The sequence below is a fragment of the Microbacterium sp. KSW4-4 genome, assembly GCF_023091185.1.
In the GTDB taxonomy this organism is placed as follows: domain Bacteria; phylum Actinomycetota; class Actinomycetes; order Actinomycetales; family Microbacteriaceae; genus Microbacterium; species Microbacterium paraoxydans.
The window spans coordinates 280,604-392,067 of record NZ_JAHWXJ010000001.1 but is presented as its reverse complement, the minus strand read 5'-3'; the positions used below and the strand labels follow the sequence as shown (position 1 = coordinate 392,067).

Below are 111,464 nucleotides of genomic sequence, written 5' to 3'. Positions count from 1 at the left end.
ATCGGGACGGCCACCTCGCCGCTGGCCGTCACGCGGCTGCAGCCCGCGGGCAAGGGCCCCATGAACGCCGCCGACTGGTGGCGGGGACTGCAGGGCACGACCCCGGTGGCCGGCTCGTGAACGCGAACGACGGACGGCGCCCCGGCTCGGGTCGGCAGCACGCAGGCCGGGAGCGGAACGGCCGCGGCCCGAACCGGTCGGTCCAGCCGGCGCGCCGCGTGGCCTACGACGTGATCCGGGCGGTGTCGGATTCCGATGCCTACGCCAACCTGCTCCTCCCGACGGCGATCGCCGAGGCAGGGCTGGATCCGCAGGACGCGGCTCTCGCAACCGAGCTGACCTATGGCACGCTCCGTCGCCGGGGCACCTACGACGCGATCATCGCCGCCGCCGCCGACCGCCCCGCCGACGCGATCGACCCCGCGGTGCTCGACGCCCTCCGGCTCGCGGTGCACCAGCTCCTCGCGACGCGGGTGGCCTCGTACGCGGCCGTGAACGAGTCCGTGAACCTCGTGGCCCTCACAGCGGGGCGTGGCGCATCGAGCTTCGCCAACGCGGTGCTCCGGCGGATCGCCCGTGAGTCGCCGGGCGAGTGGCTGGCGCGCATCGAGGCGGCGGCGCGATCGGACGACGAACGCCTGGCCCTCCGAGCCGCGCATCCCGTGTGGATCATCCGGGCGCTGCGGCGCGCCCTCGCCGCCGAGGGGCGCGTCGAGGAGCTGGAGGCCCTGCTGGAGGCCGACAACGTCTCGCCCGAGGTCACCCTGGTCGCCCTCCCCGGGCTCGCGGAGCCGCAGGAGCCCCGCCGGCCCTACGCCGCCACGGCGTTCGCGTCTCCGGGAGGCGATCCGCGTCTCGCGCTGGCCGCCTCCGACGGTGCGGTCCGGGTGCAGGACGAGGGATCTCAGCTCGTCGCGCTCGCACTGACCGCGGCGACGCCGTTGCGCACGGGGGAGCGGTGGCTCGACCTGTGCGCGGGACCCGGCGGGAAGACGGCCCTGCTCGCTGCCGTCGCTCGGCAGAACGACGCGGTCCTGGAAGCCAACGAGGTGGTGCCGACCCGCGCCCGGCTCGTGCGCAACGCCCTGCGTGCCGTCCCGGGCGAGGTCACCGTGCACGAGCGCGACGGCCGGGAGCTGGCGGCTGAGCGGCCGGAGGCGTTCGACCGGATCCTCGTGGACGCGCCCTGCACCGGCCTCGGCGCCCTCCGGCGGCGTCCGGAGGCCCGATGGCGGAAGTCCCCGGCGGACGTCGCCGAGCTCGTGCCGCTGCAGGTGGGCCTGCTCACGGCTGCTGTGGACGCTCTCGCACCCGGAGGCGTCGTCGCATACGTCACCTGTTCGCCCCATCTCGCGGAGACCACGGCGGTGGTCGAGGAGGTGCGGCGCCTCCGGCCGGAGCTCGTCGAGCTCGATGCCCGCGCGGTGCTGCACGGCGTGGCGCAGTCGCCGATCGATCTCGCCGATGACGGGCGGGCGCAGACGGGCAGCGCTCAGCTCTGGCCGCATCGGCACGGCACCGACGCGATGTTCCTCGCACTCCTGCAGCGCCCGCTGGAGGCGACAGACGCCCCGAAGGAAGGTTGAGACCATGGATCTGCCCCGCGCCCCGCGCATCAACCCCAGCATCCTCGCCGCCGACTTCGTCAACATGCAGGCGGAGCTCGCCCGCATCGCGACGGCCGACTTCGCCCACGTCGACGTCATGGACAACCACTTCGTGCCGAACCTCACGTTCGGCCCGCAGATGGTTCAGCGCATCCAGGAGACGAGCCCGGTCCCGCTGGATGTGCATCTCATGATCACGGATCCGGATCGCTGGGCCCCGGGCTACGCCGAGCTCGGCGCCGCGAGCGTGACCTTCCACCTGGAGGCGGCGGGGGAGCCGGTGGCTCTCGCGCGACGGCTGCGCGACATCGGCGCCCGTGCGGGGGTCGCGGTCAAGCCCGCGACCCCTGTCGAGGGCCTCTTCGACCTGCTGGACGAGTTCGATCAGATCCTCGTGATGACCGTGGAGCCCGGGTTCGGGGGGCAGGGCTTCCTGCCCGAGACCATGCCGAAGCTGCAGGCGCTGTCCGCCGAGGCGCGGCGCCGCGGCTCGTCCGTCTGGCTCCAGGTCGACGGCGGCATCTCCGACGCGACGATCGCCCAGGCGGCCGAAGCGGGAGCCGACACCTTCGTCGCCGGATCCGCGGTCTACGGTGCGGACGACGTGGAGGCGGCCGTCACCCGGCTCAGGGACCTCGCGCGAGCCGGTAGCCTGGAGGGGTGAAGACTTTCGACGAGCTGTTCGCCGAGCTCAGCGTCAAGGCCGAGACCCGACCCGAGGGATCGGGCACCGTGGCGGAGCTCGACGGCGGCGTGCATGCGATCGGCAAGAAGATCGTCGAAGAGGCCGCCGAGGTCTGGATGGCGGCGGAGTACGAGTCGGATGCCGCTGCCGCCGAGGAGATCTCCCAGCTCCTCTACCACCTGCAGGTGATGATGCTCGCGAAGGGCCTCACCCTGCAGGACGTCTACCGACATCTGTGATGCGCTCCGGTCCCACTCCTTCGAACTGAAAGCCGTTCATGCTGCGCATCGCCGTTCCCAACAAGGGCTCGCTGTCCGACACCGCCGCCGAGATGCTCGCAGAGGCGGGCTACGCCGGCCGCCGCGACCCCAAGACCCTCCATGTCATCGACGCCGAGAACGACGTCGAGTTCTTCTTCCTCCGCCCGCGCGACATCGCCACCTACGTGGCCTCCGGCGCCCTCGACGTCGGGATCACCGGTCGTGATCTCCTCCTCGACGTGCAGCAGCCGGCGCGCGAGATCGAGCAGCTCGGCTTCGGGGCGTCCACGTTCCGCTTCGCCGGTCCTCCGGGACGCTTCACCTCCGTCCAGGATCTCGACGGCGTCCGCGTGGCCTCGGCCTACCCTGGTCTGGTCGGCTCCTTCCTCCGCGACCAGGGTGTGAATGCGGAGCTCGTGCAGCTCGACGGGGCCGTCGAGTCCGCGGTGCGCCTCGGTGTCGCCGACGCGGTCGCCGACGTCGTGTCCACCGGGACCACCCTCCGGCAGGCCGGGCTGGAGATCTTCGGCCCCGTGATCCTGGAGTCCGAGGCGGTGCTGATCAGCCGTCCCGGCGAGGCCGACGGCGTGGATACGCTGCTGCGCCGGCTCCGCGGAGTGATGGTGGCGCGTCGCTACGTGCTCCTCGACTACGACCTCCCCACCGAGCTCGTCGATCAGGCGGTGGCCATCGCCCCGGGTCGCGAGTCCGCGACCATCTCGCCGCTCCGCGACCCGGCCTGGGTGGCCGTGCGCGTCATGATCCCGCGTCGCCGGGTCAACCAGGTGATGGACGACCTGTACGCCCTCGGCGCCCGGGCCATCCTCGTCACGGCGATCCACGCAGCGAGGCTCTGATGACCCTCGCGAGTCGCGTCATCCCGTGCCTGGACGTCGCGGACGGCCGCGTCGTCAAGGGCGTCAACTTCGAGAACCTCCGGGACATGGGCGATCCGGTCGAGCTCGCCCGCCACTACGCCGCCCAGGGCGCCGACGAGATCACGTTCCTGGACGTCACCGCGACGGTGGATGCGCGGGCCACGACCTACGACGTCGTGCAGCGCACCGCGGAGCAGGTCTTCGTGCCGCTGACGGTGGGCGGCGGGGTGCGCAGCGTCGACGACGTCGCGCGGCTCCTCGCGGTCGGTGCGGACAAGGTCGGCGTGAACTCGGCGGCGATCGCCCGTCCCGAGCTCATCGGCGAGATCGCGGATCGCTTCGGTGCCCAGGTGCTCGTGCTCTCGCTCGACGTCAAGCGTGCCGACACCACGCGATCCGGCTTCGTCGTCACCACGCACGGCGGCCGCACGCAGACCACGCTGGATGCGCTCGACTGGGCGCGCGAGGCCTCCGAGCGCGGCGCGGGGGAGCTGCTCGTGAACTCGATCGACGCCGACGGCACCCGCGACGGCTTCGAGCTCGAGCTCGTCCGCCTCATGCGCGAGGTGGCGCCGATCCCCGTGATCGCCTCCGGCGGTGCCGGACGCGCGACGGACTTCGCTCCGGCCATCAAGGCGGGGGCCGACGCCGTGCTCGCGGCGAGCGTGTTCCATACCGGGGCCCTGACCGTCGGCGATGTGAAGGAAGCGCTGCGCGCGGAAGGAGTGCTCGTACGATGACCGACACGCCGAAGCAGGACCAGGTCTCCATCGACGACCGCATCGCGCAGGTCGCCTTCAACGACGACGGGCTCGCCCCGATCATCGTGCAGCAGTGGGATTCGCGTGAGGTACTCATGCTCGCGTGGGTGGACGCCGAGGCGCTGCGCCGCACGCTCACCTCGGGACGCGCGACGTACTGGTCCCGCTCCCGCCAGGAGTACTGGCGCAAGGGAGACACGTCCGGGCACATCCAGGTCGTGCGGGAGGCCCGCCTCGACTGCGACGGGGATGCGCTCCTGCTCCTCGTCGACCAGACCGGACCCGCGTGCCACACCGGGACGCGGACGTGCTTCGATACCACCGACCTGGATGCCGTCGACGGGGTGAGCGCCTCGTGAGCATCGCGCAGCGCGGACGCTCCCTCTCCGTGACGGGGTTCCTGCTGGCCGGCGCCATCGGGATCATCTCCTCCACGCAGACCTGGTTCACGGTGCAGCGGGCGGACGCGGGGGAGGACATCCTCGTCCCCGGTGCGTCCGCCCTCGTGCTCCTCGCCCCGCTGAGCCTTGCGGTCCTGGCGCTCGGTGCCGCCCTCGCGATCGCCGGCCGGGTCGTGCGCGTCGTCTTCGGGGTCCTGGCAGCCGCGGCAGCGCTGTTCCTGGGCTGGTCCACGCTGCAGCTCCTCCTCGGCGACGCTTACGGCGCTGTCGCTGCGACGGTCACCGAGACGACGGGACTCGCCGGAAGCGGAGCAGTCCACGAGGTCGCGGCGAGCATCGTGCCGTCGGCCTGGCCGTTCCTCTCCCTCATCGGCTGGGTGATCCTGCTCGCCGCCGCCGTCCTCGTGCTGACCACCTGGCGGCGCTGGAAGGTCGGCGGCCGCCGCTACCGCACCGACGCGCCGACCGGTGCGCCGCACGACGGCCCCGTCGACGCGGTCGATTCCTGGGACGAGCTGTCCCGCGGGTCCGACCCGACACGCTGACCCCGATAGACTGAATCCAGATCCCACGTCGTCCCCCGGAGGAGAACATGACCAACCCGATCGCTGACCCCGGCCACGGACACTCGCCTGCGGCCTGGACCGCCGTCGTGATCATGCTCGTCGGCTTCGCCGCCGCGACCGTCGCGTTCTGCTTCGAGCAGCCGACCCTGGTGTGGATCGCCGCCGCATTGATCCCGATCGGGGCGATCGTCGGCTGGGTGCTCGCGAAGGCGGGCTACGGCGTGAAGGGTCCCAAGTACGCTCCGAAGGCGCACTAGTGGTCCTCGCCGACCTGACGGCCGGCGCTGTCGCAGACGCCGAGCGTCGCTCCCAGTCCCGTCCGCTCGCGGTCGTCGAGCGTGACGCCCTCGCGCGCCCCGCGGCGAAGGACGTGCTGTCCTTTCTCGCTCCCGCCGACCGGGTGAAGATCATCGCCGAGGTGAAGCGGGCGAGTCCGTCCCGCGGTGCCCTCGCGGAGATCCCGGATCCCGCGCACCAGGCCGCGCTCTACGAGACTGGCGGCGCCTCCGCGATCAGCGTCCTCACCGAGGAGCGCCGCTTCGGCGGCAGTCTCGCCGATCTGGAGGCGGTCACCGCCCGGGTCTCGCTGCCCGTGCTGCGCAAGGACTTCATCGCCACCCGGTACCAGGTGCTGGAGGCGCGTGCCGCCGGTGCCGATCTCGTCCTCCTGATCGTGGCGGGCCTGGAGCCGGACGTCCTGCGTGACCTCTACGGGTTCATCCTCGAGCTCGGCATGACGCCGCTCGTGGAGACCCACTCGGCGGAGGAGCTGGAGGCCGCGATCGACCTCGGCGCCGCCCTGATCGGCGTGAACGCCCGCAACCTCAAGACCCTCGAGCTCGACCGCGATCTGTTCGGCCGGCTCGTGGACCGCATCCCCGACTCGGCGATCAAGATCGCGGAGTCCGCGGTGCTCACCCCCGCCGATGTCGCGCACTACCGTTCGGCCGGTGCCGACGTCGTGCTGATCGGCGAGGCCCTGGTGACCGGAGACCCGGTCGCCACTCTCGAGAGCTTCCTGGAGGCGAAGTGAGTCTGCGCGACCAGCACGGTCCGTTCTTCGGCGACTTCGGCGGACGGTACATGCCGGAGTCTCTCGTGGCCGCGATCGACGAGCTGACGGTCGCCTACGAGGAGGCCATCGCCGACCCGGAGTTCCGCGCCGAGCTGGCCCATCTGCTGTCCTCCTACGCCGGGCGCCCCTCCGCGCTCACCGAGGTGCCCCGGTTCGCCGAGCACGCAGGGGGCGCGCGGGTCTTCCTCAAGCGCGAGGACCTCAACCACACTGGTTCGCACAAGATCAACAACGTGCTGGGCCAGGCGCTGCTCACCAAGCGCCTCGGCAAGACCCGGGTCATCGCCGAGACCGGAGCGGGTCAGCACGGCGTCGCCACGGCGACCGCCGCCGCGCTGTTCGGCCTGGACTGCACCATCTACATGGGCGAGGTCGACACCGAGCGGCAGGCGCTGAACGTCGCCCGCATGCGTCTGCTGGGCGCCGAGGTCGTCGCGGTCACCTCGGGCTCGCGCACGTTGAAGGACGCGATCAACGACGCCTACCGCGACTGGGTGGCCTCGGTCGAGACCACCAACTACATCTTCGGCACCGCCGCGGGCCCGCACCCGTTCCCGGCGATGGTCCGCGACTTCCAGAAGATCATCGGGGAGGAGGCGCGCGCCCAGATCCTGGACGAGGTCGGCCGGCTCCCGGACGCGGTCGTCGCCTGTGTCGGCGGCGGGTCCAACGCGATCGGCATGTTCGACGCGTTCCTGGACGACGAGGGCGTGCGTCTGTACGGCGTGGAGGCGGCGGGCGACGGCGTCGACACCGACAAGCACGCTGCGTCCATCGAACGCGGCCGCCCCGGCGTGCTGCACGGCGCGAAGACGTACGTGCTGCAGGACGAAGACGGCCAGACCGTCGAATCGCACTCGATCTCCGCGGGTCTCGACTACCCGGGCGTGGGCCCCGAGCACTCCTGGCTGGCCGACATCGGTCGCGCCGAGTACATCCCGGCCACCGACGACGAGGCGATGCAGGCCCTGCGGCTGCTCAGCCGGACCGAGGGGATCATCCCCGCCATCGAGTCTGCCCATGCCCTCGCCGGCGCGCTGCGGATCGGCCGCGAGCTCGGCCCGGACGGCCTGATCGCCATCTGCCTCTCCGGCCGCGGGGACAAGGACATGGACACTGCCGCGCGGTACTTCGAGCTCTACGACGAGGACGCCCTCGCGCACGATGTGTCCGACGAGAGCGCCGCCGAGGACGCGGCCTCGAAGGGAGAGCCGCAGCTGTGAGCCGCGTCGAACAGGCCATCCAGCGCGCACACGACGCCGGCCGCAGCGCCTTCGTCGGCTACCTGCCCGTCGGCTTCCCCGACCTGGAGACCAGCATCCAGGCGGCGATCGCCCTCGCCGAGAACGGCGTGGACATCATCGAGCTCGGCCCGCCCTACAGCGATCCCGTCATGGACGGCGCCATCATCCAGGAGGCGACGACCAAGGCCCTCGCTGCAGGCTTCCGGATGAAGGACCTCTTCACGGCGATCCGTGCGATCACCGCTGCCACCGACGTCCCCGTCCTCGTGATGACCTACTGGAACCCGGTGCTGCAGTACGGGGTGGACCGCTATGCCGAGGACCTGCTCGCCGCGGGCGGCGCGGGTCTGATCACCCCGGACATCACGCCGGAGGCCGCCGGCGAGTGGATCGCGGCCAGCGAGCGGCTCGGTCTCGATCGGGTCTTCCTCGCGGCTCCGACCTCGTCCGACGAGCGCCTCGACCTCGTCGTGCGGTCCTCGACGGGCTTCGTCTACACCGTCTCGACCATGGGGATCACGGGGGAGCGGGCCGAGCTCGACCGCGCGGCGCGCACCCTCGTGTCGCGGCTCCGCGACCACGGCGCCCGCCGCGCCTGCGTGGGCATCGGCATCTCGACGCCGGAGCAGATCGCGGGCGTGTCCGAGTACGCCGACGGCGCCATCGTGGGCACCGCTCTCGTCCGCGCCCTCCGCGACGGCGGCGTGCCGGCCCTCGCCGAAGTCACCCGAACCCTGGCCGCCGGCACCGCGTCGGCGCGCTTCGTCTCAGAGAAGTAGGATCGCACTCATGTCCTCCGCGCTCCACAGCACCGCCGCCGGCGTGCTCGCCAGCATCCCGAGTCCGTCCGTGTCGTACATCGATCTCGGCCCGCTCCGGATCCACTTCTACGCGTTGTGCATCATCGCCGGCATCATCGTCGCCGTGCTGATGACGAACCACCGTCTCACCAAGCGCGGCGCAGAGCCGTGGGTGGTCATCGACATCTCCATCCTCGCGGTGCCGCTCGCGATCATCGGCGCGCGTATCTTCCACGTGCTCACCCACCCGAACTTCTACTTCGGCGAGGGCAAGAACACCTGGAACCCCTTCGAGCCCGGCTCCGTCTGGGCGATCTGGGAGGGTGGCATCGCCATCTTCGGGGCGCTCATCGGCGGTGCCGTCGGCGCCTACCTGGGCTGCCGGTGGACGGGTATCCGCTTCTGGACGTTCGCGGACGCGCTGGCTCCCGGCCTGCTCCTCGCGCAGGCGATGGGCCGGTTCGGCAACTGGTTCAACAAGGAGCTCTACGGCCTGCCGACCGACCTGCCGTGGGGACTGGAGATCCCGGCCGACAACTCGGCCTTCCCTCCCGGTCTCCCCGAGGGCACCCTGTTCCACCCCACCTTCCTGTATGAGGTCATCTGGAACGGCCTCGGCGTCCTCGTGCTGCTGTGGCTCGGACGCAAGCTGTTCTTCCAGTGGGGTCGCCTCTTCGCGATCTACCTCATCTGGTACAGCGCCGGACGCATCCTGTGGGAGTCGATCCGCATCGACCCGAGCGAGATCATCCTCGGTCTGCGCAGCAACGTCTGGGCCGCGATCATCGGCGTGGTGGTGGGACTGGTCATCCTCGTGGTGCAGACCCGTCGTCACCCCGGCCTCGAGCCGTCGCCGTACCGGCCGGGCCGCGGACGGAAGGACCTGGACGCTGATGTACAATCGCAGGACAATCCCTCTGATTTCGTGGACGTGAGCGAGCCTCCGGCCGAAGAAGTCGCCGCCGGAGCCACTGCCACAAGCGCTGCTCCCTCGAGCGGGGACGGCTCCCGATAACGCCGACTCGCGGCGGGAGAACCATTGCACTGAACGAGCGGGCCGACGACGTCCCCGGGTTTCACTGAAGATCTGAGGACGGTAACTGGTGTACTTCCAGCCCCCTTACGGCGCCTCCGGCGCATACCCCCCGAAGCAGGGCATGTACAACCCGGCGTTCGAGAAGGACGCCTGCGGCCTGGCCATGGTCGCAACGCTGCGCGGCGAAGCCGGGCACGACATCATCGCGCTGGCCCTCGAGGCCCTGCGCAACCTGGAGCACCGCGGGGCCATCGGGTCCGACGCGGGCACCGGGGACGGAGCCGGCATCCTCACCCAGATGCCGGACGCCTTCCTCCGCGCGGTCACCGGCTTCGAACTGCCGCCCGTGGGGGAGTACGCGGCCGGGCTGGCCTTCCTGCCTCGCGATTCGAGCGAGCGCCGCCAGCAGAAGGCCGGGATCGAGAAGATCGCCCGCGCGGAGGGGCTCCGCGTCCTCGGCTGGCGCGAGGTCCCCACAGCCAACGAGAACCTCGGCAAGCTCGCCGACGAGGCCCGTCCCGCCTTCGAGCAGCTCTTCGTGAGCGCAGGCGGCGCCACCCTCGCCGATGCGCCGCTGACCGGCATCGCGCTCGACCGCGTCGCCTACCGTCTGCGCAAGCGCGCGGGCCACGAGCTCGGCGCCTACTTCGTCTCCCTGTCCAGCCGCACGCTCGGCTACAAGGGCATGGTCACCACGCTCCAGCTCGAGCCGTTCTACCCGGATCTGCAGGACGAGCGCTTCGCCTCCGAGCTCGCCGTCGTGCATTCGCGGTACTCGACGAACACGTTCCCGTCGTGGCCGCTCGCGCAGCCGCTGCGGATGCTGGCCCACAACGGCGAGATCAACACCGTCGGCGGCAACCGTAACTGGATGCGCGCCCGCCAGTCGCAGCTCGAGTCCGAGCTCCTCGGCGACATCTCGCCCCTGCTGCCCATCTGCACGGACGGCGCCAGCGACTCCGCCTCATTCGACGAGGTGCTGGAGCTGCTCACCCTCACCGGCCGCAGCCTGCCGCACGCGATCATGATGATGGTGCCGGAGGCGTACGAGAAGCAGGCCGACATCTCGCCGGAGCTGCGCGCGTTCTACGAGTACCACTCCAACCAGATGGAGCCGTGGGACGGCCCGGCCGCCCTCATCTTCACCGACGGCACGCTCGTCGGTGCGACCCTGGACCGCAACGGCCTGCGCCCCGGACGCTGGACGGAGACCACCGACGGGCTCGTCGTCATCGGCTCCGAGACCGGTGTCCTGCACTTCGAGCCGGAGCGCATCAAGCGCCGCGGCCGGCTGCAGCCCGGCAAGATGTTCCTCGTCGACACGGCTCAGCGCCGGATCGTCGAGGATGAGGAGATCAAGCACGATCTCGCGACGATGCACCCGTGGCAGGAGTGGCTCGACGCCGGTTCCGTCCGCCTGGCCGACCTCCCCGAGCGGGAGCACATCGTGCACCCGCCGGCCTCCATCACCCGGCGACAGCGCACCTTCGGCTACACCGAGGAGGAGGTCCGCATCCTCCTCACCCCGATGGGCCAGACGGGCGTGGAGCCTCTGGGCGCCATGGGATCGGACACCCCGATCGCCGTGCTCAGCAAGCGCCCGCGGCTGCTCTTCGACTACTTCACGCAGCAGTTCGCGCAGGTGACCAACCCGCCGCTCGACTCGATCCGCGAAGAGGTCGTCACGAGCCTCAAGCTCGGTCTGGGCCCTGAGGTCAACCTCCTCACCTGGGGTCCGGAGCACACGCGCACGGTGTCGCTCGACTTCCCGGTCATCGACAACGACGAGCTGGCGAAGATCCGGCACATCGACAAGGCCCTGCCCGGGCGTTCGAGCGCCACGATCCGCGGCCTCTACCACTTCGACGCAGGACCCCACACCCTCGCCGAGCGCCTCACCGAGATGTGCGCCGAGGTCGATCAGGCCATCGAGGACGGTGCGGAGTTCATCATCCTGTCCGACCGCGACTCGAACAAGGACCTCGTCCCGATCCCGTCGCTGCTCATGGTGTCTGCCATCCACCACCACCTCATCCGGCGCGAGAACCGGATGAAGGTCGGTCTGATCGTCGAGGCCGGCGACGTGCGCGAGGTGCACCATGTCGCGACGCTCATCGGCTACGGTGCCTCCGCGATCAACCCCTACCTGGCCATGGAGACGGTCGAGCACCTCGTGCGCACCGGCTACATCACGGGCATCTCCCCGGAGAAGGCCGTGAAGAACCTCATCTACGCGCTCGGCAAGGGCGTGCTGAAGATCATGTCGAAGATGGGCATCTCCACGGTGTCGTCCTATGCGGGCGCGCAGGTGTTCGAGGCGGTCGGCCTGAGCCAGGAGTTCATCGACGCCTATTTCACGCGTACCGAGTCGAAGCTGGGCGGCATCGGGATCGAGGAGATCTTCGCCGAGAACCAGGCCCGCCACGACTACGCGTACCCGGAGGACGCCGCAGCCCGTGCTCATGAGCGCCTGTGGACCGGAGGCGAGTACCAGTGGCGTCGCGACGGCTCTCCGCACCTCTTCAACCCGGAGACGGTGTTCAAGCTCCAGCACTCCACGCGGACCCGCCGCTACGACATCTTCCGCGAGTACACGAAGCTCGTCGACGACCAGGCGGCGGAGCTGAAGACGCTGCGCGGCCTGTTCTCGCTGCGGACCGGCACGCGCAAGCCCGTGCCGCTGGACGAGGTCGAGCCCGTCTCGGCGATCGTCAAGCGCTTCTCCACGGGGGCGATGAGCTACGGCTCCATCTCCAAGGAGGCGCACGAGACGCTCGCGGTCGCGATGAACCGGATCGGCGGCAAGTCGAACACGGGGGAGGGCGGGGAAGACCCCGACCGTCTCGTCGACCCCGAGCGGCGCAGCGCGATCAAGCAGGTCGCCTCCGGCCGGTTCGGCGTCACGAGCCTCTACCTCACCGAGGCCGACGACATCCAGATCAAGCTCGCCCAGGGCGCCAAGCCCGGTGAGGGCGGCCAGCTCCCGCCGACCAAGGTGTACCCGTGGGTCGCGCGCACCCGCCACGCCACCGCGGGGGTCGGCCTCATCTCGCCGCCGCCGCATCACGACATCTACTCGATCGAAGACCTCAAGCAGCTCATCTTCGACCTGAAGCGGGCCAACCCCGAGGCCCGTATCCACACGAAGCTCGTCAGCCAGTCCGGCATCGGAGCGGTCTCGGCCGGTGTCGCCAAGGCGCTCAGCGACGTCATCCTCGTGTCCGGTCACGACGGCGGTACGGGCGCGAGCCCGCTGAACTCGCTGAAGCACGCGGGAACGCCGTGGGAGCTCGGCCTCGCGGAGACGCAGCAGACGCTCATGCTCAACGGCATGCGCGACCGCGTCGTCGTGCAGGTCGACGGGCAGCTCAAGACCGGACGGGACGTCATCATCGGCGCCCTGCTCGGTGCCGAGGAGTTCGGCTTCGCCACCGCACCCCTCGTGGTCAGCGGCTGCATCATGATGCGCGTCTGCCACCTCGACACCTGCCCGGTAGGCGTCGCGACGCAGAACCCCGTCCTGCGCGACCGGTTCACGGGCAAGCCCGAGTTCGTCGTGAACTTCATGGAGTTCATCGCGGAGGAGGTGCGCGAGCTGCTCGCCGAGCTCGGTTACCGCTCGATCGACGAGATCGTCGGCCGCACCGAGCTGCTGGAGACCAACGCGGCGATCGCGCACTGGAAGGCCGAGGGGCTCGACCTCAGCCCGGTGCTGGAGGGACCGGCGTTCCCGGCTGGCGAGCCGCGTCGCAGCGGCCGCGCCCAGGACCACGAGCTCGACAAGCACTTCGACGTGCAGCTCATCGACATCGCGAAGGCGGCGTTGCTGAACGGAGAGCCCGTCATGGCGGAGCTCCCGATCGCCAACACCGAGCGCGCGGTCGGTACGATGCTCGGCCATCAGGTGACCTCGCGCCACGGCGCCACCGGACTGCCGAAGGAGACGATCGACGTCACCCTCACCGGCACCGCGGGCCAATCGCTCGGCGCGTTCCTGCCGCCGGGCATCATCCTCCGGCTGGAGGGCGACGCGAACGACTACGTCGGCAAGGGCCTCTCCGGTGGCGACATCACGATCCGGCCGCCGCGCGGCTCCGCGATCGCCCCGCACGAGAACGTCATCGCGGGCAACGTGATCGGATACGGCGCCACATCCGGCACCATGTTCATCTCCGGCGTGGTGGGCGAGCGCTTCCTCGTCCGGAACTCCGGTGCGACCGCGGTGGTCGAGGGCGTGGGCGACCACGCGCTCGAGTACATGACCGGCGGCCTCGCGGTGATCCTGGGTTCGACCGGGCGCAACTTCGGTGCCGGAATGTCCGGGGGAGTGGCGTACGTGCACGCCCTGGACACCGGCAAGGTGAACGCGCAGTCGCTCGGCAGCGGCGAGCTCCGGCTGGAGCCGCTGGACCGCGCCGATCTCGAAGTGCTGCGCGGGCTGCTCGTGGAGCACGTGGAGCGCACGGCATCGCCGCGCGCCGCCGCCCTGCTGGAGGACTTCGACGCCAGCGCGGCGGAGTTCGTGAAGGTGCTCCCGCGTGACTTCGCCGCCGTGCGCAGCATGCGCGAGGAGGCACTGGCCGAGGGGATCGACCCCGACGGCGACATCGTCTGGAACCGCATCCTGGAGGTGACCGGTGGCTGACCCCAAAGGCTTTCTGAAGGTGACCGAGCGGGAACTTCCCGCTCGCCGTCCGGTGCCCGTGCGCATCATGGACTGGAAAGAGGTGTACGAGCCCGGCGACAAGGCCGTGCTCCGCCGCCAGGCCGGCCGGTGCATGGACTGCGGCGTGCCCTTCTGCCACTCCGGGTGCCCGCTGGGCAACCTCATCCCCGAGTGGAACGATCTCACCTGGCGCGGCGAGGGGCGCGCGGCGATCGAGCGTCTGCACGCGACCAACAACTTCCCGGAGTTCACGGGGCGCCTCTGCCCGGCGCCGTGCGAGAGCTCGTGCGTCCTCGGCATCAACCAGCCGGCCGTGACGATCAAGCAGATCGAGGTCTCGATCATCGACGAGGCCTTCGCCAAGGGCTGGGTCGAGCCGGAGCCGCCGGAGCGCCTCACGGGCAAGACCGTGGCCGTCGTGGGCTCGGGCCCCGCCGGTCTCGCGGCCGCCCAGCAGCTCACCCGCGCGGGGCACACCGTCGCCGTCTTCGAGCGCGACGACCGCATCGGCGGCCTGCTCCGGTACGGCATCCCGGACTTCAAGATGGAGAAAAGCCAGCTCGAAGCCCGCCTGCGCCAGATGCAGGAGGAGGGCACGCGGTTCCGCGCCGGCGTCGAGATCGGCAAGGACATCTCCTGGGCCGACCTGCGCGCCCGGTACGACGCGGTCGTGATCGCCACTGGCGCCACGGTCCCGCGCGACCTGCCGATCCCTGGTCGCGACCTCGACGGCGTGCACTTCGCGATGGAGTACCTCGTCGAGTCGAACCACGCGGTCGCCGGCGACACCGTCCCGGACCAGATCACCGCCGAGGGCAAGCACGTCATCGTCATCGGCGGCGGCGACACGGGCGCCGACTGCATCGGCACCGCGCACCGCCAGGGCGCGCTCAGCGTCACCAACCTCGCCATCGGCAAGCAGCCGAGCGAGACGCGCCCGGATCACCAGCCGTGGCCGATGATGCCGACGATCTTCGAGGTGGCCTCGGCGCACGAGGAGGGCGGGGAGCGGGTCTTCCTCGCCTCGACCGTGGAGTTCCTGTCGAACGAGGTCGGCGAGGTCCGCGCACTGCGCGTGGCCGAGACAGAGTACATCGACGGTCGCCGCGTGCCCAAGAGCGGCACGGAGCGGGAGATCCCGGCCGACCTGGTGCTCATCGCGATGGGCTTCACCGGACCGGAGCAGGACGGCTACACCGAGGACACCCGTCCGGAGGTGACCGAGCGCGGCGCCTTCCGTCGTGCCGCGAGCTACGAGTCGTCGATCCCCGGCGTGTTCGTGGCCGGCGACGCGGGACGCGGGCAGTCGCTCATCGTCTGGGCGATCGCGGAGGGCCGGGCGGCGGCGGCGAACGTCGACCGCTTCCTCATGGGCACCACCGTGCTGCCGGAGCCCGTGCGCCCGAGCGATGTCGCGATCGGCCTCCAGCCCGCGTAGGCTGAGGCCGGCAGTGTCGCCTGTTTGTAATCCCCCACTTCTACCCTGGAGACATGTTGAGACGCGCGAAAATCGTCGCCACCCTGGGCCCCGCCACTTCCACGTATGAGACGGTGCGCGCACTGATCGATGCGGGTGTGGACGTCGCCCGACTGAACCTCAGCCACGGTGATTACTCCGTGCACGAGAACAACTACGCGAACGTGCGCCGCGCGGCGGAGGACTCCGGTCGTGCCGTCGCCATCCTCGTCGACCTCCAGGGGCCGAAGATCCGTCTCGGCCGGTTCGAGGACGGACCGTACGAGCTCGCCAAGGGCGACATCTTCAAGATCACCACCGAGGACATCATCGGCAACAAGGAGATCTGCGGCACCACGTTCAAGGGCCTTCCCCAGGACGTCAAGCCCGGGGACTTCCTGCTGATCGACGACGGCAAGGTGCGCGTCGAGGTCGTCGAGACCGACGGCGTGACCGTCACCACGCGTGTCGTCGTCGCCGGCGCCGTCTCGAACAACAAGGGCATCAACCTGCCCGGCGTCGCCGTCAACGTCCCCGCGCTCAGCGAGAAGGACGAGGAGGACCTCCGCTGGGGCCTCCGGACCGGTGCCGACCTCATCGCGCTGTCGTTCGTGCGCAACGCCTCGGACGTGACCCGCGTGCACGAGATCATGGCGGAGGAGGGCGTCCGCGTCCCGGTGATCGCCAAGATCGAGAAGCCGCAGGCCGTCGACGCCCTCGAAGAGATCGTCGACGCGTTCGACGGCATCATGGTCGCCCGCGGCGACCTCGGCGTGGAGCTGCCCCTCGAGGCCGTCCCGATCGTGCAGAAGCGCGCGGTCGAGCTGGCCCGTCGCAACGCGAAGCCTGTCATCGTGGCGACGCAGATGCTCGAGTCGATGATCAACAGCCCGGTGCCGACCCGCGCCGAGACCTCCGATGTCGCCAACGCCGTCCTCGACGGCGCCGACGCGGTCATGCTCTCCGGCGAGACCAGCGTGGGCGACTACCCGGTCGTCGTCGTCGAGACGATGGCCCGCATCATCGAGTCGACGGAGGAGCACGGCCTGGAGCGCATCCTGCCGCTCACGACGAAGCCCCGCACGCAGGGTGGTGCCATCACGCTCGCGGCCCTCGAGGTCGCGGAGTTCGTGGACGCCAAGTTCCTGTGCGTGTTCACGCAGTCGGGCGACTCGGCGCGCCGCCTGTCCCGTCTGCGCTCCCGCATCCCGATGCTGGCCTTCACGCCGGAGCCCGGCATCCGTCGTCGTATGGCGCTGACCTGGGGTCTCCGCTCCACCCTCGTCGACATGGTGCAGCACACCGACCTCATGTACCACCAGGTCGACGAGTACCTCCTCGGGAACGGCCTCGCCGTCGAGGGGGACAAGGTCGTCGTCATCTCCGGGTCCCCTCCCGGGATCATCGGCTCCACGAACGACCTGCGCGTGCACAAGGTCGGCGATGCGCTCCGTGGCGCCGCGCCGATCTACAAGGCCGGCGTCTGACGCAGGGCGTTCCGGGAGGGGCGGGGCTTCGGCCTCGCCCCTCCCTGTCATCTCCGGGCCGGTGCGTCAAGCCTCTCGGCCGTGACGGCGGCCTCGGTTAGCGTGCTGCCATGGTCCTCCGTCGTCTCCTCGTCACCTCCGGGCTGACGTTCCGCATCCTGGAGAGTCCTCGGCCCGCCGGCAGCACCGCCTCGACCGTGGTCCTCGTGCACGGGATCGGGATGTCGCATCGGTATCTGTCGCGGCTGCACGCCGTGCTCGCGGACACGACCAGAGTGGTCTCCGTCGACCTCCCGGGCTTCGGCGGCCTGCCCAAGCCCCGGTTCGACGTCTCGATCCCGCAAATGGCGGCGGGCCTGGCCCAGGTGGTGGCGAGCCTCGACGACGACCGGGTCGTGCTCGTCGGACACTCGATGGGCGTGCAGTGGGCCGTGGAGACGGCGCTGCGGCATCCCGAGTACGTCCGGACCGTCGTGACGATCGGTCCCGTCACCGACGACGCCCACCGGACTCTCGGCGCGCAGGCCCGGGCCCTGGCCGTCGACACCGTCGGCGAGACCCCCGCGATCAACACGGTCGTCTTCACCGACTACCTGCGCTGCGGCGTGCGGTGGTATCTCCGCCAGGTCCGGCACATGCTCGCGTATCCCCTGGAGGAGAGGGTCGCGGCTCTCACCATGCCGGTGCTCGTCGTCCGGGGGAGTGACGATCCGATCGCAGGACGCGCGTGGTGCCGGCGCCTGCGCGACGCGGCGGCCGTCTCGCGATTGGTGGAGATCCCCGGTCATCATCATGTCGCGCAGCAGTCCGCGCCCCGGGCGGTGGCTTCCGCGATCCTGGCCCACACGACGGGAGCATGGCCGACGGCGGTGCCGGCCGCACCCATCCGGCGGGGGAGGGCACGATCAGCGTCCTGAGGATTCTGGGCTGGTGGGCCGCGGACTACGCCTACGCGGGGTTCTGGCAGGTCCGATCGTTCTTCGGCCGTGACCAGGCGGATGACTTCACCACCGGAGACCGTGCCCCGATCGTGGTGCTCGCCGGTGTTTACGAGACCTGGCGCTTCCTGGAGCCGCTCATCGTCGCGCTGCACGAGCGGGGGCACCCGGTCCATGTCGTGGATGCGCTGCACCGTAACCAGTTCCCCGTGCAGGATGAGGCCGATCAGGTGGCCGACTACCTGCGCGCGCACGACCTCTCGGGCGTGTTCCTCGTCGCCCACAGCAAAGGCGGCCTCGCCGGGAAGCTGGTGATGACCGGCCCGGAGGGTGCCCGGATCCGCGGCATGCTCGCCATCGCGACGCCGTTCGGGGGCTCCCGATATGCGCGGCTGCTGCCCGGTCGGGTGCTGCGGGCGTTCTCACCAGACGACCCCTCGATCGTCGCGCTGGGGCGGGAGCTCGATGTGAACGCGCGCATCGTCTCGATCTACGCCGCGTTCGATCCGCACATCCCCGAGGGGAGCGAGCTCGCCGGGGCCAAGAACGTCGTCCTGGAGACGGGCGGGCACTTCCGCATCCTCGCCCACCCCCGTGTGATGGCCGAACTCGCCGCCCTCGCCGAGTGACGGGGTGAGCGGTCCGCGATGCTGGTGCCGGCGGTGGGACTCGAACCCACGACCGAACCCCCGCCGAGGGTATCGAGACCCATACAGCGGTGCCCGCGCAGACGGGCCGTCAACGGCCGCTAGCATGAGCGCATGAACGTTCCGGTGGGCGTGTGGTGGGGACACTCTGATTTCAGCTCGTCGACCTGCTCAACGAGTGCTTTGCGCGTCGATAGTGGCGCTGACGGCTTGCGTGATGGGGGCGACCACGATGCCAGGTCCGTTCTCCGCAACCGCATGAGTGGGGCAGGAATGCCGCTGGGGAAGCGTCTCTGCTACCACGTCACGACAAGCTGGCGTGGCCGAGCTGCTGACTTGGGCAGACTCAAGATGGTCCAGTCGTGAGCGGGCTGCATGGGGCACGCGGAGCCGATGCGCCAGCACCCGACAGCACCGGCCCGTGGCCTCCCGATCTTTCCACTTTGATACCTGACCTCACTGTGGCCTTGGCGACCGGTGTTTTTATTGGCATCGTGCTCTACCTGTACCAGCGGGGGATTGAGAGGCGGCAAAAGCGCATCCTTGTCGAGCGGGTGAGTCGCCGCCTGGTAGAGCCGATGCTCTACGTCTTGCAGCGACCGCATTACGTACCCGATTACTCCGCGCTCGGAGTGCTCTCGAATAAACACAGGACGACGCTGGACATCCTCGAGAATTCAGAGCTTGACGACTGGCACGAAACCAGCCCGACCCAGTTGACGCGTGCACTCGTCGACACTCGCACCAAGCTGCGTGACCTCGAAGTCGACTCGCAGAACGTAAGAGATGCAGTGGAGCGATGGTTCCGGATCCATCCCGCTCCTCCTGGGACCAGGGAGTGGGTAGTCGGATACATACGCGGAGCGAAGGAGCATGAATTGAAACTGATCACGAAGCCGCTCATAAAACAGCCGATCAGTGCAGCAGTCGAGGATTCGCTCACCAGTCGACTGGTCAAGCGTCACTTTGCGTCTGTGCGTGCAGCCGAGAACAGGGCGTTTCGAAGCATCAGCGAGCTTCTCGAGATCCTCATCGTAGAGGTCCGCGCTCAGAGGGGGACCCGGGAACGGTCCACCGCGGGAGGCTCGAGAACGGGCCACGCGCACGGTCGTCTCGTGGCCTGGTTGAACGAACCGCTGGAATGAGCGGCGAGTCATCCCTCGGTGGCAGGAGCACACCATCGCCGAGTGACGGGGCGAGCGGTCCGCGATGCTGGTGCCGGCGGTGGGACTCGAACCCACACGCCCTTTCGGACAAAGCATTTTGAGTGCTCCGCGTCTGCCATTCCGCCACGCCGGCCCGTGTCTCGCGACTTCGACTGTAGCGCAGACGACGGACGGTTCCCCGCGCGTCCTCTGTCTTCAGCCGGTGGTGGGGACCTCTCCGTTAGGATGGAGGGGTGACCGAGCAAGAACAGGCTGAGCAGCCCACGGCATCCGCACCCCGACGCGTCGTCGTCGCCGAAGACGAGTCGCTGATCCGTCTCGACATCGTCGAGATCCTCCGCGACAACGGCTTCGATGTCGTCGGCGAGGCCGGCGACGGCGAGACGGCGGTGGCCCTCGCCACCGAGCTGCGTCCCGACCTCGTCATCATGGACGTGAAGATGCCCCAGCTCGACGGCATCAGCGCCGCCGAGAAGCTCCACAAGGGCAACATCGCCCCGGTCGTGCTGCTGACCGCGTTCAGTCAGAAGGAGCTCGTGGAGCGCGCGAGCGAGGCCGGAGCCCTCGCCTACGTCGTGAAGCCCTTCACCCCGAACGATCTCCTCCCCGCGATCGAGATCGCCCTGGCCCGCCACGAGCAGATCATCACCCTCGAGGCCGAGGTCGCCGACATGGTCGAGCGCTTCGAGACCCGCAAGCTCGTCGACCGCGCGAAGGGCCTCCTCAACGAGAAGATGGGCCTGAGCGAGCCCGAGGCGTTCCGCTGGATCCAGAAGGCGTCGATGGATCGCCGCCTGACGATGCAGGACGTCGCCAAGGCGATCATCGAGCAGCTCGCTCCCAAGAAGTAAGGCACTCCGGTGCTCCGGCTGGACGCAGAGCACGTTCTGCGGCCGGTCCGCGCCGGCGACGGTGCGGCGCTCGCGCGCGCGTATCTCGCGAACAGAGAGCACCTCGCCCCGTGGGAGCCGGCGCGTTCCGAGGCGTTCTTCACCGAGGAATGGCAGGAGCAGAACGCGCAGCAGTGCGTCGCCGAGGCCGCCCTCGGCCGGAGTTCCCGGTTCGTTATCCTCTCGGACGACGGCGAGATCCGCGGCCGGGTCAACCTGAACACCATCGTGCGCGGTGCGTTCTGGAGCGCCGATCTCGGGTACTGGATCGATTCCACCCGACTGCGCCGAGGGCTCGCGGGGCGCGCGGTCGCCCTCGTGGCGGAGCACGCGCGGGACGAGCTGCGGCTGCATCGCCTCCAGGCGTCGACGCTGCTGCACAACGTCGCCTCGCAGCGGGTCCTCGCCGCCACCGGCTTCGAGCGCATCGGCATCGCGCCGAAGTACCTGCGGATCGCGGGGGAGTGGCAGGACCACATCCTGTTCCAGCTGCTGCTGGAGGAACCGCTCAGTCCGCGGCGGGAGCGTCCTTGATCATGTTGGTGATGCGGATCGTCGAGCAGCGCCGACCCTGATCGTCGGTGACGACGATCTCGTGCACCGTGATGCTGCGCCCCAGGTGCACGGGTGTGCAGACCCCGGTGACGACGCCCGAGGTGGCCGACCGGGTGTGCGTGGCGTTGATGTCGACGCCGACGGCGAGGCGGCCCGCTCCTGCGTGCAGATTCGCCGCCATCGAGCCGAGCGATTCGCCGAGGACCACGTAGGCGCCGCCGTGCATGAGACCGACGGGCTGGGTGTTGCCCTCCACCGGCATCGTCGCCACGCACCGATCGACGCCGAACTCGACGAACTCCATGCCCATCTTCTCGGCCAGCGCCCCCATGCCGCGGGCGGCCGCCCACTCGAGTCCTTCGCTGGTGGCGACCTCGCTCATGCATCCTCCTCTGCGGGTGTCCGTGCTCCTCGTTAGGCTGACAGGGTGACGGACTCCGCAAAGCCTACCCTCATGGTCGTCGACGGCCACTCGCTCGCCTACCGGGCCTTCTTCGCCCTCCCGGTCGACAACTTCACCACCAAGGACAACCAGCACACGAACGCCATCTACGGCTTCCTGTCCATGCTGGTCAACCTCATCAAGGCCGAGCAGCCCACGCATCTCGCGATCGCGTTCGATACCTCCCGCCACTCGTTCCGCACCGATGAGTACCCGGAGTACAAGGCCACCCGGTCCGAGACGCCGCAGGAGTTCAAGGGCCAGATCCCGCTGCTGCAGGACTGCCTCGCGGCGATGTCGATCCCGGTGCTGACGCAGGAGGGCATCGAGGCCGACGACATCCTGGCCACCCTCTCCACGCAGGGGGCGGCCCAGGGCTACGACGTGCTCGTGGTCTCGGGAGACCGCGACACCATCCAGCTCGTCACCGACGACGTCACGCTGCTGTACCCGTCCGTCCAGGGTGTCTCACAGCTCAAGCGCTACGACCCGGCGACCGTGCAGGAGCGCTACGGCGTCCGTCCCGAACAGTACCCCGACATCGCCGCCCTTGTGGGTGAGACCAGCGACAACCTCCCCGGCGTGCCGAAGGTGGGGGAGAAGACGGCCGTCAAGTGGCTCACGCAGTTCGGCTCCCTCGACGAGCTGCTCGAGCGTGCCGGTGAGATCAAGGGCGTGGTCGGCGGCAACCTCCGCGACCACATCGAAGACGTCCGCCGCAACCGCAAGCTCAACCGCCTGCTGACCGACGTGGAGCTGCCGGTCGCACCGGCCGACCTCGCCGTCGCCCCGATCGATGCCGAGGCCGTCCGCGACATCTTCGCCCGGCTGGAGTTCCGCACGCTGCTGCCGCGGGTCTTCGAGGCCGTCGGTGCGGGCGAGGTCGCCGACGATCCGGCCTCCGTCGTCGAGATGCCCACGCCGGCACAGGTGTCCGCCGCTGATCTGGCCACGTGGGCCGCGGCTCAGGAAGGGGACATCGCTCTCCGGGTCGTGGTGCAGTCGGGCGCACCGGTGCGCGTCGGTGTCGCCACCGGGAGCGAGCTGCGCGAGCTCGACTGGTCGGAGGAGGGGGCCCAGGCGCTGCGTGCGTGGCTGGAGTCCGACGCGCCGAAGGTGCTGCACGACGCCAAGCCGCAGGTGAAGGCGCTGCTCCGTCAGGGCATCCGTCTGGGCGGGCTCGCGTACGACACGAGCCTCGCGGGCTGGCTGCTGCGCCCCAGCTTCCCGGACAAGACGCTGTCCGACCTCGTGCAGCGCTACCTGGGGGAGAAGCTCCCCCAGGCCGATCCGTCGCAGCTCGTGCCGGAGACCGAGGGCGCCACCCCCTCGCAGGAGGCATGGTTCATCCTCCGGGTGGCCGAGGCGCTGCGGAACGATCTGCCGGAGCCGGTGGATGCGGTGCTCCGCGACATCGAGCTGCCGACGCTCCGCACGCTCGCCGACATGGAGCTCGCGGGCGTCGCCGTGTCGCACGAGGTGCTGTCGACGTTCTCGGCGGAGCTCGCGACGCGGGCGGACGCCCTGGCCCAGGAGGCGTTCTCGGTCGTCGGTCGCGAGTTCAACCTCGGGTCGCCGAAGCAGCTGCAGGAGGTGCTGTTCGAAGACCTGCAGCTTCCGAAGACGCGCAAGACGAAGACCGGGTACTCGACCGATGCCGCGGTGCTCGCCGACCTGCAGGAATCCCACCCGCACCCGTTCCTGAGCCTGCTGCTGCAGCACCGCGAGGCGACGAAGCTGCGGCAGATCATCGAGTCCCTCGACACCGCGATCCGGGAGGACCACCGGGTCCACACGACGTACGTGCAGACCGGCAGCCAGACCGGACGCCTGTCCAGCACCGATCCGAACCTGCAGAACATCCCGGTCCGCACCGAGGAGTCGCGGCGCATCCGCAGCGCCTTCGAGGTCGGCGAGGGGTACGAGACCCTGCTCACCGCCGACTACTCGCAGATCGAGATGCGGATCATGGCGCACCTCTCGGGCGACGAGGGGCTGATCGAGGCGTTCAACAGCGGTGAAGACCTGCACCGCTTCGTCGGCGCCCGCGTGTTCGGCGTCGATCCGTCCGAGGTCACCCCGGCGATGCGCACCAAGGTCAAGGCGATGTCGTACGGCCTCGTCTACGGCCTCTCCGCGTTCGGGCTGTCCAAGCAGCTGCGCATCGAGCAGTCCGAGGCCAAGCAGCTCATGGTCGAGTACTTCGCACGGTTCGGCGCGGTCCGCGACTACCTGCGCGCCTCGGTGATGAAGGCCAAGGAGGTCGGCTACACCGAGACGATCTTCGGCCGTCGGCGACCGTTCCCCGATCTCGCGAGTCCCAACCGCGTGCTGCGGGAGAACGCCGAGCGGGCGGCGCTCAACGCCCCGATCCAAGGCAGCGCGGCCGACATCATGAAGATCGCGCTGTTCCACATCCACGACGACCTCCACGCCGCCAAGCTGGAGTCGCGCGTGCTGCTGCAGATCCACGACGAACTCGTCGTCGAGGTCGCGGCCGGGGAGTGGGATGAGGTGGAGCAGATCGTCCGCACGCGGATGGGGGACGCCGCTCAGCTCTCCGTGCCGCTCGACGTGCAGGTGGGCCGCGGTCGGGACTGGAACGAAGCCGCGCACTGATCCCGGTGGCCGACGGGGGCGGGGATTAGGCTGGAAGGTATGACTTCAGCACCCCGCACCCCCTCCGCCATCGACAGGGTCGCCGATGAATGGGTCGACACGATCGCCGTCCTGGCGCCGACTCTCGGCACCTACATCGGCCGGTCCGAGGTCAACGACCGGTTCGGCGATCTGAGCCCGGAAGGTCATGAGGAGATCGCCGCGGCGACGCGGGCCACGCTCGACACGCTCTCCGCGCTGGAGCCCGTCGATGCGATCGACGAGGTGACCAAGACCGACCTCACTGCGGAGCTGCGCCTCGACCTCGAGCTGCACGAGGCGAAGTGGCACCTGCGCGACCTGAACGTCATCGCGTCCGCCGCGCAGGACGTCCGCTCCGCCTTCGACCTGATGCCCACCGCGACGGTCGAGGACTGGGAGGTCGTCTCCACCCGGCTCTCCGCCGTGCCCGCGGCGTTGCGCGGGTACATCGAGACGCTCCGTCTGGGCATCGCCGAGGGGGTCACTCCCGCCCGCCGCCAGGTCGCGGAGGTCGCGACCCAGATCGACCGCTACATCGCCGACGACGGGTTCTTCGCTGCCTTCGTCGCGCACGCCGACCCGCAGGAGGGCCAGCTTCCCGCCTCGCTCGCCCGCACCCTGGCGGACAACTCCGCGGCTGCCCGGGTCGCCTACGGCGAGCTGCGGCGTTTCCTGGCCGAGGAGCTCGCGCCCGAGGCCGGTGAGACGGACGCCGTGGGGCGCGAACTGTACGCCCTCAACTCCCGCCGATTCCTCGGCGCCACCATCGACCTCGACGAGACCTACGAGTGGGGTCGCGAAGAGCTCGCCCGCATGGTGGCCGAGCAGACGGCGATCGCGAACGAGATCCTCCCCGGCGCCTCCGTCGAAGAGGCCGTCGCGCACCTGGAATCCGACCCCGCGCGCAAGCTCGTCGGCACGGACGCGCTCCAGCGGTGGATGCAGGAGACCAGCGATCGTGCGGTCGCCGAGCTCGGCGCCTCGCACTTCGACATCCCGGAAGCCATCCGCACCCTGGAGTGCATGATCGCGCCGACGCAGGAGGGCGGGATCTACTACACCGGTCCCACCGACGACTTCTCCCGTCCCGGTCGCATGTGGTGGTCGGTCCCCGAGGGTGTCACCGAGTTCGACACGTGGCGCGAGCTCACCACCGTGTACCACGAGGGCGTGCCGGGACATCACCTGCAGATCGCCCAGGCTGTCTACAACCGCGCCGAGCTCAACTCGTGGCGACGGCTGCTCGCCGGCACCTCCGGTCACGCGGAGGGTTGGGCGCTGTATGCGGAGCGACTGATGGAGCAGCTCGGATACCTTGACGACCCGGCGGATCGCCTCGGCATGCTGGACGGGCAGCGGATGCGGGCGGCGCGCGTGGTCCTCGACATCGGCGTGCACCTCGGCAAGCCCCGTCTCGACGGTGACGGCGTCTGGGATGCCGACTACGCGCTCGACTTCCTCCGTCGTAACGTCAACATGTCGGACCAGTTCGTGCAGTTCGAGGTCAACCGGTACCTCGGCTGGCCGGGTCAGGCGCCGTCGTACAAGGTCGGTCAGCGGATCTGGGAGCAGGTCCGCGACGCCGTCCAGCAGGCGGAGGGCGACGCGTTCAGCTTCAAGGGCTTCCACAAGCGCGCCCTCGATCTGGGCGGTGTCGGGTTGGACACGCTGCGGAGCGCGCTGCTGCCTCGGTGACGGGAATGCCCGTCTCCCGCCGCGCGTTCCATTCAGCTGAATAGGAAGGTGCGACATGGACATCGAATTCGGGCTGGACACGTTCGGCGACATCACCCGGGATCAGGACGGCGAGCTGCTCAGCGGCGCGCAGACCATCCGGAACGTCGTCGCCCAGGCGGAACTGGCCGACACCGTCGGCGTGGACTTCTTCGGCGTGGGGGAGCACCATCGGCGCGAGTTCGCGGTCTCGTCTCCGGAGATGGTGCTCGCGGCGATCGCCGCCCGGACCGAGCGGATCCGGCTGGGCACCGCCGTGACCGTGCTGTCCTCGGACGACCCGGTGCGCGTGTTCGAGCGCTTCTCGACTCTCGACGCCCTGTCCGGAGGGCGGGCGGAGGTCGTGCTCGGGCGCGGTTCATTCATCGAGTCCTTCCCGCTGTTCGGCTACGACCTGCGCGATTACGACCGGCTCTTCGAGGAGAAGCTCGAGCTGTTCGTCGAGCTCCTCAAGGAGGAGCCGGTGACCTGGTCCGGCACGCTGCGGCCGTCGCTCGACAACGCGGACGTGTTCCCGAAGACCGCGAAGGGCCTGCGCACGTGGGTCGGCGTCGGCGGCAGCCCCGAGTCCGTCGTGCGTGTCGCGCGTCACGGTCTCGGCCTCATGCTGGCCATCATCGGCGGCCCGGCCGGGCGATTCAAGCCGTTCGTCGACCTGTACCACCGCTCGGTCGCGTCCTTCGGCACCACCGCGCACCCGGTGGCCGTGCACTCGCCGGGACACATCGCGCCCACCGACGCGGAGGCATGGGACGAGGCCTACCCGGGCTTCGAGGCGATGAACAACACCATCGGTCGGGAGCGCGGCTGGCCGCCCTACAGCCGCGCGCGCTTCCAGAACGACATCGGTCCCGAGGGATCCCTCTATGCCGGCTCGCCGGAGCGGGTGGCGGCGAAGATCGCCGATACGATCACGACACTCGGCCTCGGCCGCTTCGACCTGAAGTATGCGACCGGCACCCTCTCGCACGAGTCGATGATGCGCAGCATCGAGCTGTACGGCACCGAGGTCATCCCTCGCGTGCGAAAGCTCCTCGCCGACCGCGACTGAGCAGACGTCATCTCGCGGCTCGGCGGGACGGGCGGCCCTACGATGAGAATCATGGCCGATACCGCCCTGCCGAGCCGCACCTCGCTCGCCGAGCGCCTCGATGTCCTCCCGTTCACTCGGCGGCACCTGCGCCTGCTCACAGGCTCGGGCGTCGGCTGGGCGCTCGACGCGATGGACGTCGGACTCATCTCCTTCATCATCGCCGCGTTGACCCAGCAATGGGATCTCACCAAGGGGGAGGCCGGCTGGATCGCGTCGCTCGGCTTCGTCGGCATGGCGGTCGGTGCGACCCTCGGCGGGCTTCTCGCCGACCGCTTCGGCCGCCGGCAGGTGTTCGCGCTCACGCTGCTGGTCTACGGCGTAGCGACGGGGGCCAGCGCGCTGGTCGGGGGAGTGGCCGCGCTCCTCGTGCTGCGGTTCTTCGTCGGCCTGGGGCTCGGCGCGGAGCTGCCGGTCGCCTCGACCTACGTGAGCGAGTTCGCTCCGGCGCGCATCCGCGGCCGCCTCATCGTCATCCTGGAAGCCTTCTGGGCTGTGGGTTGGACGGCCTCCGCGCTCATCGGTTTCTTCGTCATCCCCGCCTCCGAATCGGGCTGGCGATGGGCCTTCGCGCTGGGCGCCATCCCCGCGGTCTACGCGCTCGTCGTGCGATGGGGTCTGCCCGAGTCGCCGCGCTGGCTGGCGTCCCGCGGACGCATCGCGGAAGCGGATCGCATCGTGGCGGCCTTCGAGGCCGATGCGGGAGTCGAGTACACCCCGCCCCTCCGGAAGGAACCGGCGTCGCGGGCCATCGCGAAGACAGCACGGGCACGGCTCGCGACCCTCTGGAACGCAGAGTTCCGCGTGCGGACGGCGTGCCTCTGGCTCGTGTGGCTGGCCGTGAACTTCGCGTACTACGGGGCCTTCATCTGGATCCCCAGCATTCTCGTGGACGCCGGATTCGACCTCGTGCGTTCGTTCGGCTTCACCCTCATCATCACGCTCGCGCAGCTCCCGGGCTACGCCGTGGCGGCCTGGCTCATCGAGGTGTGGGGACGCCGCATCACGCTGTCGGTCTTCCTTCTGGGGGCGACCGCGTCGGCCGTCGTCTTCGGCACCGCCACGACCGTGCCGATGATCATCGGCGCCGGCATGTCCCTGTCGTTCTTCACCCTCGGCGCGTGGGGCGCGCTGTACGCGGTGACGCCCGAGATCTACCCGACCTCGCTGCGCGGCACCGGGGCGGGCTGGGCCGCCGGGGTCGGACGCATCGCCTCCATCGTGGCGCCCCTCGCCGTTCCCGTCCTCCTCGGCGCCGGCGGCGCCCCTCTGCTGTTCGTCGTGTTCGCGGCCTGCTTCCTCCTCGCGGCGGCCGCGGCGTGGGGTCTGGTCGACCGGAGCGGAGCGGCGCTGGACGACCGGTGACGTCCGGGACCGGGAATAGGCTGGGCGCGTGGCTGATGTACGTTTCGTCGCGATAGGCGACTCCTTCACCGAAGGCGTGGGCGATGTGCTCCCCGATGGGCGCGAGCGCGGCTGGGCCGACATCGCCGCGCAGGGATGGGCGGATGCCGCGGGGCACCCCATCCAGTACGCGAACCTGGCGATCCGAGGGAAGCTGGCCTGGCCGATCGTCGAGGAGCAGCTCGAACCCGCCCTGGCCCTGCGTCCCACGCACCTGTCGTTCAACGGCGGCGGCAACGACATGCTGCGGCCGCGGACCGACGTGGAGCACATCGCCGATGCGTTCAGCCGGGTGCTGCGACGGTGCGACGAGGAGGGCGTGACGATGATCCTGCTCTCCGGTGCCAACCCCAGCGGGCAGCTTCCGATGGGCTCCCTCGTGCAGCGCCGGGGCGACCTGCTCTCCGAGGCCGTCCTGCGGCGGATCGAGGACCGCCCCGACGTGATCCGCGCCCTCAACTGGCCGGACACGGAGCTCTCGAAGCCCGCGTACTGGTCGGAGGACCGGCTTCATATGAACGCGGCCGGACACCATCGTGTCGCGGCCCGCGTGCTGCATGGACTCGGCTTCGAGCCGCCGGCAGCCTGGTGGGCACCGCTCGATCGCTGGACCGCCGGCCCCGCGGGTCTGGCCTACTACCGGCAGTTCGTCGGACCCTGGGTGCGTCGACGCGTGACGCGGACCTCGTCCGGAGACGGCCGCGCAGCGAAGTACCCCACCTGGGTCGAGCGGACTCCGGCGTGAGCGTCGCCGTACCTCGCGCATGAGCGATATCGAGCTCGTCCGTCTCGCCGCCGGCACGGTGACGCTGCACGACGCCCGGCGACGCACGCGCCGCACCGTGGAACTCGAACCCTTCGCCCTCGGTGTCTTCCCGGTGACCGAAGAACAGGTCACCGAGGTCCTGGGCACCCCGTCACGGCATCCTCGTCGCCCGGTCGCCGACGTGAGCTGGCTGCGGGCCGTCCACTTCTGCAACGCCGCCTCGGAGTGGGAGGGGCTCGATCCCGTCTACCACTTCGAGGGTGAGGATGTGGCCTGGGACACCACGGCGGACGGCTACCGCCTGCCGACCGAGGCCGAGTGGGAGTACGCCTGCCGCGCCGGTTCCACCGGGCCGCACTACGCCCCGCTGACCGAGGCCGCGTGGACTGCTGCCGACGGAGTCGGTACGCCGCAGGACGTGGGTGGGAAGCTCCCGAACCTGCACGGGCTGTTCGACACGCTCGGGAACGTGTGGGAATGGTGCTGGGACCTCCTCGACCCCGCGCGGTACGACGACTACCGGGTCTTCCGCGGCGGCGGGTTCGCCGACGACGCCTGGAGCGTGCGCGCCTCGGTCCGCCGTGGGGGAGCGCCGCGCATGCACCACGAGGACGTCGGCTTCCGCGTGGCCCGGGGCGCCTTCGACACCGAGGAGGAGGCGCAGGGCTGGTCGGCGGCGGCGGACCGGGACCGCGCCTTCGTCGACGGAGGGCTGCCGTCGGGATGGACTCCGCGCCGGCGTTAGTGCAGGCCGCGTCCGGCGGTTTGGCCGCGGTCTGCGCCGGGTGGGAGACTGAGCGGATGACCAGGCCCTTCGCGCTCATCCTCAACCAGGGTCGCGTCGCCGACCGCACGGACGGAGCCCTCGTCGGGGCGCGCCGCGTCGCCGACGCCCTGTCCTCGCTTCTCCGGCAGGAGCCCGTCGTGGTCGGCACTCCGGAGCCCGCTCGGCTCGATGATTGGTCGGTCGCGCTGCCCGAGGCGGCAGATACGCTCGCGGGCCTCCGGGCCGCGGTGCAGGAGGCGATCGCGGGGCAGGCGACGCCGCTCCTCGTGACGAACACGTGTGCGGCGAGCCTCGGAACGCTGCCGAGCGCTGCCGAGCACCACCCCGACGCGGTGGTGCTGTGGATCGATGCGCACGGGGACTTCAACACGCCGGACACCACCGACTCCGGCTACCTCGGCGGCATGGTCCTCGCCGCCGCCTGCGGCCTGTGGGACAGCGGCCACGGGGCGGGCATCGACCCGCGGCAGGTCATCGTCGTCGGCGGCCGCGACATCGACCCCGCCGAGGGGGAGCTCCTCGCCGGCGCGGGAGTGACCGTCCTCAGCCCCGCGGAGAGCACGCCCGAACGGCTGAGCGCCCTCATCGCCGGGCGGCCGGTGTGGATCCATGTCGACTGGGACGTCCTGGAGCCCGGCTACATCCCCGCGGCCTATCGGGTCGGCGACGGTCTGCTGCCGCACCAGGTGGCCGCGCTGTTCGCCGCTATCCCGGCCGCCGACGTCCGCGGCGTGGAGCTCGCGGAATTCGAGGCGGGCGACGCGGAGGTGCCGGAGCGCGTCAGCGTCGAGTTGATCGTGGAGACGTTCCAGCACCTGCTGCGCTGACGACGCTGCGTACCCTCACGGCGCGGCCGGTGCGGCGCCGAGGTGCCAGGCGGTGATCTCGACCTCGGAGCCCGAGACGATGTCGAGCTCGACCGGCCACGAGCCGCGGTCGAGTCCGGGGAGCACGGCGGCATGCAGGGCGCGGGCGACGAGAGCGCCGTCCGTCGCGTTGGCATCCCAGCCGATCACCGCAGTCGCCTCGCCGCCGGGCGGCACCGTGACGGGCGCGATACCGGGGTCGGTCGCGAGGAATGAGGAACCGGGGCGCACCTCGACGTCGAGCGCATGGCCGTTCTGGTCCGCGAACGCGATGTCGGGATACCCCTCGACCACGCAGGGCTCCTCACCGACGTTCATCAGCCGGATGCTCTGGGCGCGGTGCCCCGTGGCCCCGTCGGCGGTTCCGAGCAGCAGTGTGGCTCGGTCGAGGGTGCAGGCGCCCGCGGGAAGCTGGGGTGTCGAGGCCCCCGGGGCGCGCTCCGGCACAGGGTCGCCCACTGCCGCCGGATCGACGAAGGCTCCCGTCTCGTCGGTGGCGCCCTGCAGCGCGGCGTTCTCCTCGACGATCTGGCGCTGCCACGCGGCATCGGCCAGGCTCCCGACCACGACGAGAGCGACCACGCTCGCGAGGGTGACACCGAGAAGGCCCGGGGACCACCGCCGCGCAGATTCCTCACCGGCTCTGCGCGAGAACGCCCAGGCGGGGATCCAGCCCCAGGCGAGTCCCCAGTAGGCGGTGTCCGGCGCGGACTCGACGACCGCCGCGGTGACACCGTGCAGGCCCGAGAGAGGCAGGAAGGACAGCACCCGGGTGACGTCGTCGCACAGCCCGACGGTCGTTCCGGCGAGGACGGCACCGAACCAGAGCACGAGGAACGCGGGAGCCCGGCCGACACCCTGCGCACCGCGTCCCACGACCCAGACGACGCTGCACAGCACGGCGGCCGTCACCGTCAGCACCAGGACGCCCCACGCACCGGGGAGCAGCCAGGCATGACTCTGAAGCGGTCCGATACCGGCGAAGCTCAGCAACCGCGTCAGAACGATGTCGGAACCGGTCAGTCGTGCGATGGCGCCGGAGACGATCCAGAGTGCGCCGAGGAGCAGGCCGGCGAGCAGCCCCGCCGTCACCGGTGGCCTCGTGCGGCCGTCTCGGGCGCTCGAGACGGGGGCGGTCGACGGGGGAGCGGAGGCCATGCCTCATCCTATGGGTGCTCAGCGACGCCGCTCGGGATCCAGCCCCATGCGGATGCGCGTCCGTTTGCGTTCGATGAGGATGAAGACGACCCCGAGGATCCAGAGGGGGATCGGGGTGAGGAACGCGACACGGAAGGCGTCGAGCGTGTAGGTGTCCGGGGTGCCGGCGCCCTGGGCGTCGAGGAGGAGGCCGATCACGAAGACCGCGATCAGGGCTGCGATGAAGCCCCCCGCGTTCGTGACTCCGGTCGCCGTGCTGAGGCGGTGCGCGGGGTTGTGCGTGCGGGCGTGGTCGAAGGCGATCATCGACGCGGGCCCCCCGGTCGCGAGAGCGATCGCCAGGACCCAGAGGAGCCAGTCCGGGGCGGGGCCGGGGAGGGCGATGACCGCGATCCACGCGGCCATCTGCACGCCGACGGCGGGGAGGACGAGGGCGAGCGAGCGGTGATTCGGGAGGCGGCGGGAGAGATCGCCGATGATCGGCCCGAGGATCATGCCCGCGACCACGTAGATCGAGATGATCCCCGCTGCGTGGGCGGTGGTCAGGCCCTCGCCTGCCGTGAGGAACGGCATGCCCCACAGCAGCACGAACACCGTGCCGGCGAACGGGGTGGTGAAGTGCGACCAGAACGCGAGCCGCGTCCCGGGATGCGCCCAGGCCGCCCGGATGCCGACGCCCGTGTCGATCGCCGACGTCACGACACGCACGACTCCGGTGTCCGTGTTCACCGACACGTCGGGGCCGCTCTCCGCGGGGTTGTTGCGCACGATGAGCCACACGAGGATCGTGAAGAGCAGGCCGAGACCGGCGATGCTGCCGAACGTGATCGACCAGGTGGTGGCGTGCAGCAGGGCGGCGACCGGCACCAGCGCGATCAGCTGCCCGGCCTGCCCGATGATCCCGGTGAACTGAACCATGACGGGCCCGCGCTGCGCGGGGAACCACGTGGCCACCAGTCGCAGCACGGCAGGGAAGACGGCGGCGTCGCCGGCTCCGAGGAGGACACGCGCGACGATCGCGATGCCGATGCTGGGGGAGAGTGCCATGGTGAGCTGTCCGGCCGCCATGAGCAGCATCCCCGCCGTGATGATCGGACGGGATCCGTAGCGGTCGAGGAGGACGCCCACCGGGATCTGCATCCCGCCGTAGACGGCGAGCTGCACGACCGCGAACAGCGCGAGCGTCGAGGCGTCCGCCTGGAAGCGGTCGGCGGCCTCGACACCGACGGCGCCGAGAGAGGTGCGGTTGGTGATGGCGAGCACGTAGGCCGCGACGCCGACGGACCAGATCGCCCAGGCTCGCCACCCCGGTGTGGAGACGGGGGAGTGGGAGACCTGAGGCACCCTTCCACGCTACTCCTGACCGACGATGTCCGACGCCGTGTCTAGAGTGCCCGCATGACAGCCTCCTCGCAGCACCACGCCCTCGACTATGTCGAGCTCGTCGTCACGGATCTCGACGTGGCGAAACGCTTCTTCACCACCGCCTTCGGGTGGCGCTTTCAGGACTACGGCCCTGGCTATGCAGGTATCCTCTCGCCCCGCGGAGACGGGAGCGAGGTCGGCGGGCTCCTGCTCGCGGACGCACCACGACCCGTCGGCGGTCCGCTCGTGCTGCTCTACTCCGATGACCTCGATGCGACGAAGGCGGCGATCCAGGACGCAGGCGGCCGGATCCTGCAGGAGCCGTATGCGTTACCCGGTGGCCGGCGCCTTCACTTCGCCGACCCGAGCGGCAACGAGCTCGGCGTCTGGTCCTCCCATTAGGCGCTGCAGATCACAGCGCGGGGGCGGATGAGTGCCAGACTGCGAGGATGAGTCACCTGCCCCGCATCCCGGAAATGGAGACGTCGCGCCTCCGCCTGCGCCGGCAGACGATCGAGGACGCACCCGTCTTCCGGCACCTGTGGAGCGAACGTGACGACCGAGTGCCCGCTCACCGTCGGCTCGACGCGGCTGGCCGCCCCGGCCTGGCCGACATCCGAGCGCATATCCAGGGCGCTGAGGCCTCGTCGCTTCTCACCGTGGAACGGATCGACACCGGGGTATCGATCGGGTACTGCGGTCTCGTCTACGGCGGCGAGGGGGTGGGCGAGGAGCCGGAGCTCGCGTTCGAGCTGCTCCGTGCCGAGCACAATCGGGGATACGCCACCGAAGCTGCTCAGAGCGTCCTGGCATGGGCAGCCGGGGTGGGAATCGACCGCGTCTGGGCCGGCGTCTGGGAATGGAACCTCCCGTCCCGGCGGGTGCTCGAGAAGCTCGGTTTCGTCGAATCCGGACGGGAACGCCCGTCCTCCGTCCACGGTCGAAACATCCTGACCGTCAGGTCTCTCTTCGAGAAGTGAGAGCGGGCTCCGAGCCGGCGCTCTGGATCACGTGACTGAGGACCCCACCGGCAGCGGCTCGCCGTCACCCGGGGGCTCCTGCACGAGGTGAAGGGCATCCGATTTCGTCAGATGGTTGGGGTATAGCATCCGTGAGAACCTTCCGCGCGGATCGACTTTGTCGCGGGGGAGATCGATGTGGGCTCGCTCGATCGCCGCGACGAGGAGTTCCGTCTGTTCATCGGTCAACACGAGGAGCCCTCGTTCTCGCAAGCCCACCACTGCTCGCGAGCGATCCGATGCCGTGAAGACGACCGCGATACTCCGGGCTGTGGCGTCCGGCTCCCAGGGGTGCGCGATGACCATGGCCGTCGTGAGGGTCGCGGTCGGGATCTCCTTCGTGCCGACGAGCAGACGGGTTGCGTCGCGTGAGATACGCGGCGGTCGCGAACGTCGCTGCACGACGGCGCTGATGGTGATCGCCACGGCCGCCAGCAGCGCAGCCGCGAGCGGCCACGTCCATGCGCCGAGCGGTCCCGCAGCCACCGGGATGAGGAACGCGCCGATCATCATCGCAAGGAGAAGCGGCTGTCCGGAGAAGACGTGAAGAGCCCACCAGGGAAAGAGAGTCCACGAACGAGAGGGCCCCAACGGCATCCACTCCTGCACGTCGACGTTCGGCTCGCTCTCCGGGCGATCGGACGAGTGCACCGGTTGAGGCTGCCGACGCACTCCTTTGATGATCGACGTCAGGCCCACCACACCGAGCACGGCGGACAGCACCCATCCGCGCAGCGGGTCGTCGGCCTCGTTCTGATCCGTCCCTGCCAGTGTGACGACCCCGCCCACGGAGATGAGGAGAAGGAAGACCCCGTAGAGCAAGAAGACCCGACGGGTGCGGCGGGCCGTCCAGGGCTTCGGCTCCGTGCCTGGAGGCCACGAGGGGTCGCCCCAGGTCCTTCGCCTCGTGAGTAGGAGGCCTGCCGCCACTCCGACGCATCCGAAAGACAGCGTCACTGCCGCCAGAACGCCGATTCGAGGATCGGCGATCAGGAATGTCGAGGCCACCGCCACCGCTGCGCTGAACATCGCCAGCGCCACGGCCACCACGATGGGCGTCAGCAGCCCTTCGCCCTTCTCATCGCTAGCGCCCATCCGCTCGCCCCACCTCTCCCCAGACTGCAGGCGGAGGATCAGGCCCCATCGATCGAGCCGCGGCCCAAATGTGCCTGTCCCTGAGGATGAGAGTAGCGCGAGTGCGCTCCCAGCGAAGGCGTGCACCTCGTAGGATCACGATATGACCTCCCCTCGCCGTGTCCCTGCAGACCTGCGGAAACGCGGGGGCTTTCGAGGAGCGGATGAATCGACCGCCTCGCTCATCCTCGGCCAGTTCTTCATCGGTGGCTTTTTCCTGTTCATCGTGGCTTTCTTCCTCGCACTCGGTGCTGCGGACGAGTACGACGGGGTGACGTCCTTCATCGGGGCGAGCATCATGGCCGTCGTGCTGTCCGTCGTGTCGATGATCACCGCCCTGGTGGTCGGCCTGCCCCTTCGCCTCGTCTCGGCGCTGCGCGCGCGGTGGCTCGCCCATGGCGAGATCACCGTCCTCGGGGTCGTCGTCGGACTCGGCGCCTGCATCGTGTCGGTCGTGCTGGCGGGCGGAAGCGGGGGAGCGGCGCTCCCGTGGTGGGCGTTCATCGTCTCGTGGACGGTCCTCGCCTTCTCGGTCGCGCATTTCGTCTGGCCAGGGCGACGCCGGCCGCGAGAGTCCCGAGCACCCCGAGACGACGACCAGGCCGCGTGAGCACACGCGGGGAGGGTCAGCATCCGGAGGACCCGGGAGCATGGGACGCCGATGAGCACGTCCCGACGCACACGCGGCGGGGATTCCTCATCGCTGCCGGAACCGGCGTCGTGGTGACCGGCGTCGGCATCTGGCTCTCCGCGAACTCCGGGGGAGAGGCAGACGACACCGGACGCAGCCCGGACAACCCCCGAGGGCTACCAGAGTACGAGCCGGTCTACGACCGCGCGGTCACGGGTCTCGAGGTACCGCTCGGTTTCGAGGACTGTGCCCATCCGACGGTGCGCGCTGACCGCAGCATCGCGGGGAGCGATCACCGAACCGTGAGCCCGGTCATCGACCGCTTCATCATCCACCACACCGGCACGACGACGGACCAGTTGGACTTCTTCTCCCGCTGCAACAGGCGATCATCGGCTCCCACCTTCTACCTCCGGCACGACGGCTCGGTCATCGAGACCATCCGCCCGGGAGCGAAGCCGTCGTCCACCGGCGCGGACTGGAACTGGCGGTCCGTGGCGGTGGAGACGCTGGATTTCACCGGAGCCCCGGAGTACACGGTTACCACCGCGCAGGTCGAGGAGATCGCGCAGATGATCGCGTGGCTCGCAGGCTTCGACGGCCGGACCCTGGACGGCGTCCCGGTGCGCTTCCGGATCGACCGAGAGCACGTCATCGCCCACCAGGAGACGTGGTCGGGAACGGAGTGTCCCGGCCCGTTCCTCCAATCGCGAGTGGACGACATCGTGGCGCGGGCTCAGGAGATCCGGAAGGAGTCGCGGTGACGGCAGGGGAGCGGGCTAGTTGTAGTTGAAGCACCGACTCGAATCCGGCGTTGACTCCGGTTCACCCTTGTAGAGGATGAACCAGTTCTCCGCCGTCGCCTCATCGATGTGTCCGTCCAGGAGCACGCAGGTGTAGAGGACGCTGTCTTTGCTTCGGAAACCGGCGTAGATCCAGGTCGCCCCGCACGGTGATCTCGGGTCCGTCGCCAGCGTGATCTCATTCAGAGCCCCACCTGAACCCTCTTCCCAGGTCCCGGAGAAATCAACGGCATCTGCCCCGCGCAGCTCCGCCGCGGTGCGTGGCGGACTCCCGCCGCACCCCACATCTCGTGGCCACGCAGTCGCCTGAAAGGTACCATCCTCGGCGAGTTCGAGCGTCGTCGGCAGGTCGCTTCCCGCCTGCCAGGTCCCGTACGCATCGGCCTCCGTCAGGCTGTAGTCCGAATTCCCGCACGCCGCCAGCGAGAGCATGACGGCGGCCAAGACCGCGAGCGCACCGACTCGGCCGTGATTCCGAGGGGATGGGCGGGTGGGCACAGGCCCATCATGCACCATCCACCCGTGTCGCCGCAGCCAGCGGACTCAGGAGGGGCACTTTCGTCCTGACATAATGTGCATTATCGGATAATCCGTATGCGGGATCTGGCGGGACGAGAAAAGGTGGGAAAGCCGTCACCGCGGCCCTGTATCAAGCGTTGACGTACGCCGCGAGATGCTCACCCGTCAACGTCGAGCCGTCTGCGACGAGCTCGGCAGGCGTTCCCTCGAACACGATGCGACCACCGTCATGGCCGGCTCCCGGTCCGACGTCGATGATCCAGTCGGCGTGTGCCATGACGCCCTGATGATGCTCGATCACGACCACCGTCTTGCCGGCGTCGACAAGTCGATCCAACAGGCCGAGGATCGTGTCGACGTCAGCGAGATGCAGACCCGTCGTCGGCTCGTCCAGCACGTACACGTCGCCTTTCTCGCCCATCTGGATCGCGAGCTTGATGCGCTGTCGTTCACCGCCCGACAGAGTCGACAACGGCTGGCCGAGCGACAGGTAGCCGAGCCCCACGTCTTCCAGGCGTCCGAGGATGGCGGCCGCAGCCGGGAGCTTCGCCTCACCCTCACTGAAGAACACACGGGCTTCAGACACCGGAAGGTCGAGCACCTCGGTGATGTCCTTCCCGCCGAGCTTGTACTCCAGTACCGCCGCCTGGAAGCGCTTACCGCCGCAGTCCTCACAGGGGGTCTCGATGGTGTCCATGAACCCGAGCTCGGTGATGATGACACCGGCGCCCTTGCACGTAGGACATGCGCCCTCGGAGTTCGCGCTGAACAGCGCGGGCTTCACGCCGTTCGCCTTCGCGAAGGCTTTGCGGATGGGTTCGAGCAGCCCCGTGTACGTCGCTGGGTTGCTGCGGCGCGAGCCCTTGATGGCGGACTGGTCGATCGCCACCACGCCCTCGCGTCCGGTCACCGAACCGTGGATGAGCGAGCTCTTACCGGAGCCGGCGACGCCGGTGACGACGGTCAGGACGCCGGTCGGGATGTCGACGTCCACGTTCTGGAGGTTGTTGGTGGATGCGCCGCGCACCTCGATCGCGCCGGTGCGGTCACGCACGGCGTCCTTGAGCTGTGCACGGTCGTCGAGGTGCTGCCCCGTCAGTGTTCCACTGGCTGTGAGGCCCTCGACGCTCCCCTGATAGCAGATCTCTCCCCCGGCGCTTCCCGCACCCGGCCCCAGGTCCACGACGTGATCGCCGATCGCGATGGTCTCCGGCTTGTGCTCGACGACGAGCACCGTGTTCCCCTTGTCGCGAAGGCGGAGCAGCAGGCCGTTCATCCGCTGGATGTCGTGCGGGTGCAGCCCGATCGTCGGCTCGTCGAAGACATACGTGACGTCGGTCAGCGAGGACCCCAGGTGCCGCAGCATCTTGATCCGCTGCGCCTCTCCCCCGGACAGCGTGCCCGAGGGCCGGTCCAGGCTCAGGTACCCCAGGCCGAGGGTCACGAAGGCGTCGAGGTTGGCACTCAGCGCCTGGAGCAGCGGCCCGGCTCCGGGGAGATCCAGGCCGCGGACCCACGTGGCGAGATCCGTGACCTGCATGCGGCAGGCGTCGGCGATGCTCACGCCGTCGATCTTCGAGGATCGCGCGCCCTCGGTGAGACGCGTACCGTCGCACTCCGGGCATACCGCGAAGGTGGCCACGCGCTCGACGAAGGCACGGATGTGCGGCTGGAGCGCTTCGAGGTCCTTCGAGAGCATGGACTTCGTGATCTTCGGGATCAGGCCCTCGTAGGTCATGTTGATGCCGGAGATCTTGACCTTCGTGACCTCTCCGTAGAGGAAGAGGTGACGCTGCTTGTCGGTGAACGACGAGATGGGCTTGTCCCCCGGATAGAACCCGGACTGCGAGAAGCCCTTCACCATCCAGCCGTCGGCGGTGTACCCGGGCACCATGATCGCGCCCTCGTCGAGGGACTTCGACTCATCGACGATCTGGGACAGGTCGAGGTCCGACACCACTCCCCTGCCCTCACATCGCGGGCACATGCCGCCGAGGTAGATCGCGTCCTTCACGATCTTCTTCTCGCCACCCGGCCCGGTCATGACACCGCTGGCCTTCTGCGTCGGGATGTTGAACGAGAACGCCGTCGGGCCGCCGATGTAGGGCTGGCCCAGCTTGCTGAACAGGATGCGGAGCATGGCATTGGCATCCGTCACGGTGCCGACGGTCGACCGCGGGTTCGCGCCGAGACGCTCCTGGTCCACGATGATCGCCGTGGTGAGCCCTTCCAGCACGTCGACGTCGGGACGCGGCACCGACGGCATGAAGCCCTGCACGAACGCGCTGTACGTCTCGTCGATCATCCGGCGCGATTCGGCAGCGATCGTGTCGAAGACGAGGGAGCTCTTCCCCGACCCCGAGACACCGGTGAACACCGTGAGGCGTCGCTTCGGGATGTCGACGCTCACGTCCTTGAGGTTGTTCTCGCGCGCGCCCTGCACACGGATGAGGTCGTGGGTGTCCGCGGGGTGCTCAGCAGCGGTCATGCGGCGTCCTTCGTGGTGGTGGGGCCGTCAAGCGGCCTGGTTGATACGGAGCAGGTTGCCGGCGGGATCGCGGAAGGCGCAGTCGCGGACGCCGTAGGGCTGGTCCATCGGCTCCTGGACGACATCGGCGCCGACGGCGACCAGCCGCTCGAACAGGGCGTCCAGGTCGTCGCTCGCGAGGGTGAGAGCGCCGTAGCTGCCCTTCGCGATGAGCTCCAGGATGGTCTGCCGCTCCGCGTCGGTGATGCCGGGATCGGTGGCCGGCGGGTGGAGGACGATCGAGGTCTCGGGCTGGCCGACCGGGCCGACCGTGAGCCAGCGCAGGCCGTCGTATCCGACATCGTTGCGCACCTCGAAGCCGAGGGCGTCGCGATAGAAGCCGAGGGCTGCGTCGGCGTCGGTGTGCGGGAGGAAGGCGTAGTGGATGCTGATCTTCATGATGCTCACGTTAGGTGCGCCTCGGGGCGCGGCGCTTCTCGATTCCTGATCGGTCGGGTGACCTGCTTGGCGTGGAACGACGGGATGCCCTCGACGTTCGCGGCGCGTTCACGGTACACGCTGGGTGGGACACCGACCAGCTCCGAGAACCGGGTGCTGAACGTTCCCAGCGAGGAGCAGCCCACCGCGAAGCACACCTCGGTGACGCTGAGGTCGCCGCGACGCAGCAGCGCCATGGCACGCTCGATGCGGCGGGTCATCAGATAGGAGTACGGGGATTCGCCGTACGTCTCGCGAAACCGCCGGCTGAGATGGCCGGCCGACAGGTGCACGCCCCGCGCCAGAGCCTCGACGTCCAAGGGCTTCGCGTACTCGCGATCGATCCGGTCGCGGACCTTCCGCATCACGACCAGCTCCCGCAGGCGAACCTCATCCACCGGTGTCACGTCATGATCCTGCCATGACGCCGGAAGACGGGGAATGACCATCCGCGACGCGCGGAGGCCCTCCTCCCCCACTGTCGGAGATCCGGCGCTACCCTGGGGGCATCCTCACAGGATTCTCTCAGAAGGGGTTCCCCGCCATGTCTGAAGCACTCGCTGAAACGAAGTCGTTCTTCAAATCCATCCGGGTCGCTCTCGCGGTCTCCGGCGTTCTCGCGCTGCTCGCGGGCATCGCACTGCTGGTCTGGCCGGTGAAGTCGGCCGTCATCGTGACGGCGATCTTCGCGTCCTACCTGATCGTCGCGGGAGTCGTGTACATCGGCCTCGGGATCTTCTCCCGCGCCAAGGGCGGCTGGTCCCGCGTCGGGCACATCGTCCTCGGCCTGCTTTACATCGTCGCGGGCGTCATCGCGTTCTTCAACCTGAACGTCGCCGCCGCCACCCTCGCCCTGGTCGTCGTGATCTTCATCGGCGTGAGCTGGATCGTCGACGGCGTCGTCGCGCTCTCGTTGCTCGGCAGCGACGGCTCGCGGGTGTGGACGGTGATCTACGCGATCCTCAGCATCATCGCCGGAATCATCGTGCTCTTCTCGCCGGCCATCGCCGGATTCGCGCTGTGGCTGCTCCTGGGCATCGCGCTCGTCGTGCTCGGCATCGTGCAGATCATCCGCGCGATCACCCTCGGCAAGGACGAGAAGGCGTTCACCTCGGGCGCTGCCGGCATCTGACCACGGACGCGTGACGCCCCGGACCTGCAGCAGCGGGTCCGGGGCGTCTCGCGTCTGACGACTATTCCGCGGCGAAGGCGCTCACGTCGCCGACGAGGCGGGTGTTGTCCGCGGGGACGGGGTCGATCACGGCCTTGGCGACCTCGGCGGCGAACTCGGACACGTTGTAGAGGCGGCCGGCAGACTCGCGGCGCTCGGCGATGGCACCCGGGTTCGCGCGCTCGAGCAGCGTCGCCGTGATCGTCCCCTCGATCATGTCGCCGGAGACGACCGTGAAGCCGATCCCCTTCTCCGCGAGACCGGGGATGAGCTCGCGCAGCGCGTCCTCACCGGCCCGCTTCGACAGCGCGACGGGCTCATATTCCGGCATCGTCGGCGTCGTGCGGATGAAGTGCGCCTGGTGGCTGGTGACGAACACGACGCGTGCGCCGTCGGACAGCAGCGGCGTCGCGGCGTTGAGGACGTTGAGCTGCGCGTCGCGATTTAGCTTCAGGGCGTAGTCCTCGGCCATCCCCGACTCCATGCCGCCCGAGGCGTTCAGGACGAGGACGTCGAGGCGTCCGTACTCGGCGCGGACGGCGTCGAACATCTCGGCTACGGACGCAGGGTCGGTGAGGTCCGCGCCGACGACGAGCGCCCGGCGACCGAACTCCCGCAGCTGCGCCGCGAGCTTCTCCGCGCGCGGGGCCTTGTTCCGGTAGTTGATGACGACGTCGGCGCCGGCCTCGGCGAGGTATCGCACGGTGTCGGCGCCGATCCCCCGCGATGAGCCGGTGACGAGGGCCACCTTGCCGTCGAGGGATCCTGCGGGAAGAACGTCGGTCACGGGTGACTCCTCATGGTGCGTGGAACGCCGTGGGCGCACGGCTCTCACAGATTACCAAGGGGCGCGGTGGCGGCCCGTCGAGCGTCCTCGCGCGTGGTACGTTGACGGCAAAGGAGGCCGCATGGACAACTTCTCGACGTTCGTCACGTTCATCGACCACTGGGCATGGATCGGATGGCTGGTCCTCATCGCCGTCTTCCTCGTCATCGAGATGCTCTCCCTCGACTTCACCTTCCTCATGCTGAGCTTCGGGAGCGTGATCGGTCTCGTCACCGACTTCGTCGGCCTCCCGGTCTGGATCCAGATCCTCATCGCCGCCTTGGCATCCGCCCTCTTCATCCTCTTCCTGCGGCCGCCGCTCCTGCGGCGCCTGCACCGCGGTGCCGACCCCACGCGCTCGAACGTGGAGGCGCTCGTCGACCTCCGGGGCATCGCGCTCAGCGAGATCACGCAGATCTCCGGTCAGGCGAAGCTCGCGAACGGCGATACCTGGACCGCCAGGACGACCACCCCGATGGCCATCCCCGCGGGGGCGCCTGTCGCCGTCAGTGCGATCAACGGCGCGACCGCCATCGTCCGACCCCTCAACGACTAGGAGTACGCGTGGACGACGCATCGATCATCCCGACCGTGATCATCTGGATCCTGGTGATCGCGGTCATCATCTTCGTGATCGTCACGATCGCGCGGGCGATCCGCATCATCCCGCAGGCGACCGCCGGCGTGGTGGAAAGGCTCGGCCGCTATCACAAGACCCTCTCTCCCGGCCTCAACATCCTCGTGCCGTTCATCGACCGCCTGCGGCCGCTGATCGACATGCGCGAGCAGGTGGTGTCGTTCCCGCCGCAGCCCGTGATCACCGAGGACAACCTCGTCGTCTCCATCGACACGGTCGTCTACTTCCAGGTCACCGATGCGCGCGCGGCCACCTACGAGATCGCGAACTACCTCGGCGCCGTGGAACAGCTCACCACCACGACTCTCCGAAACGTCGTCGGTGGTCTGAACCTCGAAGAGGCACTGACGAGCCGCGACAACATCAACGGGCAGCTCCGCGTGGTCCTCGACGAGGCGACCGGCAAGTGGGGCATCCGCGTGGGCCGCGTCGAGCTCAAGGCGATCGACCCGCCCGTCTCCATCCAGGACTCGATGGAGAAGCAGATGCGCGCCGAGCGGGATCGCCGTGCCGCGATCCTGACCGCCGAGGGCACGAAGCAGTCTGCGATCCTCGAGGCGGAAGGCCTCCGTCAGGCGGAGATCCTCCGCGCCGAGGGCGACAAGCAGGCCGCCGTCCTCCGCGCCCAGGGCGAGGCGGAGGCGATCCAGAGCGTGTTCTCCGCGATCCACCAGGGAGCGCCGGACGACAAGCTCCTCGCGTACCAGTACCTGCAGATGCTCCCGAAGATCAGTGAGAGCCCGTCCAGCAAGCTCTGGATCATCCCGAGCGAGCTGACCGAGGCACTCAAGGGCATCGGCACCGCCTTCACCCCGAAGGTCGGACCCGGGTCGACCACTCCCCCTTCCGGCGCGTGACGCACCCGTACTTCGTCAAGGCCGAGCAGCCCCGCATCCTGGCCCATCGGGGTCTGGTGACCGCCGAGGGGCGGGAATCCGGCGTCTGGGAGAACACCGCGGCCGCCTTCGCCGCGGCGCATGCCGCTGGGGCGGAGTACATCGAGACGGACTGCCAGGTCACCGCTGACGGTGACGTCGTGCTCTTCCACGATCACGACCTGCGCCGTCTCGTGGACGATCCGCGCGCCGTGCACGAGGTCAGGACGCGGGAGCTGGGCGCGCTGTTCGCTGACCACGGCGGTCTGCTCACGGTGGCCGAGGCGCTCTCCGCATTCCCGGAGACCCGGTTCAACATCGATGTGAAGACACCGGCCGCCGCAGCGCCGCTGGGCCCCATCCTCGCCGCGCACACGCATCGTGTCCTCGTCACCAGCTTCTCGGATGCCAACCGGCGGGCGACGCTGGAGGCCGTACGGCAGACCGGCACCGCGCTCCGGCCCGCCACCTCCGGCGGGAGTCGGACGATCGCGGCCCTGCGTTCGCTCTCCGCCGTGCGTCTCTCCCCCGGCAGAGTGCTCCGGGAGATCGACGCCCTGCAGATCCCCGAGCGCCACGGGGCGATCCGAGTGCTGACGCCTGCGCTCCTCCGCGCCGCCCACCGGGCCGGCACCGAGGTCCATGTCTGGACCGTGAACGACGCGGACGACATGCGGCGCCTCATCGACGCGGGCGTGGACGGCGTCGTGACCGACCGTGCCGACCTCGCCGTCGCCACGTTCCGGAAGCCCTGAGCGCCCAATATCCTCCGGCGCTGGGATTCCCCTGTGAATACCGCGCAGAACGTCCCGACGTGGATGAAGCGCACAGGCTCGAACGTTATACCTGACAGCGACGAGAGGACCACACAATGGCAGATCGCAGCCTGCGCGGCATCCGACTCGGCGCCCAGAGCCTACAGAGCGAAGAGGGCGTCGTTTTCATGGAGCGCCGTGAGACCACCTATACCTGTGACACCTGCGGACACGACACCACGCTCATGTTCGCTGCCGATGCCGAACCGCCTCAGACCTGGGAGTGCCGTTCCTGCGGCGCGGAAGCCCGCCTGAAGGTCGACGGCGAGGCCGTCACCCTCGAGGCCACCGACGAGAAGGCCGCCCGCACCCACTGGGACATGCTCATGGAGCGCCGCACCCGTGCGGAGCTGGAGGAGCTTCTCGAGGAGCGTCTCGCCTACATCCGAGCCCGGCGCGGTGCCGGTGAGGACCCCACCCGCGAGAAGATCGGCGCCTAACGCCGACGGGCGCGCCACCACCCGAGACCGAGCGCGCCCAGACCGCCCCAGAGCAGCACCTGCTGCAACCAGGGGCCCAGGACGATTCCCGCCGTGAGGCCGGAGCGGAGTTCGACATCCTCGAGCATCGCTCCGGCCTCATCCGCGTCCAGGCTCGTGACCGTCCGCCCATTCGGGAGGATGACCTGGCTCGTGCCGACCGTGGAGATGTTCACGACGCTGCGGCCCGTCTCGATCGCGCGCATCCGTGCGAACGCCAGTTGCTGGAGGTTCTCATCCGTGCCGCGGAAGTCGGCGTTGTTCGTCTGGAAGACCAGCACCTCGGCGCCGCCGTAGAGGCCCTCGGTGATGACGTCGTCGTAGATGACGTCGAAGCAGATGGCCAGGCCGACACGGACATCATCCACCTCGACGATCGGCGGGTTCGTCCCCGGGGTGTACTCGCGCTGGATCAGTCCGATGAGATCCGGCGCGAGAGCGTTGAAGAACGCGCGATCCGGCACGTACTCGCCGAAGGGCACGGGATGACGCTTGTCGTGCTTCTGCGGCGCTGTGCCGTCCGGCAGCCAGAGCATCGAGGTGTTGTAGTAGAGGTTCCCGCGGCCGGTGGCGGCGTTGGCGAGCAGTGGCGCATCGATGCGGTTCGACACCAGGGTCATCCGCCGCGCGATGGCGGAGTTCGCGAAGGGATCCGTGTCGAGCCCGCCCTCCGGCCACACGAGCAGGTCGACGTCCTCGCCGTACAGCGGCTCGGTCGCCTCGGTCTGCGCCTGGATCACGGCGAAGGGCTCGCGCTCGTCGAAGTAGCCGGTCGGCCCGTTCCCCTGCACCGCGGCGATGCGCATCGACCCCGACGGCGTGGTCGGGAAGAGCGGCATGAAGAAGAGGATCAGGACGAGAGCGGCCGGCGCGAGCAGGGTGATCGGTCGTCGCCAGAACCCCATCCGGATGATCTCGATCACCATCGCGACGAGGAACACCATGAGGAAGCTCAGCCCGCTCACGCCGATCCAGGAGGAGAGCGCGGCGAGGGGACTCTCGGCCTGACTCATCCCGAGACGAGCCCAGGGGAAGCCGCCGTACGGCCACCAGCCGAGGAACAGCTCCCGCCCCACCCAGAGCGCCGCGACGACGGCCGGGAGGGTCAGCAGGCGTCCCGCCATGCCCGGCCAGGCCCGGGGCAGCCACCGGTACGCGAGGGTCACGGGGATGAGCCCGACGGCCGTGAGGACGCCCTCGACGACGCTCAGGGCGGCCCACGGCAGCGGCCCGAGGTATCGAGAGGTCCAGGACACGAGCAGAGCGAAGAACACGATGCCGTAGACGAGCCCCACGAGCAGTGCTCCTCCGGCCCGCCGCCCGATCAGCGCGAGCAGCAGCAGGGCCGTGGCAGGGAAGGCCAGGATCCAGATCGCCGCCTCGGGGAACGCGAGGTCCATGAGCAGCGCTGCCAGGGCGGCTAGGGGAACGGCGGCCCACAGGGGCAGGAGGGCGCGTCGACGGACGGAGGCTTCGGTCATGCGGGCGGATCTCACATCGAGGAGTAGGCGACGATGCCACGGCGCACACCGTCGAGGGCAGCCCGGGCGGTGCGTGCGAGCACGGCGTCTTCCGCGACGATGGACAGCTGATCCAGGAGGTCGATGGTCTGCTTCGCCCACCGCACGAAATCGCCGGCCGCCATGTCGGCGTCGATGAGGACGCGGTCGAGCATCCCGCCGCGCGCCCAGGCGTGCATCGCACCCGCGAGCCCGGCGGCCAGCGGCTCGCTTCCCGGGAGCTGATGGTCCTGCTCCAGGTCGTCGAGCTCCGCCCAGAGCGCGGTCGTCTTCTCGTATGCCGCTCGGAAGGCGCCCCTGGGGAGGCCCCGCTCCCCCGCGTTCGCTTCGTCGCGGCGCGGCTCGTACACCAGGCAGCACGCCATCGCGGCCAGCGACGGCGCATCCAGCCCCTTCCAGAGGCCCTGACGCAGCGACTCTGCCACGAGCAGATCACGCTCACCGTAGATGCGGCGCATCGTGCGCCCCGCATCGGTCAGGTGCATCCCGTCCTCGTCACGACGGACGTAGTCCAGTGTCTCCAGCACCTCGACGACACGGTCGAAGACGCGGGCCACCGTGCCGGTCCTGGTCTCGATCTGACGGCGCGTGCGATCGGTCTGGCGCTTGAGCTTCCAGTAGCGCTCGGCCCACCGGGCGTGCTTCTCGCGGTCAGGACAGCGGTGGCAGGGGTGGCGCTGCATCCGCGTGCGGAGCGTCTGGATCCGCTTCATCCGCTTGTCCCGTGCAGCGCGCGGGGCCTGGGTGTCCTGCCGGTTCTTCTTCTCGAGGTCGCTCAGCTCGCGGCGGATGGCGGCGTACTCCGGGAAGTCGCCGTGCTCGCACGCCATCGCCGACTGATAGCCGGCCAGCGACTCCTCGGCCTCCCGCACCTGTCTGGCCAGCCCGACCACGGCGCGGTCCGCCTGGAACTGGGCGAACGACGACTCCAGGATCTCTCGGGCTCTCGCCTGGCCGAACAGGTCGATCAGGTTGACGGCCATGTTGTACGTCGGCCGGAAGCTGGAGTTGAGCGGATAGGTCCGCCGCGACGCGAGGGCGGCGACGGCTTGCGGGTCCATGCCCTCGCTCCACTGCACGACCGCGTGCCCCTCGACGTCGATGCCGCGGCGTCCGGCGCGACCGGTGAGCTGCGTGTACTCACCGGAAGTGATCGCGACGCGCGCCTCTCCGTTGAACTTCTCCATCTTCTCGAGCACTACGGTCCGCGCCGGCATGTTGATGCCGAGGGCCAGCGTCTCGGTCGCGAAGACGACCTTGAGCAGCTTGCGCTGGAAGAGGTCCTCGACGACCTCTTTGAAGGCGGGAAGGAGGCCGGCATGATGGGCGGCCACGCCCCGTTCGAGGTTGTCCAGCCACTCCCAGTAGCCCAGCACCCCGAGGTCTTCGTCCTGCAGAGTGCGGGTGCGCTCCTCGACGATGGCGCGGATCTCGGCCCGCTCCTCCGCCGAGGTCAGGCGGAGACCTGAGCGCCGTACCTGCTGCACCGCGGCGTCGCAGCCCACGCGGCTGAAGATGAAGAAGATGGCGGGGAGCAGGTTCGAGCGTTCCAGCAGCTCGACCACGTCCGGGCGGTCCATGCGCTCGATCCGACGCGCGTTCGCGGCGCGCACGGGGCGGCGCCCGCCCCGCGGCGGTCGGGGGGCCTGCCGCCCGGCGTGTCGGTTGCTGCGGTAGGACTGCGCCTGGCGGTTGCTCTCGTAGGTGGAGCCGGTGAACGACCGGATGCGCATGAGCTCCTGGTTCACCTGGGCCGTGGCGATGCCGGCACGGTCGTCGAAGAGCGGCAGCAGGTCGTCTCGCACGAGCACGTGCTGCTCCAACGGCACCGGACGGATCTCGGAGACGATGACCTCGGTGTCACCGCGAACCGTGTCCAGCCAGTCACCGAACTCCTCGGCGTTCGACACCGTCGCGCTCAGCGAGACCAGGCGCACGCGGGGCGGGAGGTGGATGATGACCTCTTCCCACACGGCACCCCGGAAGCGGTCGGCCAGATAGTGCACCTCGTCCATCACGACGTAGCGCAGGTCGCGCAGCGCCGCGGAGTCGGCGTAGATCATGTTCCGCAGGACCTCGGTGGTCATGACCACGATGCGGGCGTTGCCGTTGATGTTGGTGTCGCCCGTCAGCAGACCGACCTCGTCCGCACCGTAGACATCGACGAGTTCGCGGAACTTCTGGTTGGAGAGCGCCTTCATCGGCGTGGTGTAGAAGGCTTTGTCCGTCGCGGTCTGCATCGCCAGGTGGATGGCGAATTCCCCCACGATGGTCTTCCCGGCGCCCGTGGGCGCCGCTACGAGAACGCTGCGTCCGTTCTCCAGCGCGTGGCATCCGGCGAGCTGGAACGGGTCGAGCTGGAAGCGCTGGCGCGCCGCGAACGCTGCCGTCTCCGGATGCGCCGCACTCTCCTGCGCCTGCGCATATCGCTCGGACGGCGAACTCATGGCGCGTCCGGGACGAGTCCGGCGGCGGTGTCCCGCTTGCGCTTGCGTCGGTCGAAGAGGAGGGAGAGTCCTGCCGCTGCGAAGAAGAGGACGATGAGGATGCCGGCCAGCATGAGCATGCTGACCACGTCTGCGGCCGGGGTCGCCAGCGCAGCGAAGATCGTCGCGATGAGGATCGCCACGCGCCACCCTTTGAGGATCGCCCGTCCCGACATCACACCGGCGAGGTTGAGAGCCACAAGGAAGACGGGAAGGACGAACGAGATGCCGATGACGATCATCAGCTTGAACACGAAGTCGTAGTACTCCTGCGCGGAGTAGAAGTTGGTGCCGCCCTCCGGGGTGAAGCTCCACATGAGCTCGATGACGTGCGGCATGATCTGCACCCCGAGATAGCACCCCGCGAAGAACAGCGGCACTGCGGCGACGACGAAGCCGACGGTGTAACGGATCTCCTTGCGGGTGAGGCCGGGCATGATGAAGGCCCAGATCTGCCACAGCCAGACGGGTGCGGAGAGGAACAGGCCGATCGTGAAGGCGATGCGCATACGCATGTCGAACGCGGACGTCACTGTCGCGAAGTTCAACGCGCTGAAGTCATCACCTCGCTGTTCCGAGATGATGCGGATCGGACCGGTGATGAAATGGATGACCGGGTCCGCGATGATGAACGCCACGACCATGCCGACGACCAGAGCGATCGCCGCGTACATGAGGCGCTTGCGCAGTTCGACGAGATGTGCGCCGAGCGACATCCGCCGATCCCGATCCGCCGTCGGCATCACGGTCGGTTCGATGGCTGCCACGGCCGGTCAGGCGCGAGGCGGAGTCTCAGGGTCGGTGCCCGAGTCCTTCACCGTCGTCGGCTCCGCGGGAGCCGACTCGGCACGAACCGCGTCTTCTTCCTTCATGGCCTTCATCTCACCCTTGAAGACGCGGGCCGACTGGCCCATGCTCTTCGCGAGGGCCGGCAGCTTGGCAGCACCGAAGAGGAGGAGGATAACGGCCAGCACGATGAGCAGGTGCCAGCCTTGCATTCCAGCGAACATATCGACAATCCCGTCGTAGGGGGGCTTTCCGCCCCAGTCTACAGATCAATCCTCGGCCGCAGGCCGGTGGTAGAGCGCGAGTCCGGCGGCAGCCCACTCCCGGGTGGCGGTCCGCGCGATCCCCGGATCCGTGACCTCCATCGCACCGCCGAAACGGGCCGCGAGCCGTTTGATGCCGCGGGGGTCCGCGAGGTGCAGCTGCGTCGTCACCATCCCGTCGCCCGCGCGGAGCGTCTCCGTGGGCACGAAACCGCTGAGCAGCGGAGCGAGGCGCTCCGGGACGCGGACGGTGACCTCGCGCTCCTCCTCCAGCCCGGCGAACGCCTCCGGCACCCGGTCGCCGCCGTGCGTGCTGGGGATGTCGGTCAGGGTCGGTGCGCTGACACGATCGAGATGGAACGTGCGCATCGCCTCGCGCATGTGGCACCAGCCCTGCAGGTACCACTGTCCGTTGGTGATGAGGATCTGCACGGGATCCACGGTCCGGGTCGTCGGGGCGGCGTCGGGAGCCTGGTAGGTGAACGAGACCGCCACGCCCTTCTGCAGGCCGCGGGAGACGACCTCGCGCACCTCGTCCACCGCGGTCGGGGCGACGACGACGTCGGCCGGGGCGTCAGCGGCTCCCCGCGAGAGCTTGGAGATGAGCCCGGCCACGAGGCCGGAGTCGGACACGGCGGGCACGGCGGCGACCATCTGCAGGCCCGCGAGCAGGGCCGCAGCCTCACGCGCCGTGAAACGCGGCACTCGACGCAGGGCCACGTCGTTCGTGATCTCGATGACGTCCTCGAGGTCGAGGAGATCCCAGTTGATGTCGAACATCTCCTGCGGCTGCTGCCAGTAGCCCGCCTCGCCGGGAAGGCCGATGACGGTCAGCTTCTCGACCATCGCCCGCATCTCCCGCGGGGTCACCCCGAACTCCTCGGCGGCCTCGGCGAGTGAGACCTGCCCGTGCTCGAGCAGATACGGGACGAGCGTCAGGTAGAGACGCACGCGCTCCGCGGCGAGGAGAGGCTTGGGCGCGGCACTCATGCCGACACCTCCGTATCGATGTGGGCCTGGACCACCGCGCGCAGACGGCTGATCACTGCGTCCCTGAGCGGTGCGGGCTCCACGACGCGGACCTCGGGTCCATAGGACGCCAGCTCGTCCGCCAGGATGTGCAGATCGACGAAGGGCACACGGATGCCTTGGGCGGCGGGTGTCGCACGCCGGCCCAGGCGCAGTGCGGCTTCGGTACCGGGGGTCACCTCCAGCAGCGCTGAGTTCTCGGCGGCGACACGTTCGAGGCCGCTCAGCGCCCGATCCCCCGCGCCCTCCCGCAACGCCGCGTCGAACGTGGTCGCACTCACGACGACGTCACCGACGATGCGGCTGAGCAGGAACGTCCGGTCCTCTTCGATGTCGACGTCTACGCCGTAGACATGCCAGCGCGCTTCATAGTCCACCAACGCGAGCGGACGGATGCGTCGGCGCCGGGGAGCGTCCTCCCCCGGCTTCAGATAGTCGAAGGAGACCACCCTGCGGCGTTCGATCGCGTCCTGCAAAGGCGCGAAAGCAGCGTCGCGTGCGGTGATCCGCGGCGCGAAGCCGATGATCGGCTCATCGCCGTCGATGCCCAGGGCGCGGATCTTCCGGACGCCGGACTGCGCGTCTCCCGAGACGGATTCCGCGCTCCAGACGCTACCGGCGAGGCGGAGCACGGCAAGCTCCGCCGGAGAGAACTCGATGTCTCCTGGCAGGTCGTATTCCGCTTGCGGAATGCGGTATCGGGCCTCCCGCAGGTCGTTCGGGTCGGCGGCGTCGCCGATCGTCTCGATCGGGACGCCGAGCGCGCGCAGCTCGTCCTTGTCCCGCTCGAACATCTTCTCCAGAGCATCCGAACGCGTCCCTGCATCGGCGCGTTGGCGATAGCCGGAGACGTTGTCGAGGATCTGCTGCTTGGTGAGCCCGATCTCCGTCGCCATCAGCGCCACGACGAGGTTCGTCAGGCGCTCTTCGGCAGGGATCCGGGCAGCCATCAGGGTGCGGAGACCGGGGACACGCCGAGGATGTCGACCACGACGGCCATCGCGGCGGAACTCTCGGTCTTCGGCAGGACGACGAGGACCTGGGAGCCGACCGGCTTCCCGACCAACGCGTCGGCCACCGGGGCGGCGATCTGTCGGATGCTGTCGGTGGCGGACTGTCCCCACGTGCTCTGCAGGACGGACTTGTCGTCCCAGCTCACCGCGGTGAAGTGGACGAGTGGCGTCTGCTCGTCGGTCAGCTTCTCGCCGTCTCCGCGGATCAGTGTCTGGACGACCTGCTCCTCCGGGGCAGCGCTGTCGGGGATGATGATGCCCGGGGTGCCGTCGTCGGCGCGCACCACGGTCGGCATGCCCTGCGCGTCATTGAACTGCAGCGTGCCCTCGGCCTTCGGGAGGAAGGCGTCGACGACATCGATCACGAACACCGCGATGTCGTCCTCCCCCATGCCGAAGCCACCGAGGTTCGCCTCGCCGAAGTCCTCCGGAGTCAGACCCGCGACGATGCGCGTGCCACCCGTCGCGCACTCCAGGACATCGGCGAGCCCAGGAGACTGCGTTGCCCAGGAGCCGATCGTCGACGGGCGAGTGTTCCCCTCGTCGTACGTCGTCTGGAAGATCTGCTCGCCCGTCGCGCCGTTGTAGATCGAGATCTGCGCGATGAGCGGCTGGGCGTCATCCACGAGGGCACGCCCGTCCCCCGTGACCGCGTCGGCGAAGGACGTCTCCGTGAGACGCACCGGTGCGAAGATCTCCACCTCGGGCTCGGAGCCGACCTCGCCGCTGACCGTGACGGCGCTGTCGATGCCGTTGGCGTGTCCGTCGCGATCGCATGTGGCATCGGCGGACGAAGAGGTCACGCTGCACCCCGTCAGGGCGAGGGCGGCGAGGCTGAGGGAGGCCAGAACGGCGGACGTTTTACGCACGCGCTCCAGTCTATTCCGTCGGGTGCTCGGATTCGCGCGATGCAGCCGCCAACCGCGCGCCCTCGGCGGCTTTCCCTGCTTCGCGGGCGCGTTTGCGGAGGTTCTTGTCCGTGATCTCGCGATCGCCCACCGCGCCCGGGGTCCACAGCTCCACATCCTCGTCGCTGTAGCTGCTCTTCGAGGCCCGACGCTTCACAGACGGGGCCACGGCGCCCGGGGCGAGCCTGCGGGCCGTGAGGAGGAATCCGGTGTGGGCGACCATGCGGTGGTCCGGTCGGACAGCCAGCCCCTCCACGTGCCACCCGCGGACCATGGTCTCCGACGCCTCGGGGTCGGTGAAGAGCCCGGTGCCGCGGATGAACTCGGCGACGCGGGAGAGCTGCGTGGCGGTGGCGATGTAGCAGAGCACGACACCGCCGGGGGTCAGCGCCTCCGCCACCGCCTCGATGCACTCCCAGGGCGCGAGCATGTCGAGCACCACCCGGTCGACGGTGCCGGGCTCGACTTCCGCGGGCAGCGCGGCGACGAGGTCACCGACGACGACGCGCCAGGATTCGGGGCGCTCCCCGAAGAACGTCTCGACGTTCGCCTGCGCCACCTCCGCGAAGTCCTCGCGGCGCTCGAAGGAGAGCAGGCGCCCCGTGGAGCCCACAGCCCTGAGGAGCGAGAGCGACAGAGCACCGGACCCGACGCCGGCCTCGACGACGGTGGCACCGGGGAAGATGTCGGCCTGCATGACGATCTGCGCCGCGTCCTTCGGGTAGACGATCGCGGCACCGCGCGGCATCGACATCGCGAAGTCCCGCAGCAGCGGCCGCAGCGCCAGGTACTCGTGCCCGGAGCTGTTCGCCACGACCGAGCCATCGGGGAGCCCGATGAGGTCTCGGTGCCGGAGGACGCCGTGGTGGGTGTGCAGCTCGCCGTCTTCGCGGAGCGTCACAGTGTGCAGGCGACCCTTCGGGCCGGTGAGCTGCACGCGGTCGCCCTCACGGAAGGGGCCGCTGGGGCGCGGGGCGGACGTGGTCGTCATCGGGTGGCCTCCGTGATCGCGGCGCGGGAGCCGAAGAGCTCCACGAGGTCGGCGGCACCGCGGCCGTCGAGGGTCGGCCACAGCTCGTGGGCGCCGAGGCCGTCGAGCGGGACGATGTGGGGCACGCCGAGCGTCAGCGCTCCGGAGGCGAGGCCCGCGCGGAGACCGGTCGGGGAATCCTCGATGACCACGACCTCGGCGATGTCCACATCGAGGAGCGCCGCGGCCTGGAGGTAGGGCTCCGGGTGCGGCTTGGGGTTGTCGACGTCGTCTCCGGCGACGACGATGTCGAACGCCTCGAACTCGATCAGCCCGACCACGTCGAGAGCCATCCGGCGCAGCGACATCGTCACCAGTCCGGTCGGGATCCCGGCGGCGCGGAGGTCGCGGAGAAGCTCCTGAGCGCCCGGTCGGAAGGGCACACCCCGGGTCCGCAGCGACTCCTGCACCGCACTCGTGAGGTGCGAGACGATCGCCTCGGGAGCCATGTCGACCCCCGCGCGCTGGAGGATGATCGCGCTGTCGATGAGGCCGCTGCCCACGAGCTGCAAGGCGTCCTCATGGGACCAGGTGCCACCGAACGACTCCACCAGAGCAGTCTCGGCCGCCATCCAGTACGGCTCGGTGTCGACGAGTGTTCCATCCATGTCCCAGAGGACCGCGCGGGGCTTGTTGCTCACTGAACCCATGCTAGCCGGGCCCGCCCACATCCCCTCGTCGCGGGCTAGCCTGGGGGGATCGAATCCTCGACCGCGAAGGGAGCACGGCATGGACGTTCTCGGTTCACGTATCATCATCGCCGCCTTCGACGGCTGGAATGACGCCGGCGAGGCCGCGACGGGAGCCGTCGGCGCCCTGCAGGCGGCCGGCGGCTACGACCTCGTGCATTCGGTCGATCCGGAGCTCTACTTCGACTACCAGTACACGAGACCGGCGACGCGGCTCGACGCAGAGGGACGTCGTCAGATGACCTGGCCGGAGGCCGGACTGTGGCGCCCGCGAGACCCGGGCCCCGGCCCGGAGTTCTGGCTCCTCACCGGCGCCGAGCCCGCGCGCACCTGGCAGGCGTTCGCGTCCGAGTTCATCGATGTCGCGCTGCGCGACGACATCACCGGGTTCGTGACCCTCGGCGCGATGCTCTCCGACGTCCCGCACACCCGCCCGATCTCGATCTTCGCGTCGAGCCAGAACGAACAGGTCCGGGAGGCCCACGCCCTGGAGCGTTCGGTGTACGAGGGCCCCGTCGGCATCCTCACCGTGCTGGAGCACTTCGCTGAGAACGCGGGTATCCCCTCCGTGAGCCTCTGGGCCAGCGTCCCGCACTACGTGGCCTCGGCAGCGCCGTCGCCGAAGGTCACCCTGGCCCTCCTCGACCGTCTCGAGGAGCTGACCGGGGTGGACGTGGACCGCCGGCACCTGCGCACCGAGGCCGCGGCATGGGAGGCGTCGATCGATGCCGCCGCGTCCGAGGACGAGGACATGGCGGAGTACATCCGGCAGCTGGAGCGCACCCGGGACACGTGGGACTCCCCCGACGCGTCCGGGGACGCGATCGCCCAGGCCTTCGAGCGCTATCTGCGTCGCCGCGACGACGGCCGCGGTGACCGCAAGCGCTGATCAAGCGGACGCAGGGATGACACCCATCGCGAGCAGCACGAGCAGCACGCCACCGAGCAGGATCCGGTAGATCACGAACGGCAGGAAGCTGCGCTTCGAGATCCAGTTCATGAAGAACGCGATCACGCCGAGTGCGACGACGAAGGCGACGCCCGTCGCGGCCACCGTGTCGCCGAGCGAGAAGAAGGACGGCTCGCCCCAGCTCTTGAACAGCTGGTAGAAGCCGCTGCCGAACACCGCCGGGATCGCCAGCAGGAAGGCGTAGCGGGCGGCGGCGGCGCGCTCATAGCCGAGGAAGAGACCCATGGTGATCGTGCCACCGGATCGCGAGACACCGGGGATGAGGGCGAGCGCCTGCGCGAGACCGAAGGCGATGCCGTGCGGGTAGGTCAGGTCGTCGAGCGTGCGCCGCTTGGCACCGACGTGGTCGGCGATGCCCAGGAGGATGCCGAACACGATGAGCATGATCGCCACGATCCAGAGCGACCGGAAGACGGTCTCGATCTGGTCCTGGAACAGGAGCCCGAGCAGCACGATCGGGATGCTGCCGATGATGATGAGCCAGCCCATGCGCGCGTCCGGATCGTTCCGCGGCACCTTGCCGGCGAGGGATCGGAACCACTGGGAGATGATGCGGACGATGTCCCGCCAGAAGAACACGACGACCGCGGCCTCGGTGCCGATCTGCGTGATGGCGGTGAACGCCGCGCCCGGATCCTCTCCGGACGGTAGGAACGTCCCGACGACACGCAGATGGGCGCTGGAGGAGATCGGCAGGAACTCGGTGAGACCCTGGACGATTCCCAGGATCAGTGCTTCGAGCAGGTGCATGGAGAGGCCTTCGTCTTTCGGGACGGCACGGAGCGCGTGGAGACCGCTCAGTACGTGCGCAGCAGATCGGCCAGCACCCGCTGACCGAAGACAAGTGAGTCTACGGGCACGCGCTCGTCGACTCCGTGGAACATCCCGGTGAAGTCGAGATCGGCGGGGAGACGCAGCGGGGCGAAGCCGTAGCCGGTGATGCCGAGAGTGGCCAGCGCCTTGTTGTCCGTTCCGGCTCCCAGAAGGTACGGGATGACCGGTACTCCGGGGTCGTGCCGACCCAGGGCTGCCACCATCGCGTCGACGAGCTCTCCCTCGAACGGCGTCTCCATGCCGATGTCGCGCACCACGGTCTCGATCCGGATGTCGTCGCCCACGATGCGCTGGAGCTCGGCGAGCACGTCGTCCTCGGTGCCGGGGATCACCCGGACGTCGATCAGCGCCTCGGCGCGCTCCGGGATGACGTTGTGCTTGTAGCCGGCGGTGAGGGCCGTCGGGTTGGTCGTCGTGCGGAACGTCGACCGCAGGAAGGCCTCAGCCGGGCCGGCCGCGGCGGCGAGGGCGTCGGGGTCGTCGGCGCTCCGGCCGCTCAGCGCGCTCAGGCCCTCGAGCAGCGCCTCCGTCGTCGGCGTGAGCCGGACCGGCCACCGCGTGCGGCCGATGGCGGCGACGGCCTCGGCGAGCTTCGTGACGGCGTTGTCCTCGTGCAGGCGGCTGCCGTGCCCCGCCCGGCCGGTGGCGACGAGGCGGATCCAGATCAGCGCCTTCTCCCCCACCTGCAGCAGGTACGCCCGACGGTCGTCGACCGAGATGGAGTAGCCGCCGACCTCGCTGATCGCGGCCGTCGCCCCGGCGAACCACTCCGGCCGGTCCTTCACGACGAGCGCGGAGCCCTCGACCCCGCCGTTCTCCTCGTCGGCGAAGAACGCCAGGACGAGGTCGCGCTCCGGCTGCTCCCCCGCGCGCAGGATGTCGGCCACGGCGGTGAGGATCATCGCGTCCATGTTCTTCATGTCCACGGAGCCCCGGCCCCACAGCATGCCGTCCTGCACGGTGCCGGCGAACGGGTCCACCGTCCAGTCCTCGGCGACCGCGGGCACGACATCCAGATGGCCGTGCACGACGAGGGCCGGCTTGGAGCGATCACGGCCGGGGACCCGCGCCATGACGTTCGTCCGCCGCGGGATGGGCTCGTAGTACTCGACCTCGAGCCCCAGCTCCTCCAGATACGCGCCGACGTACTCGGCCGCCTCCCGCTCCCCTTTCGCGTTGCCGCCGCCGTAGTTGGAGGTGTCGAAGCGGATGAGGTCGCTCGCGACGCGGGCGACCTCCGGCAGGGAGGATTCGGTCATGGACTCAGGCTATCGAAACCGCGTGCCACGCCCGGGCGTCACGCTCGGTTCGAGACGCCTCCGAGAACGTGCTAATCTCATTCTTCGGTCGGCAACGATCAAATCCAACACCTGCGCGGGTGGCGGAATGGTAGACGCGCTAGCTTGAGGTGCTAGTGCCCGATAGGGCGTGGGGGTTCAAGTCCCCCTCCGCGCACAGAGAGCGAAGGCCCCGGATCCACGGATCCGGGGCCTTCGTCGTTCCCGCTGCGGTCACGGTGATCCGGTGCGGTCCCGCGCGAGGCGGGACCGCACCGCCGTCACACCGCGCCGACGCCGAAGAGCAGACCCAGCGCGTAGGTCACCGCCGCCGCGCCGAAGCCGATCGCGAGCTGCCGAAGGGCCCGCCGGAGCGGCGGTCCTCCGGAGAGCACGCCGACCATCGCACCGGTGCTGAGCAGCGCGATGCCGACGAGCACGAGCGCGAGCACGATCGCCGCGGTGCCCTCCATGCCGAAGATCCAGGGCAGGACGGGGATGATCGCGCCGGAGGCGAAGAGGAGGAAGCTGGAGATGGCCGCCGTCCAGTCGCTGCCGACGACCTCGTGCGCGTCCCCGCCCTGGACGGCCACCGGCCCCGTGGCTGCCCGGCGGACGCCCTCCTGGGCGGCCTGCACGATGCGGCGGGCCCTGGCGAGGGATTCACCGTGGTCCATGCCGCGGGCGCGGTACACGAGCGCGAGCTCGTTCTCGTCGATGTCGAGGTCGGCCGCGGCCGCCGCGGCGTCCTCGTTCGCCTCGGTGGCGGTGAGGAGTTCCCGCTGTGATCGCACCGACACGAACTCCCCGGCTCCCATGGACAGCGCGCCCGCGAGGAGACCCGCGATACCGCTGAACAGCACGAAGCCGGAGCTCACGCCGGTGGCGCCGATCCCGAGTACCAGGGCGAGGTTGCTGACGAGACCGTCGTTCGCCCCGAAGACGGCCGCGCGGAAGGAGCCCGAGAGGCGCCGACGGCCCCGCGCGGCGAGGCCGCGGACGACCTCGTGGTGGACCTTCTCGTCGGCGCGCATGGCCGGGGTGGCCCAGCGCTCGGCGTCGTACGGGGAGCGGGCCTCGGCACTCTGGGCGAGGGCGAGGACGAAGATCGAGCCGAAGCGCCCGGCCATCCACCCCAGGAAGCGGGAACGGATTCCCGCCCGCGGCAGGCGCGTCGGTTCGCCGCCCAGAAGGTCGAGCCAGTGCTTCTCGTGCCGGCGCTCGGCCTCGGCGAGCCCGAGCAGGATCGCCCGCTCCTCCCCCGACCGGCGGGCCGCGAGGCGCTGATAGACGGCGCCCTCGGCGCGCTCCTCGACGAGATAGCGAGCCCAGCGCCGTCGATCGGCGGCCGTGGAATCGGCTGCGGCAGGGGCTGTCATGGAACCTCCAGGTGTCACGGTGCCCGGCGTCCGGGCAACCGTTCCACGCTATCCGCGGGGTGTCGCGAAGGCCGCGTCCTGGCCCGGATTGCCAGCATTTCGGGGATCCGAAGCGGCGCCGAGGCCGCCATCAGGAGCGGACGCGTTTGCGCAGTACCTCGATGCGGGACTGCAGCTGCGTCACGGTCGCCTGCGCCACCGCCGGGCCGCCGCAGATACGACGGAGTTCGGCGTGGACGGCACCGTGCGGCTGGCCCGACTGCCGCGCGTAGAGGCCCACCAAGCTGTTCAGGAGCTGGCGCTGCTCGCGCAGGGTGCGGTGCAGCGGTGCGGGCAGCGTCGTGGTCTGCGTCGGCTCGGCCTGGGCCTCCCGGACCTCGCGATGCCGGGACTGGCGGGCCTGCCGCTGCATGAGGAGCTCGTGCACATGCTCGGGTTCGAGCAGGCCGGGGAAGCCGATGAACTCCTCCTCCTCAGGCGTGTTCGGCTCGGCGAGCTGACCGAACTCCTTGCCGTCGAACACCATGCGGTCGAAGTGCGCGACGGAGGAGATCGCCTGGTAGCTGAACTCCTGGGTCAGGGCGTCGGAGGCCTCGTCCTCGCGGTTCGCGCTCTCCAGCAGCGAGTCGTCGAGGCCATCGTCGTCCTTGGACTGCCGGTCGAGCGCGTGGTCGCGCTGCTTCTCCATCTCGTTCGCGAGCTTCATCAGCACGGGGACGTGCGGGAGGAAGACGCTCGCCGCCTCTCCGCGACGGCGGGCGCGCACGAAGCGGCCGATCGCCTGGGCGAAGAACAGCGGGGTGGACGACGACGTCGCGTAGACGCCGACGGCGAGCCGCGGCACGTCGACGCCCTCCGACACCATGCGCACCGCGACCATCCACCGGGCGGTGCCCTCGGAGAACTTCTCGATCCGCTCGGACGCGGTGGCGTCATCGGAGAGCACGATCGTCGGCTGCTCGCGCGTGATGCTGTGCAGGATGTTGGCGTAGGCCCGGGCGACGGTCTGATCCGTGGCCAGCACGAGTCCGCCGGCGTCGGGGATGTGATGCCGGATCTCGGTGAGGCGGCGGTCGGCGGCGGAGAGCACGGCCGGCATCCAGTCGCCCTCGGGGTCGAGGGCCGTGCGCCATGCCTGCGATGTGACGTCCTTCGTGTTGTCCTGCCCGAGGTGGGTCTCGAGCTCGTCGCCGGCGCTCGTGCGCCAGCGCATCTTCCCCGCGTACATGTGGAAGAGCACGGGACGGACGACGCCGTCGGCGAGAGCGCGGCCGTAGCCGTAGGCGTAGTCGGTGCTGGAGACCCGCGCCCCCGTCTCGTCCGGGAGGTACTCCACGAACGGGATCGGCGCCGTATCGCTCCGGAACGGGGTCCCGGAGAGCAGCAGTCGGCGCTTCGCCGGCCCGTAGGCATCCCGGATCGCGTCGCCCCAGCTCAGGGCGTCGCCGCCGTGGTGCACCTCATCGAGGATGACCAGGGTCTTCGCGTCCTCGGTGAGGTGGCGATGCACCGACGACTTCGCGGCGACCTGGGCATACGTCACCACGACCCCGTGATAGTGCCGTGCCGGAGCCCAGTCGCTGTTGCGGAAGCGCGGGTCGAGACGGATGTGCACGCGCGCGGCGGCATCGGCCCACTGCGTCTTCAGGTGCTCCGTGGGGGCCACGACGATGACGCGGTTCACCTCCCCCATGCGCATGAGCTCGACCGCGAGGGTGAGCGCGAACGTGGTCTTGCCGGCGCCCGGTGTGGCGGCCACGAGGAAGTCACGCTGGTCGGCCTGGAAGTACGCGTCCAGAGCCTCCTGCTGCCATGCCCGCAGCTTGTTCGCCGTTCCCCACGGGGCGCGCTGAGGGAAGGACGGAGAGAGCATCGACTCCACGATAATCGCTCCCACCGACACCGGGGCATCCGCCGCGACGCCGCGCGCGTCCCCCTTCCTGAGCGCCGGCACGGGTAGGCTCGGTCACTGCGCGGCGGTCACCATCGTGCGCGCACGCCTTCGCGAAGGAGAGCCGGATGAGCGATCAGGAATCGACCAGGACCCCGTACGTCGCGAACGAGACCCCGCACCCCTGGCGCCGGTTCGTCGCGATCGGCGACTCGTTCACCGAGGGCATCGGAGACCCGGACCCGGCGGCCCCCGGGGGTCACCGCGGCTGGGCCGATCGCGTCGCCGAGGTGCTCGCCCAGCAGGTCGACGATTTCGCCTATGCCAACCTCGCCGTCCGAGGGAAGCTCATCGCGCAGATCGTCGCCGATCAGGTGGAGCCCGCCGTCGCGCTGCACCCCGACCTCATCTCGATCTGCGCCGGCGGCAACGACGTCATCCGCCCCGGCACCGACCCGGACGCCATCGCCGCACAGCTGGAGGACGCGGTGGCGCGCCTGTCGTCCACCGGCGCGGCCGTGGTCGTGTTCACCGGCATCGACACGGGGTTCACGCCGGTGTTCCGTCCCTTCCGCGGCAAAGTCGCGATCTACAACGAGAACGTCCGCGCGATCGCGGAGCGCCACGACTGCATCGTCGCGGACCAGTGGGCACTGAAGGTCGTGCAGGATGCGCGATTCTTCGACGACGATCGCCTGCACTACAACGCGCTCGGCCACCACGAGGTCGCGCGGATGGTGCTCCGCGCCCTCAACGTTCCGAACGACCTCGAGGCCATGCAGCCCGAGCCGCTGCCGCTGCGGACCTGGCGTGCCGCCCGCAGCGAAGACCTCGGCTGGGCGAGGGAGCACCTCGTGCCCTGGGTGCTCCGCCGGCTGCGCCACCAGTCGTCCGGCGACCACATCGCTGCCAAGCGCCCCGAGCCCTCCCCGGTCATCCTCCCCGGCAAGGAGTGACGCGCACTCTCACTCCACGGGAGCGAGTGCCCACAGCGCGACGGCGGCGGCCGAGGCGACATTGAGCGAATCCACGCCGCCGGCCATCGGGATCGTCACCACCGTGTCCGCACTGTCGAGGGCGGTCCGCGTGAGACCGTCTCCCTCCGCGCCGAAGAGCAGCGCCACCTTCTCCGGCCGCTGTGCCGCATACAGCCGGAGATCCACGGCTGTGTCGCTGAGTGCGAGGGCGGCGATGTCGAAGCCCTGCTCACGAAGATCCGAGACCGCCGAGGACCACTCGTCGATCCGGGTCCAGGGCACCTGGAACACCGTGCCCATGCTCACCCGGACGCTGCGACGGTAGAGCGGGTCGGCGCAGCGCGCCGACACGAGCACCGCATCCGCCCCCAACCCGGCGGCGGCACGGAAGGCCGCACCGACGTTGGTGTGATCGCCGAGGTCCTCCAGGACCAGCACCAGCCGTGCGTCGCGCACCACGTCCGCGACCGGCGCCAGAGCCGGGCGGTGCATCGCGGCGAGGGCCCCTCGGTGCACCTGATAGCCGGTGACCTGTTCCGCGACCTCGTCCGGGACCACGAGCACCGGGACGGCGCGGTCCCCCAGGATGCGCCGTACCTCGTCGACGCGCCGGGCCGAGACCAGCACCGATCGGGGTTCGTGCCCGGCGGCCAGCGCACGCTCGATCACCTTGGCGGTCTCGGCGATGTAGAGTCCCTCCGCGGGCTCGCGGACGGCGCGGAGGGCGGTGTCGGTGAGGCCGCGGTAGTCGTCCAGCCGCGGGTCGTCGATGTCGGTCACATGCTCGAGGTCCACCGCTCCACTCTGCCATCCCGGTTCTCGCCCACCCCACGCCCCGTAGACTCGAGCGAGGAGGTCCTGTGAGCGTGACGAACACCGCCGAGCCGTCGGCCGAGCTCTCCCACGCCGCCGACCTGCTGCGCGGCAAGCGGATCGCCCTCCTCACCGGCGCCGGCATCTCGACCGACTCGGGCATCCCCGCCTACCGCGGCGAGGGGGCGCGCACCCGTAGCGATCCCATGACGATCCAGACCTACCTCGGCGACGAGGCGGCGCGGCGTCGCTACTGGGTCGGCGGGCACCTCGGGTGGCGCGCCTTCGCCCAGGCCGCCCCGAATCCCGGCCACCGAGCCCTCGCGGAGATGGAGTCCAGAGGTGTCGTCTCGGGCGTCATCACGCAGAACGTCGACGGCCTGCACCTCCGCGCGGGCAGCTCGCACGTCATCGAGGTGCACGGGACCATGCGCCGCGTGCTCTGCCTGCACTGCGGCCAGGTGTTCGACCGTCGCGACATCGCCGTGCAGATCGAGGCGCGCAATCCCTGGATCACGGTTCCGGAGAACGTGGCGCTGGCCCCGGACGGCGACGTGCTCCCGGAGAGCACCGAGGGCTTCGTGATCCCGAGCTGCACCGTGTGCGAGGGCATGCTCAAGCCCGACGTGGTGTTCTTCGGAGAGTACGTGCCGCAGGACCGCTTCCGTGCCGCGGAGTCGTTGCTGCGCTCCAGCGATGCGCTCATCGTGGCCGGCTCCTCTCTCGTCGTGAACTCCGGCGTGCGGCTCGTGAACCGTGCGCGTCGGCGTGGCATCCCCCTGATCATCGTCAATCGCGAGCCGACCCGCGCGGACGCCTGGGCGGATGTCACCATCGCCGCCGGCACCAGCGACGTGCTCCCCGCCCTGCAGGAGATGCTCTCGTGACCTATCTCACCCTCATCCGCCACGGTCAGACCGACTGGAACCTCGCCCGCCGCATCCAGGGGTCGACCGACATCCCTCTGAACGAGACGGGCCGCGAAGACGCACGGTGGGCGGCCGAGAAACTCGCCGGCACGACGCACCATGCCGTCTACACGAGCCCGCTCGTGCGGGCGAGCGAGACCGCCGGCATCATCGCCGAGCGTCTGGGCTTGGAGATCGCGGGCGTGGTCCCCGACATCCGGGAGCGGGAGTTCGGCGACGGGGAGGGCATGCTCGTCCCCGACTACATCTCGACCTACGGCGACTGGCACGCCGAGGTCCCGGGGGCGGAGTCGCTGCACGAGGTCGGCGTCCGCGCCATCGCCGCGCTGCACCGCATTGCGCGCGACGCCCGGCGGAGGTCGGCGCCGCAGGCGGAGTCGGTGCTCGTGGTGACCCACGGCGGCGTCATCCGCGCCGTCATCGACCACGTCTCCGGCGGCACGCTCCCCCGCGACGGCGAGGTGCTGCGCAACGGCTCCGCGCACCGGTTCGTCGCGGCACCCGGCTATCTCCGGCTGCTCGAGGAAACGCCCGTCCTCTGACGGGACGGTCAGCCGGCGCGGGAGACCACGGCGCGCGCGTGGCGCAGGACGGGCTCGTCCACCATGCGCCCCTGGAAGCGGAACACACCGCGTTCCTGCGCCGCAGCGGCGAGGACCTCGCGCGCCCATGCCACGGTCTCGGCGTCCGGGGCATACGCCGCCCGGATCACCGCGACCTGACTCGGATGGATGCATGCCGTCGCCCGGAACCCGGACGCCGCCGCATCCTCCGCCTCCCGCTCGAGCCCCGCGGTGTCGCCGATGTCGACGTGCACCGCGTCGATCGCCGCCTTGCCGTGCGCACCGGCCTCCAGGAGCACCCGGGAACGGGCGTAGCGCGCGATGTCACGGTAGCGACCCTCCGCGTTGCGGGACGAGGTGCCGCCGAGGGAGGCCACCAGATCCTCCGCGCCCCACATCAGTCCGGCGACCGCCGGGTGCGCGGCGATCTCGGGCGCCGCATGGATCCCGCGCGCCGTCTCGCACAGCGCGAGGAGCGAGTAGTCCGCGTCGAAGGCGTCCAGGCTCTCCGCGCTCTCCGTCTTCGCCACCATCACGGTCCGGAACGGCGAGCGAGCCAACGCCTCGAGGTCGTCCGCGAAGGCCGCGGAGTCCGGGGCGTTCACCCGCACGATGACGCGCGCGGGGTCGAGGTCCGCGGCGACGATGTTCTCGCGGGCCTCGCTCTTCGCCTCCGGCAGCACGGCGTCCTCCAGGTCGAGGATCACGGCATCCGCCCGTTCCTGGGCCTTCGCGAAGCGCTCCGGGCGGTCCGCCGGGCAGAACAGCAGGGCAGGGCCGAGGTCGAAGGTCATGCGGCGTCCTCCTCCGGCCGGCAGCGCACCAGCACCGTGCGGACGGCGATCGCGACCACGGTGCCGTCCTGATTGCGTCCGGTGTGCGCGATCTGCACGATGCCCTGGCCGGGGCGGGACGACGAGAGCCGCTTGTCGACGACGACGCTCTCGGTCGTGAGCGTGTCCCCGGCGAACAGCGGATGCGGGAAGGCGATGTCGCCGAGGCCGAGCTGCGCCACCAGCGTCCCCTGTGTCAGCTGGGCGACGGAGGAGCCCACCATCGTCGACAGCGTCCACATGGAGTTCATGAGGCGCGCGTGGAAGGGCTCCTGGGCATCGGCGAACGCGGCGTCCAGATGCAGCGCCTGGGTGTTCATCGTCAGCGTCGTGAAGAGGACGTTGTCCGCTTCCGTGGCCGTGCGACCGGGGCGGTGCACGTACCGGACGTCGGTCTCGAACTCCTCGTAGTACAGGCCGCGCTGCACGACCTCGCGCATGGTCATGCCTCCACGCTACCGGGCGAGCCCGAGCGCCCTGGCGATCACGAGGAGCTGGACCTCCGTGGTCCCCTCGCCGATCTCGAGGATCTTGGAGTCGCGGTAGTGGCGCGCCACCGGGAACTCGTTCATGAACCCGTTGCCGCCGAAGATCTGCGTCGCGTCACGGGCGTTGTCCATCGCGGCCTCGCCCGCGACGAGCTTCGCGATCGCCGCCTGCTCGGCGAACGCGCCTCCGGCGTCACGGAGGCGTGCGGCGTGGTGCCAGGCGAGCCGCGCGGTGTGCACGCGCGCCCGCATCCGTGCCAGCGTGAACTGGGCGTTCTGCCGCGTGCTGAGGGCGCTGCCGAAGATGGTGCGGCTCTTGGCGTACTCGACCGCCGCCTCCAGGCACCCCTCCGCGGCGCCGGTCGACAGAGCGGCGATCGCGATGCGGCCCTCGTCCAGGATGCTGAGGAAGTTGCGGAACCCGCTCCCCCGCTCGCCGAGGAGATTGTCCGCCGGCACCCGCGCTCCGTCGAACGTCAGCGGATGGGTGTCCGACGCGTTCCACCCCACCTTGTCGTAGGGCGGTTCGACGGTGAATCCCGGAGTTCCGTTCGGGACGATGATCGTCGAGATCTCCTTGCGCCCCTCGCTCTGGCCGGTGACCGCGGTGACCGTCACGAACCGGGTGATCGGAGTGCCCGAGTTGGTGATGAACTGCTTGGAGCCGTCGATCACCCACTCGTCGCCGTCGAGCCGCGCCGTCGTCCGCGTCGCCCCCGCATCGCTTCCCGCCTCGGGCTCGGTGAGCCCGAACCCGGCCAGGGCGCGTCCGGCGAGGAGATCCGGCAGCAGCTCGCGCTTCTGCTCCTCGGTGCCGAAGCGGAAGACGGGCATGGCTCCGAGGCTCACCCCCGCCTCCAGGGTGATCGCGATCGACTGATCGACGCGCCCCAGGGCTTCGATCGCGAGGCCCAGCGCCATGTAGTCGCCGCCCTGCCCGCCGTACTCCTCGGGGAAAGGCAGTCCGAAGAGGCCGAGCTCGCCCATCTGCCGCACGACCTCCATGGAGAGCGTGTGCGTGCGATCCGCCTCGTACGACTGCGGCGCGACGACCGTGTCCGCGAACTCGCGTACCATCGCGGCGAGCTCGCGCTCCTCCTCGGTGAGATCGTGCATCATCGGTCCTCCTCCGTCATCGTCACGCGGGCGACCGGTTGGTCGCGCCGCACCTGGTCGCCGACCGCGACCAGCAGCCGCACCACGCCGTCGTGCGGCGCGAGCACGGGGTGCTCCATCTTCATCGCCTCGATCGCGACGAGAGGCGCTCCCGCCCGGACCGCCGCCCCGTCCTCGACGTGAACGGCCACGACGCCGCCGGGCATGGGCGCGCGCGCCTCTGGTTCCGAGGCCCTGGCCTCGCGTTCCGCGGCGGCGAGGCGCCTGCGCATCCGGCCGCGGCGGTCCAGGGGACGCAGCCGGAGCGTCCGTCCTTCCTCGCTGACCCATATCGCGCCCTCGGCGTCGCGGGCCGCGTGCACCCGGTCGGAGCGCATCAGGGGCGGCGTCGCGCGCACGATCTCGTCGTCGTCGGTGAGCAGGGTGACGGGTTCGGGGGCGTGCGGCGCGGCCCCGAGACGCCATCCCGGAAGGCTCTGCCACAGCGGGCCGGCTCCCTCCCGCGCGGTGACCGCCTCGGGGCGGTTCTGCACCACGCCGGCGGCCGCCGCGAGCTGCGCCGCCGACGGAGGCATCGGTGCGAGCGGGAGCAGGGTCTCGATGAGGCCGGTGTCGAGGTCTCCCTCGCGCAGACGGCGGTCCTGGAGCAGCCGGCGCAGGAACGCGATGTTGGTCTCCACGCCGAGCACCACGGTGCGCGCGAGAGCGTCGTCCAGGCGCTGCAGCGCCGTCTCCCTGTCTTCCGCCCACGCGATGACCTTCGCGATCATCGGGTCGTAGAACCCGCTCACCACGCTCCCGGACTCGACGGCCGCATCCACCCGGACGCCCGGAGGCGCCTCGAAGAGCACCACGGTCCCCGTCGAGGGGAGGAACCCGCGTTCCGGCGACTCGGCGTACACCCGCGCCTCCACGGCATGACCGGTCGTGCGGGGCTCGAGGTCGAGCGGCTGTCCATCGGCCATGCGCAGCTGCAGCGCGACGAGGTCGAGTCCGGTGACCTCCTCGGTCACCGGATGCTCCACCTGCAGCCGGGTGTTCATCTCGATGAAGAAGACGTATTCCGGGGCGTCCGCGTCGACGAGGAACTCCACGGTGCCGGCCCCGACGTAGGCGACGCTCTCCGCTGCCCGCACCGCCGCTGCGAGCAGCCGGTCGCGGGTCGCGGACGGGATCCCGGCGGACGGCGCCTCCTCGATCACCTTCTGATGACGCCGCTGGAGCGTGCACTCGCGCTCGCCGAGCGCCACGACGGTGCCGTGGACGTCGCCGAACACCTGCACCTCGATGTGTCGCGGTCGGCGGATGAGACGCTCCAGGATGAGCGCGTCGTCGCCGAAGGCGGATGCCGCGACCCGTTGGGCGGAGCTGAGCGCGCTCGCCAGACCCGTGCTGTCGGCGACGACCTCCATGCCCTTCCCACCGCCGCCCGCGCTCGGCTTCACCAGGAGGGGGAATCCGACCGCCTCCGCCTCCTCACGGATCTCCGCGTCGGACAGCCCGCGCGCGTCGAAGCCCGGCACCACGGGCACGCCGCTGCGGCTCACGTGCTCACGGGCTCGCGCCTTGTCGCCCATGATCTGCAGAGCCTCGACGGTGGGGCCGATGAAGACGATGCCGCTCTCCGCACACGCCTGTGCGAGCCCGACGCTCTCGGAGAGGAATCCGTAGCCGGGATGGACGGCCTCCGCTCCGGAGGCACGAGCCGCCGCGATGACGGCATCGATGTCGAGGTACGACTCCGCGGCCGGTGCCGGACCGATCCGCACGGCGGCATCCGCCTCGCGGACGTGCGGCGCGTCCGCGTCCGCGTCGCTGTAGACCGCGATGCTGCGGATGCCGAGGTCGCGGAGGGTCCGGATGATCCGGCGCGCGATCTCCCCGCGGTTCGCGACGAGGACCGAGGAGAACGAGAGGGAAGGCGAGTGCGACATGGGGCTCACATCCGGAAGACGCCGAAGCGCGGCTCGGGCAGGGGGCTGCGGGCGACGACGTCCAGAGCGAGGCCCAGGAGGTCGCGGGTCTGCTCCGGGTCGACGATGCCGTCGTCCCACAGCCGCGCGGTCGCGTAGTACGGCTCGCCCTGTTCCTCGTACTGCGCCCGGATCGGCTCCTCGAACGCCGCCCGCTCCTCCGCGGTCCACGACTCGCCGCGCGCCGACAGCTGGTCGTCCTTCACGGTGGCGAGCACCGAGGCGGCCTGTGCTCCGCCCATGACCGAGATCCGACTCGCCGGCCAGGTCCACAGGAACCGCGGAGAGTACGCACGTCCGCACATCGAGTAGTTGCCCGCTCCGAAGGAGCCGCCGATGATGACGGTCAGCTTCGGGACGCGGGTGGTCGCGACGGCCGTGACCATCTTCGCCCCGTCCTTCGCGATGCCACCGGCTTCCGCGTCAGACCCGACCATGAAGCCGGTGATGTTCTGCAGGAAGAGCAGCGGGATGCCGCGCTGATCGCAGAGCTCGATGAAATGCGCACCCTTGAGCGCCGACTCGCTGAACAGGACGCCGTTGTTCGCGACGATGCCGACGGGGTGGCCGTGCAGCCGCGCGAAGCCCGTCACCAGGGTGGTGCCGTATTCGGCCTTGAACTCGTGGAAGGTGTCGCCGTCGACGAGGCGCGCGATGACCTCGCGCACGTCGTAGGAGGCGTTGACGTCCACCGGAACGACGTCATACAGGGAGCCGGCCTCCGCCTGGGCACGGCTCTCCCCGACGTCCCAGGCCGGGGCGAGCGGCGGCGGCAGCGTGGCGACGATGTCGCGGAGGATCTCCAGGGCGTGCTCGTCGTCGTCGGCCAGGTGATCCACGACGCCGCTGCGACGGGCGTGCAGCTCCCCTCCCCCGAGCTCCTCCGCCGTGACCACCTCGCCGATCGCCGCCTTCACCAGCGGCGGCCCGCCCAGGAAGATCGTGCCCTGTCCACGGACGATGACGGTCTCGTCGCTCATCGCCGGAACGTAGGCGCCTCCGGCCGTGCACGAGCCGAGGACCGCCGCGAGCTGCGGGATGCCCTGCGCGGACAGCCGCGCCTGGTTGAAGAAGATCCGTCCGAAGTGCTCCCGATCCGGGAACACCTCATCCTGGCGAGGAAGGAAGGCGCCACCCGAGTCGACGAGGTAGAGGCAGGGCAAGCGGTTCTCGAGGGCGATCTCCTGCGCCCGCAGATGCTTCTTCACGGTGAGCGGATAGTAGGTCCCGCCCTTCACGGTGGCGTCGTTGCAGACCACCATCACGTGCCGGCCGTGGACCAGGCCGATACCCGCGATGACACCGGCCCCGGGTGCCTCGCCGCCGTACAGGCCGTCGGCCGCGAGCGGCGCGACCTCGAGGAACGGACTGTCCTCATCGAGGAGGCGCGCCACCCTGTCGCGCGGCAGCAGCTTGCCGCGGGCGACGTGGCGCTCACGGGAGGCGGACGGCCCGCCCTGCGCTGCCGCGGCGAGACGGTCGCGGAGCTGCTGGGCGAGCGCTTCCTGGGTTGCCGGCATCGTGACGTCCTCCTCGACCCACGTCGCGCCGGGCGGGAACCTGGCGCGCTGCATGCATTCTCGGTTAGTGTTCACTAACCCGTTGATTCAGGTTAGCGAGGATTAACTGAGATGACAAGCCCCGCCACCGCCCGCGACCGCGCCAAAGCGGAACGCTCCGACGCGCTTCTGCACGCCGCGGCACGGCTCTTCGCCGCGCGCGGGTACAGCGGCGTGAGCCTGGAGGACATCGGCGCCGCCGTCGGCGTGTCCGGCCCCGCGGTGTACCGCCACTTCGCCGGGAAGCAGGCCCTTCTCGGCGCGGTCCTGGTCAAGGTCAGTCAGGATCTCGTCGCGGGCGGACGACGCGTGTCCGCGGAGACGACGGCAGCCGACGAGCGGATGCGCGGACTCATCCGCTTCCATGTCGAGTTCGCGCTGGGCAACGCCGAGGTGATCCAGGTGCAGGACCGCGACCTCGCCTTCCTCGACGACGACGACCGCGCCGAGGTCCGTCGCCTGCAGCGCGCCTACATCGAGCTCTGGATGGATGCGCTCGCCGCCCTCGATCGTCCGGAGCCCCTCGACCGCGACGAACTGCGGCTGCGCGTGCAGGCGTGCTTCGGTCTCATCAACTCGACCCCGCACAGCACCCGCGCCGCGACGAGAAGACACACGGCCACCGCGACCGTGCTGGTCGCGATGGCCGAGGCCGCGCTGCGCGCCGCTAGCTGAGTAGCATCGCCCGCCCCGGATCCTCGAGGATGTCCGCCACGTCCTTGAGGAACGTCGCGCCCTCGGCCCCGTCCACGAGGCGGTGGTCGAAGGACAGGCTCAGCGTCATGAGCTGACGCAGCGCGATCTCCCCGCGGTACTCCCACGGCTGCCGACGCACGGCGCCGACCGCGAGGATGCCGGACTGCCCCGGCGGGAGGATCGGCGTTCCGGCGTCCACCCCGAACACCCCGATGTTCGACAGTGAGAACGTACCTCCGGCGAGTTCGGCCGGCGAGGTCTTCCCCGCACGCGCGGTCTCCGCGAGCGCACGGATCGCTGCGGACAGCTCCACCAGATTCATCCGCTCCGCGTCCCGGATCATCGGCACGATGAGACCACGGTCGGTCGCGGCGGCGATGCCCAGGTCGACGAAGCCGTACTCGACGATCTCCCCGGACTCCTCATCCCACCGCGCGTTCAGGCCCGGAGCACGGCGCAGGGCGAGGCAGACCGCCTTCGCGACGACGGCGAGCGGGCCGATCCGGTGCTCCGCGAGCGCTCGGTCCTCGCGGAGGCGTGCCAGCATCTCCATGGTCGCGGTCACATCGACCGTGTGGAACACCGTGACGTGCGGGGCGGTGAAGGCGCTCTGCACCATCGCCGCCGCCGTGTGCTTGCGGACCCCGCGGATCGGGATGCGCGTCTCCCGCGGCCTCCCCTCCGCGCGCGGGAGGATTCCGGATGCCGCGGTGGTCTCGCGCTCAGACGTCCCCGCGGGCCGTGACGGCTCCGCTCCGACGCGCTCGGCGTAGGCATCCACATCCGCTCTCGTGATCACACGGTCCCCGACGGCGGCGGCGACGAGGACGAGGTCGACGCCCTGTCGTTTGGCGTAGGCGCGCACCGGAGGGGTGGACCGTGGTCGCTCCAGAACGGGCTCGACCGCGACCGATGGCGTCGCATCGTGCGGTGCCGCCTCGAGAACGGCCGTGTCGGCCACCGAGGCCCCGTCGGCAGCAGCGCCTCGGCGTCGCGCCCGGCGCGCGGGGCGCCCGCTCGAGGTCGGGGCGGCGCCGTAGCCCACGAGATTGGGCTGCGCCTTCTCCGCGGCAGCCTCCTGCTCGCCACCGGACGGCGCCGCCGGAGGGTCGTCGCCCTCGATGTCGAAGGCGATCAGCGGCGCTCCCACGGCGACGGTCTCTCCCGCGTCCGCGTGGAGGGTCGAGACCGTGCCCTCGTATGGCGACGGCAGCTCGACGACCGCTTTGGCGGTCTCGACCTCCGCGAGGGTCTGGTTCAGCGCGACGCTGTCGCCGGGCGCGACGAGCCATTGCACGACCTCGGCCTCGGTGAGGCCTTCGCCGAGGTCCGGAAGACGGAATTCGGCGATCATGCGTCAGCTCCCGTCAGGCTGTGCGGGCGATCCATCACGCGGTCGACCGCATCGAGGATCCGGTCGAGGTCCGGAAGGTGGTACTTCTCGAGCTTGGCCGGCGGGTACGGCACGTCGTGGCCGGTGACCCGCAGCGGGGCGGACTCCAGGTACTCGAAGCAGCGTTCGGTCACGCTCGCGATGACCTCCGCGGCGAGTCCGGCTTCCCGGGAGGCCTCATGCGCCACGACCACACGCCCGGTCTTCCGCACCGAGGCGGCGACGGAGTCGTAGTCCACCGGCGAGAGCGACCGCAGATCGATCACTTCCAGGGCGATGCCCTCGTCTTCCGCGGCCTCCGCCGCCTGCAGGGCGGTGCTCACCATGGCCCCGTACGTGAGGACGGTGACGTCGGTGCCCGGGCGTACCACCCGCGCGAGTCCCATCGGCGGCGCGTCCGCGAGCGGGGCTTCGAGGTCGACCTCGCCCTTGTGGTGATAGAGCCGCTTGGGCTCGAAGAACACGACGGGGTCGTCCGACGCGATCGCCTGCCGGAGGCTCCGATAGGCATCCTCCGGATTCGAGACGGCGACGACCCGCAGGCCGGCGGTGTGCGCGAAGTACGCCTCCGGAGACTCGGAGTGATGCTCCGCGGCACCGATGCCACCGGCCCAGGGGATCCGAATGGTGATCGGCATCTTCACACGCCCCTGGGTGCGGTAGTGCAGCTTCGCGACCTGGGAGACGATCTGGTCGAAGGCCGGGTAGACGAACCCGTCGAACTGGATCTCGACGACCGGGCGGTAGCCGCGGAACGCGAGGCCGACGGCCGTGCCGACGATCCCGGACTCCGCGAGAGGCGTGTCGATGACCCTGGCTGCCCCGAACTCGTCGAGGAGGCCGTCCGTGATCCGGAAGACGCCGCCGAGCTTGCCGATGTCCTCCCCCAGGAGCACGACCTTCTCGTCGTCGCGCATCGCCTGGCGGAGACCGGCGCCGAGCGCCTTGCCGAGAGTGAGCTCCGTCATGGTCACGCCTCGCCCTCGAACGACGCGAGATGGGCGGCGTACTCGTCGCGCTGCCGCTCCAGCCCCGTGTGCGGCTCGGCGTAGACGCCGTCGAAGACCGCCAGGGGCGGACGGGTGACCATGCCGAGGCAGGTCGCCCGCATCTCCTTGGCGACGGCGTCCGCAGCCGCCTGCGTCTCGGCGACGTGCTCCGCGGTGAGGTCGCCGGTGGCGCGGAGGTACGCCTCGAGGCGCGCGATGGGGTCGCGGCGCCGCCACGACTCCAGCTCGGCCTCGTCCCGGTACCGGGTGGGGTCGTCCGCAGTGGTGTGCGGACCCATCCGGTACGTCACCGCTTCGATGTACGCCGGCCCCTTTCCGGAACGCGCGTGCTCCAGCGCCCAGCGCATCGCGGCCAGGCAGGCGAGGACGTCGTTGCCGTCCACGCGCAGGCTCGGGATCCCGAACCCGGGGGCACGCCCCGCGATCGGAAACTGCGACTGCACCGTGACCGGCTCGGAGATGGCCCAGTGGTTGTTCTGACAGACGAACACGACCGGCGCCTGGTACGACGCGGCGAAGATCATCGCCTCGTTGACGTCGCCCTGACTGGTCGCCCCGTCCCCGAAGTAGGTCACGGCGACCTCCGGCGCGTTCTCGTGCCGGATGCCGAGGGCGTAGCCGACCGCGTGCAGGGTCTGGGCGCCGATGATGATCTGCAGCGGAGCGACCCGCAGGGCCGCGGGATCGTAGGCCGCCCCCTCCTCGCCGCGCCACATGCGCACGTAGTCGCCGGGCTCGGCGCCCCGGGCGTAGATCACGCCGGTCTCGCGGTAGCTCGGGAAGACGTAGTCCTGCGGATCGAGGGCCCGGGCGGTGCCGATCTGTGTGGCCTCCTGTCCCTGGCAGGGTGCCCAGAGCCCGAGCTGACCCTGGCGCTGCAGTGCGACGCCCTCAGCGTCGATGCGGCGGAGGATGACCATGTCGCGATGGAGGGCGCGCAGCTGCGCGGCGTCGACATCGGCGACGAACGGGTCGAGGCGGGCGTTCGCGACGCGCGTCCCGTCCGGAGCGAGGATCCGCTCCGAGAGCTCCAGATCCTGGGCGGTGTCCGCGATGGGGGTGGTCTGCGGCGACATCATCGTCCTCCTCGTCCCTGGCGGCCCTCGTGGGGCGACGCACAATGGAGCCGGCGTCATCACCGGCATGGTCTGAGGGTACGTCCGGTCAACACCTCGCTCAAGCAACCGAATGCCGATTGAGCATGTTGCTCATTTTTCTCCAATAACGTGCTGCTAAGGTTTGGCACTATGCCTGGACTGGACCGGATCGACCTGGAGCTTCTCGCCGCGCTCGCCGACGACCCGCGCGTGACGATCGTCGCTCTCGCCGAACGCATGAGCCTGTCGCGCAACACCATCCAGGCGCGGATGGCCCGGCTGGAGCAGAGCGGCGTCTTCCTCTCCTACGAGCGCGCCTTCTCCCCCGACGTCCTCGGGTTCCCGCTGCAGGCGTTCGTCAGCATCGGCGTCCGCCAGACCGAGCTCCCCCGCATCATCAACGAGCTGGCGCGCATCCCGGAGGTCGTCCAGGCGCACGGTCTGAGCGGCTCCATCGACCTGCTGGCGCGCGTGGCGTGCCGCGACGCCCGTCATCTGTTCGACACGGACGCCCGGATCCTCTCCATCGAGGGTGTGGAGCGGACCGAGACCTCGCTCGCCATGGGTGAGGTGATCCCGTTCCGGGTGGCCGGGCTCATCGGCCTCGCGCGACGGGAATCCTGAGGAACCGACGGATCGCCCCGGCTGCTTCCGCCGGGGTCTCGTAGTGGATCAGGTGACCCACCTGGGCGATCTCGACGAGAGACGCGTCGGGGAAGAGCGTCACCAGCTTCCGTTCCGCCTCGATCGGGGTGATGTCGTCGCGCTGTGCGGCGATCAAGAGTGTGGGGACGTCGATCGCGGGGGCGAACTCCCTGACGTCGTGCGAGACGCTCGCGACGAAGGCGTCGTGCAGCACGTCGCGATCGGAGAATCGCGAGAAGTAGGTGTCGTGCTGGTCGTGGATGAAGCGGCGCAGCTCCGGATCCCGCGTCTTCGCCATGGTCATGCTCATCACGCGGACGATCACCCGGTTCCGCAGGAGCGCGGTCCCGATACGCGACGGGAGCTTGGCGCCGAGCGCGTAGTAGAGCACCGCCAGCCGGGTCATGATCCCCTTCGGCCCCTCGAGCGCCGGTGCGCCGATGGGGTTCACGAGGATCAGCCGCGGCGTCTCCAGTCCTCCGGCCACGGCGGCCGCGCTCACGATCGAGCCGAAGGAATGGCCGAGGATGACGGCACCCGGCGCCGTGGCCGCGGCGAATTCGGTCAACCACCCCGCGTACTCCTGCAGGTCGTGGCGCCGACCGGGCAGCGGCGCGGACTCCCCGAACCCGGGCAGATCGGGCGCGAGCACGCGGAGCTCCGGAAGGAAGGCGAGGACCGACTCGAGGCCGTGGTGCTCGCCTCGGAAGCCGTGAACCGCGATGACGGTCGTCTCGGCGTCCTCCGGACCGTAGACCCAGTACGCCGTCGTTCCGCCGCGCACCTCCACCTCTTGGCGCTGCACCGGAATCCGGCTCAATCGCTCCGCATACGGAGAAGGCACACTCATGGTCCGAGTCTACGAGGACTCGGTACTCCCGCCTTCCCAGCGGATACCCCCGGGGCGTCCCCACCGTCTTGTCAGTGGAGTGGGTTAGTGTCCAAGAAGCCCCGGCCGCCCGGACGAGGCCCAGCAAGGAGTGTCGGTGCAGTTCACGTCTACGGACATCGAGCAGGTGGAGTCCACCTGGCAGCAGTTCGTGCCCTCGGCGACCCTCCAGGACGTGGACCCCCGCCGGTTCCGCTTCGACTGGCGCTCGGTGGAGGCGGCGTCCATGTCGCTCGTCCGCTATCAGCTCGCGGCCCAGGTGCACTCCCGCGCCGAGCCGGAGGATCAGCTATTGGTGTGTCGGGTCGATGCCGCCGATGCCCGGATCTGGTCGGGCAGGCAAGGGCTCGACGCGGGTCAGCCATGGCTCACGGACGGCGTCCGGGTCGAGGCGAAGTGGAACCAGGTCGCCCGCGTCCGTGCTCTCGTGTTCGATCGCGCGGCGGCCCGCGACTCGATCAGGCAGATCACCGGCGACGACCGCCTCGAGCTCCGCGCCACCGGGCTCGCTCCGCACACACGCGAGGACGGAGCGCGGTGGGAGCGGATGTTCTCCTACATCGACGGTTCGTTCGGAGCGGACGGGACCGACCCGCTCATCGCCGCCGAACTCGAGCGCCACGCCCTCCTGCTGACGATGTCGGCGTTCCCCACCACCTTCAGCGAGTCGCTGCACCGTCCGGCCCAACGCTCCGCGGCACCCGCCTCGGTGCGCCGCGCCCTCGCCTTCATCGAGGACAACGCACACCTGCCCATCACGGTGGACGACGTCGCGGCGGCGGCCTACATGTCCACCCGGGGTCTGCAATATGCCTTCCGCCGCGCGCTCGACATGACCCCGAACGAGGCCCTGCGGCGCGCCCGGCTCGACGGCGCGCATCGGGATCTGCGACACGGCAAGGGCACGTCGGTGTCCGCGATCGCGCGCCGGTGGGGCTTCAGCAACGTCTCCCGGTTCGCCGTAGCGTACCGCGAGGCGTACGGGAATCCTCCCGTCCTGACCGCACTGTGACGGCCGACTGACACCGCGCGCATACTCTGTTCGCACCACACGGCGCGTCGCCCTGATGCGCACGATGTCGTGCGCAAATTGGCTAGAGTCCAAGTATCCCCGGGAGCGGTCTGCCGTCTTCCCCCAACGTTCCCAAGGAGCGCCATGAACATTCCCGCAGCCCCCGCCGCGAAGGTCGGCTGACGATGGGCAGCCTGTACTACGGCGACACCCAGACGCCGATCCAGATCGAAGACCGGGCGCTCGCGCACCTCAAGGTCGTCATCGCCACGAAGCTGCGGCGGAACGAGAGCTTCACGCTCTCCTGGCGTCACCCGGAGGGCGACGCTCCCGGCCGGTCCACGCTGTGGCTGCACCCGTCGATCCCGCTCCGGTTCGTCTTCGACGAGGCCGAGACGCCCGAGCTGAGCCGTCGCTGGATCGAGGAACTCGCGCACTCGGCGAACTCGAGCGGGGGCATCACCCTCGTCGAGGAACATCTCGAAGGCGCTGACGTCGTCTGACGAGAAGGGCCGCGGGTTCTCCCGCGGCCCTTCTCCATTCCGTCTGCGTCCGTTCAGAGCCCGTCGTCGGAACTCGAGCTGACGGACCGTCGGGTCGTGGGCTCCCCGGTCGCCGGGTCGACGTACGTCCGCGACACCGTCTCCGTTCGGCGCCGGCGGGCGAGCAGCACGATGCCGATCAGGAAGATGATCACGCCGGCACCCATGAGGATGTAGCCGACGATGTCCAGGTCGACCCACGGCACGTCGACGTTGATCGCGAACACGAGGATCGCTCCGATGACGAAGAGCGCGATTCCGCTGCCGATGCTCATAGTCTCTCCCGTTTCCGCGGCGCGTTGCCGCTCTCGGGGAGCCTGTCAGCTCTCCGCGGCCCCGAGGAGGGGCTTGACACGGCCGCCCTCAGAGCTTTCGGCACATGCTCACGCGGCACCGGACTTCGGCTGACGAGCCCAGCGATCCGGGCCGAAGACCTCGTACTCGATGCGCTCCGGCGCGATGCCGCGTGCCATCAGGGTGCCTCGAATCGCCTGCATGAACGGCAGCGGCCCGCACAGGAACACCCGCGCCGTCTGCGGGAGTTCGATGTCGGCCAGGTCCATCCGGCCGGAGCGCACCGCCGGGCCCTCCGCTTCACTCGCCGAGTACCAGGTCAGGGTGCGGACGTCGCTCAATCGCTGCGAACGGTCGCGCACGTCGGCGACGAGAGCATGGGTCTCCGCCTCCCGGTCCACGTGGAACAGGTGCACCGGCCGCTCGGGACGCCGCTGCGCGAGATCGTCCACGATCGCCGCCACCGGCGTGATGCCGATTCCGGCCGAGATCAGGACCAGCGCGTCGTCAGAATCGTCGAGGAGCAGATCCCCGGAGGGCTGGGAGACGTCGAGCACCGTCCCCACGTGGGCGTTCTCGTGCAGCCAGCTGGAGACCTGACCGTCCGGTACGCCCTCCGAGCCACGCACGCGCTTCACTGTGACGCGCAGCGCCGCACTGCCGGTCGCGGAAGAGATCGTGTATTGGCGGGGCTGACGGGTGCCGTCCGGGAGGTCGACCGCCACGGCAACGTACTGCCCGGTGCGATGGGGCAATCGGTGACCATCGACCGGCTCCAGCACGAGGGAGATCACGTCGCGTGCCTCCTCCACCCGTTCCACGACGCGGTGCGGCCGCCACGGGTGGTCCGGATCCGTGCCCGCCTCCGCATAGAGGCGGGCCTCCTCCGCGATGAGAGAGCAGCCGAAGAGCCAGTACACCTCATCCCAGGCTGCGCGCACATCCGGCGTGACCGCCTCGCCGAGGACATCGTCGACAGCAGCCAGGAGGTAGCGGCCGACGATCGTGTACTGCCGGGCCGACACCCCCAGCGAGACGTGGCGGTGGGCGATACGCCGCATCACCGGGGAGAAGTCCGGCGCGTCGGGATCGATGAGGTGAACGGCGAACGCCACGACGGACGCCGCCAGCGCCTTGGGTTGATCGCCCTGGACCTGATGCGCGCGGTTGAAGACGTTCAACAGCTCAGGATGCGCCTCGAACATCCGCCGGTAGAACAGGGTGGTGATCTCGTCGGCGTGGTCGGCGACGACGCCGGCGGTGGCGCGGACGATGACTTCGGAGTCCGTGGAGAGCTGCATGGCTGCCTTTCGGTCGGTGTCCGTTCAGCCTCTCGACGACGGGCGCACCACGTCGCCGCGGATACCGTGGAAAACAGGACTCCGACCCGCTTCACCTCGCGTAGCCGTAGGACTCGACCCGCGGGAACGCGAGCCCATCGCCGGCGCCCGTCCACACGCCGGTGAAGCGCAGCACGACATCGTCTCCGGCGTCGAGCGGCCCGTTCCACGTGACGGTGTTCTCCGCCGCGGAAGGGCGGCCGGAGGTCGCTTCCAGCGTCGACGCCGCCCAGGTCGAGTCGTCGAGGAGGCCGTCCAGGCGGAACGTGAGCGCGCTCTTCGTGGAGTCCACCTCGCCGTTGTTGAGGAACTGCATGGTGTACGTCACGGTGTCCCCCACCCGGGGGTCGGTCGGACTCATGTTGAAGGTGTACTGGAAGAAGAGACAGGCGGATCCGACGCGCTGCGCGAGCACACCCGTGCTCAACGGCTTCGACGCGGCCGGGTCCGCAGGTGTCGCCTCCGCGTGAGCGGCGGGAGCGAGCGCCGCTCCACCGAGCGAAAGAGCGGCTGCGACGCCGAGGGCGGCAGAGGCACGGGCAATGAGCGTCTTGTTCATGAGAGATGCCTTTCTCCGACGCGCTGCGGCGTCGGCGTGGTCGTCGAGGGAGAGTCCTCGACGACCACTAGACGCCGAACGGCACGATCGATCACGCGACGACGAAGAAGTCGTCGCGTGATCGATCTGCCTGGCCTCTCCTAGTCCTCAGTCACCGGTGCGCGAACCCGCCATCCGATGGCGGACGCCGAGCGCAGTCAGTCCCGCAAGCAGCAGCAGCGCTCCCAGGGCGAGCGGGCCGGCGGGCCCCTCGGATCCGGTCAGGGCGAGCTCACCACCCGGAGGGGGCGGAGGAGTGACGGCGGTTCCATTGGTAAGGACCACCCCGACCGTCGCGTCTTCGGAGATCGTGAGCGTCGCGCCGCCGTCGCCGACGTCGACTCCTGCGCCGGTGAAGCGCGGGCTCTTCCACGTGACGCCCTCCACGGCGTTCGGCGCCTTCTCGTGAAGCGTGACGACCGTACCCACCGGCAGATCCGCGAGTCCCTCGCTCTCGCCGGCACGGATCGCGAGTTCACCGGCGACGCGCTGCCCCGCGAGCTCGTACGAGTACTCCACGGTGAAGGTCTGGTGTTCGGGAACGAGGGAGGCTCCGGCACCCGTGACCTTCTTGGTCACCGTGAAGCCCCCGACCGGCGGCGGCGTGACCGTCGTCGGGTTGGTGAGCGTCACCGCGACCGTCGTGCCCCGTGCGATGGTGACGGTAGCGCCGCCATCGATGATCGCCACATCGGCGCCGGAGAAGACCGGCGCCTGCCAGGTCATGCCGTCGACGTCCGCGGGCGTGATCTCCGACAGGGTGACGACCGTTCCCGCCGGCAGATCGTCCAGGCCATCGGTCTGCCCGGACCGCAAGGCGAGCTCGCCCTCCACCGCCTGTCCTGCGCGCTGATACGAGTAGGCCACCCGGAACTCGCGGTCGTCGGGCACCAGAGCCGCGCCGGAACCACTGACCTCCTTGGTCACGGTGAACCCGCCGACCGGGAGCACCCCTTCGCCATCGCCCCCGCCCTGGGAGTAGATGACCGGTGTGCTCTCGGTGACCCAGCGGGAGCCGGTCACGGTGTTGTGGAACGCATCACCGGGACGGACGTCGGCGGGCAGAGCCGTCCTGTAGCGGAGCACGTAGATCGCGTCGGCGACGATCGGCGCGTTCACCGTCACCGTGAACGACTCGGAGCTGACCTCCGTGACGGTGAAATCGCTGCCCGACTGCAGCCCCGTCGACACGGTGTACTTGCCACCCGCCCAGTCCTTCGCGAGCACGTACGCCACGGTGACGGACGCGGGATCGAGCACGAGACCGGCCGTGAACGTGTCGGTGAGCGTCGGGGCCTCCCCGGCCAGCGCGGAGGACGGGATGTTCACACCCCAGGCGATGTTCCGACCGTCGAGCGTCACGTCGCCCCACTTGGTCGGGGTCGTCGGCGCCGGTAACTCCGGGACCGGCCCGATCCCGCCGGGAACGTCGACCGGGACGACGGTTCCGCCGCCCGTCGTGAACGGGATCTCGGTCAGCGCGGTCTCCTCGTCTGCCCTGGCACGGAAGTGCAGGGTGCCGCTGACGTCGGTGTGGCTGTCCACGTAGTCCGTGAGCGTGCACACGAGCTCACCGGTCGACACCTCGCAGTTTCCGACGGTCTGGCCGTCCGGCGCCGTCAGGGCGAAGGAATCGCGCACCCCGGTCAGGCTCGGGCTCGTCGGAAAGGCGAGGCGGAACGTGTCCCCCGCCGTCGCCGTGTCCGGCACTGCCCAGGTCGCTTCGAACGCGATCCGGTCCCAGACCTTGATCTGGTCGGTGGGTTCGGTGATGGTCAGCGAGGTGATCCCCGCGACCTCCGCAGCGCGGGCCGTAGCCGGCGTCGCGATGACGGCCGCCAGGGCCGCCAGACAGATCGCGAGCAGACCACCCACGAACGTCGTCAGGCGCGTTCCCCGCGCGCCCGATCTGATTGCATGCTGAATGACTGGCACTTTCGACTCCCCAGATGATCGATGAACTCGCGCGGATGGCTTCTTCCGCGCGAGTGATGTCCCCAGGAAGGGATGCAGAACGGCGCGTTCTGTTACGCGGTTCGGCCGAACGGGTTTCTCGCGGCACGTGCAATATGCCGTGATCCTGCGGAAAACGGCGTCATGAAACGGTCACCTCGTCATCTCTCCTGTGACGGATCGCTTCCCCTTCCGACGCGTCCGTCCGTCTGTAGAGGCATTCGCCGTCTACCTGGTGCCGGGGGCATCGTTGTCTCTCCCCGCTCCCGGCACCTCCTTTCGCAGCGCATCGATGCTCCACCGGTAGCGCTTCAGCCCCGCGAGCAGGATCGCGGCGGCCGTGAAGACGAATACCGGGTATCGGAACGGCGCAAGCGGCCCGAGGAAGACGAGCATCGTCACGCCGAACGTCACCGTGAGCAGCGCGGCGACTCCCGCCGCGAGCCGGGTCCACAGCCCGACTGCCAGCAGCAGAGCGAGGACGGTCTCCAGAGCCGTCGCCAGCACGGCCGCCGTGTCCACCACCAGGTCGACGGGGACAGGGACGAGCTGGGCCGTGTACGCACGGAAGATCGTCCACGATCCCCACGACACGCCGTCTTCCCCCGGGCCACCGAGGACCCCGAAGCGATCGGCGACCGCGAGGGCGAAACTCGCCGCGATCGCGAGACGCAACGCGAGCTGCCCCCCGTCCTCGATCCGACGTCGCGTCTCCGCGTTCGGCACACTCATGGTCGACATGGCTCCTGCTCCGGTCCGGAGGCTGACGGGCGTCGAGACCTCCAGAGGAGAGACGGGAGAATGTGGCGACGATTACGGCAGGGCGCGCATCACGCGGCGGCTGGTCGCACCTGCCCCTCAATCCCGGAAGGCTGGAATACCACGACCGGGAGCATCGTCGCTGAGTCCACCCACGGTCTACGCTCATGCGAGTTTCACCTGCCCGCCGGGTGGTGAGCGACGTAAGGGGGAAACACCATGGGGTTCGACGCGCGCGAACGACTCCTCGCCGCAGGTCTCGGCCTGGTTCTCGCGACAGGCACACTCCTCGCCCCGATCGGCGCGACCGCCGTCGTGCTGCCACCGGCGAAGGACCTCCCGCTGCTCGTCACATACGTCGCCCGGGTCTGCGATCAGTACACCGACGTCATGGCGAACAAGGCCCGGAACAACCTCATGGAGTCGCTGCGTGATCTCGGCGCGGACACGACCTACCCGGCGAACGGCATCATCACGGTCGCCGATGAGGAGGCAGGATCCCCGAACTGTTCCCCCCTGACGGACTGGCGTCTCACCATGGGCCGCTCCCACCAGGGGAAGTCCGCTGCGACTCTGAACCTCTCGACGGTGACGCAACCGTTCGCCTACACTATCGTCACGAAACCGAGCGTGCCGGAACTCGACGCGCAGGGAGCGGACACCGGCCGCATCATCGAGGGGGCCGTGACCGTCGAGCTCGACTCCACACAGGCGCAGATCGTTCGATCCGGGCAGACGCTTTGGGTACAGGGCGGCACGCCCTCGGAGCCTCTGAACGGTCGACAGGAAACGCACGGATATGCGGCGCTGCGGTGTGCACAGGACGCCGTCAACGGAGACAACGTCGAGTTCCTGTCCTTCCCGAAGAACCAGACCCACGTCTTCTGCTACTACTACGCGGTCTCTCCCCCACCGGAGTCCGGGACGATCGTCGTCCGGAAGCAACTCGCTCCCAGCTCGCTCGGGCAGGGCACGTTCCGGTTCGACGGCAACCTGTCGTATGCGGACACGAACCGGGACGGCGTCAACGACTTCACCCTTTCCCCGTCCGCCTCCTCACCCGCGTCGCAGACGTTCATCCGGGGCGCGGTCGGAACGGGCGAACCGGCATGGGAAGTCACCGAGGCGCCCACGGATGGATGGCAGCCTACGGGCCCTCCCGTGTGCTCCAGCGCGGGAGGGACACCGGTGACGATCACGGAGATGACCGCGCAGATCCGCCTTCTCGCCGGCGACACGGTCACGTGTACATTCACGAACGAGCGGGTCCGCACCGGTCCGGGAACCCTGTCCAAGCTCACCGTGGGCGCCGGGGGCACCTTCCCGTTCGCGATCGACGTTCCCGCCCCAGGAGCCGACCGACAGACGACCGTCACCACCGCCGGTGACGGCGACCAGGCTCTCGTTGCCGAATCGCTCGGTTCGACGCCCGGCACATACACCGTCACGGAGACGCTCCCCGCGCCGACCGGAGCAGGGTCGTGGGAAGCGCAGGGCGCGCAGTGCAACGGTACGGAGGTTCCCCTCACCGCCGACGGGCAGCAGCGGACGGGGACCGTCGAGATCGGCGAAGGCGAGACCTTCGACTGTGTCGTCACCAACCGGTACACCCCGGGCGGGTCGATCACGATCCGTAAGGCGACCACCCCCGTGGCGGGCAGCGCAGGATTCGTGGTCACGCCGAGGGAGGGCGCACGGATCACCCCCGGAACGTCGGCTACCTACCAGGCGGTGGCCACGACGACGACGGTCGGTGAGTTCGTGGAAGCGGAGTGGGAGGGTCCGCCCGCTGACGCGTTGACCGTCGAGCCCTCGGCGCATTACGGCATCGTCGAGCTCCTCCCTGCGCCGAGCGCCGAAGGATCCTGGAGTCTCGCCTCCGCCGACTGCGGCGCGAATGCGGCCACCGTGGACACGGAGAGTGCCAGCGTCGACGTCATCCTGACTCCGGAGAACCCGGATGCGATCTGCGACTTCACCAACGAGTTCCAACCCGCGGGGCACCTCTTGGTTGTGAAGAACGGCAGCGACGACGTCGCGTTGCGTGCCGGAGACGCGAGATTGGAGGTGCAATGCACCCCCGACACGTCCTACTCCTTCGCTCTCCCCGTCGGAGCCGGAACCGCGGATGCGGGAAACGCGACCGTGTTGGAAGCCCACGAGTGCAGGGTCATCGAAACCGAGACCGGCGCCGCACCCGATACGACCGTCGCCACCACCGCCTCGATCACCATCGACGGGGGCGCCCCCGTCGCGCTCGAGCCTTTCGACGCCCCATTCCCCGTCCGCCCAGGGGTCGACACGGTGGTGACGATCGACAACCGGTACACGGCTGATCCCGCGCCGCCCCCCACCCCGTCGCCGTCACCGTCGATCAGCCCCACCGGCGGTTCCGGGGCAGAGGATCTCGCCCGCACCGGGGTCGACCGTGGGTTCCTCGCCATCATCGTCGCCCTCGGAGCTGCCACGGTCGCCCTCGGCCTGGTCCTGCTCCTTCACCGGCGACGCACATCGACACGTCGATGATTCCCCTGCGCCCGGCGGGTGCTGTACATGAGCAGGGTCAGCACCGCGGCCAGGAGCGTGCCGATTCCGGCGACGGCCAGGGCGCCGGCAGGTCCGACGGCGACGACGAGGGGCGCGGCGAGGGCCGTGCCGGCGTAACCGGCGGTCTGCGTGACTCTGCCCATCGCTGCCAGGGCGCGACCGCGGGTGCTTTCGGGAACCGCCGACACGACGATGAGGCGGATCGCGGCGACGTGGATCGTGGGAATGAGCACGTGATTCGCCTCCTAGATCCGCGGAATCACGCTGATCGAGAGGTTTGAGCGGTAGGGCGGGTCGGACTTGAACCGACGATCGTTGGGTTATGAGCCCACTGCCTTAACCAGCTTGGCCACCGCCCCGTACCGCCCCAGCCTAGCGGGGCGAGGTCTCACGCCTCGCTCGCCTGCGTGTGCGTGGCCGCATGCTCCAGGTAGATCGCGGCATTCGCCAGCAGCGAGGCGCGTTCGTCGTCCGAGAGCGATCTGCGCACCTTCGCCGGCACGCCTGCCACCAGGGACCCCGGCGGCACCTCGGTCCCACCGAGCACGACGGCACCGCCGGCGATCAGGCAGCCCTCTCCGATCACGGCGCCGCTGAGGACGACGGCCCCCATCCCGATGAGAGAGCCGTCACCGATCGTGCAGCCGTGCACGACAGCGTTGTGCCCGATCGACACCCGTGACCCGACGAGGACGGGATGCCCGGCGTCGACGTGGACCGACACGTTGTCCTGCACGTTGCTGCCAGCGCCGATGACGATCGGCGAGGAGTCACCGCGAAGCACCGCGTTGTACCAGACGCTGGCACCGGCTCCGAGGGACACCGCGCCGACGATGCGGGCGCCGTCCGCGACGAAGGCGGTGTCGTCGAGCTCGGGGGTGCGATCCGGGAGGGCGAGGACGGAGGCTCCGGCAGCGATGCTCATGAGGCGAGACTACCCTCACTCCCCCGGAATCACGCGGAAGTGAGTGGAGCCTCAGCTTCCTTGCGGAATGCCTGAGCCTGAGTAACGTTGTACTCGTCAGACAGAGAACTTCATTCGGAGGAGCAAGAAGATGAGCAAGGCCCAGACCGTTTCCACCACCGCCATCGACCCGACTGTGGCCGCCGGTGCGGCGCAGTTCCTCTCCCCCGTCGTCCTCGGCCTCCAGGCGCTGACCGTCAACGGCAAGCAGGCGCACTGGCACGTCCGCGGCGCCAACTTCGTCGGCGTGCACGAGCTGCTCGACACGATCGTCGCCCACGCGGGTGACTTCGCCGACACCGCGGCCGAGCGCATCGTCGCTCTGGGCCTGCCGATCGACGCGCGCGTGAACGCCGTCGCCGAGAAGGCAGGCGCCACCGGCGTTCCCGCCGGCTTCGCACAGTCGGACGAACTGATCCGAGCCGTGATCGCCGACATCGACGCGATCCTCGTCGACGTCAAGGCAGCCGTCGAGGGCCTGGACGAGGTCGACCTCACGAGCCAGGACGTGGCGATCGAGATCCAGCGCGGGCTGGAGAAGGACCGCTGGTTCCTCGTGTCGCACATCGCGGCCTGACACCACGCACACGACGAAGGGCGGCTCCGATCCGGGGCCGCCCTTCGTCGTGTGCGCGCCGCCTCAGGCGACGTGCGTGAGGCGACCGCCGAGCAGCGTCGTGGTGACGGGCATCGTCCGGAGCCCCGCCGCGTCCGCAGTGCGAGGATCACTTCCGAGGATCACGATGTCTGCGCCCTGACCGGGGCGGAGCGACGTGCGGACACTCGCTTCGAGGGCCTGATCCAGCGTCACCCGCTCCTCCGGATGCCAGGCGGCCCGATCGTCGTCGGTCCGCCACACCGCCGCGGAGATCGCGTGCCAGGGGTCGAGCGGCGCGACCGGCGCATCGGAGCCGAAGCGCACCTCCGCACCCGCCGACAGCAGCGAGGCGAGCGGGTAGCCGATCGCGGTCTGCTCCGCCCAGTGGTGCTCGACCAGGTCGCGGTCGTCCACCGCATGCTGGGGTTGGACGCTCGCGCGCACCCCGAGCCGGGCGAATCGGGTGAGGTCGGCGTGCCGCACCAGTTGCGCATGTTCCATCGACCCTGTGGCACCGGAAGCGCCGAAGGCGTCGAGGGCCGCCGTCACAGCGCGATCGCCGATCGCGTGCACGGCGGCCTCGATCCCCGCTCCCGCCGCAGTGGTCAGCAGCGCCGTGAGCTCCTCCGGAGGCACCGTCAGCACCCCGTAGTTCGCGGGGTCGCCGGGGTAGGAGTGTGAGCACGCCGCGGTACGGGTGCCGAGCGAGCCGTCGCTGATGACCTTCAACGACCCGACCCGCACGAGGGATCCGACCAGCCCGGTCGGATCCGGCACCGCAAGGCGCTCCCCCGTGCGGAGGCCCGTGGTGATGGCCCGATCGAGATCCGCCGGGTAGAACGCGAACTCGACACGGTGCGCGGCGAAGCCCGCGAGGATCCGTCGCGGCCAGGCATCGGCGTTCCACGCCATGTCGAAGTCGACCAGACCGGTCACACCCCGTGCCGCGGCCGCCGCCCCCGCACGGATGACCGCCTCATCGCTGTGGGCAGGGTCGACGGCATTGAGCCGGCGGGAGATCTCGAACGCGTCCTCCTCGCGGAGCAGACCGTCGTCCGCGCGGAAGCCCTCGCGCGCCAGGGCCGCCGAGTTCAGCCAGACGCTGTGCACGTCCGCATTGATCAGGTAGGTGGGCACGACGCCGGTCTCGGCATCGAGCGCGGCCACGGACGGCCGATCCGGCCACAGCGCGTCCCGGAACCCCGCGCCGATCCGTCGTCCGTCGGGCAGCACGGGCGCATCGCGCATCAACCTCGCGGCCCCGGCGGCTGAGTCCGCTTCCCCCAGAGGGACGCGCTCCGCCGCGAGAGCCCACTGCACGGTGTGCACATGGTTGTCCCAGAGCCCGGGCACCGCCCAGGCACCGTCGGCCTCGATGACCTCGCCGCGCGCCGGCAGGGCCCCGGTCGGCGCGATGTCGACGATGCGTCCGTCGGCGAGGTGGAGGTCGACCGGCTCATCGTCCAGCAGGAACTCCCGCCCCGGACCCACGGGGCGGACGGCACGAACCGTACCGACCTCGACGCCGAGGGCGCTCACGCCCCGCCACCCGTCCGCGCGTCCTGCGCACGACGCATCTCCGCGGCGAGGGCGGCGTTCGCGTACGGCCCTTCGGCATGCAGCGCCGCGATCACCGCCTCGATGGTCTCCGCAGGCTTGTTCTGGCTCAGCTTCCGCTTGGCGACGACCTTCGTCGGGGTGAGACGGAAGCCGACCGTTCCGGATTCGAGTCTCTCGATGAAGGCCGCGTCGTTCGGACGCTCCCACATCAGGCGCGGGTCGGGCAGGCGCGACTCGAACCGCGCGACCAGGGCATCGAGCACACGGAGGTTCTCCGCGGTGCTGAGGATCTCGGGAACGCCCGACAGGTGCACCGCGGTGTAGTTCCAGGTCGGCACCGCGGGGACGTCGCCGTACCAGCCCGGAGAGACGTACCCATGCGGCCCTTGGAAGGCGAGCAGGATCTCCCGCTCCCCCAGGCCGTGGATGGCGTCGTCCGGGCGGCCCACGTGCCCCACGACCGTCAGATCATCGCGGTCGTCGTCGAGGAGGACGGCATAGTGCGAGGCGACCAGACCGTCCTCAGGCGCACTCACCACCGTCCCCCACGGGTTGGCATCGATGAGGCGGCGGATCTCGGCCACATCGGCGAGCGTGAAGCTCGGATTCTGTCGCATGGATCCCAGCCTAGAGCGGCGGGAGCCCCGAAGATCCCGCCCTCAGGCCTGACAGCGCGGGCACCAGTACAGCTTGCGGGCGCCGATCTCCTCCAGCGCGATCTCGGTCCCGCACACCCGGCACGGCAGGCCCGCCCGGTGGTAGACCCAGTGGCGGTCGTCGCGGCTCGCCATCGCGGCGCGGTACTGCTCGGGAGACAGCCCGTCCATGGTCATCATCTGGCCGGTCTCCACGCCGATGGCCAGGAGCCGCACCCAGTCATGCCAGAGCGCCCTGACGACATCCTCCGGGACGTCGCGGCCGGGCGTATGCGGGTTCAGCCTCTGCCGATAGAGCATCTCCGCGCGGTACACGTTGCCGATGCCGCTGACGACCGCCTGGTCCATCAGCAGCAGGGCGATCGGGGTCGGCTTCTTCCGCACGGCGCGGACGAACCGCTCCTCGTTCTCCGCCGGATCGCCGACGAGCGGATCGGGACCGAGCTTGGCGACTGTCGCCAGCATCTCCTCGGGGGTCTGCAACACGCACGCCGTGGGACCGCGCAGGTCGGCCACCGTGATGTCGGTCATCAGTCGCAGGCGCACCTGACCCACCACAGGGGGCGGCCATTCGTCGATCTCGTCGGTCAGCCCCTTGGTCTGCTCGGACATCCGCACGTGGACCCTGGCGCGCCGCGGTGCCCCGATCGAGGCGAGCGAGTTCTCCCCCGCGTCGTCGAGGATCGTCTCGTCGAGAGTGGTGCCGCGCTGATTGGTCTGGCCCATCCGGCCGTTGGCCGACGCGATGGTGGGGTCGACGAGGATCTCCCCCGCGAAGTCCCAGGCACCGTAGAGACCGAGGTGCACGCGCAGCCAGAGGTCATCCTCCGCTTCGAGGAACATCTGCTTGCCCACGGCCTGCACGCTCACGGCCTGACGTCCGTCGAGCACCGCGGCGCCCTCGGCGAAGCGTCCCTGCGGGCTGGAGGCGCTCATCGTCTTGCCGACGAAGTTGCGATCGAACTGCCGCGCGATGCGGTGGACGGAATGTCCCTCGGGCATGTCAGGCTCGGGGGTCCGGGAGGAGCGAGCCGTCGCGCTCGAAGTCGGCGATCTGTCCGATGCGCCGGATGTGCCGCTCGTCGCCGGAGAACGGCGTGGCGATGAACCGGTCGATGAACGCCGTGACCTCGTCGTAGGTGTGCTGACGAGCTCCGATGGAGATGACGTTCGCGTCATTGTGCTCCCGCGCGAGTTCGGCCGTGGAGAGGTTCCAGACGAGCGCTGCGCGGACCCCGGCGACCTTGTTCGCGGCGATCTGCTCGCCGTTGCCCGAGCCGCCGAAGACGACACCGAGCGCCGGCACCCCGGTCGCCTGATCGACGACGACGGCCTGCGCCGCCCGGATGCAGAAGGCCGGGTAGTCGTCGAGCGCGTCGTACTCCACCGGACCGTGGTCGATCACCTCGTGCCCTGCGGCGCGGAGATGCTCCTGCAGCCGCGTCGAGAACTCGAGTCCGGCGTGATCGGTGGCGATGTGGATGCGCATGTTCTCCATCCTAGGATCCGCTCCGTCCGCGACTCAGGGGGCGATGCCGGCCGCCGCGGGCTTGAACCCCGCGCGCACGTTCTCGCAGCACCCGGGACGGCAGACGTCGAAGGCGCCGGGCAGATCGGTGACGTGCGGACGCTCCGCGTTCGGGCGCCCCTGCAGGCGCTCCTCGATGAGGTCGACGATGCCCTCCACGAAAGCCTCGCGGACACCGGGCGTCGGCGTGCGGACGAAGGCGAGGCCCGCCTCCTCCGCGGCCTCGGCGGCCTCGGTGTCGAGATCCCAGAGGACCTCCATGTGGTCGCTCATGAAGCCGACGGGGACCACGATGACCGCCTTGCGACCGCGCGCCGGGAGCTCCGCGATCACGTCGCAGACGTCGGGCTCCAGCCAGGGCTGCGACGCGGGGCCCGAACGGGACTGGTAGACGAGCTCCCAGGGCACGTCGGCGGCTCCCGGGATGGCGGCCCGCACCTGCTCCATCGTCCACTCCGACACGGCGAGGTGCTGCGCGGCATAGGCCCCGCCCTCGCCCCAGTCGATGTCGCGGGCGCCGGAGCGCTCGGCGTCGGCGGTCGGGATGCTGTGCGTGGAGAAGAGGACCTGGATCTCGGTCGGCGCGAAGCCCTGGTCGAGGTAGGTCTGCACCGACTCCCGCACGCCCGCCTCGAAGGCCTCGACGAAGCCGGGGTGGTCGTAGAAGGGGCGGATCTTGTCGATGGTGACCGTCTCGCCGAGGCCGGTGTCGGTCAGCACGCGGGCGAAGTCCTCGCGGTACTGGCGGCAGCTGGAGAACGAGCTGTACGCGCTCGTGGCGAAGGCGAGGAGGGTGGTGTGGCCGTTGGCGGACGCCTCGGGCAGCACGTCCTCGAGGTACGGACCCCAGTTGCGGTTGCCCCAGTACACCGGGAGATCGATCCCCCGGGCCACGAGCGCCTTCTCCAGCGCCTCCTTGAGCACGCGGTTCTGGCCGTTGATCGGGCTCACGCCGCCGAAGTGACGGTAGTGGTGCGCGACCTCCTCCAGCCGCTCATCCGGGATGCCCCGACCGCGCGTCACGTTCCGGAGGAAGGGGATCACGTCCTCCTGGCCCTCCGGGCCGCCGAAGCTCGCCAAGAGGATGGCGTCGTAGGCGACGGGCGTGGTCACATAGGGGGCGCCGCCGGCAGCGGCGGGCGAGGCAAAGGGAACGACATTCGGCTCGATCGCGGTCACCCCTCCATCTTCCCACCTCCGCGGACGACGAGCGTCCGCACGACCGTGACTATCCCCGGTTCGTGAGGATCGACGGCGCGCGCGTCGCTCTGGCGTAGGCTGTCAGGGTTGCCGTCGGCGCCAACTGCGCCGACCCCCGGTTACATCCCCTCACCCCTGGGAGTACAGCTTTGCCTGGAGAGAACCTCACCCGAATCGAAGCGCAGGAGCGCCGCGACGTCGTCGACACGCACTCCTATGAGGTCGCCCTCGATCTGACCAAGGGCGCCGAGGTCTTCGGCTCCCGGAGCGTCGTGCGCTTCTCCGCGTCCCCCGACAGCTTCACCTTCATCGACCTCATCGCCCGCGACGTGCGCGAGATCTCGCTCAACGGAGAGCAGCTCGACCCGCGCGAGGTCTTCGCCGACTCCCGGATCGCGCTCGCCGGTCTGCAGGAGGAGAACGTCCTCGTCGTCGACGCCGACTGCCTCTACACCAACACCGGCGAGGGCCTGCACCGCTTCGTCGACCCGGTGGACGGCGAGGTGTACCTCTACTCGCAGTTCGAGGTGCCCGACTCCCGTCGCGTGTTCGCCGTCTTCGAGCAGCCCGACCTCAAGGCCACCTTCCAGTTCACGGTGACCGCCCCCGCGGAGTGGAAGGTCGTCTCCAACTCCCCCACCCCCGAGCCCATCGTCCACGATGACGGCGTCTCGGCCACCTGGGGCTTCGAGCCCACGCCCCGGATCTCCTCCTACATCACGGCTCTCGTCGCCGGACCGTACGAGGCGACCTTCTCGGAGCTCACCAGCGCCTCGGGACGGGTGATCCCGCTCGGGGTCTACGGACGTAAGAGCCTCTGGCAGCACCTGGACGCCGACTACATCTTCGACAAGACCCGTGAGGGCTTCGCCTACTTCGAGTCCAAGTTCGGCGTGCCGTACCCGTTCGCCAAGTACGACCAGCTCTTCGTCCCCGAGTTCAACGCCGGCGCGATGGAGAACGCGGGAGCGGTGACGTTCACCGAGACGTACGTCTTCCGCAGCAAGGTCACCGACGCCGTCAAGGAGCGTCGCGTCGTGACGATCCTCCACGAGCTCGCCCACATGTGGTTCGGCGACCTCGTCACCATGAAGTGGTGGAACGACCTCTGGCTCAACGAGTCGTTCGCCGAGTGGGCGTCCACCATCGCGACGGCCGAGGCGACCGAGTGGACCGAGGCCTGGACGACCTTCAACGCGATGGAGAAGACCTGGGCCTACCGCCAGGACCAGCTCCCCTCCACGCACCCGATCGTCGCCGAGATCAACGACCTCGAGGACGTGCAGGTCAACTTCGACGGCATCACCTACGCCAAGGGAGGCTCGGTCCTCAAGCAGCTCGCCGCGTGGGTCGGCATCGAGGCGTTCTTCGCCGGTGTCTCGCAGTACTTCCAGAAGCACTCCTGGGGCAACACCGAGCTCAGCGACCTCCTGACGGAGCTGGAGGCCACGAGCGGCCGCGATCTCGGTACGTGGTCGAAGAAGTGGCTGGAGACGGCCGGGGTCAACACCCTCGAGCCCGTCGTGGCCGAAGACGACAACGGCAAGATCTCGCGCTTCGCCATCACCCAGACGGCTCCGGCCGACTACCCGACCATCCGTCCGCACCGTCTCGGCATCGGCTTCTACTCGCTGCAGGACGGCGCGCTCACGCGCACCCATCACATCGAGGTCGACGTGGACGGCGACCGCACCGAGGTCCCCGAGCTCCAGGGCCTCGACCGTCCCGACCTCATCCTCCTCAACGACGACGACCTCGCGTACGCGAAGATCCGTCTCGACGAGAAGTCGCTCGCGACCGCGATCGCCCACCTCGCCGACATCCACGACCCCCTCGCCCGCTCGCTCGTCTGGGGCGCCGCCTGGGACCAGACCCGCGACGCGGAGACGGCGGCGTCCGACTACATCGACCTCGTTCTCGGCAACATCGGCCGGGAGACCGAGTCCACCACGGTCCGCACCACCCTCGCGCAGCTCCGGACGGCCGCGACGCTCTACGTCGCCCCGGCGGAGCGCGAAGCCGCACGGCTGAAGGTGGCCGACGGTCTCTGGGCGCTCGCCGAGTCGGCGGAGGCCGGCAGCGACAGCCAGCTCCAGTTCGTCACCGCCTTCGCGAACAACCTGGTGACGCCGGAGCACGCCGGCATCGTCGGGCGTCTGCGCTCGGGTGAGGAGACGCTCCCCGGACTCGATGTCGACGCCGACCTGAGCTGGCAGCTCCTCGTCGGCCTCGCGACCATCGGCGCGACCGACGCCGGGGCCATCGACGCCGCGCTCGCCGCCGACAACACCGCCAAGGGTGCGGAGTTCGCCGCGCAGGCGCGCGCCGCGCTTCCGGATGCCGCCGCGAAGCAGGAGGCCTGGGACGCGCTGATCGCACGCGACGACGCCCCGAACACGATCGTCCGCTCGGCAGCCCTCGGCTTCGTCCACCCGGCGGGTGTGGAAGTGCTGGGCGCCTTCGTGCCGCAGTACTTCGACATGCTCCTGCCGGTGTGGGAGTCGCGGACCTACCAGATCGCGCAGTACCTGGTCGTCGGGCTCTTCCCCACCGCTCTCGCCGACGTCGCGCTGCGCGATGCGACGCGAGGCTGGCTCTCCGCGCACCAGGACGCGCCGCCCGCCCTGCGCCGGCTCGTGCTGGAGAACCTTGCGGACGTGGAGCGTGCCCTCGCCGCGCAGTCCCGCGACGCCGAGGACTGACCCTCCACCACCGACACCGACACGGGCCTCTGCCGTCGCTCTTCCAGCCGGCGCAGAGGCCCTCTCGGTACCATCGACACGATGCTGATTTCCGCTGAGACGACCCCCACGCCGACGCCCGCCGAACTCCCCGCGTGGGTGGTGGACATGCTCGCGCTGCTGACCAAGGTCGGCGGCAAGCTCCTGCAGATCGCCCTGATCATCGGCGCCTGCGTCCTCATCGCGCTCGTGCTGCGCCGGGTGATCAGGCGGGTCGTGCACCGCATCGTCGACACCGCCAAGAACAAGGCCGCCGTCGACGACACCCAGGCACTCGAACGCTCCCCGCTGGCCGACATGCGACTGGTCCAGCGCACGCGCACGCTCGGCACCATCCTGCAGAACATCGTCAACGTGATGCTCGTGATCATCGCGATCATCCTCATCGTCAACGCGATCGACAATGCTCTCCTCGGCTCGCTCACCCTTCTCACGGCGGCGGTCGGTGCCGGTCTCGGTTTCGGCGCCCAGAACATCGTCAAAGACGTGCTGAACGGTATCTTCCTCGTCGCCGAAGACCAGATCGGCATCGGCGACGTCGTCGACCTCGGGCTGGCGAGCGGCGTCGTCGAGTACGTCAGCGTGCGCGTGACCCAGGTGCGGGACGTGAACGGGACCCTCTGGTACGTGCGCAACGGAGAGGTCACCCGGATCGGGAACATGTCGCAGGGCTGGGCGCGCGCGATCGTCGATATCGGTGTGGCACCCGATTCCGACCTCGAACAGGTCGAGCACATCCTGCTGGAGACGGCGCAGGGCCTGGCGAAGGACCCGAAGTGGCGCACCCGCATCGTGGAGAAGCCGGAGCTGTGGGGCCTGGAGTCGGTGGACGGCGACGCCCTCGTGGTGCGCGCCGTCATCAAGACCAGAGCGAACGCGCGAGACGACGTGGCGCAGGAGCTCCGACGCCGGCTCCGAGCCGCTCTGCTGGAGAAGGAGATCGACGTGCCGCGTCTCGCGGACGTCGTGCCCACCGGATTGGAGGGTGCGCGCCGCGTGCGGGGCGCCAACCCGCCGAAGACGCGCCCCAACGCCGTCACCGGGGTGCCCGTGATCCCGGATCGCGGCATCTGGCGGCGCAAGAAGAACACCGGCAGCGACGGGAGTGCAGACAAGTGACGTTCTACGACGAGGTCGGCGGGCGCGAGACGTTCGCGAAGATCGTCTCGGTCTTCTATCGCGAGGTCGCCCTCGACCCGGTGCTCAAGCCGATGTACCCGGAGGAGGACCTCGGTCCGGCCGAGGAGCGGCTGCTGCTGTTCCTCGAACAGTACTGGGGCGGCCCGAGCACCTACGGCGAGACCCGTGGGCACCCCCGCCTGCGGATGCGTCACATGCCCTTCCGCGTCGACCCCGACGCCCGCGATCGTTGGCTTCGTCATATGCGCACGGCTCTGGACGAGGCGCAGTTGTCCCCGTTGCACGAAACCACTCTCTGGGACTACCTGGAGCGCGCCGCCTATGCCATGGTGAACACATTCGAGCCGTCCGGCATCGGCACGGCTCCCCAGGGGCGCACGACCCTGGAGACCCGCACCCGTCAGGATTCAACGGAGACCCCATGACGACCACACCCCCGACCGCAGACGTCCTGGTGATCGGTTGGGGGTTGGCAGGTCTCGTGGCCGCCGCGGAAGCCCTCGAGGCCGGACGTCGCGTCGTCATCGTCGATCAGGAGCCGCGGACGAACCTGGGCGGGCAGGCGTGGTGGTCCTTCGGCGGGCTTTTCCTCGTGGACTCTCCGGAACAGCGCCGCCTCGGCATCACCGACTCGCTCGAGCTCGCGACCCAGGACTGGTTCGGCACCGCCGGATTCGACCGCCCCGAGGACGAGTGGCCCCGGCGCTGGGCAGAGGCCTATCTGCAGTTCGCGGCCGGCGAGAAGCGCTCCTGGCTCCGCGCCCGTGGTGTCGGCTTCTTCCCGGTGGTGGGCTGGGCCGAGCGGGGCGGCTACGGCGCCCTCGGTCCGGGGAACTCCGTCCCCCGCTTCCACATCACCTGGGGCACCGGGCCGGGGATCGTCGCCCCGTTCGCGGCCGCCGTCGAGCAGGGAGAGCGCGAGGGACGGCTCACCGTCCTCGCCCGACACCGCGTCGAGGAACTCGTGCTCACCGACGGACGCGTGACCGGTGCGCGCGGGAGCGTGCTGGCGTCGGACGGTGCCGCCCGGGGCGTCCCCTCGTCCCGAGACCTGATCGGCGCGTTCGAGATCGACGCGGCGGCGACGATCGTGGCCTCTGGGGGCATCGGCGGAAACCATGACCTCGTCCGAGCGGCCTGGCCCTCGCGCCTCGGCACTCCCCCGGCGCACATGCTCTCCGGCGTGCCTGCCTATGTCGACGGCTCGATGCAGACCGTGAGCGCCGCCGCCGGAGCCCGCCTCATCAACGGCGACCGGATGTGGCACTACGTGGAGGGCATCACGAACTGGGACCCGGTGTGGCCGCAGCACGGCATCCGCATCCTGCCCGGGCCCTCGTCGCTGTGGCTCGACGCGACCGGACACCGGCTCCCCGTTCCGCTCTACCCTGGCTTCGACACCCTCGGCACGCTCGAGCACCTGCGGCGGACGGGCCACGACCACTCCTGGTTCGTGACCTCGCGGCAGATCGTGGAGAAGGAGTTCGCGCTGTCCGGCAGCGAGCAGAACCCGGATCTCACCGGCAAGGACGTGGCCCTGCTCCTCAAGTCCCGCCTCGCGAAAGGGCCGACCGGGCCCGTGCAGTCGTTCCTCGACGAGGGCGAGGACTTCATCGTCGAGAACGACCTGGAGTCGCTGCTGGAGCAGATGGCGACCCACCCCGGGGGCGAGCTCCTGGACATCGAGGCCGTGCGCCGCGAGGTGGTCGCCCGCGACCGGGAGATGGCCAACGACTTCAGCAAGGACCCGCAGATCGGCATGCTGCGCTCGATGCGGGCCTATCGCGGTGACAAGCTCATCCGCACCGCGGCCCCGCATCGGCTCCAGGACCCCGCCGCCGGGCCGCTGATCGCCGTCAAGCTGCACGTGCTCACCAGGAAGTCCCTCGGGGGGATCAACACGGATCTGGACGGTCGCGCCCTGGATGGAAGCGGCGCGCCGATTCCCGGTCTCTTCGCCGCGGGCGAGGCCAGCGGCTTCGGCGGCGGAGGCGCGCACGGCTACCGAGCCCTGGAGGGCACGTTCCTCGGCGGGTGCCTGTTCTCCGGCCGTCAAGCCGGACGCGCAGCGGCTGCCGTCGGCTGATCCCGAGCTGCCCGCCGGTCCCGCGATGGCGTCAGGCGCGGGTGCCGGTGGCTCGCACGCCGGTCAGCCCGGAAGCCACGGGACCGCGGGCGAGCACGTGGCCGCGGCGGAACGCGAGCCGCGTCCAACGACCGGAATGCGTGACGGGCACGTCCTCTTCGCCGGAGATGAAGCCGAGCGCGTCTGCCGCGAAAGCGACGCCGCGCGGCAGGCCGCCGAGGTCGTCGTCCGGCTCGCCCCAGATCGCCGCGCGGAGCGCGCGCACCGCCTCTTCGCCGGATCCCGGTCCCGCGCCGTGCGCGACCGCGGAGATGCCCCACTGCGCGCGCTGCGCGATGACGGAGGCGGTAAGGGTCGACTCCAGTGCCCACCCCTGTCGTGGGGGCGCGACACCGGCCCACGCGGGTGAGAGAGCGGTCTCCGGCAGGGCGAGGCGCTGCGGGTCGTCCGTCGACCTCAGGGCGTCGATCACGAGGTCGCACTCGAGCTCCGGGTCGGCTCGGACGATGCGCATGGCAAGGATCGTCGGCGTCTGATCGAAGAGCCCCTGAGGCGCGAGGACCGCCGTGGTGAGGGCCAGCACGCCCTGATGAGCCTGGAGCCGCACACCCTCGTCGGACACCCGGGCCGCGCGGCCCGTGAACGTGAGGACATCCTTCGCCGTGTCCGGATCGGCGAGCAGGAGCTGAGGGGTCACGCGTTCTAAACTACCAACGAGCGGCGACCCCGGGCCGCGGAGGGGAACACATGAGCGCCGACGAGCACGCCATCCAGACCGTGGAGCGTCTTCTCGACGTCCTCGACCTCGACGCCACCCAGGCGCGGACCACCGAGGACATCTTCACCGGCTCGTCGCACCCGATGCCGAGCGGCCGCATCTACGGCGGACAGGTGCTCGCGCAGACCCTCGTGGCCGCGGAGCGCACGCTGCCGGAGGACCGCGCCGTCCACTCGATGCACGGCTACTTCCTCCGTCCCGGCGATGCGAGCCAAGGGATCACCATCGCCGTCGACCGTATCCACGACGGACGTTCGTTCTCCACCCGCCGCACCCAGGCGTACCAGAACGGCGTGCCGATCTTCTCGATGATCGCCTCGTTCCAGGATGCCGATCCCGGGGTGGAGCACGCCGAGCCCATGCCCGCCGGTGTGCCCGTCCCGGAAGACCTCGCCCCCGATGAGGACCGTGTGCCCGGGCTCGCCGGAGGCGCGCGACGCATGCTGAGCGAGCGTGCCGCGGACATCCGCCACGTCGACTCCCCCCTCTACCTGCCGAACGATGACGAACGGGTCCCCCGGCAGGCGGTGTGGATGCGACTGCGCGCCCCGCTCCCCGACGACCAGCGGCTGCATCGGGCCGCGCTGGCCTACCTCAGCGACATGACGATCCAGGAGTCGATCCTGCGCGCACACGGGGTCTCCTGGTCACTTCCCGGCCTGAAGGTCGCGAGTCTTGACCACGCGATGTGGTGGCATCGCCCGGCGCGCGTGGACGAGTGGCTCCTCTATGTGCAGGAGTCGCCGAACGCCCGCGGCGGTCGCGGACTCGCTACGGGGCGCGTCTACACCCGGGAGGGCACGCTGGTGGCGAGTGTCGCGCAGGAGATCATGATCCGCGTTCCCGAGGATCGCTGATGCATCGCTCAGCGGTGCGCGTACTCGATGGAGGGACCGACGTACGGCTCCCACGCCTCGCGCATCTCCGCCGTCAGGCGTGTCGGCCGTCCGGTACCCGCGTCGACGAGCACGATGATCGCGGTGGATCGCGCGTAGAGCTCACGCGGCTCGGCGGCGGGGTCGTTGTGCACCTCGTAGCAGACCTCGACGCTGGACCCGCCGAGCTTCCCGAACCACATCTGCACCTCGAGCGGGCGCCGCTGGTACGGAACCGGAGCGAGGTACTCGATCTCCTGCCGCGCGATGAGGGTCAGGATCCCCTCCTCGATCCCGGAGTCGAGGACGGCGGTGGACGGCGCCTCCTCGCCGGGTCCCGCCCGCCAGAACGCGCGGACGCGCGCCTCCTCGAGCAGCTTGAGCATCGAGGTGTTGTTGACGTGGTTGAACGCATCCAGATCGCCCCAGCGGAGGTGGATCGGGATGTGCAGGCGGGAACCCGGCGAGTCAGTGCCCATAGCCGACTCAGTCGCGGGTGAGCTTGCGGTGCGTCGACCGGTGGGGCTTCGCCGCATCCGGGCCGAGTCGCTCGATCTTGTTCTGCTCGTAGGCCTCGAAGTTGCCCTCGAACCAGTACCACTGGTCGGGCTTCTCGTCCGTGCCCTCGTAGGCGAGGATGTGCGTCGCGATCCGGTCCAGGAACCACCGGTCGTGAGTGATGACCACCGCACAGCCGGGGAATTCGAGCAGCGCATTCTCCAGGGAGCTCAGCGTCTCGACGTCGAGGTCGTTGGTCGGCTCGTCGAGGAGGAGCAGGTTGCCGCCCTCCTTGAGGGTGAGCGCGAGGTTCAGACGGTTGCGCTCACCACCGGAGAGCACGCCGGCCTTCTTCTGCTGGTCCGGGCCCTTGAAACCGAACTTCGAGACGTAGGCCCGGGACGGGATCTCGGTCTTACCGACCGTGATGAAGTCCAGACCGTCGGAGACGACCTCCCACAGGGTCTTGTTCGGGTCGATCGACGACCGCGACTGGTCGACGTAGCTGATCTTGACGGTCTCGCCGATCTTCAGATCGCCGCCGTCCAGGGGCTCCAGCCCGACGATGGTCTTGAACAGGGTCGTCTTTCCGACGCCGTTCGGGCCGATGACGCCGACGATGCCGTTCGGCGGAAGGCTGAAGCTCAGGCCGTCGATGAGCGAGCGGCCGTCGAAGCCCTTCTGGAGGTTCTTGGCCTCGATGACCACGTTGCCGAGTCGAGGACCGGCGGGGATCTGGATCTCCTCGAAGTCCAGCTTCCTCGTGCGCTCCGCCTCGGCCGCCATCTCCTCGTACCGGGCCAGACGCGCCTTCGACTTCGTCTGGCGCCCCTTCGCGCTGGAGCGGACCCAGTCCAGCTCGTCCTTCAGGCGCTTGGCGAGCTTCGCGTCCTTCTTGCCCTGGATGTCGAGGCGCTCGGCCTTCTTCTCCAGGTACGTGGAGTAGTTGCCCTCGTAGCCGATGAGCCGTCCGCGGTCGACCTCGGCGATCCACTCGGCCACGTGGTCGAGGAAGTACCGGTCGTGGGTGATGGCGATCACGGCGCCCTTGTACGACTGGAGGTGCTGCTCGAGCCAGAGCACGCTCTCCGCGTCGAGGTGGTTGGTGGGCTCATCGAGGAGCAGCAGGTCGGGCTTCTGCAGCAGCAGCTTGGCCAGCGCCACACGGCGCTTCTCGCCACCGGAGAGCGGAGCGATGGCCGCGTCGCCGGGCGGGGTGCGGAGGGCGTCCATCGCCTGCTCGAGCTGAGAGTCGAGGTCCCAGCCGTCCGCCGCGTCGATCTCCTCCTGCAGCGTCCCCATCTCCGCGAGGAGCGCGTCGAAGTCGGCATCCGGGTCGGCCATCAGCGCGGAGATCTCGTTGAACCGGTCGACCTTCGCCTTGATGGCGATGCCGTCCTGGATGTTCTCGAGGACCGTCTTCGACTCGTCGAGCTCCGGCTCCTGCATGAGGATGCCGACGGAGTACCCCGGCGAGAGCTTGGCCTCACCGTTGGACGGGGTGTCGAGCCCGGCCATGATCTTGAGGATCGTCGACTTTCCGGCGCCGTTGGGGCCGACCATGCCGATCTTCGCGCCCGGCAGGAACGCCATCGTGACGTCGTCCAGGATGAGCTTCTCACCCACCGCCTTGCGGGCACGAACCATGGAGTAGATGTACTCAGCCACCGAAAACCGCTCCTTCTGTTGGCGTCGAAGATCGACACTCCAGCCTACCGGCCGCGAGTGGGCTTATCTGTGTACGCGAGTCACCAGTCGATCGGCCGCGTCGCGCCCACCAGGCACCGCCCGCCGGCGAGCTGGGGCATGACCGTGGTCACGACGGCACCGGTGGAGGGACCGACCTGTCCGATCAGGCACTCCTCCTCGCCCCAGCGGACCGAGAACTGGATGCTCTCCGCCGGGCTCCCGACGGTGGACTGGTCCGGCGTGAGCTGCATAGCCTCCCGATCGAATCCCGCCGCGACGAGACCGTCGACGTACGCGCGCCCCTCCCCGCGTTGCTCCGTCCCCCAGACCTGCTCCGCCACTGCCGTGAACACGGGGAGGTTGTCCTCGGCGCTTCCGTCCGGCACCAGGGCAGGAGCGGCGGACGGCGTCGGATCAGCGGTGGCTGTCGCCGTGGGAGTCGGCGTCGCCGTGGGCTCCGGCGCGCATCCGGCGAGGACGGCTGCCGAGACACCGGCGACGAGCACGAGCGCCGCAGCGCGGGACGGGAGGACCGATCGGAGCACGAGCAGAGTCTAGGCCGCCTCGGTCTCCACAGGCTGATCCCACGCGTCGCGCGCCTCGTCGTCCGCCGTCGTGTGATCGCCGCTTTCCCCCGCCTCCGCGGGCGAGGGCCGAGCGCTCGGCCGATATGCCGTGGTCCCCCACCGGAGATCGTGCCCGATCGTATCCGCGTCGATGTCGACGCTCGTCCCTTGCTTCCCGTTGCTCTCCCACGGTCGCACCCGGAGCCGTCCGGAGACGATGACGCTGTCCCCCACCCGCAGCGAGGCCCGCGCGTGTTCGGCGAGCTGACGGAAGGCCGCGATCGAGAACCAGTTGGTCCCTGCGTCCACCCACGAGCCGCTCGCCGCGTCGAAGCGCCGGTGCGTGCTCGCGAGCCGGAAGTTCGTGACGGGCACTCCTGCGCTCGTCCGCCCGGGTGTGGGCTCCGTCGCGACTCTCCCGACGACGGTCACGGTGTCGATCATCTGTTCGTCCTCTCGCTGCCGGCTCGGCGGCCGGATGCGCTCCAGCGTGCACCCCGCCGAGCAGGTGGCGGGGACGCGATCCCGTGATCCGTGGACGGGCGCGGGTGGCGGTGCTTTGTGCAGAAGAAGCCAGGTCATCGCGGGATACCGGAGCGCGCGCGAATGTCGGTGGTCGGTCGTACGTTCGAACCATGGAAGGAGAGACCATGACCACCGCCACCGCTTCGATCCCCGCTCCCGGAGTCCCGCTTGCAGCCCCGCCGCTCGCGTCCCGTCGAGAGCACCTCGTCCGTGCCGCCGATCACCTGTGGCGCGTCCAGGACAACCGCGACCACGTCCTCGGCCATCTGCGGGTGGTGGCCGACCCTCTGGGCCTCCGTTACCGCGCGGAACGGCTGCACCTGGCGACGGGCGGCTTCCGGCTGATCGGCGAGTTCTGGCGCGCGGATGACGCGGTCGACGCGCTGCGGCACTGCTGACAGCGGTCGTCTCGACCGGATTTCCCTGCGCCCCCGGCAGGATTCGAACCTGCGACCAAGAGATTAGAAGGCTCCTGCTCTATCCCCTGAGCTACGGAGGCGGACCTCTCTACCGTACCGCGCTCCCCCGGTGGATGTCGGGGCCGTCGATAGGATGGCGACATGGTGACTGCTTCGGAGAACGACCGCCTCGTCTGGATCGACTGCGAGATGACGGGTCTCGATCTCGCGGTCGACGAACTCGTCGAGATCGCCGTGGTGGTGACCGACTTCGAGCTCCGTCCGCTCGACCCCGGCTTCCAGGTCGTCATCCGTCCGAGCGCGGACGCGCTCGCGCACATGAACGACTTCGTCACCGCCATGCACGAGACCTCGGGACTCATCGACGAGATCCCGCACGGAGTCACCCTCCAGGAGGCGGAGGAGCAGACGCTGGCCTACATCCGCCGCTTCGTCCCGCTCGAGCGCCGCGCGCCTCTCGCCGGCAACACGATCGGCACCGACCGCATGTTCCTCGCGAAGTACATGCCGCAGGTCGACCAGTGGCTGCACTACCGGAACGTCGACGTCTCCAGCATCAAGGAGCTGTCCCGTCGCTGGTACCCCCGGGTGTTCTTCCAGGCTCCGGCGAAGGACGGCGGCCACCGTGCGCTGGCCGACATCCTGGAGTCCATCCGCGAACTCCGCTACTACCGGGAGGCCGTCTTCGTGGACGAGCCCGGGCCTTCCAGCGACGACGCCAAGGAGATCGCCGCGCGCACGGTGTCGGAGTTCGCCCCGAACATGTAATAGACTCGTGGGGTTGCCTGTTTCGGCGGGCGCATGGTGGGTATAGCTCAGTTGGTAGAGCGCCTGGTTGTGGTCCAGGAGGTCGCGGGTTCAAGCCCCGTTACTCACCCCAGCTCGAAGAGGCTCGGACCGGTTCGGTCCGAGCCTCTTCGTCTCTCCTGCGGCCCTAGACTGTCCTGGTGTCACTGGCGGTCTGGTTCTCTCTTCTCACCGCATCCGTGGTGATCAGCTTCACGCCGGGGGCCGGCGCGATCAACACGATGTCCAACTCCCTCACGCAGGGCTGGAAGCGCTCGATCTGGGGAATCATCGGCCAGCAGATCGCGCTCATCGTGCATGTCGTGATCGTGGCTGCCGGTGTCGGGCTCCTCGTCTCGCGCTCGGACGTCCTGTTCAACCTCATCCGATACGCCGGCGCCGCCTATCTGGTGTACCTCGGCATCCGGTTGATCCTGACCCGCCCCGCTCCCGCGCTCGATGACGCGCCGGATCCCGTGGATGCCCGGGAGAGCCACTGGTCGATGATGCGCCGCGGGTTCTGGGTCAACCTGCTGAATCCCAAGGCGATCGTCTTCTTCCTCGCGTTCATCCCGCAGTTCATCCGGCTGGACCAGCCTCCGCTCCCCCAGTATCTGGCTCTCGTCGCCACCGTCGTGGTCGTCGACGTCCTGGTGATGTGGGGGTTCTTCGCCACGGCGGCGCGCCCCTTCCGGCGCCTCACCCGCTCTCCGCGCGGCCAGCGGATCCTCAACACCGTGTTCGGAAGCCTCTTCATCGGCGTCGCGGCGCTGCTCGTCCTCCTGCACTGAGGAACCCGGCGCCGTCCCCGTAGGCTGGAGGGGATGGACATGGACGCCGCGGCCTTCGAGGCCCTCGTGATCGACGAGCTCGACCAGCTGCCCGATGAGATGGTCGAGCAGCTCGAGAACGTCGTCTTCGTGGTGGAGGATCGTCCCGAGGACGGGAGCCTGGATCTCCTCGGCCTGTACGACGGCCTCGCGTTGCCGGAGCGCACGCAGTATGGGATGGGTGAGCTGCCCGACCGCATCATCGTCTACCGGGAACCGCACCTCGCCCAGTGCGAGGACATCGACGAACTCCGCGACGAGATCCACACCACCCTCGTCCACGAGATCGCGCACTTCCACGGCATCGACGACGCGCAGCTGCACGAGCTCGGGTGGGCGTGATCATGTCGACTGCTCTTCCCGAGATCGATGAGGCCACCGATCTCTCCGCTGCGCCCCTGGAGCCCTGGGAGGTCGTCGTGTGGAACGATCCGGTGAATCTGATGAGCTACGTCGTCCGCGTCTTCCGCACGTACTTCGGCTACACCCGCGAGCATGCCACCCGTCTCATGCTCGCCGTCCACCACGACGGACACGCGATCGTCGCCACCGGACCCCGCGAGACCATGGAGGTGCACGCACAGGCGATGCACGACTACGGGCTCTGGGCCACCGTCAGGAAGGCCGCATGAACACCCCACCGATCACCGTCTCGGTCGCCACGATCGAGGGCATGCACCTGGCCCGGCTCGTCGATGACTTCATGGACCTGCTCCGGGATTCCGAAGGCGGCGACCCCGGGGTGGCGCGGCTGACCCCGAACGCCTACCCGGACGATGACGAGGCTTCGGCCGCCTTCGCGTCGGCCACCCGCGCGGATCTCCTCGACCGCCGGCTCCACGATGCGCGGGTGATGCGCACGGCGCTGCAGGTGTTCGACCCCGACGCCGAGGTGACCGATGAGGGTGCCCGTGTTCCCCGCGACGTCGTCGTACGCCGCGAGGACGTGGACGCGTGGCTCCGCACCCTCACCGCCATCCGGCTCGTCATCGCCACGCGGCTCGGGATCACCGACGACGAACCCGACGTCGGCGGTGACGGTCAGGCGGTGTATGACTGGCTGGGATACCGTCTCGAGCTGCTCATCGAGGCCGTCGACGAGAGCGACGCCGATGCCCTCCGCTGAGCGGAATCAGGGGACCTCGATCACGCGAGTGGCGAGTTCCCTCGGACGGTCTCGCTCGAGGTGACGGCGCTCCTGCGCCGCCCACCGGTCCCAGTGCGGGCGGTAGGTGTCCCCATCCCGCGCCAGCGCACGGGCCTTCCGCGACGACTCACCGGACTCCACCCAGATCCGGATGTCGGCCAGGCGTGCGGTCGAGGGCCGCAGGATCCCGCTGCCCTCGACGATGACGCCGAGGGCCGGATCGACGGCGTGGGTCTCCGCCTCCTCGCCGCGGTCCCAATCCCATCGACGCCAGGTCCCGAGGAGTCCGCGCCCGTGCGGGTGGAGGATGCCATCGAGCGCGCGTTCCGCCCCGTCATCGAGCCCGTCCCAGCCCGGGTAGAGGGAGTCCAGGGCGATGACCTGCACGCGTCCGGTGACCGGCCAGGCTCGCGCCACGCGCGCGGCCAGAGAGGTCTTGCCTGCACCGCTCCCCCCGTCGATCAGCACGACGGGATTGGACGCCGCGAGGGCGCGGACGTCCTCCGCGATCAGCGTCGCCGCGTGCGAGAGCGCCGCTGCGACCGCATCATCACTTCTTGAGGGCACGGATGATGCGCGTGAGAGCCCGACCGGCGACCCAGACGAAGGGCACGGCCACGACGAGCAGCGTCACGATGTTCGGCTCGAAGCGCAGCCCCTCCTCGCGCCGGACGTAGACGCCGACCGGCACCGAGACGCCACCACCTCCACCGCCTTCTCCGCCGTCACCGCTGGCTCCGCCGAAGCCCGCGTAGGTGAACGCCACCGGAGTGACGGTGACGCCGTCGATCTCCTGCGGTTCCCCGTACGCGCTCTTCACGCCGAAGGACGCGACCTGATTCCCGAGTTCCAGTGCAATGTTCGGCATGTTCCCACGGTAGCCGACAGTGGCCTTCCACGGGCGCTCAATCGACGCCGTGGTCCTTCGGATGCCGCGCGGAGCCCCGCCCCTCGCCCCGTCCGATGTGGCGCGCCCTGCTGATCGTCGCCGAACCGAACCGCGCCATGGCCTCGTCGACGGCCCCTTCGACCTTGCGCCAGTCCTCGTCCTCGTCCCACAGCGCCAGCGCGCTGCCTCCCGCGGGCCGGAGGTTCTCGGCACGGACTCCCACGAGGCGGACGGGATCACGACGCTCGATGAGCGCGAACAGGCCCTGCGCGGCCTCGCCGATGCGCTGGCCGACGGCGGTCGGCTCCGCCAGCGTCTGCGAGCGGGTGACGGTGCGGAAGTCGTCGAAGCGGATCTTGATCGCGACCGTGGAGGTCTCCCACCCGGCCCGGCGCAGGCGCGCGCCCACGCGATCGGCCAGCCGGAGCAGCTCGGCGCGGAGGAACGCCCGGTCCGTGACGTCGTGGTCGAAGGTCTCCTCGTGGCCGATGCTCTTCTCCACGCGCTCGGTGTCCACCGCGCGGGCGTCCTCCCCCCGCGCCAGCTGCGCCAGGCGGGCACTCAGCGCCGGCCCCACGGCGCGGTCCAGCATCTCCGGCGGCGCCGTGCGGAGGTCGCCGATCGTGCGGAGGCCGCGGGCTTCCAGACCTTCCGCCGCTTTCGGACCCACTCCCCACAGCGCTCGCACGGGGCGCGGCGCGAGGAAGGCGAGGGTGTCGTGTTCCGCGACCACGAGCATCCCGTCCGGCTTGGCCATGGTCGACGCCATCTTCGCCACGTGCTTGGTCGCGGCCACGCCGACGCTGCACGTGATGCCGACCTCGGCGAGGACGCGGTCACGGATCTGGGCCGCAATCCGGGCGGGGCTCCCCCAGAGCCGGCGCACACCCTGCACGTCGAGGAACGCCTCGTCCACCGACAGCGGCTCCACGAGCGGCGTGAACGACTCGAAGATCGCCATCACCTGCCGCGACACCTCTTGGTACCGGGGGAAGTGCGGCGGGACGATACGTGCCGTCGGGCACAGCCGCACGGCCTGTGACACGGGCATCGCGGAACGCACGCCGTAGCGCCGTGCCTCGTAGGAGGCGCTGGAGACCACGGAGCGCCCGTCCGGTGACCCGATGATCAGCGGCAGTCCGCGGAGACTCGGGTCGTCCAGCACTTCGACGGCAGCATAGAACGCGTCCATGTCGACGTGGAGGATGCGCGTTCCCGTGTCGTCGGCGTCGGCCGAGGACACCATGCGGCCTCTGCCATCACCGTGTCCCATGAACCCATTGTCCCCTGGGCCTCCGACATCGAGGCCCAGGGGGACGAATCACTGCGCGGCGCGCTCGAGGATGAGTTCGCGGACGCGGGCGGCGTCGGCCTGGCCCTTCATGGCCTTCATGACCGCCCCGATGATGGCACCTGCGGCCTGGACCTTGCCGTCCTGGATCTTGGCCATCACATCGGGCTGTGCGGCGAGGGCCTCGTCGATCGCCGCGATGAGCGCACCGTCGTCCGAGACGACGGCGAGACCGCGGGCGTCGACGACCTCCTGCGGCGTGCCCTCACCGGCGATCACTCCCTCCAGCACCTGGCGTGCGAGCTTGTCGGTCAGCGTCCCGGCGTCGACGAGCTGCTGCAGCGCCGCGACGTTCTCCGGACTGACGAGGTCGACCGCATCCTTCTCCTGCGCGTTGGCGAGGCGGGTGATCTCCCCCGTCCACCACTTCCGTGCCGCGGCCGGCGTGGCCCCGGCGGCGATCGTGGCCTCGACGACGTCGAGCAGGCCGCCGTTGCGCACGTCCTGGAACTCCAGCGGGGTGAAGCCCCACTCGTCCATGAGCCGACGACGGCGAGCGACGGGTTGCTCGGGCAGCGCCGCACGCAGCTCCTCGATCAGCTCGCGGGGAGGCTGGACCGGAAGCAGATCGGGCTCCGGGAAGTACCGGTAGTCATCGGCGTCCGACTTCGGACGGCCGGGAGAGGTGGTCCCGGTATCCTCATGCCAGTGCCGCGTCTCCTGGATGATGGTGCCGCCGTCGGCGAGGATCTGCGCCTGCCGCTGGATCTCGTAGCGCACCGCACGCTCGACCGACCGCATCGAGTTGACGTTCTTCGTCTCGGTGCGCGTGCCGAGCTTCTCGGCACCGCGAGGGCGCAGCGAGACGTTCGCGTCGCAGCGCAGGTTGCCGCGCTCGAGGCGAGCCTCGGAGATCCCGAGTCCGCGGACGATGTCGCGGATCGCGGCGACGTAGGCCTTGGCGACCTCGGGGGCCCGGTGCTCGGTGCCGAAGATCGTCTTCGTCACGATCTCGACGAGCGGGACGCCGGCGCGGTTGTAGTCGACGAGCGAATACTCCGCCCCCTGGATGCGACCGGTCGAGCCGCCCATGTGCGTGAGCTTGCCGGCGTCCTCCTCCATGTGCGCGCGCTCGATGGGGATCGTCACCATCGTGCCGTCCTCGAGCTCCACCTCGACCGAGCCCTCGAAGGCGATCGGCTCGTCGTACTGGGAGATCTGATAGTTCTTGCCGAGGTCAGGGTAGAAATAGTTCTTCCGGGCGAACCGGCTGGACTCGGCGATCGAGCAGCCGAGCGCGAGGCCGAGGCTGATCGACGAGCGGATGGCGGTCTCGTTGACGACCGGCAGCGCACCGGGGAGGCCCAGGTCCACCGGCGCGATCAGGGTGTTCGGCTCCGCCGCGTGGTACGCCTCGTTCGCAGGGTTGGGCGCGTCGGAGAACATCTTCGTGTTCGTGTTGAGCTCGACGTGCACCTCGAATCCGAGGACCGGCTCGAACAGCTCGAGCGCCTTGTCGAAGTCCATGAGCTTGGCGGCGGCCATCAGCGCGCGCCTCCTTCCAGCTGGGGGGCACGGGACAGCAGCGGCGCGCCCCAGGAGTCCACGAGCAGCGTCTCGAGGGCGGCGCCCACCCGGTAGAGGCGGGCGTCCTCTCGCGCCGGCGCGAGGAACTGGATGCCGACGGGCAGCCCGTCGTCATCCGAGAGACCGCTCGGGATCGAGATGCCGGGGACACCGGCGAGGTTCGCCGGGATCGTGGTGATGTCGTTCAGGTACATCTGCAGCGGGTCGTCGATCTTCTCGCCGAGCTTGAAGGCCGTGGTCGGGGCCGACGGCGTGGCGATGACGTCGACATCGGCGAAGGCCGCGGCGAAGTCCTGCTGGATCAGCGTGCGGACCTTCTGCGCGCTGCCGTAGTACGCGTCGTAGTATCCGGCCGACAGCGCGTAGGTGCCGAGGATGATGCGGCGCTTGACCTCATCGCCGAAACCGGCGTCGCGCGTGGCGGACATCACGTCCTCCACCGTCGGGTTGCCCGCCGGGGTGACCCGGAGACCGAAGCGGACCGAGTCGAACTTGGCCAGGTTGCTCGAGGCCTCGGCCGGGAGGATCAGGTAGTAGGCGGCGACGCCGTACTCGAAGTGCGGTGCACCGATCTCGACGATCTCCGCACCCTGCGCCTCCAGCAAGGCCAGGGCGCTGCGGAACGAAGCCGCAACCCCCGGCTGGAAGCCGCTGTCGGGAAGCTCTCGGATGACGCCGACACGGAGGCCCTTGAGGCCGTCCCCGCGCGCACCCTCGCGTGCCGCCGCGGCGAAGGACGGCCACTGCTCGTCGAGCGACGTGGAGTCCTTCGGGTCGTGGCCGCCGATCGCGTCGTGCAGCAGACCGGCATCGAGCACCGTGCGGGTGACCGGGCCGACCTGGTCGAGGCTCGACGCCAGCGCGATCGCGCCGTAGCGGCTGACGCCGCCGTAGGTCGGCTTCACGCCGACCGTTCCGGTCACGTGCGCAGGCTGACGGATCGAACCGCCGGTGTCGGAGCCGAGGGCGAGCGGGGCCTCGAAGGCGGCGACGGCGGCGGCGGAGCCCCCGCCGGAGCCGCCGGGGATCCGGTCGAGGTCCCAGGGGTTGCGGGTCGGGCCGTAGGCGGAGTGCTCCGTCGACGAGCCCATCGCGAACTCGTCCATGTTCGTCTTGCCGAGCGCGATGAGGCCGGCGGCGCGGGAGCGGGCCACGACCGTCGCGTCGTAGGGCGAGCGGTACCCCTCGAGGATCCGCGAGCCGCTCGTGGTCGGCTGATCGGTCGTGACGAGCACGTCCTTGATCGCGAGCGGGACACCGGCGATCGGCCCGAGGTCCTCCCCCGCGGCGCGACGGGCGTCGATGTCGGCTGCCGCGTCGAGCGCGTGCTCGTTGACGTGCAGGAACGCATGGACGTCACCGTCGACCTGTGCGATCCGGTCGAGGTGCGCCTGCGTGGCCTCGACGCTGGAGAGCTCCCGCGCCGCGAGCTTGTCGGCGAGCTCCGCCGCGGTCAGCCGGATGATGTCGCTCACTGCTCTTCTCCCAGGATCGCGGTGACGCGGAACCGGCCGTCGGCCTGGTCCGGGGCGTTCTGCAGCACCTGCTCGTGCGTGAGCGTCTCGCCGACCACGTCGGGACGGAACACGTTGCTCAGCGGGATCGGGTGGCTGGTCGCGGCGACATCAGCGGTCGCGACCTCGGACACCTTGGCGATGTTGTCGACGATGGCGTCGAGCTGGCCCGTGAGCCGCGTCACCTCGTCGTCGTTCAGCTGGATGCGCGCGAGCACGCCGAGATGGCGCACAAGATCAGGGGTGATTTCA

At 69.8% G+C, this 111,464-nt stretch carries 113 protein-coding genes, 5 tRNA genes and 1 pseudogene (2 of these 119 running past the window's edge); 60 read left to right on the top strand and 59 right to left on the bottom strand.

The annotated features are described in order from the left end of the window. The 19 genes from fmt to KZC57_RS01865 form a co-directional block, all read left to right on the top strand. A protein-coding gene (gene fmt, locus KZC57_RS01955; RefSeq protein WP_105949850.1) for a methionyl-tRNA formyltransferase crosses the window boundary here: on the top strand, nucleotides 1-120 show its 3' portion. It extends 801 nt beyond the left edge of the window; 120 of the gene's 921 nt are visible here — the last part of the coding sequence; its start codon lies beyond the left edge, outside the window; its stop codon occupies nucleotides 118-120. Between the two features lie 98 nt (nucleotides 121-218). Next, a complete protein-coding gene (locus tag KZC57_RS01950; RefSeq protein ID WP_247640925.1) occupies nucleotides 219-1,586 on the top strand; it encodes a transcription antitermination factor NusB in 1,368 nt (455 codons plus the stop codon). A gap of 4 nt (nucleotides 1,587-1,590) precedes the next feature. After that, complete coding sequence (gene rpe / locus KZC57_RS01945) at nucleotides 1,591-2,271, top strand: ribulose-phosphate 3-epimerase (RefSeq protein WP_025103485.1); 681 nt, start codon at nucleotides 1,591-1,593, stop codon at nucleotides 2,269-2,271. Further along, on the top strand, nucleotides 2,268-2,531 hold the full coding sequence (locus KZC57_RS01940) for a phosphoribosyl-ATP diphosphatase (RefSeq protein ID WP_025103484.1): 264 nt from the start codon (nucleotides 2,268-2,270) through the stop codon (nucleotides 2,529-2,531). The genes rpe and KZC57_RS01940 overlap by 4 nt, the downstream gene beginning before the upstream one ends. Before the next feature lie 38 nt (nucleotides 2,532-2,569). Then, nucleotides 2,570-3,409, top strand: coding sequence for an ATP phosphoribosyltransferase (hisG, locus tag KZC57_RS01935; protein WP_060923196.1), 840 nt, complete (start codon nucleotides 2,570-2,572; stop codon nucleotides 3,407-3,409). Next, nucleotides 3,409-4,170: an imidazole glycerol phosphate synthase subunit HisF gene (gene hisF / locus KZC57_RS01930; RefSeq protein WP_247640924.1), complete on the top strand. Its 762-nt coding sequence runs from the start codon at nucleotides 3,409-3,411 to the stop codon at nucleotides 4,168-4,170. Before hisG ends, hisF begins: the two co-directional genes overlap by 1 nt. Beyond that, on the top strand, nucleotides 4,167-4,550 hold the full coding sequence (hisI, locus tag KZC57_RS01925; protein ID WP_060923194.1) for a phosphoribosyl-AMP cyclohydrolase: 384 nt from the start codon (nucleotides 4,167-4,169) through the stop codon (nucleotides 4,548-4,550). The genes hisF and hisI overlap by 4 nt, the downstream gene beginning before the upstream one ends. Beyond that, a complete protein-coding gene (locus KZC57_RS01920; protein ID WP_247640923.1) occupies nucleotides 4,547-5,137 on the top strand; it encodes a Trp biosynthesis-associated membrane protein in 591 nt (196 codons plus the stop codon). Before hisI ends, KZC57_RS01920 begins: the two co-directional genes overlap by 4 nt. 47 nt (nucleotides 5,138-5,184) lie before the next feature. Continuing rightward, complete coding sequence (locus tag KZC57_RS01915; RefSeq protein ID WP_025103479.1) at nucleotides 5,185-5,415, top strand: HGxxPAAW family protein; 231 nt, start codon at nucleotides 5,185-5,187, stop codon at nucleotides 5,413-5,415. Then, the gene (gene trpC / locus KZC57_RS01910) at nucleotides 5,415-6,191 is read left to right on the top strand and encodes an indole-3-glycerol phosphate synthase TrpC (RefSeq protein ID WP_247640922.1); all 777 of its coding nucleotides are present in this window, start codon (nucleotides 5,415-5,417) and stop codon (nucleotides 6,189-6,191) included. Before KZC57_RS01915 ends, trpC begins: the two co-directional genes overlap by 1 nt. Beyond that, the gene (trpB, locus tag KZC57_RS01905) at nucleotides 6,188-7,456 is read left to right on the top strand and encodes a tryptophan synthase subunit beta (RefSeq protein ID WP_060923191.1); all 1,269 of its coding nucleotides are present in this window, start codon (nucleotides 6,188-6,190) and stop codon (nucleotides 7,454-7,456) included. The genes trpC and trpB overlap by 4 nt, the downstream gene beginning before the upstream one ends. Then, nucleotides 7,453-8,256 carry a tryptophan synthase subunit alpha gene (gene trpA, locus KZC57_RS01900; RefSeq protein ID WP_083370860.1) on the top strand — a complete coding sequence of 268 codons (804 nt, stop codon included), beginning with the start codon at nucleotides 7,453-7,455 and terminating at the stop codon, nucleotides 8,254-8,256. The genes trpB and trpA overlap by 4 nt, the downstream gene beginning before the upstream one ends. Nucleotides 8,257-8,266: 10 nt before the next feature. Next, complete coding sequence (gene lgt, locus KZC57_RS01895; RefSeq protein ID WP_247640921.1) at nucleotides 8,267-9,292, top strand: prolipoprotein diacylglyceryl transferase; 1,026 nt, start codon at nucleotides 8,267-8,269, stop codon at nucleotides 9,290-9,292. 142 nt (nucleotides 9,293-9,434) lie between these two features. Continuing rightward, nucleotides 9,435-13,958: a glutamate synthase large subunit gene (gltB, locus tag KZC57_RS01890; protein ID WP_247641601.1), complete on the top strand. Its 4,524-nt coding sequence runs from the start codon at nucleotides 9,435-9,437 to the stop codon at nucleotides 13,956-13,958. Beyond that, the gene (locus KZC57_RS01885; protein WP_060921660.1) at nucleotides 13,951-15,417 is read left to right on the top strand and encodes a glutamate synthase subunit beta; all 1,467 of its coding nucleotides are present in this window, start codon (nucleotides 13,951-13,953) and stop codon (nucleotides 15,415-15,417) included. Before gltB ends, KZC57_RS01885 begins: the two co-directional genes overlap by 8 nt. A gap of 56 nt (nucleotides 15,418-15,473) precedes the next feature. Then, complete coding sequence (gene pyk / locus KZC57_RS01880; RefSeq protein WP_025103472.1) at nucleotides 15,474-16,922, top strand: pyruvate kinase; 1,449 nt, start codon at nucleotides 15,474-15,476, stop codon at nucleotides 16,920-16,922. Between the two features lie 110 nt (nucleotides 16,923-17,032). Continuing rightward, nucleotides 17,033-17,839, top strand: coding sequence for an alpha/beta fold hydrolase (locus KZC57_RS01875; RefSeq protein ID WP_247640920.1), 807 nt, complete (start codon nucleotides 17,033-17,035; stop codon nucleotides 17,837-17,839). Then, nucleotides 17,779-18,489, top strand: a complete 711-nt coding sequence (locus KZC57_RS01870; protein ID WP_105949843.1) for a triacylglycerol lipase — start codon at nucleotides 17,779-17,781, stop codon at nucleotides 18,487-18,489. Before KZC57_RS01875 ends, KZC57_RS01870 begins: the two co-directional genes overlap by 61 nt. A gap of 380 nt (nucleotides 18,490-18,869) precedes the next feature. Continuing rightward, entirely contained in the window at nucleotides 18,870-19,652 is a 783-nt protein-coding gene (locus KZC57_RS01865; RefSeq protein WP_247640919.1) for a hypothetical protein, read from the top strand. Nucleotides 19,653-19,720: 68 nt separating this feature from the next. Here the strand turns inward: KZC57_RS01865 and KZC57_RS01860 are convergent. After that, nucleotides 19,721-19,806, bottom strand: a tRNA-Leu gene (locus KZC57_RS01860). A 100-nt stretch (nucleotides 19,807-19,906) separates the two neighbouring features. Between KZC57_RS01860 and KZC57_RS01855 the strand changes: the two genes are divergently transcribed. Continuing rightward, nucleotides 19,907-20,524 carry an ANTAR domain-containing response regulator gene (locus KZC57_RS01855; RefSeq protein ID WP_025103469.1) on the top strand — a complete coding sequence of 206 codons (618 nt, stop codon included), beginning with the start codon at nucleotides 19,907-19,909 and terminating at the stop codon, nucleotides 20,522-20,524. A gap of 9 nt (nucleotides 20,525-20,533) precedes the next feature. Continuing rightward, complete coding sequence (locus KZC57_RS01850; RefSeq protein WP_105949842.1) at nucleotides 20,534-21,097, top strand: GNAT family N-acetyltransferase; 564 nt, start codon at nucleotides 20,534-20,536, stop codon at nucleotides 21,095-21,097. Here KZC57_RS01850 and KZC57_RS01845 read toward each other — a convergent pair. Further along, a complete protein-coding gene (locus KZC57_RS01845) occupies nucleotides 21,072-21,500 on the bottom strand; it encodes a hotdog fold thioesterase (RefSeq protein ID WP_071328611.1) in 429 nt (142 codons plus the stop codon). The two genes, KZC57_RS01850 and KZC57_RS01845, sit on opposite strands and share 26 nt — an antisense overlap. Before the next feature lie 45 nt (nucleotides 21,501-21,545). Between KZC57_RS01845 and polA the strand changes: the two genes are divergently transcribed. From polA to KZC57_RS01810, 7 genes are read left to right on the top strand one after another with little or no spacing between them, the layout of a single operon-like run. After that, nucleotides 21,546-24,179 carry a DNA polymerase I gene (gene polA / locus KZC57_RS01840; protein ID WP_247640918.1) on the top strand — a complete coding sequence of 878 codons (2,634 nt, stop codon included), beginning with the start codon at nucleotides 21,546-21,548 and terminating at the stop codon, nucleotides 24,177-24,179. 39 nt (nucleotides 24,180-24,218) lie between these two features. Further along, complete coding sequence (locus KZC57_RS01835) at nucleotides 24,219-25,895, top strand: DUF885 domain-containing protein (protein ID WP_217584919.1); 1,677 nt, start codon at nucleotides 24,219-24,221, stop codon at nucleotides 25,893-25,895. A 55-nt stretch (nucleotides 25,896-25,950) separates the two neighbouring features. Next, nucleotides 25,951-26,985 (top strand): LLM class flavin-dependent oxidoreductase, encoded by a 1,035-nt coding sequence (locus KZC57_RS01830; protein WP_247640917.1) that lies wholly within the window; start codon nucleotides 25,951-25,953, stop codon nucleotides 26,983-26,985. A gap of 51 nt (nucleotides 26,986-27,036) precedes the next feature. Next, nucleotides 27,037-28,389, top strand: a complete 1,353-nt coding sequence (locus KZC57_RS01825) for an MFS transporter (RefSeq protein ID WP_247640916.1) — start codon at nucleotides 27,037-27,039, stop codon at nucleotides 28,387-28,389. A 28-nt stretch (nucleotides 28,390-28,417) separates the two neighbouring features. Further along, a complete protein-coding gene (locus tag KZC57_RS01820) occupies nucleotides 28,418-29,173 on the top strand; it encodes an SGNH/GDSL hydrolase family protein (protein WP_060921652.1) in 756 nt (251 codons plus the stop codon). A 19-nt stretch (nucleotides 29,174-29,192) separates the two neighbouring features. Beyond that, complete coding sequence (locus KZC57_RS01815) at nucleotides 29,193-29,939, top strand: SUMF1/EgtB/PvdO family nonheme iron enzyme (RefSeq protein ID WP_247640915.1); 747 nt, start codon at nucleotides 29,193-29,195, stop codon at nucleotides 29,937-29,939. Nucleotides 29,940-29,995: 56 nt separating this feature from the next. Beyond that, nucleotides 29,996-30,808 (top strand): arginase family protein, encoded by an 813-nt coding sequence (locus tag KZC57_RS01810; protein WP_234024106.1) that lies wholly within the window; start codon nucleotides 29,996-29,998, stop codon nucleotides 30,806-30,808. Nucleotides 30,809-30,823: 15 nt separating this feature from the next. Here the strand turns inward: KZC57_RS01810 and KZC57_RS01805 are convergent, their stop codons facing one another. Next, nucleotides 30,824-32,005: a DUF4232 domain-containing protein gene (locus KZC57_RS01805; protein ID WP_144881088.1), complete on the bottom strand. Its 1,182-nt coding sequence runs from the start codon at nucleotides 32,003-32,005 to the stop codon at nucleotides 30,824-30,826. Between the two features lie 18 nt (nucleotides 32,006-32,023). Beyond that, nucleotides 32,024-33,349, bottom strand: coding sequence for a nitrate/nitrite transporter (locus tag KZC57_RS01800; RefSeq protein WP_025103458.1), 1,326 nt, complete (start codon nucleotides 33,347-33,349; stop codon nucleotides 32,024-32,026). 54 nt (nucleotides 33,350-33,403) lie between these two features. Between KZC57_RS01800 and KZC57_RS01795 the strand changes: the two genes are divergently transcribed. Further along, entirely contained in the window at nucleotides 33,404-33,772 is a 369-nt protein-coding gene (locus KZC57_RS01795; protein WP_060921648.1) for a VOC family protein, read from the top strand. Nucleotides 33,773-33,819: 47 nt separating this feature from the next. After that, on the top strand, nucleotides 33,820-34,350 hold the full coding sequence (locus KZC57_RS01790; protein ID WP_247640914.1) for a GNAT family N-acetyltransferase: 531 nt from the start codon (nucleotides 33,820-33,822) through the stop codon (nucleotides 34,348-34,350). Nucleotides 34,351-34,377: 27 nt separating this feature from the next. Here the strand turns inward: KZC57_RS01790 and KZC57_RS01785 are convergent, their stop codons facing one another. Continuing rightward, nucleotides 34,378-35,484, bottom strand: coding sequence for a hypothetical protein (locus KZC57_RS01785; protein ID WP_247640913.1), 1,107 nt, complete (start codon nucleotides 35,482-35,484; stop codon nucleotides 34,378-34,380). Between the two features lie 265 nt (nucleotides 35,485-35,749). Between KZC57_RS01785 and KZC57_RS01780 the strand changes: the two genes are divergently transcribed. After that, nucleotides 35,750-36,133, top strand: a complete 384-nt coding sequence (locus tag KZC57_RS01780; RefSeq protein WP_217584929.1) for a hypothetical protein — start codon at nucleotides 35,750-35,752, stop codon at nucleotides 36,131-36,133. After that, nucleotides 36,130-36,918, top strand: a complete 789-nt coding sequence (locus tag KZC57_RS01775) for an N-acetylmuramoyl-L-alanine amidase (RefSeq protein WP_247640912.1) — start codon at nucleotides 36,130-36,132, stop codon at nucleotides 36,916-36,918. The genes KZC57_RS01780 and KZC57_RS01775 overlap by 4 nt, the downstream gene beginning before the upstream one ends. A 15-nt stretch (nucleotides 36,919-36,933) precedes the next feature. Here the strand turns inward: KZC57_RS01775 and KZC57_RS01770 are convergent, their stop codons facing one another. The 4 genes from KZC57_RS01770 to KZC57_RS01755 form a co-directional block, all read right to left on the bottom strand. Next, nucleotides 36,934-37,389 carry a hypothetical protein gene (locus tag KZC57_RS01770; RefSeq protein ID WP_247640911.1) on the bottom strand — a complete coding sequence of 152 codons (456 nt, stop codon included), beginning with the start codon at nucleotides 37,387-37,389 and terminating at the stop codon, nucleotides 36,934-36,936. Between the two features lie 217 nt (nucleotides 37,390-37,606). Next, a complete protein-coding gene (locus KZC57_RS01765; RefSeq protein ID WP_247640910.1) occupies nucleotides 37,607-39,964 on the bottom strand; it encodes an excinuclease ABC subunit UvrA in 2,358 nt (785 codons plus the stop codon). Between the two features lie 27 nt (nucleotides 39,965-39,991). Further along, the gene (locus KZC57_RS01760) at nucleotides 39,992-40,402 is read right to left on the bottom strand and encodes a VOC family protein (RefSeq protein ID WP_060921665.1); all 411 of its coding nucleotides are present in this window, start codon (nucleotides 40,400-40,402) and stop codon (nucleotides 39,992-39,994) included. Between the two features lie 5 nt (nucleotides 40,403-40,407). After that, nucleotides 40,408-40,806, bottom strand: a complete 399-nt coding sequence (locus KZC57_RS01755; protein ID WP_051582213.1) for a helix-turn-helix transcriptional regulator — start codon at nucleotides 40,804-40,806, stop codon at nucleotides 40,408-40,410. A gap of 179 nt (nucleotides 40,807-40,985) precedes the next feature. On the opposite strand from KZC57_RS01755, the gene KZC57_RS01750 reads away from it, so the two are divergent. Next, nucleotides 40,986-41,573, top strand: a complete 588-nt coding sequence (locus KZC57_RS01750) for an HdeD family acid-resistance protein (RefSeq protein WP_060921640.1) — start codon at nucleotides 40,986-40,988, stop codon at nucleotides 41,571-41,573. A 61-nt stretch (nucleotides 41,574-41,634) separates the two neighbouring features. On the opposite strand, the gene KZC57_RS01745 is transcribed toward KZC57_RS01750, so the two are convergent. Continuing rightward, entirely contained in the window at nucleotides 41,635-42,399 is a 765-nt protein-coding gene (locus tag KZC57_RS01745; RefSeq protein ID WP_060921639.1) for an SDR family oxidoreductase, read from the bottom strand. A gap of 121 nt (nucleotides 42,400-42,520) precedes the next feature. On the opposite strand from KZC57_RS01745, the gene KZC57_RS01740 reads away from it, so the two are divergent. The 4 genes from KZC57_RS01740 (at nucleotide 42,521) to KZC57_RS01725 (ending at nucleotide 45,205) form a co-directional block, all read left to right on the top strand. After that, nucleotides 42,521-42,994 (top strand): NfeD family protein, encoded by a 474-nt coding sequence (locus tag KZC57_RS01740; RefSeq protein WP_025103445.1) that lies wholly within the window; start codon nucleotides 42,521-42,523, stop codon nucleotides 42,992-42,994. An 8-nt stretch (nucleotides 42,995-43,002) separates the two neighbouring features. Further along, nucleotides 43,003-43,932: an SPFH domain-containing protein gene (locus tag KZC57_RS01735; RefSeq protein ID WP_060921638.1), complete on the top strand. Its 930-nt coding sequence runs from the start codon at nucleotides 43,003-43,005 to the stop codon at nucleotides 43,930-43,932. After that, nucleotides 43,929-44,705 (top strand): glycerophosphodiester phosphodiesterase family protein, encoded by a 777-nt coding sequence (locus KZC57_RS01730; RefSeq protein WP_060921637.1) that lies wholly within the window; start codon nucleotides 43,929-43,931, stop codon nucleotides 44,703-44,705. Before KZC57_RS01735 ends, KZC57_RS01730 begins: the two co-directional genes overlap by 4 nt. 116 nt (nucleotides 44,706-44,821) lie before the next feature. Then, a complete protein-coding gene (locus tag KZC57_RS01725; protein ID WP_060921636.1) occupies nucleotides 44,822-45,205 on the top strand; it encodes an RNA polymerase-binding protein RbpA in 384 nt (127 codons plus the stop codon). Here the strand turns inward: KZC57_RS01725 and lnt are convergent. From lnt to KZC57_RS01680, 9 genes are read right to left on the bottom strand one after another with little or no spacing between them, the layout of a single operon-like run. Beyond that, entirely contained in the window at nucleotides 45,202-46,725 is a 1,524-nt protein-coding gene (gene lnt / locus KZC57_RS01720) for an apolipoprotein N-acyltransferase (RefSeq protein ID WP_247640909.1), read from the bottom strand. The two genes, KZC57_RS01725 and lnt, sit on opposite strands and share 4 nt — an antisense overlap. Nucleotides 46,726-46,736: 11 nt before the next feature. After that, nucleotides 46,737-49,211: an RNA helicase gene (locus KZC57_RS01715; protein ID WP_083370859.1), complete on the bottom strand. Its 2,475-nt coding sequence runs from the start codon at nucleotides 49,209-49,211 to the stop codon at nucleotides 46,737-46,739. Then, nucleotides 49,208-49,966 carry a twin-arginine translocase subunit TatC gene (gene tatC / locus KZC57_RS01710; RefSeq protein ID WP_060922611.1) on the bottom strand — a complete coding sequence of 253 codons (759 nt, stop codon included), beginning with the start codon at nucleotides 49,964-49,966 and terminating at the stop codon, nucleotides 49,208-49,210. Before tatC ends, KZC57_RS01715 begins: the two co-directional genes overlap by 4 nt. Nucleotides 49,967-50,023: 57 nt before the next feature. After that, nucleotides 50,024-50,260, bottom strand: coding sequence for a twin-arginine translocase TatA/TatE family subunit (gene tatA / locus KZC57_RS01705; RefSeq protein ID WP_025103438.1), 237 nt, complete (start codon nucleotides 50,258-50,260; stop codon nucleotides 50,024-50,026). A gap of 45 nt (nucleotides 50,261-50,305) precedes the next feature. Continuing rightward, nucleotides 50,306-51,289 carry a YafY family protein gene (locus KZC57_RS01700; RefSeq protein WP_217584934.1) on the bottom strand — a complete coding sequence of 328 codons (984 nt, stop codon included), beginning with the start codon at nucleotides 51,287-51,289 and terminating at the stop codon, nucleotides 50,306-50,308. Further along, the gene (locus KZC57_RS01695) at nucleotides 51,286-52,278 is read right to left on the bottom strand and encodes a YafY family protein (RefSeq protein WP_105949822.1); all 993 of its coding nucleotides are present in this window, start codon (nucleotides 52,276-52,278) and stop codon (nucleotides 51,286-51,288) included. Before KZC57_RS01695 ends, KZC57_RS01700 begins: the two co-directional genes overlap by 4 nt. Beyond that, on the bottom strand, nucleotides 52,278-53,210 hold the full coding sequence (locus KZC57_RS01690) for a hypothetical protein (RefSeq protein WP_247640908.1): 933 nt from the start codon (nucleotides 53,208-53,210) through the stop codon (nucleotides 52,278-52,280). The genes KZC57_RS01695 and KZC57_RS01690 overlap by 1 nt, the downstream gene beginning before the upstream one ends. A 10-nt stretch (nucleotides 53,211-53,220) precedes the next feature. Beyond that, nucleotides 53,221-54,240, bottom strand: coding sequence for a tRNA (adenine-N1)-methyltransferase (locus KZC57_RS01685; protein ID WP_217584937.1), 1,020 nt, complete (start codon nucleotides 54,238-54,240; stop codon nucleotides 53,221-53,223). Beyond that, complete coding sequence (locus tag KZC57_RS01680; RefSeq protein ID WP_374206592.1) at nucleotides 54,237-54,920, bottom strand: HAD family hydrolase; 684 nt, start codon at nucleotides 54,918-54,920, stop codon at nucleotides 54,237-54,239. The genes KZC57_RS01685 and KZC57_RS01680 overlap by 4 nt, the downstream gene beginning before the upstream one ends. 88 nt (nucleotides 54,921-55,008) lie before the next feature. On the opposite strand from KZC57_RS01680, the gene KZC57_RS01675 reads away from it, so the two are divergent. Continuing rightward, nucleotides 55,009-55,857 (top strand): PAC2 family protein, encoded by an 849-nt coding sequence (locus tag KZC57_RS01675; protein WP_060922601.1) that lies wholly within the window; start codon nucleotides 55,009-55,011, stop codon nucleotides 55,855-55,857. Here KZC57_RS01675 and KZC57_RS01670 read toward each other — a convergent pair whose 3' ends face one another. Then, nucleotides 55,858-56,688, bottom strand: a complete 831-nt coding sequence (locus KZC57_RS01670) for an undecaprenyl-diphosphate phosphatase (protein WP_060922602.1) — start codon at nucleotides 56,686-56,688, stop codon at nucleotides 55,858-55,860. A gap of 47 nt (nucleotides 56,689-56,735) precedes the next feature. After that, on the bottom strand, nucleotides 56,736-58,031 hold the full coding sequence (locus KZC57_RS01665; protein ID WP_060922603.1) for a M20/M25/M40 family metallo-hydrolase: 1,296 nt from the start codon (nucleotides 58,029-58,031) through the stop codon (nucleotides 56,736-56,738). 113 nt (nucleotides 58,032-58,144) lie between these two features. Here KZC57_RS01665 and KZC57_RS01660 point away from each other — a divergent pair. Continuing rightward, nucleotides 58,145-58,227, top strand: a tRNA-Leu gene (locus KZC57_RS01660). Nucleotides 58,228-58,330: 103 nt separating this feature from the next. Here the strand turns inward: KZC57_RS01660 and KZC57_RS01655 are convergent. Together KZC57_RS01655 and KZC57_RS01650 are read right to left on the bottom strand one after the other, a co-directional pair. Beyond that, complete coding sequence (locus KZC57_RS01655; protein ID WP_060922604.1) at nucleotides 58,331-59,428, bottom strand: VIT1/CCC1 family protein; 1,098 nt, start codon at nucleotides 59,426-59,428, stop codon at nucleotides 58,331-58,333. Nucleotides 59,429-59,558: 130 nt separating this feature from the next. After that, complete coding sequence (locus KZC57_RS01650; protein ID WP_060922613.1) at nucleotides 59,559-61,301, bottom strand: DEAD/DEAH box helicase; 1,743 nt, start codon at nucleotides 61,299-61,301, stop codon at nucleotides 59,559-59,561. A 146-nt stretch (nucleotides 61,302-61,447) separates the two neighbouring features. On the opposite strand from KZC57_RS01650, the gene KZC57_RS01645 reads away from it, so the two are divergent. Beyond that, a complete protein-coding gene (locus KZC57_RS01645) occupies nucleotides 61,448-62,275 on the top strand; it encodes an SGNH/GDSL hydrolase family protein (protein WP_247640907.1) in 828 nt (275 codons plus the stop codon). 9 nt (nucleotides 62,276-62,284) lie between these two features. Here the strand turns inward: KZC57_RS01645 and KZC57_RS01640 are convergent, their stop codons facing one another. Then, nucleotides 62,285-63,091: an RNA methyltransferase gene (locus KZC57_RS01640; RefSeq protein ID WP_247640906.1), complete on the bottom strand. Its 807-nt coding sequence runs from the start codon at nucleotides 63,089-63,091 to the stop codon at nucleotides 62,285-62,287. 65 nt (nucleotides 63,092-63,156) lie between these two features. Between KZC57_RS01640 and KZC57_RS01635 the strand changes: the two genes are divergently transcribed. Both KZC57_RS01635 and KZC57_RS01630 read left to right on the top strand, forming a co-directional pair. After that, nucleotides 63,157-63,996: a Sir2 family NAD-dependent protein deacetylase gene (locus KZC57_RS01635; RefSeq protein ID WP_247640905.1), complete on the top strand. Its 840-nt coding sequence runs from the start codon at nucleotides 63,157-63,159 to the stop codon at nucleotides 63,994-63,996. Next, the gene (locus KZC57_RS01630) at nucleotides 63,993-64,580 is read left to right on the top strand and encodes a histidine phosphatase family protein (protein WP_060922608.1); all 588 of its coding nucleotides are present in this window, start codon (nucleotides 63,993-63,995) and stop codon (nucleotides 64,578-64,580) included. The genes KZC57_RS01635 and KZC57_RS01630 overlap by 4 nt, the downstream gene beginning before the upstream one ends. An 8-nt stretch (nucleotides 64,581-64,588) precedes the next feature. Here the strand turns inward: KZC57_RS01630 and KZC57_RS01625 are convergent, their stop codons facing one another. The 5 genes from KZC57_RS01625 to KZC57_RS01605 are packed head-to-tail and all read right to left on the bottom strand — an operon-like array spanning nucleotide 64,589 to nucleotide 70,531. After that, nucleotides 64,589-65,395: a CoA ester lyase gene (locus KZC57_RS01625; RefSeq protein WP_105949816.1), complete on the bottom strand. Its 807-nt coding sequence runs from the start codon at nucleotides 65,393-65,395 to the stop codon at nucleotides 64,589-64,591. Continuing rightward, nucleotides 65,392-65,874, bottom strand: a complete 483-nt coding sequence (locus tag KZC57_RS01620) for a MaoC family dehydratase (RefSeq protein WP_374206607.1) — start codon at nucleotides 65,872-65,874, stop codon at nucleotides 65,392-65,394. Before KZC57_RS01620 ends, KZC57_RS01625 begins: the two co-directional genes overlap by 4 nt. A 15-nt stretch (nucleotides 65,875-65,889) precedes the next feature. Then, nucleotides 65,890-67,038, bottom strand: a complete 1,149-nt coding sequence (locus tag KZC57_RS01615) for an acyl-CoA dehydrogenase family protein (protein WP_281732358.1) — start codon at nucleotides 67,036-67,038, stop codon at nucleotides 65,890-65,892. Beyond that, entirely contained in the window at nucleotides 67,038-68,972 is a 1,935-nt protein-coding gene (locus KZC57_RS01610; protein ID WP_247640902.1) for a biotin carboxylase N-terminal domain-containing protein, read from the bottom strand. The genes KZC57_RS01615 and KZC57_RS01610 overlap by 1 nt, the downstream gene beginning before the upstream one ends. A 5-nt stretch (nucleotides 68,973-68,977) precedes the next feature. Then, the gene (locus KZC57_RS01605) at nucleotides 68,978-70,531 is read right to left on the bottom strand and encodes a carboxyl transferase domain-containing protein (RefSeq protein ID WP_247641599.1); all 1,554 of its coding nucleotides are present in this window, start codon (nucleotides 70,529-70,531) and stop codon (nucleotides 68,978-68,980) included. A gap of 111 nt (nucleotides 70,532-70,642) precedes the next feature. Between KZC57_RS01605 and KZC57_RS01600 the strand changes: the two genes are divergently transcribed. Beyond that, entirely contained in the window at nucleotides 70,643-71,245 is a 603-nt protein-coding gene (locus KZC57_RS01600; RefSeq protein WP_060921987.1) for a TetR/AcrR family transcriptional regulator, read from the top strand. Here the strand turns inward: KZC57_RS01600 and KZC57_RS01595 are convergent. Genes KZC57_RS01595 through pdhA form a run of 3 tightly spaced genes read right to left on the bottom strand, consistent with a single transcriptional unit; the run spans nucleotide 71,238 to nucleotide 74,745 of the window. Further along, nucleotides 71,238-72,620, bottom strand: a complete 1,383-nt coding sequence (locus tag KZC57_RS01595; protein ID WP_247640901.1) for a dihydrolipoamide acetyltransferase family protein — start codon at nucleotides 72,618-72,620, stop codon at nucleotides 71,238-71,240. The genes KZC57_RS01600 and KZC57_RS01595 overlap by 8 nt on opposite strands. Beyond that, nucleotides 72,617-73,627 carry an alpha-ketoacid dehydrogenase subunit beta gene (locus tag KZC57_RS01590; RefSeq protein WP_105949812.1) on the bottom strand — a complete coding sequence of 337 codons (1,011 nt, stop codon included), beginning with the start codon at nucleotides 73,625-73,627 and terminating at the stop codon, nucleotides 72,617-72,619. The genes KZC57_RS01595 and KZC57_RS01590 overlap by 4 nt, the downstream gene beginning before the upstream one ends. A 2-nt stretch (nucleotides 73,628-73,629) precedes the next feature. Then, nucleotides 73,630-74,745, bottom strand: a complete 1,116-nt coding sequence (pdhA, locus tag KZC57_RS01585) for a pyruvate dehydrogenase (acetyl-transferring) E1 component subunit alpha (protein ID WP_247641598.1) — start codon at nucleotides 74,743-74,745, stop codon at nucleotides 73,630-73,632. Nucleotides 74,746-74,916: 171 nt separating this feature from the next. Between pdhA and KZC57_RS01580 the strand changes: the two genes are divergently transcribed. Continuing rightward, entirely contained in the window at nucleotides 74,917-75,390 is a 474-nt protein-coding gene (locus tag KZC57_RS01580) for an Lrp/AsnC family transcriptional regulator (protein ID WP_025103414.1), read from the top strand. Here KZC57_RS01580 and KZC57_RS01575 read toward each other — a convergent pair. Then, nucleotides 75,362-76,261 carry an alpha/beta fold hydrolase gene (locus KZC57_RS01575; RefSeq protein WP_247640900.1) on the bottom strand — a complete coding sequence of 300 codons (900 nt, stop codon included), beginning with the start codon at nucleotides 76,259-76,261 and terminating at the stop codon, nucleotides 75,362-75,364. The two genes, KZC57_RS01580 and KZC57_RS01575, sit on opposite strands and share 29 nt — an antisense overlap. A gap of 136 nt (nucleotides 76,262-76,397) precedes the next feature. Here KZC57_RS01575 and KZC57_RS16500 point away from each other — a divergent pair, with 136 nt between their 5' ends. Further along, nucleotides 76,398-77,312, top strand: coding sequence for an AraC family transcriptional regulator (locus KZC57_RS16500; protein WP_060922010.1), 915 nt, complete (start codon nucleotides 76,398-76,400; stop codon nucleotides 77,310-77,312). 185 nt (nucleotides 77,313-77,497) lie between these two features. Next, nucleotides 77,498-77,815 carry a hypothetical protein gene (locus KZC57_RS01565; RefSeq protein ID WP_060921991.1) on the top strand — a complete coding sequence of 106 codons (318 nt, stop codon included), beginning with the start codon at nucleotides 77,498-77,500 and terminating at the stop codon, nucleotides 77,813-77,815. A 53-nt stretch (nucleotides 77,816-77,868) separates the two neighbouring features. On the opposite strand, the gene KZC57_RS01560 is transcribed toward KZC57_RS01565, so the two are convergent. The 6 genes and pseudogenes from KZC57_RS01560 to KZC57_RS01540 form a co-directional block, all read right to left on the bottom strand. Then, nucleotides 77,869-78,129 carry a DUF6458 family protein gene (locus tag KZC57_RS01560; protein ID WP_060921992.1) on the bottom strand — a complete coding sequence of 87 codons (261 nt, stop codon included), beginning with the start codon at nucleotides 78,127-78,129 and terminating at the stop codon, nucleotides 77,869-77,871. A 108-nt stretch (nucleotides 78,130-78,237) separates the two neighbouring features. Then, a complete protein-coding gene (locus KZC57_RS16560; RefSeq protein ID WP_374206606.1) occupies nucleotides 78,238-78,960 on the bottom strand; it encodes an FAD-binding oxidoreductase in 723 nt (240 codons plus the stop codon). A 114-nt stretch (nucleotides 78,961-79,074) separates the two neighbouring features. Then, a pseudogene (locus tag KZC57_RS16555) lies at nucleotides 79,075-79,452 on the bottom strand (globin domain-containing protein); the annotation flags it as partial. An 88-nt stretch (nucleotides 79,453-79,540) separates the two neighbouring features. Next, nucleotides 79,541-80,047: a hypothetical protein gene (locus KZC57_RS01550; protein WP_247640898.1), complete on the bottom strand. Its 507-nt coding sequence runs from the start codon at nucleotides 80,045-80,047 to the stop codon at nucleotides 79,541-79,543. 147 nt (nucleotides 80,048-80,194) lie between these two features. Continuing rightward, the gene (locus tag KZC57_RS01545; protein WP_247640897.1) at nucleotides 80,195-81,961 is read right to left on the bottom strand and encodes a DUF5979 domain-containing protein; all 1,767 of its coding nucleotides are present in this window, start codon (nucleotides 81,959-81,961) and stop codon (nucleotides 80,195-80,197) included. A 306-nt stretch (nucleotides 81,962-82,267) separates the two neighbouring features. Next, nucleotides 82,268-82,780 carry a DoxX family membrane protein gene (locus KZC57_RS01540; RefSeq protein ID WP_247640896.1) on the bottom strand — a complete coding sequence of 171 codons (513 nt, stop codon included), beginning with the start codon at nucleotides 82,778-82,780 and terminating at the stop codon, nucleotides 82,268-82,270. Between the two features lie 237 nt (nucleotides 82,781-83,017). On the opposite strand from KZC57_RS01540, the gene KZC57_RS01535 reads away from it, so the two are divergent. Then, on the top strand, nucleotides 83,018-85,324 hold the full coding sequence (locus tag KZC57_RS01535) for a hypothetical protein (RefSeq protein WP_247640895.1): 2,307 nt from the start codon (nucleotides 83,018-83,020) through the stop codon (nucleotides 85,322-85,324). Here the strand turns inward: KZC57_RS01535 and KZC57_RS01530 are convergent. The 3 genes from KZC57_RS01530 to KZC57_RS01520 form a co-directional block, all read right to left on the bottom strand. Then, complete coding sequence (locus tag KZC57_RS01530; protein WP_105949805.1) at nucleotides 85,294-85,578, bottom strand: hypothetical protein; 285 nt, start codon at nucleotides 85,576-85,578, stop codon at nucleotides 85,294-85,296. The two genes, KZC57_RS01535 and KZC57_RS01530, sit on opposite strands and share 31 nt — an antisense overlap. Before the next feature lie 52 nt (nucleotides 85,579-85,630). Continuing rightward, a tRNA-Ile gene (locus tag KZC57_RS01525) sits at nucleotides 85,631-85,704 on the bottom strand. A gap of 29 nt (nucleotides 85,705-85,733) precedes the next feature. Then, the gene (locus tag KZC57_RS01520; protein ID WP_105949804.1) at nucleotides 85,734-86,270 is read right to left on the bottom strand and encodes a gamma carbonic anhydrase family protein; all 537 of its coding nucleotides are present in this window, start codon (nucleotides 86,268-86,270) and stop codon (nucleotides 85,734-85,736) included. A 130-nt stretch (nucleotides 86,271-86,400) separates the two neighbouring features. Here KZC57_RS01520 and KZC57_RS01515 point away from each other — a divergent pair, with 130 nt between their 5' ends. Then, entirely contained in the window at nucleotides 86,401-86,886 is a 486-nt protein-coding gene (locus KZC57_RS01515) for a Dps family protein (RefSeq protein WP_025103404.1), read from the top strand. Between the two features lie 63 nt (nucleotides 86,887-86,949). Here KZC57_RS01515 and KZC57_RS01510 read toward each other — a convergent pair whose 3' ends face one another. From KZC57_RS01510 to KZC57_RS01490, 5 genes are read right to left on the bottom strand one after another with little or no spacing between them, the layout of a single operon-like run. After that, on the bottom strand, nucleotides 86,950-88,446 hold the full coding sequence (locus KZC57_RS01510) for an amidohydrolase family protein (RefSeq protein WP_247640894.1): 1,497 nt from the start codon (nucleotides 88,444-88,446) through the stop codon (nucleotides 86,950-86,952). Then, entirely contained in the window at nucleotides 88,443-89,084 is a 642-nt protein-coding gene (locus tag KZC57_RS01505; protein ID WP_247640893.1) for an FMN-binding negative transcriptional regulator, read from the bottom strand. Before KZC57_RS01505 ends, KZC57_RS01510 begins: the two co-directional genes overlap by 4 nt. 42 nt (nucleotides 89,085-89,126) lie before the next feature. Continuing rightward, nucleotides 89,127-90,125, bottom strand: a complete 999-nt coding sequence (locus KZC57_RS01500) for an Fpg/Nei family DNA glycosylase (RefSeq protein ID WP_217585059.1) — start codon at nucleotides 90,123-90,125, stop codon at nucleotides 89,127-89,129. A 1-nt stretch (nucleotide 90,126) separates the two neighbouring features. After that, a complete protein-coding gene (locus tag KZC57_RS01495; RefSeq protein WP_247640892.1) occupies nucleotides 90,127-90,612 on the bottom strand; it encodes a ribose-5-phosphate isomerase in 486 nt (161 codons plus the stop codon). Between the two features lie 33 nt (nucleotides 90,613-90,645). Further along, nucleotides 90,646-91,830: a ferrochelatase gene (locus tag KZC57_RS01490; protein ID WP_144881059.1), complete on the bottom strand. Its 1,185-nt coding sequence runs from the start codon at nucleotides 91,828-91,830 to the stop codon at nucleotides 90,646-90,648. A 170-nt stretch (nucleotides 91,831-92,000) separates the two neighbouring features. Here KZC57_RS01490 and pepN point away from each other — a divergent pair, with 170 nt between their 5' ends. From pepN to KZC57_RS01470, 4 genes are all read left to right on the top strand, one after another. Next, on the top strand, nucleotides 92,001-94,553 hold the full coding sequence (gene pepN, locus KZC57_RS01485) for an aminopeptidase N (RefSeq protein WP_217585057.1): 2,553 nt from the start codon (nucleotides 92,001-92,003) through the stop codon (nucleotides 94,551-94,553). Nucleotides 94,554-94,634: 81 nt separating this feature from the next. Next, complete coding sequence (locus KZC57_RS01480) at nucleotides 94,635-95,711, top strand: mechanosensitive ion channel family protein (RefSeq protein WP_247640891.1); 1,077 nt, start codon at nucleotides 94,635-94,637, stop codon at nucleotides 95,709-95,711. Continuing rightward, nucleotides 95,708-96,157: a globin gene (locus KZC57_RS01475; RefSeq protein WP_105949800.1), complete on the top strand. Its 450-nt coding sequence runs from the start codon at nucleotides 95,708-95,710 to the stop codon at nucleotides 96,155-96,157. Before KZC57_RS01480 ends, KZC57_RS01475 begins: the two co-directional genes overlap by 4 nt. Then, a complete protein-coding gene (locus tag KZC57_RS01470) occupies nucleotides 96,154-97,818 on the top strand; it encodes an FAD-binding dehydrogenase (protein WP_247640890.1) in 1,665 nt (554 codons plus the stop codon). The genes KZC57_RS01475 and KZC57_RS01470 overlap by 4 nt, the downstream gene beginning before the upstream one ends. A gap of 31 nt (nucleotides 97,819-97,849) precedes the next feature. On the opposite strand, the gene KZC57_RS01465 is transcribed toward KZC57_RS01470, so the two are convergent. Next, nucleotides 97,850-98,515 (bottom strand): hypothetical protein, encoded by a 666-nt coding sequence (locus tag KZC57_RS01465; RefSeq protein WP_247640889.1) that lies wholly within the window; start codon nucleotides 98,513-98,515, stop codon nucleotides 97,850-97,852. 50 nt (nucleotides 98,516-98,565) lie between these two features. Here KZC57_RS01465 and KZC57_RS01460 point away from each other — a divergent pair, with 50 nt between their 5' ends. Then, a complete protein-coding gene (locus tag KZC57_RS01460) occupies nucleotides 98,566-99,453 on the top strand; it encodes an acyl-CoA thioesterase II (RefSeq protein ID WP_060922777.1) in 888 nt (295 codons plus the stop codon). 8 nt (nucleotides 99,454-99,461) lie between these two features. On the opposite strand, the gene KZC57_RS01455 is transcribed toward KZC57_RS01460, so the two are convergent. The 4 genes from KZC57_RS01455 to KZC57_RS01440 form a co-directional block, all read right to left on the bottom strand. Further along, nucleotides 99,462-99,950 carry a thioesterase family protein gene (locus KZC57_RS01455; RefSeq protein ID WP_060922776.1) on the bottom strand — a complete coding sequence of 163 codons (489 nt, stop codon included), beginning with the start codon at nucleotides 99,948-99,950 and terminating at the stop codon, nucleotides 99,462-99,464. 7 nt (nucleotides 99,951-99,957) lie between these two features. Further along, nucleotides 99,958-101,637 carry an energy-dependent translational throttle protein EttA gene (gene ettA, locus KZC57_RS01450; protein WP_060922775.1) on the bottom strand — a complete coding sequence of 560 codons (1,680 nt, stop codon included), beginning with the start codon at nucleotides 101,635-101,637 and terminating at the stop codon, nucleotides 99,958-99,960. 80 nt (nucleotides 101,638-101,717) lie between these two features. Next, on the bottom strand, nucleotides 101,718-102,203 hold the full coding sequence (locus KZC57_RS01445; RefSeq protein ID WP_247640888.1) for a hypothetical protein: 486 nt from the start codon (nucleotides 102,201-102,203) through the stop codon (nucleotides 101,718-101,720). A gap of 9 nt (nucleotides 102,204-102,212) precedes the next feature. Beyond that, a complete protein-coding gene (locus KZC57_RS01440; RefSeq protein ID WP_082750102.1) occupies nucleotides 102,213-102,668 on the bottom strand; it encodes a single-stranded DNA-binding protein in 456 nt (151 codons plus the stop codon). Between the two features lie 206 nt (nucleotides 102,669-102,874). Here KZC57_RS01440 and KZC57_RS01435 point away from each other — a divergent pair, with 206 nt between their 5' ends. Next, nucleotides 102,875-103,147, top strand: a complete 273-nt coding sequence (locus KZC57_RS01435) for a hypothetical protein (protein ID WP_060922774.1) — start codon at nucleotides 102,875-102,877, stop codon at nucleotides 103,145-103,147. 28 nt (nucleotides 103,148-103,175) lie between these two features. On the opposite strand, the gene KZC57_RS01430 is transcribed toward KZC57_RS01435, so the two are convergent. Then, nucleotides 103,176-103,248 (bottom strand) — tRNA-Arg (locus KZC57_RS01430). Nucleotides 103,249-103,309: 61 nt separating this feature from the next. Between KZC57_RS01430 and orn the strand changes: the two genes are divergently transcribed. The 6 genes from orn to KZC57_RS01400 all read left to right on the top strand — a co-directional run bounded on the left by orn (nucleotide 103,310) and on the right by KZC57_RS01400 (nucleotide 105,910). Beyond that, the gene (gene orn / locus KZC57_RS01425; RefSeq protein ID WP_217585056.1) at nucleotides 103,310-103,936 is read left to right on the top strand and encodes an oligoribonuclease; all 627 of its coding nucleotides are present in this window, start codon (nucleotides 103,310-103,312) and stop codon (nucleotides 103,934-103,936) included. A 36-nt stretch (nucleotides 103,937-103,972) separates the two neighbouring features. Further along, nucleotides 103,973-104,048: transfer RNA gene (locus tag KZC57_RS01420), tRNA-His, on the top strand. 67 nt (nucleotides 104,049-104,115) lie between these two features. Further along, on the top strand, nucleotides 104,116-104,745 hold the full coding sequence (locus KZC57_RS01415; RefSeq protein WP_060922772.1) for a LysE family transporter: 630 nt from the start codon (nucleotides 104,116-104,118) through the stop codon (nucleotides 104,743-104,745). Between the two features lie 33 nt (nucleotides 104,746-104,778). Continuing rightward, nucleotides 104,779-105,126 carry a metallopeptidase family protein gene (locus KZC57_RS01410; RefSeq protein ID WP_105949793.1) on the top strand — a complete coding sequence of 116 codons (348 nt, stop codon included), beginning with the start codon at nucleotides 104,779-104,781 and terminating at the stop codon, nucleotides 105,124-105,126. Between the two features lie 2 nt (nucleotides 105,127-105,128). Further along, complete coding sequence (gene clpS, locus KZC57_RS01405) at nucleotides 105,129-105,416, top strand: ATP-dependent Clp protease adapter ClpS (protein WP_062635203.1); 288 nt, start codon at nucleotides 105,129-105,131, stop codon at nucleotides 105,414-105,416. After that, on the top strand, nucleotides 105,413-105,910 hold the full coding sequence (locus KZC57_RS01400; RefSeq protein WP_060922770.1) for a DUF2017 family protein: 498 nt from the start codon (nucleotides 105,413-105,415) through the stop codon (nucleotides 105,908-105,910). The genes clpS and KZC57_RS01400 overlap by 4 nt, the downstream gene beginning before the upstream one ends. A gap of 6 nt (nucleotides 105,911-105,916) precedes the next feature. Here the strand turns inward: KZC57_RS01400 and KZC57_RS01395 are convergent, their stop codons facing one another. The 6 genes in view from KZC57_RS01395 to gatC are tightly spaced (at most 48 nt apart) and all read right to left on the bottom strand, a layout consistent with a single transcriptional unit that may run on beyond the window. Further along, a complete protein-coding gene (locus KZC57_RS01395; protein WP_247640887.1) occupies nucleotides 105,917-106,498 on the bottom strand; it encodes a hypothetical protein in 582 nt (193 codons plus the stop codon). Continuing rightward, on the bottom strand, nucleotides 106,482-106,799 hold the full coding sequence (locus KZC57_RS01390; RefSeq protein WP_060922768.1) for a hypothetical protein: 318 nt from the start codon (nucleotides 106,797-106,799) through the stop codon (nucleotides 106,482-106,484). The genes KZC57_RS01395 and KZC57_RS01390 overlap by 17 nt, the downstream gene beginning before the upstream one ends. Before the next feature lie 37 nt (nucleotides 106,800-106,836). Beyond that, nucleotides 106,837-108,093 (bottom strand): DNA polymerase IV, encoded by a 1,257-nt coding sequence (locus KZC57_RS01385; protein ID WP_247640886.1) that lies wholly within the window; start codon nucleotides 108,091-108,093, stop codon nucleotides 106,837-106,839. Nucleotides 108,094-108,141: 48 nt separating this feature from the next. Next, nucleotides 108,142-109,656, bottom strand: coding sequence for an Asp-tRNA(Asn)/Glu-tRNA(Gln) amidotransferase subunit GatB (gene gatB, locus KZC57_RS01380; protein WP_060922766.1), 1,515 nt, complete (start codon nucleotides 109,654-109,656; stop codon nucleotides 108,142-108,144). Then, nucleotides 109,656-111,173 (bottom strand): Asp-tRNA(Asn)/Glu-tRNA(Gln) amidotransferase subunit GatA, encoded by a 1,518-nt coding sequence (gatA, locus tag KZC57_RS01375; RefSeq protein WP_060922765.1) that lies wholly within the window; start codon nucleotides 111,171-111,173, stop codon nucleotides 109,656-109,658. The genes gatB and gatA overlap by 1 nt, the downstream gene beginning before the upstream one ends. After that, nucleotides 111,170-111,464: the 3' portion of an Asp-tRNA(Asn)/Glu-tRNA(Gln) amidotransferase subunit GatC gene (gene gatC / locus KZC57_RS01370; RefSeq protein WP_025103377.1), read on the bottom strand. Its footprint extends 5 nt past the window's final position; 295 of the gene's 300 nt are visible here — the last part of the coding sequence; its start codon lies beyond the right edge, outside the window — the gene reads right to left on this strand; it ends in the stop codon at nucleotides 111,170-111,172. Before gatC ends, gatA begins: the two co-directional genes overlap by 4 nt.

Excerpts from the sequence above, each read along its gene's own strand:
- rpe (WP_025103485.1), top strand. The coding sequence starts at position 1,591 with ATGGATCTGCCCCGCGCCCCGCGCATCAACCCCAGCATCCTCGCCGCC.
- hisG (WP_060923196.1), top strand. The coding sequence starts at position 2,570 with ATGCTGCGCATCGCCGTTCCCAACAAGGGCTCGCTGTCCGACACCGCC.
- hisF (WP_247640924.1), top strand. The coding sequence starts at position 3,409 with ATGACCCTCGCGAGTCGCGTCATCCCGTGCCTGGACGTCGCGGACGGC.
- hisI (WP_060923194.1), top strand. The coding sequence starts at position 4,167 with ATGACCGACACGCCGAAGCAGGACCAGGTCTCCATCGACGACCGCATC.
- KZC57_RS01915 (WP_025103479.1), top strand. The coding sequence starts at position 5,185 with ATGACCAACCCGATCGCTGACCCCGGCCACGGACACTCGCCTGCGGCC.
- lgt (WP_247640921.1), top strand. The coding sequence starts at position 8,267 with ATGTCCTCCGCGCTCCACAGCACCGCCGCCGGCGTGCTCGCCAGCATC.
- gltB (WP_247641601.1), top strand. The coding sequence starts at position 9,435 with ATGTACAACCCGGCGTTCGAGAAGGACGCCTGCGGCCTGGCCATGGTC.
- KZC57_RS01875 (WP_247640920.1), top strand. The coding sequence starts at position 17,033 with ATGGTCCTCCGTCGTCTCCTCGTCACCTCCGGGCTGACGTTCCGCATC.
- KZC57_RS01870 (WP_105949843.1), top strand. The coding sequence starts at position 17,779 with ATGGCCGACGGCGGTGCCGGCCGCACCCATCCGGCGGGGGAGGGCACG.
- KZC57_RS01845 (WP_071328611.1), bottom strand. The coding sequence starts at position 21,500 with ATGAGCGAGGTCGCCACCAGCGAAGGACTCGAGTGGGCGGCCGCCCGC.
- KZC57_RS01835 (WP_217584919.1), top strand. The coding sequence starts at position 24,219 with ATGACTTCAGCACCCCGCACCCCCTCCGCCATCGACAGGGTCGCCGAT.
- KZC57_RS01830 (WP_247640917.1), top strand. The coding sequence starts at position 25,951 with ATGGACATCGAATTCGGGCTGGACACGTTCGGCGACATCACCCGGGAT.
- KZC57_RS01825 (WP_247640916.1), top strand. The coding sequence starts at position 27,037 with ATGGCCGATACCGCCCTGCCGAGCCGCACCTCGCTCGCCGAGCGCCTC.
- KZC57_RS01815 (WP_247640915.1), top strand. The coding sequence starts at position 29,193 with ATGAGCGATATCGAGCTCGTCCGTCTCGCCGCCGGCACGGTGACGCTG.
- KZC57_RS01810 (WP_234024106.1), top strand. The coding sequence starts at position 29,996 with ATGACCAGGCCCTTCGCGCTCATCCTCAACCAGGGTCGCGTCGCCGAC.
- KZC57_RS01805 (WP_144881088.1), bottom strand. The coding sequence starts at position 32,005 with ATGGCCTCCGCTCCCCCGTCGACCGCCCCCGTCTCGAGCGCCCGAGAC.
- KZC57_RS01795 (WP_060921648.1), top strand. The coding sequence starts at position 33,404 with ATGACAGCCTCCTCGCAGCACCACGCCCTCGACTATGTCGAGCTCGTC.
- KZC57_RS01790 (WP_247640914.1), top strand. The coding sequence starts at position 33,820 with ATGAGTCACCTGCCCCGCATCCCGGAAATGGAGACGTCGCGCCTCCGC.
- KZC57_RS01785 (WP_247640913.1), bottom strand. The coding sequence starts at position 35,484 with ATGGGCGCTAGCGATGAGAAGGGCGAAGGGCTGCTGACGCCCATCGTG.
- KZC57_RS01770 (WP_247640911.1), bottom strand. The coding sequence starts at position 37,389 with ATGCTCTCGCTGGCGGCGTGCGGGAATTCGGACTACAGCCTGACGGAG.
- KZC57_RS01765 (WP_247640910.1), bottom strand. The coding sequence starts at position 39,964 with ATGACCGCTGCTGAGCACCCCGCGGACACCCACGACCTCATCCGTGTG.
- KZC57_RS01760 (WP_060921665.1), bottom strand. The coding sequence starts at position 40,402 with ATGAAGATCAGCATCCACTACGCCTTCCTCCCGCACACCGACGCCGAC.
- KZC57_RS01755 (WP_051582213.1), bottom strand. The coding sequence starts at position 40,806 with ATGCGGAAGGTCCGCGACCGGATCGATCGCGAGTACGCGAAGCCCTTG.
- KZC57_RS01750 (WP_060921640.1), top strand. The coding sequence starts at position 40,986 with ATGTCTGAAGCACTCGCTGAAACGAAGTCGTTCTTCAAATCCATCCGG.
- KZC57_RS01740 (WP_025103445.1), top strand. The coding sequence starts at position 42,521 with ATGGACAACTTCTCGACGTTCGTCACGTTCATCGACCACTGGGCATGG.
- KZC57_RS01725 (WP_060921636.1), top strand. The coding sequence starts at position 44,822 with ATGGCAGATCGCAGCCTGCGCGGCATCCGACTCGGCGCCCAGAGCCTA.
- lnt (WP_247640909.1), bottom strand. The coding sequence starts at position 46,725 with ATGACCGAAGCCTCCGTCCGTCGACGCGCCCTCCTGCCCCTGTGGGCC.
- KZC57_RS01715 (WP_083370859.1), bottom strand. The coding sequence starts at position 49,211 with ATGAGTTCGCCGTCCGAGCGATATGCGCAGGCGCAGGAGAGTGCGGCG.
- tatC (WP_060922611.1), bottom strand. The coding sequence starts at position 49,966 with ATGTCGCTCGGCGCACATCTCGTCGAACTGCGCAAGCGCCTCATGTAC.
- tatA (WP_025103438.1), bottom strand. The coding sequence starts at position 50,260 with ATGTTCGCTGGAATGCAAGGCTGGCACCTGCTCATCGTGCTGGCCGTT.
- KZC57_RS01700 (WP_217584934.1), bottom strand. The coding sequence starts at position 51,289 with ATGAGTGCCGCGCCCAAGCCTCTCCTCGCCGCGGAGCGCGTGCGTCTC.
- KZC57_RS01695 (WP_105949822.1), bottom strand. The coding sequence starts at position 52,278 with ATGGCTGCCCGGATCCCTGCCGAAGAGCGCCTGACGAACCTCGTCGTG.
- KZC57_RS01685 (WP_217584937.1), bottom strand. The coding sequence starts at position 54,240 with ATGACGACCACGTCCGCCCCGCGCCCCAGCGGCCCCTTCCGTGAGGGC.
- KZC57_RS01675 (WP_060922601.1), top strand. The coding sequence starts at position 55,009 with ATGGACGTTCTCGGTTCACGTATCATCATCGCCGCCTTCGACGGCTGG.
- KZC57_RS01670 (WP_060922602.1), bottom strand. The coding sequence starts at position 56,688 with ATGCACCTGCTCGAAGCACTGATCCTGGGAATCGTCCAGGGTCTCACC.
- KZC57_RS01665 (WP_060922603.1), bottom strand. The coding sequence starts at position 58,031 with ATGACCGAATCCTCCCTGCCGGAGGTCGCCCGCGTCGCGAGCGACCTC.
- KZC57_RS01655 (WP_060922604.1), bottom strand. The coding sequence starts at position 59,428 with ATGACAGCCCCTGCCGCAGCCGATTCCACGGCCGCCGATCGACGGCGC.
- KZC57_RS01650 (WP_060922613.1), bottom strand. The coding sequence starts at position 61,301 with ATGCTCTCTCCGTCCTTCCCTCAGCGCGCCCCGTGGGGAACGGCGAAC.
- KZC57_RS01645 (WP_247640907.1), top strand. The coding sequence starts at position 61,448 with ATGAGCGATCAGGAATCGACCAGGACCCCGTACGTCGCGAACGAGACC.
- KZC57_RS01625 (WP_105949816.1), bottom strand. The coding sequence starts at position 65,395 with ATGACCTTCGACCTCGGCCCTGCCCTGCTGTTCTGCCCGGCGGACCGC.
- KZC57_RS01620 (WP_374206607.1), bottom strand. The coding sequence starts at position 65,874 with ATGCGCGAGGTCGTGCAGCGCGGCCTGTACTACGAGGAGTTCGAGACC.
- KZC57_RS01615 (WP_281732358.1), bottom strand. The coding sequence starts at position 67,038 with ATGCACGATCTCACCGAGGAGGAGCGCGAGCTCGCCGCGATGGTACGC.
- KZC57_RS01610 (WP_247640902.1), bottom strand. The coding sequence starts at position 68,972 with ATGTCGCACTCGCCTTCCCTCTCGTTCTCCTCGGTCCTCGTCGCGAAC.
- KZC57_RS01605 (WP_247641599.1), bottom strand. The coding sequence starts at position 70,531 with ATGCCGGCAACCCAGGAAGCGCTCGCCCAGCAGCTCCGCGACCGTCTC.
- KZC57_RS01600 (WP_060921987.1), top strand. The coding sequence starts at position 70,643 with ATGACAAGCCCCGCCACCGCCCGCGACCGCGCCAAAGCGGAACGCTCC.
- KZC57_RS01595 (WP_247640901.1), bottom strand. The coding sequence starts at position 72,620 with ATGATCGCCGAATTCCGTCTTCCGGACCTCGGCGAAGGCCTCACCGAG.
- KZC57_RS01590 (WP_105949812.1), bottom strand. The coding sequence starts at position 73,627 with ATGACGGAGCTCACTCTCGGCAAGGCGCTCGGCGCCGGTCTCCGCCAG.
- pdhA (WP_247641598.1), bottom strand. The coding sequence starts at position 74,745 with ATGTCGCCGCAGACCACCCCCATCGCGGACACCGCCCAGGATCTGGAG.
- KZC57_RS01580 (WP_025103414.1), top strand. The coding sequence starts at position 74,917 with ATGCCTGGACTGGACCGGATCGACCTGGAGCTTCTCGCCGCGCTCGCC.
- KZC57_RS01575 (WP_247640900.1), bottom strand. The coding sequence starts at position 76,261 with ATGAGTGTGCCTTCTCCGTATGCGGAGCGATTGAGCCGGATTCCGGTG.
- KZC57_RS01565 (WP_060921991.1), top strand. The coding sequence starts at position 77,498 with ATGGGCAGCCTGTACTACGGCGACACCCAGACGCCGATCCAGATCGAA.
- KZC57_RS01560 (WP_060921992.1), bottom strand. The coding sequence starts at position 78,129 with ATGAGCATCGGCAGCGGAATCGCGCTCTTCGTCATCGGAGCGATCCTC.
- KZC57_RS01550 (WP_247640898.1), bottom strand. The coding sequence starts at position 80,047 with ATGAACAAGACGCTCATTGCCCGTGCCTCTGCCGCCCTCGGCGTCGCA.
- KZC57_RS01540 (WP_247640896.1), bottom strand. The coding sequence starts at position 82,780 with ATGTCGACCATGAGTGTGCCGAACGCGGAGACGCGACGTCGGATCGAG.
- KZC57_RS01535 (WP_247640895.1), top strand. The coding sequence starts at position 83,018 with ATGGGGTTCGACGCGCGCGAACGACTCCTCGCCGCAGGTCTCGGCCTG.
- KZC57_RS01520 (WP_105949804.1), bottom strand. The coding sequence starts at position 86,270 with ATGAGCATCGCTGCCGGAGCCTCCGTCCTCGCCCTCCCGGATCGCACC.
- KZC57_RS01515 (WP_025103404.1), top strand. The coding sequence starts at position 86,401 with ATGAGCAAGGCCCAGACCGTTTCCACCACCGCCATCGACCCGACTGTG.
- KZC57_RS01505 (WP_247640893.1), bottom strand. The coding sequence starts at position 89,084 with ATGCGACAGAATCCGAGCTTCACGCTCGCCGATGTGGCCGAGATCCGC.
- KZC57_RS01500 (WP_217585059.1), bottom strand. The coding sequence starts at position 90,125 with ATGCCCGAGGGACATTCCGTCCACCGCATCGCGCGGCAGTTCGATCGC.
- KZC57_RS01495 (WP_247640892.1), bottom strand. The coding sequence starts at position 90,612 with ATGCGCATCCACATCGCCACCGATCACGCCGGACTCGAGTTCTCGACG.
- KZC57_RS01480 (WP_247640891.1), top strand. The coding sequence starts at position 94,635 with ATGCTGATTTCCGCTGAGACGACCCCCACGCCGACGCCCGCCGAACTC.
- KZC57_RS01470 (WP_247640890.1), top strand. The coding sequence starts at position 96,154 with ATGACGACCACACCCCCGACCGCAGACGTCCTGGTGATCGGTTGGGGG.
- KZC57_RS01460 (WP_060922777.1), top strand. The coding sequence starts at position 98,566 with ATGAGCGCCGACGAGCACGCCATCCAGACCGTGGAGCGTCTTCTCGAC.
- KZC57_RS01455 (WP_060922776.1), bottom strand. The coding sequence starts at position 99,950 with ATGGGCACTGACTCGCCGGGTTCCCGCCTGCACATCCCGATCCACCTC.
- KZC57_RS01440 (WP_082750102.1), bottom strand. The coding sequence starts at position 102,668 with ATGATCGACACCGTGACCGTCGTCGGGAGAGTCGCGACGGAGCCCACA.
- KZC57_RS01435 (WP_060922774.1), top strand. The coding sequence starts at position 102,875 with ATGACCACCGCCACCGCTTCGATCCCCGCTCCCGGAGTCCCGCTTGCA.
- orn (WP_217585056.1), top strand. The coding sequence starts at position 103,310 with ATGGTGACTGCTTCGGAGAACGACCGCCTCGTCTGGATCGACTGCGAG.
- KZC57_RS01410 (WP_105949793.1), top strand. The coding sequence starts at position 104,779 with ATGGACATGGACGCCGCGGCCTTCGAGGCCCTCGTGATCGACGAGCTC.
- clpS (WP_062635203.1), top strand. The coding sequence starts at position 105,129 with ATGTCGACTGCTCTTCCCGAGATCGATGAGGCCACCGATCTCTCCGCT.
- KZC57_RS01400 (WP_060922770.1), top strand. The coding sequence starts at position 105,413 with ATGAACACCCCACCGATCACCGTCTCGGTCGCCACGATCGAGGGCATG.
- KZC57_RS01390 (WP_060922768.1), bottom strand. The coding sequence starts at position 106,799 with ATGCCGAACATTGCACTGGAACTCGGGAATCAGGTCGCGTCCTTCGGC.
- KZC57_RS01385 (WP_247640886.1), bottom strand. The coding sequence starts at position 108,093 with ATGGGACACGGTGATGGCAGAGGCCGCATGGTGTCCTCGGCCGACGCC.
- gatB (WP_060922766.1), bottom strand. The coding sequence starts at position 109,656 with ATGGCCGCCGCCAAGCTCATGGACTTCGACAAGGCGCTCGAGCTGTTC.